110 protein-coding genes, 1 pseudogene and 1 riboswitch (2 of these 112 cut by a window edge) are annotated in these 113,352 nt (G+C 71.2%); of the genes and pseudogenes, 45 read left to right on the top strand and 66 right to left on the bottom strand.

Translation table 11 applies throughout. The features are described 5' to 3' along the window. The 3 genes from AWQ68_RS15010 to AWQ68_RS15000 form a co-directional block, all read right to left on the bottom strand. On the bottom strand, positions 1-12 hold the start of the coding sequence (locus AWQ68_RS15010; protein WP_157545319.1) for a proline iminopeptidase-family hydrolase. 876 nt of this gene lie to the left of the window's left edge; the window shows 12 of its 888 coding nt (coding positions 1-12); it begins with the start codon at positions 10-12; the stop codon falls past the left edge of the window. Positions 13-220: 208 nt separating this feature from the next. Next, a complete protein-coding gene (locus tag AWQ68_RS15005; RefSeq protein ID WP_066940763.1) occupies positions 221-607 on the bottom strand; it encodes a nuclear transport factor 2-like protein in 387 nt (128 codons plus the stop codon). Positions 608-1,194: 587 nt separating this feature from the next. Then, positions 1,195-2,046 (bottom strand): SDR family NAD(P)-dependent oxidoreductase, encoded by an 852-nt coding sequence (locus AWQ68_RS15000; RefSeq protein WP_066940761.1) that lies wholly within the window; start codon positions 2,044-2,046, stop codon positions 1,195-1,197. A gap of 222 nt (positions 2,047-2,268) precedes the next feature. Between AWQ68_RS15000 and AWQ68_RS14995 the strand changes: the two genes are divergently transcribed. Beyond that, entirely contained in the window at positions 2,269-2,895 is a 627-nt protein-coding gene (locus AWQ68_RS14995) for a TetR/AcrR family transcriptional regulator (RefSeq protein ID WP_066940759.1), read from the top strand. A 304-nt stretch (positions 2,896-3,199) separates the two neighbouring features. Here AWQ68_RS14995 and AWQ68_RS14990 read toward each other — a convergent pair whose 3' ends face one another. The 7 genes from AWQ68_RS14990 to AWQ68_RS14965 form a co-directional block, all read right to left on the bottom strand. Next, entirely contained in the window at positions 3,200-3,892 is a 693-nt protein-coding gene (locus AWQ68_RS14990; RefSeq protein WP_157545317.1) for a Tn3 family transposase, read from the bottom strand. A 57-nt stretch (positions 3,893-3,949) separates the two neighbouring features. Beyond that, complete coding sequence (locus AWQ68_RS14985) at positions 3,950-5,335, bottom strand: MBL fold metallo-hydrolase (RefSeq protein WP_066940755.1); 1,386 nt, start codon at positions 5,333-5,335, stop codon at positions 3,950-3,952. Positions 5,336-5,382: 47 nt separating this feature from the next. Further along, a complete protein-coding gene (locus AWQ68_RS45960; protein WP_157545315.1) occupies positions 5,383-5,568 on the bottom strand; it encodes a thioredoxin family protein in 186 nt (61 codons plus the stop codon). Beyond that, positions 5,504-6,397: a sulfite exporter TauE/SafE family protein gene (locus tag AWQ68_RS14980; protein ID WP_066940753.1), complete on the bottom strand. Its 894-nt coding sequence runs from the start codon at positions 6,395-6,397 to the stop codon at positions 5,504-5,506. Before AWQ68_RS14980 ends, AWQ68_RS45960 begins: the two co-directional genes overlap by 65 nt. A gap of 75 nt (positions 6,398-6,472) precedes the next feature. Then, positions 6,473-7,063, bottom strand: coding sequence for a rhodanese-like domain-containing protein (locus AWQ68_RS14975; protein ID WP_066940751.1), 591 nt, complete (start codon positions 7,061-7,063; stop codon positions 6,473-6,475). Between the two features lie 115 nt (positions 7,064-7,178). Further along, complete coding sequence (locus AWQ68_RS14970; protein ID WP_066940749.1) at positions 7,179-7,448, bottom strand: metal-sensitive transcriptional regulator; 270 nt, start codon at positions 7,446-7,448, stop codon at positions 7,179-7,181. 287 nt (positions 7,449-7,735) lie between these two features. Further along, entirely contained in the window at positions 7,736-8,392 is a 657-nt protein-coding gene (locus AWQ68_RS14965; protein ID WP_066940747.1) for a winged helix-turn-helix transcriptional regulator, read from the bottom strand. 77 nt (positions 8,393-8,469) lie between these two features. On the opposite strand from AWQ68_RS14965, the gene AWQ68_RS14960 reads away from it, so the two are divergent. Then, the gene (locus AWQ68_RS14960) at positions 8,470-8,991 is read left to right on the top strand and encodes a pyridoxamine 5'-phosphate oxidase family protein (protein ID WP_066940745.1); all 522 of its coding nucleotides are present in this window, start codon (positions 8,470-8,472) and stop codon (positions 8,989-8,991) included. 73 nt (positions 8,992-9,064) lie between these two features. After that, a complete protein-coding gene (locus tag AWQ68_RS14955) occupies positions 9,065-9,673 on the top strand; it encodes a dihydrofolate reductase family protein (RefSeq protein ID WP_245655926.1) in 609 nt (202 codons plus the stop codon). Here AWQ68_RS14955 and AWQ68_RS14950 read toward each other — a convergent pair. Continuing rightward, positions 9,613-10,176 (bottom strand): GNAT family N-acetyltransferase, encoded by a 564-nt coding sequence (locus AWQ68_RS14950; protein ID WP_245655925.1) that lies wholly within the window; start codon positions 10,174-10,176, stop codon positions 9,613-9,615. The genes AWQ68_RS14955 and AWQ68_RS14950 overlap by 61 nt on opposite strands. A gap of 315 nt (positions 10,177-10,491) precedes the next feature. After that, positions 10,492-11,091 carry a TetR/AcrR family transcriptional regulator gene (locus AWQ68_RS14945; protein WP_066940741.1) on the bottom strand — a complete coding sequence of 200 codons (600 nt, stop codon included), beginning with the start codon at positions 11,089-11,091 and terminating at the stop codon, positions 10,492-10,494. A gap of 717 nt (positions 11,092-11,808) precedes the next feature. Here AWQ68_RS14945 and AWQ68_RS14940 point away from each other — a divergent pair. Next, entirely contained in the window at positions 11,809-12,459 is a 651-nt protein-coding gene (locus AWQ68_RS14940; RefSeq protein WP_066940739.1) for a lysophospholipid acyltransferase family protein, read from the top strand. A 66-nt stretch (positions 12,460-12,525) separates the two neighbouring features. Beyond that, positions 12,526-14,139: a penicillin-binding transpeptidase domain-containing protein gene (locus AWQ68_RS14935; RefSeq protein WP_066940737.1), complete on the top strand. Its 1,614-nt coding sequence runs from the start codon at positions 12,526-12,528 to the stop codon at positions 14,137-14,139. A gap of 48 nt (positions 14,140-14,187) precedes the next feature. Here AWQ68_RS14935 and AWQ68_RS14930 read toward each other — a convergent pair whose 3' ends face one another. From AWQ68_RS14930 to AWQ68_RS42465, 8 genes are all read right to left on the bottom strand, one after another. Continuing rightward, positions 14,188-15,012, bottom strand: coding sequence for a glutamate ABC transporter substrate-binding protein (locus AWQ68_RS14930; protein WP_066940910.1), 825 nt, complete (start codon positions 15,010-15,012; stop codon positions 14,188-14,190). A gap of 13 nt (positions 15,013-15,025) precedes the next feature. Beyond that, the gene (locus AWQ68_RS14925) at positions 15,026-16,480 is read right to left on the bottom strand and encodes a GlnX family signal transduction membrane protein (RefSeq protein WP_245655923.1); all 1,455 of its coding nucleotides are present in this window, start codon (positions 16,478-16,480) and stop codon (positions 15,026-15,028) included. Between the two features lies 1 nt (position 16,481). Then, a complete protein-coding gene (locus AWQ68_RS14920; RefSeq protein WP_066940735.1) occupies positions 16,482-17,150 on the bottom strand; it encodes an FHA domain-containing protein in 669 nt (222 codons plus the stop codon). A gap of 2 nt (positions 17,151-17,152) precedes the next feature. Further along, positions 17,153-18,442, bottom strand: a complete 1,290-nt coding sequence (locus AWQ68_RS14915; protein WP_245655922.1) for a vWA domain-containing protein — start codon at positions 18,440-18,442, stop codon at positions 17,153-17,155. Further along, a complete protein-coding gene (locus AWQ68_RS14910) occupies positions 18,439-19,350 on the bottom strand; it encodes a PP2C family protein-serine/threonine phosphatase (RefSeq protein WP_245655921.1) in 912 nt (303 codons plus the stop codon). The genes AWQ68_RS14915 and AWQ68_RS14910 overlap by 4 nt, the downstream gene beginning before the upstream one ends. Next, complete coding sequence (locus AWQ68_RS14905; protein WP_066940731.1) at positions 19,347-21,554, bottom strand: serine/threonine-protein kinase; 2,208 nt, start codon at positions 21,552-21,554, stop codon at positions 19,347-19,349. Before AWQ68_RS14905 ends, AWQ68_RS14910 begins: the two co-directional genes overlap by 4 nt. After that, positions 21,551-22,714 (bottom strand): hypothetical protein, encoded by a 1,164-nt coding sequence (locus tag AWQ68_RS14900; protein ID WP_066940729.1) that lies wholly within the window; start codon positions 22,712-22,714, stop codon positions 21,551-21,553. Before AWQ68_RS14900 ends, AWQ68_RS14905 begins: the two co-directional genes overlap by 4 nt. Positions 22,715-22,906: 192 nt before the next feature. Continuing rightward, positions 22,907-23,050, bottom strand: a complete 144-nt coding sequence (locus tag AWQ68_RS42465) for a hypothetical protein (protein ID WP_157545313.1) — start codon at positions 23,048-23,050, stop codon at positions 22,907-22,909. Positions 23,051-23,172: 122 nt separating this feature from the next. Between AWQ68_RS42465 and AWQ68_RS14895 the strand changes: the two genes are divergently transcribed. Continuing rightward, entirely contained in the window at positions 23,173-25,017 is a 1,845-nt protein-coding gene (locus tag AWQ68_RS14895) for a serine/threonine-protein kinase (protein ID WP_245655920.1), read from the top strand. A 92-nt stretch (positions 25,018-25,109) separates the two neighbouring features. On the opposite strand, the gene AWQ68_RS14890 is transcribed toward AWQ68_RS14895, so the two are convergent. Then, positions 25,110-25,382 carry a DUF3040 domain-containing protein gene (locus AWQ68_RS14890; protein WP_066940726.1) on the bottom strand — a complete coding sequence of 91 codons (273 nt, stop codon included), beginning with the start codon at positions 25,380-25,382 and terminating at the stop codon, positions 25,110-25,112. 294 nt (positions 25,383-25,676) lie between these two features. On the opposite strand from AWQ68_RS14890, the gene AWQ68_RS14885 reads away from it, so the two are divergent. The 9 genes from AWQ68_RS14885 (at position 25,677) to AWQ68_RS14845 (ending at position 34,256) form a co-directional block, all read left to right on the top strand. After that, positions 25,677-26,708 (top strand): Rv2578c family radical SAM protein, encoded by a 1,032-nt coding sequence (locus AWQ68_RS14885; RefSeq protein ID WP_066940724.1) that lies wholly within the window; start codon positions 25,677-25,679, stop codon positions 26,706-26,708. 223 nt (positions 26,709-26,931) lie between these two features. After that, the gene (locus AWQ68_RS14880) at positions 26,932-27,645 is read left to right on the top strand and encodes a class I SAM-dependent methyltransferase (RefSeq protein ID WP_066940722.1); all 714 of its coding nucleotides are present in this window, start codon (positions 26,932-26,934) and stop codon (positions 27,643-27,645) included. 209 nt (positions 27,646-27,854) lie between these two features. Beyond that, positions 27,855-29,018 (top strand): glycosyltransferase family 4 protein, encoded by a 1,164-nt coding sequence (locus AWQ68_RS14875; protein WP_245655919.1) that lies wholly within the window; start codon positions 27,855-27,857, stop codon positions 29,016-29,018. 102 nt (positions 29,019-29,120) lie between these two features. Beyond that, the gene (locus AWQ68_RS14870; protein WP_066940717.1) at positions 29,121-30,335 is read left to right on the top strand and encodes an SRPBCC family protein; all 1,215 of its coding nucleotides are present in this window, start codon (positions 29,121-29,123) and stop codon (positions 30,333-30,335) included. Between the two features lie 155 nt (positions 30,336-30,490). After that, positions 30,491-30,685: a hypothetical protein gene (locus AWQ68_RS14865; RefSeq protein ID WP_066940715.1), complete on the top strand. Its 195-nt coding sequence runs from the start codon at positions 30,491-30,493 to the stop codon at positions 30,683-30,685. 173 nt (positions 30,686-30,858) lie between these two features. Then, positions 30,859-31,773: an ABC transporter ATP-binding protein gene (locus AWQ68_RS14860; protein ID WP_066940713.1), complete on the top strand. Its 915-nt coding sequence runs from the start codon at positions 30,859-30,861 to the stop codon at positions 31,771-31,773. Continuing rightward, a complete protein-coding gene (locus tag AWQ68_RS14855; RefSeq protein ID WP_066940709.1) occupies positions 31,773-32,498 on the top strand; it encodes an ABC transporter permease in 726 nt (241 codons plus the stop codon). Before AWQ68_RS14860 ends, AWQ68_RS14855 begins: the two co-directional genes overlap by 1 nt. Positions 32,499-32,520: 22 nt before the next feature. Continuing rightward, positions 32,521-33,654, top strand: a complete 1,134-nt coding sequence (locus tag AWQ68_RS14850; protein WP_066940706.1) for a sensor histidine kinase — start codon at positions 32,521-32,523, stop codon at positions 33,652-33,654. Further along, on the top strand, positions 33,651-34,256 hold the full coding sequence (locus AWQ68_RS14845) for a response regulator transcription factor (protein WP_066940705.1): 606 nt from the start codon (positions 33,651-33,653) through the stop codon (positions 34,254-34,256). Before AWQ68_RS14850 ends, AWQ68_RS14845 begins: the two co-directional genes overlap by 4 nt. A 93-nt stretch (positions 34,257-34,349) precedes the next feature. Here AWQ68_RS14845 and AWQ68_RS14840 read toward each other — a convergent pair whose 3' ends face one another. Then, positions 34,350-35,186, bottom strand: coding sequence for an SGNH/GDSL hydrolase family protein (locus AWQ68_RS14840; RefSeq protein ID WP_066940703.1), 837 nt, complete (start codon positions 35,184-35,186; stop codon positions 34,350-34,352). Positions 35,187-35,336: 150 nt separating this feature from the next. On the opposite strand from AWQ68_RS14840, the gene AWQ68_RS14835 reads away from it, so the two are divergent. Continuing rightward, positions 35,337-36,578, top strand: coding sequence for an isochorismate synthase (locus AWQ68_RS14835; RefSeq protein WP_066940701.1), 1,242 nt, complete (start codon positions 35,337-35,339; stop codon positions 36,576-36,578). On the opposite strand, the gene AWQ68_RS14830 is transcribed toward AWQ68_RS14835, so the two are convergent. Beyond that, positions 36,553-37,203, bottom strand: coding sequence for a YigZ family protein (locus AWQ68_RS14830; RefSeq protein WP_066940699.1), 651 nt, complete (start codon positions 37,201-37,203; stop codon positions 36,553-36,555). The two genes, AWQ68_RS14835 and AWQ68_RS14830, sit on opposite strands and share 26 nt — an antisense overlap. Before the next feature lie 122 nt (positions 37,204-37,325). Between AWQ68_RS14830 and AWQ68_RS14825 the strand changes: the two genes are divergently transcribed. Beyond that, entirely contained in the window at positions 37,326-37,862 is a 537-nt protein-coding gene (locus AWQ68_RS14825; RefSeq protein WP_066940697.1) for a TetR/AcrR family transcriptional regulator, read from the top strand. A gap of 6 nt (positions 37,863-37,868) precedes the next feature. Here the strand turns inward: AWQ68_RS14825 and AWQ68_RS14820 are convergent, their stop codons facing one another. After that, positions 37,869-39,386, bottom strand: coding sequence for an MFS transporter (locus tag AWQ68_RS14820; protein ID WP_066940695.1), 1,518 nt, complete (start codon positions 39,384-39,386; stop codon positions 37,869-37,871). Beyond that, a complete protein-coding gene (locus AWQ68_RS14815) occupies positions 39,383-40,411 on the bottom strand; it encodes a fatty acid desaturase family protein (protein ID WP_066940908.1) in 1,029 nt (342 codons plus the stop codon). The genes AWQ68_RS14820 and AWQ68_RS14815 overlap by 4 nt, the downstream gene beginning before the upstream one ends. Before the next feature lie 275 nt (positions 40,412-40,686). On the opposite strand from AWQ68_RS14815, the gene AWQ68_RS42455 reads away from it, so the two are divergent. After that, positions 40,687-40,923: a Tn3 family transposase gene (locus AWQ68_RS42455; protein WP_066940693.1), complete on the top strand. Its 237-nt coding sequence runs from the start codon at positions 40,687-40,689 to the stop codon at positions 40,921-40,923. A 178-nt stretch (positions 40,924-41,101) separates the two neighbouring features. On the opposite strand, the gene AWQ68_RS14805 is transcribed toward AWQ68_RS42455, so the two are convergent. Continuing rightward, positions 41,102-41,863, bottom strand: a complete 762-nt coding sequence (locus AWQ68_RS14805; protein WP_066940691.1) for a DeoR/GlpR family DNA-binding transcription regulator — start codon at positions 41,861-41,863, stop codon at positions 41,102-41,104. Between the two features lie 597 nt (positions 41,864-42,460). On the opposite strand from AWQ68_RS14805, the gene AWQ68_RS14800 reads away from it, so the two are divergent. Then, entirely contained in the window at positions 42,461-43,453 is a 993-nt protein-coding gene (locus AWQ68_RS14800) for an LLM class flavin-dependent oxidoreductase (RefSeq protein WP_066940689.1), read from the top strand. Positions 43,454-43,486: 33 nt separating this feature from the next. Beyond that, on the top strand, positions 43,487-44,110 hold the full coding sequence (locus AWQ68_RS14795; protein WP_066940687.1) for an HAD-IA family hydrolase: 624 nt from the start codon (positions 43,487-43,489) through the stop codon (positions 44,108-44,110). 232 nt (positions 44,111-44,342) lie between these two features. On the opposite strand, the gene AWQ68_RS14790 is transcribed toward AWQ68_RS14795, so the two are convergent. Further along, complete coding sequence (locus AWQ68_RS14790; RefSeq protein WP_174554108.1) at positions 44,343-44,849, bottom strand: hypothetical protein; 507 nt, start codon at positions 44,847-44,849, stop codon at positions 44,343-44,345. Positions 44,850-44,963: 114 nt separating this feature from the next. Between AWQ68_RS14790 and AWQ68_RS14785 the strand changes: the two genes are divergently transcribed. Then, complete coding sequence (locus AWQ68_RS14785; protein WP_066940683.1) at positions 44,964-45,707, top strand: GntR family transcriptional regulator; 744 nt, start codon at positions 44,964-44,966, stop codon at positions 45,705-45,707. On the opposite strand, the gene AWQ68_RS14780 is transcribed toward AWQ68_RS14785, so the two are convergent. The 4 genes from AWQ68_RS14780 to menB form a co-directional block, all read right to left on the bottom strand. Further along, positions 45,694-46,323: a DedA family protein gene (locus AWQ68_RS14780; RefSeq protein WP_066940681.1), complete on the bottom strand. Its 630-nt coding sequence runs from the start codon at positions 46,321-46,323 to the stop codon at positions 45,694-45,696. The genes AWQ68_RS14785 and AWQ68_RS14780 overlap by 14 nt on opposite strands. Before the next feature lie 87 nt (positions 46,324-46,410). Then, on the bottom strand, positions 46,411-48,075 hold the full coding sequence (menD, locus tag AWQ68_RS14775) for a 2-succinyl-5-enolpyruvyl-6-hydroxy-3-cyclohexene-1-carboxylic-acid synthase (RefSeq protein ID WP_066940680.1): 1,665 nt from the start codon (positions 48,073-48,075) through the stop codon (positions 46,411-46,413). Beyond that, entirely contained in the window at positions 48,072-49,007 is a 936-nt protein-coding gene (locus tag AWQ68_RS14770; protein WP_084463996.1) for an o-succinylbenzoate synthase, read from the bottom strand. The genes menD and AWQ68_RS14770 overlap by 4 nt, the downstream gene beginning before the upstream one ends. Then, positions 49,007-49,837 carry a 1,4-dihydroxy-2-naphthoyl-CoA synthase gene (gene menB / locus AWQ68_RS14765; protein WP_066940678.1) on the bottom strand — a complete coding sequence of 277 codons (831 nt, stop codon included), beginning with the start codon at positions 49,835-49,837 and terminating at the stop codon, positions 49,007-49,009. The genes AWQ68_RS14770 and menB overlap by 1 nt, the downstream gene beginning before the upstream one ends. A gap of 68 nt (positions 49,838-49,905) precedes the next feature. Between menB and AWQ68_RS14760 the strand changes: the two genes are divergently transcribed. The 3 genes from AWQ68_RS14760 (at position 49,906) to AWQ68_RS14750 (ending at position 52,979) form a co-directional block, all read left to right on the top strand. Further along, positions 49,906-51,087, top strand: a complete 1,182-nt coding sequence (locus tag AWQ68_RS14760; RefSeq protein ID WP_066940676.1) for an AMP-binding protein — start codon at positions 49,906-49,908, stop codon at positions 51,085-51,087. A 34-nt stretch (positions 51,088-51,121) separates the two neighbouring features. Further along, entirely contained in the window at positions 51,122-51,496 is a 375-nt protein-coding gene (locus AWQ68_RS14755; RefSeq protein ID WP_066940674.1) for a hypothetical protein, read from the top strand. 130 nt (positions 51,497-51,626) lie between these two features. After that, complete coding sequence (locus AWQ68_RS14750) at positions 51,627-52,979, top strand: RNA polymerase sigma factor (RefSeq protein ID WP_066940673.1); 1,353 nt, start codon at positions 51,627-51,629, stop codon at positions 52,977-52,979. 184 nt (positions 52,980-53,163) lie between these two features. Here AWQ68_RS14750 and AWQ68_RS14745 read toward each other — a convergent pair whose 3' ends face one another. Next, a complete protein-coding gene (locus AWQ68_RS14745; protein ID WP_066940671.1) occupies positions 53,164-53,562 on the bottom strand; it encodes a hypothetical protein in 399 nt (132 codons plus the stop codon). A gap of 124 nt (positions 53,563-53,686) precedes the next feature. Between AWQ68_RS14745 and AWQ68_RS14740 the strand changes: the two genes are divergently transcribed. After that, positions 53,687-54,262 (top strand): TetR/AcrR family transcriptional regulator C-terminal domain-containing protein, encoded by a 576-nt coding sequence (locus AWQ68_RS14740; protein ID WP_066940906.1) that lies wholly within the window; start codon positions 53,687-53,689, stop codon positions 54,260-54,262. An 18-nt stretch (positions 54,263-54,280) separates the two neighbouring features. Here the strand turns inward: AWQ68_RS14740 and AWQ68_RS14735 are convergent, their stop codons facing one another. From AWQ68_RS14735 to AWQ68_RS14720, 4 genes are read right to left on the bottom strand one after another with little or no spacing between them, the layout of a single operon-like run. Continuing rightward, positions 54,281-55,186: a MurR/RpiR family transcriptional regulator gene (locus tag AWQ68_RS14735; RefSeq protein WP_245655917.1), complete on the bottom strand. Its 906-nt coding sequence runs from the start codon at positions 55,184-55,186 to the stop codon at positions 54,281-54,283. A 39-nt stretch (positions 55,187-55,225) separates the two neighbouring features. Then, positions 55,226-56,056 carry a carbohydrate ABC transporter permease gene (locus AWQ68_RS14730; protein WP_066940668.1) on the bottom strand — a complete coding sequence of 277 codons (831 nt, stop codon included), beginning with the start codon at positions 56,054-56,056 and terminating at the stop codon, positions 55,226-55,228. Then, positions 56,053-57,021 carry a carbohydrate ABC transporter permease gene (locus AWQ68_RS14725; RefSeq protein WP_245655916.1) on the bottom strand — a complete coding sequence of 323 codons (969 nt, stop codon included), beginning with the start codon at positions 57,019-57,021 and terminating at the stop codon, positions 56,053-56,055. The genes AWQ68_RS14730 and AWQ68_RS14725 overlap by 4 nt, the downstream gene beginning before the upstream one ends. Beyond that, positions 57,000-58,292 carry an extracellular solute-binding protein gene (locus tag AWQ68_RS14720; protein WP_066940904.1) on the bottom strand — a complete coding sequence of 431 codons (1,293 nt, stop codon included), beginning with the start codon at positions 58,290-58,292 and terminating at the stop codon, positions 57,000-57,002. Before AWQ68_RS14720 ends, AWQ68_RS14725 begins: the two co-directional genes overlap by 22 nt. A 698-nt stretch (positions 58,293-58,990) precedes the next feature. Between AWQ68_RS14720 and AWQ68_RS14715 the strand changes: the two genes are divergently transcribed. Next, positions 58,991-59,191, top strand: coding sequence for a DUF5999 family protein (locus AWQ68_RS14715; protein ID WP_066940665.1), 201 nt, complete (start codon positions 58,991-58,993; stop codon positions 59,189-59,191). A gap of 103 nt (positions 59,192-59,294) precedes the next feature. On the opposite strand, the gene AWQ68_RS14710 is transcribed toward AWQ68_RS14715, so the two are convergent. The 11 genes from AWQ68_RS14710 to AWQ68_RS14660 form a co-directional block, all read right to left on the bottom strand. Next, positions 59,295-59,891 carry an alpha/beta hydrolase family protein gene (locus tag AWQ68_RS14710; RefSeq protein ID WP_066940663.1) on the bottom strand — a complete coding sequence of 199 codons (597 nt, stop codon included), beginning with the start codon at positions 59,889-59,891 and terminating at the stop codon, positions 59,295-59,297. Between the two features lie 5 nt (positions 59,892-59,896). Then, entirely contained in the window at positions 59,897-60,409 is a 513-nt protein-coding gene (locus AWQ68_RS14705) for a hypothetical protein (RefSeq protein WP_066940661.1), read from the bottom strand. A gap of 127 nt (positions 60,410-60,536) precedes the next feature. Then, positions 60,537-63,395: an aminomethyl-transferring glycine dehydrogenase gene (gcvP, locus tag AWQ68_RS14700; RefSeq protein ID WP_066940659.1), complete on the bottom strand. Its 2,859-nt coding sequence runs from the start codon at positions 63,393-63,395 to the stop codon at positions 60,537-60,539. A 174-nt stretch (positions 63,396-63,569) separates the two neighbouring features. Continuing rightward, a riboswitch (glycine riboswitch) is annotated at positions 63,570-63,660 on the bottom strand. A 153-nt stretch (positions 63,661-63,813) separates the two neighbouring features. After that, positions 63,814-64,431, bottom strand: a complete 618-nt coding sequence (locus AWQ68_RS14695) for a MerR family transcriptional regulator (RefSeq protein WP_066940657.1) — start codon at positions 64,429-64,431, stop codon at positions 63,814-63,816. A 151-nt stretch (positions 64,432-64,582) separates the two neighbouring features. Next, a complete protein-coding gene (locus tag AWQ68_RS14690) occupies positions 64,583-65,053 on the bottom strand; it encodes a bifunctional nuclease family protein (RefSeq protein WP_157545311.1) in 471 nt (156 codons plus the stop codon). Positions 65,054-65,126: 73 nt separating this feature from the next. After that, entirely contained in the window at positions 65,127-65,783 is a 657-nt protein-coding gene (gene ftsR, locus AWQ68_RS14685; protein WP_066940654.1) for a transcriptional regulator FtsR, read from the bottom strand. Between the two features lie 25 nt (positions 65,784-65,808). After that, the gene (locus tag AWQ68_RS14680; protein WP_066940652.1) at positions 65,809-66,312 is read right to left on the bottom strand and encodes a double zinc ribbon and FHA domain-containing protein; all 504 of its coding nucleotides are present in this window, start codon (positions 66,310-66,312) and stop codon (positions 65,809-65,811) included. A gap of 202 nt (positions 66,313-66,514) precedes the next feature. Then, positions 66,515-69,019: a mannose-1-phosphate guanyltransferase gene (locus tag AWQ68_RS14675; protein WP_066940650.1), complete on the bottom strand. Its 2,505-nt coding sequence runs from the start codon at positions 69,017-69,019 to the stop codon at positions 66,515-66,517. Positions 69,020-69,023: 4 nt separating this feature from the next. Then, positions 69,024-69,590 (bottom strand): cardiolipin synthase ClsA, encoded by a 567-nt coding sequence (gene clsA, locus AWQ68_RS14670; RefSeq protein ID WP_245655914.1) that lies wholly within the window; start codon positions 69,588-69,590, stop codon positions 69,024-69,026. Between the two features lie 156 nt (positions 69,591-69,746). Beyond that, entirely contained in the window at positions 69,747-70,436 is a 690-nt protein-coding gene (locus AWQ68_RS14665) for a response regulator (protein ID WP_066940647.1), read from the bottom strand. Positions 70,437-70,509: 73 nt separating this feature from the next. Further along, positions 70,510-72,099, bottom strand: a complete 1,590-nt coding sequence (locus AWQ68_RS14660) for an ATP-binding protein (RefSeq protein ID WP_245655913.1) — start codon at positions 72,097-72,099, stop codon at positions 70,510-70,512. 133 nt (positions 72,100-72,232) lie between these two features. Between AWQ68_RS14660 and AWQ68_RS14655 the strand changes: the two genes are divergently transcribed. Further along, positions 72,233-72,832: a class I SAM-dependent methyltransferase gene (locus AWQ68_RS14655; protein WP_066940901.1), complete on the top strand. Its 600-nt coding sequence runs from the start codon at positions 72,233-72,235 to the stop codon at positions 72,830-72,832. Between the two features lie 128 nt (positions 72,833-72,960). Here the strand turns inward: AWQ68_RS14655 and AWQ68_RS14650 are convergent, their stop codons facing one another. Then, on the bottom strand, positions 72,961-73,881 hold the full coding sequence (locus AWQ68_RS14650) for an alpha/beta hydrolase (protein ID WP_066940645.1): 921 nt from the start codon (positions 73,879-73,881) through the stop codon (positions 72,961-72,963). 241 nt (positions 73,882-74,122) lie between these two features. Then, positions 74,123-74,806: a gamma-glutamyl-gamma-aminobutyrate hydrolase family protein gene (locus AWQ68_RS14645; protein WP_066940643.1), complete on the bottom strand. Its 684-nt coding sequence runs from the start codon at positions 74,804-74,806 to the stop codon at positions 74,123-74,125. A gap of 531 nt (positions 74,807-75,337) precedes the next feature. Here AWQ68_RS14645 and AWQ68_RS14640 point away from each other — a divergent pair. The 9 genes from AWQ68_RS14640 (at position 75,338) to AWQ68_RS14600 (ending at position 87,523) form a co-directional block, all read left to right on the top strand. After that, the gene (locus AWQ68_RS14640) at positions 75,338-76,414 is read left to right on the top strand and encodes a WD40/YVTN/BNR-like repeat-containing protein (RefSeq protein ID WP_066940641.1); all 1,077 of its coding nucleotides are present in this window, start codon (positions 75,338-75,340) and stop codon (positions 76,412-76,414) included. Beyond that, on the top strand, positions 76,415-76,723 hold the full coding sequence (locus AWQ68_RS14635) for a ubiquitin family protein (protein WP_084463994.1): 309 nt from the start codon (positions 76,415-76,417) through the stop codon (positions 76,721-76,723). A 565-nt stretch (positions 76,724-77,288) separates the two neighbouring features. Then, the gene (locus AWQ68_RS14630) at positions 77,289-78,341 is read left to right on the top strand and encodes a DUF8094 domain-containing protein (RefSeq protein ID WP_157545309.1); all 1,053 of its coding nucleotides are present in this window, start codon (positions 77,289-77,291) and stop codon (positions 78,339-78,341) included. 31 nt (positions 78,342-78,372) lie between these two features. Further along, positions 78,373-80,292 (top strand): hypothetical protein, encoded by a 1,920-nt coding sequence (locus tag AWQ68_RS14625; RefSeq protein WP_066940637.1) that lies wholly within the window; start codon positions 78,373-78,375, stop codon positions 80,290-80,292. A gap of 5 nt (positions 80,293-80,297) precedes the next feature. Next, the gene (locus AWQ68_RS14620) at positions 80,298-83,102 is read left to right on the top strand and encodes a hypothetical protein (RefSeq protein WP_157545307.1); all 2,805 of its coding nucleotides are present in this window, start codon (positions 80,298-80,300) and stop codon (positions 83,100-83,102) included. Positions 83,103-83,128: 26 nt separating this feature from the next. Next, entirely contained in the window at positions 83,129-84,118 is a 990-nt protein-coding gene (locus AWQ68_RS14615) for a MinD/ParA family ATP-binding protein (protein ID WP_084464019.1), read from the top strand. Further along, positions 84,118-84,852, top strand: a complete 735-nt coding sequence (locus AWQ68_RS14610; RefSeq protein ID WP_066940633.1) for a hypothetical protein — start codon at positions 84,118-84,120, stop codon at positions 84,850-84,852. The genes AWQ68_RS14615 and AWQ68_RS14610 overlap by 1 nt, the downstream gene beginning before the upstream one ends. Positions 84,853-84,868: 16 nt before the next feature. After that, positions 84,869-86,530, top strand: a complete 1,662-nt coding sequence (locus tag AWQ68_RS14605) for a hypothetical protein (RefSeq protein ID WP_157545305.1) — start codon at positions 84,869-84,871, stop codon at positions 86,528-86,530. Between the two features lie 450 nt (positions 86,531-86,980). Beyond that, positions 86,981-87,523 carry an RICIN domain-containing protein gene (locus tag AWQ68_RS14600; protein WP_169808919.1) on the top strand — a complete coding sequence of 181 codons (543 nt, stop codon included), beginning with the start codon at positions 86,981-86,983 and terminating at the stop codon, positions 87,521-87,523. A 135-nt stretch (positions 87,524-87,658) separates the two neighbouring features. On the opposite strand, the gene thyX is transcribed toward AWQ68_RS14600, so the two are convergent. Further along, the gene (gene thyX / locus AWQ68_RS14595) at positions 87,659-88,441 is read right to left on the bottom strand and encodes an FAD-dependent thymidylate synthase (protein ID WP_066940628.1); all 783 of its coding nucleotides are present in this window, start codon (positions 88,439-88,441) and stop codon (positions 87,659-87,661) included. Positions 88,442-88,572: 131 nt separating this feature from the next. Here thyX and AWQ68_RS14590 point away from each other — a divergent pair, with 131 nt between their 5' ends. After that, positions 88,573-88,968: a VOC family protein gene (locus AWQ68_RS14590; protein ID WP_066940626.1), complete on the top strand. Its 396-nt coding sequence runs from the start codon at positions 88,573-88,575 to the stop codon at positions 88,966-88,968. 5 nt (positions 88,969-88,973) lie between these two features. On the opposite strand, the gene AWQ68_RS14585 is transcribed toward AWQ68_RS14590, so the two are convergent. Together AWQ68_RS14585 and AWQ68_RS14580 are read right to left on the bottom strand one after the other, a co-directional pair. After that, complete coding sequence (locus tag AWQ68_RS14585; RefSeq protein ID WP_066940624.1) at positions 88,974-89,819, bottom strand: glycosyltransferase family 2 protein; 846 nt, start codon at positions 89,817-89,819, stop codon at positions 88,974-88,976. A 7-nt stretch (positions 89,820-89,826) separates the two neighbouring features. Continuing rightward, positions 89,827-90,843 (bottom strand): sigma-70 family RNA polymerase sigma factor, encoded by a 1,017-nt coding sequence (locus tag AWQ68_RS14580; RefSeq protein WP_066940897.1) that lies wholly within the window; start codon positions 90,841-90,843, stop codon positions 89,827-89,829. A gap of 190 nt (positions 90,844-91,033) precedes the next feature. Between AWQ68_RS14580 and AWQ68_RS14575 the strand changes: the two genes are divergently transcribed. From AWQ68_RS14575 to trxA, 3 genes are all read left to right on the top strand, one after another. Then, a complete protein-coding gene (locus AWQ68_RS14575; protein ID WP_066940622.1) occupies positions 91,034-91,282 on the top strand; it encodes a hypothetical protein in 249 nt (82 codons plus the stop codon). A 99-nt stretch (positions 91,283-91,381) separates the two neighbouring features. Next, positions 91,382-91,846, top strand: a complete 465-nt coding sequence (locus AWQ68_RS14570; protein WP_066940620.1) for a hypothetical protein — start codon at positions 91,382-91,384, stop codon at positions 91,844-91,846. Between the two features lie 110 nt (positions 91,847-91,956). Continuing rightward, positions 91,957-92,400: a thioredoxin gene (gene trxA, locus AWQ68_RS14565; RefSeq protein WP_066940618.1), complete on the top strand. Its 444-nt coding sequence runs from the start codon at positions 91,957-91,959 to the stop codon at positions 92,398-92,400. Between the two features lie 46 nt (positions 92,401-92,446). Here trxA and AWQ68_RS44900 read toward each other — a convergent pair whose 3' ends face one another. The 8 genes from AWQ68_RS44900 to AWQ68_RS14525 all read right to left on the bottom strand — a co-directional run bounded on the left by AWQ68_RS44900 (position 92,447) and on the right by AWQ68_RS14525 (position 101,310). Beyond that, on the bottom strand, positions 92,447-94,267 hold the full coding sequence (locus AWQ68_RS44900; RefSeq protein ID WP_066940616.1) for an isocitrate lyase/phosphoenolpyruvate mutase family protein: 1,821 nt from the start codon (positions 94,265-94,267) through the stop codon (positions 92,447-92,449). 67 nt (positions 94,268-94,334) lie between these two features. Further along, a complete protein-coding gene (locus AWQ68_RS14555; protein WP_066940615.1) occupies positions 94,335-95,546 on the bottom strand; it encodes a Dyp-type peroxidase in 1,212 nt (403 codons plus the stop codon). 5 nt (positions 95,547-95,551) lie between these two features. Then, positions 95,552-96,139: a copper chaperone PCu(A)C gene (locus tag AWQ68_RS14550; protein WP_066940613.1), complete on the bottom strand. Its 588-nt coding sequence runs from the start codon at positions 96,137-96,139 to the stop codon at positions 95,552-95,554. Between the two features lie 449 nt (positions 96,140-96,588). Next, a complete protein-coding gene (locus tag AWQ68_RS14545) occupies positions 96,589-97,173 on the bottom strand; it encodes a hypothetical protein (RefSeq protein ID WP_066940611.1) in 585 nt (194 codons plus the stop codon). 73 nt (positions 97,174-97,246) lie between these two features. After that, positions 97,247-98,539 carry an ArsB/NhaD family transporter gene (locus tag AWQ68_RS14540; protein ID WP_066940609.1) on the bottom strand — a complete coding sequence of 431 codons (1,293 nt, stop codon included), beginning with the start codon at positions 98,537-98,539 and terminating at the stop codon, positions 97,247-97,249. Beyond that, positions 98,536-98,979 carry a CBS domain-containing protein gene (locus tag AWQ68_RS14535; RefSeq protein WP_066940606.1) on the bottom strand — a complete coding sequence of 148 codons (444 nt, stop codon included), beginning with the start codon at positions 98,977-98,979 and terminating at the stop codon, positions 98,536-98,538. Before AWQ68_RS14535 ends, AWQ68_RS14540 begins: the two co-directional genes overlap by 4 nt. A 140-nt stretch (positions 98,980-99,119) precedes the next feature. Then, a complete protein-coding gene (locus AWQ68_RS14530; RefSeq protein ID WP_245655912.1) occupies positions 99,120-100,166 on the bottom strand; it encodes a PP2C family protein-serine/threonine phosphatase in 1,047 nt (348 codons plus the stop codon). 229 nt (positions 100,167-100,395) lie between these two features. Then, complete coding sequence (locus tag AWQ68_RS14525) at positions 100,396-101,310, bottom strand: DUF4429 domain-containing protein (RefSeq protein ID WP_066940602.1); 915 nt, start codon at positions 101,308-101,310, stop codon at positions 100,396-100,398. A gap of 95 nt (positions 101,311-101,405) precedes the next feature. Here AWQ68_RS14525 and AWQ68_RS14520 point away from each other — a divergent pair, with 95 nt between their 5' ends. Then, positions 101,406-103,193, top strand: coding sequence for a bis-aminopropyl spermidine synthase family protein (locus AWQ68_RS14520; protein ID WP_245655911.1), 1,788 nt, complete (start codon positions 101,406-101,408; stop codon positions 103,191-103,193). Between the two features lie 199 nt (positions 103,194-103,392). On the opposite strand, the gene pgm is transcribed toward AWQ68_RS14520, so the two are convergent. Further along, a complete protein-coding gene (pgm, locus tag AWQ68_RS14515) occupies positions 103,393-105,078 on the bottom strand; it encodes a phosphoglucomutase (alpha-D-glucose-1,6-bisphosphate-dependent) (RefSeq protein ID WP_245655910.1) in 1,686 nt (561 codons plus the stop codon). A 266-nt stretch (positions 105,079-105,344) separates the two neighbouring features. Between pgm and AWQ68_RS14510 the strand changes: the two genes are divergently transcribed. Continuing rightward, positions 105,345-105,671, top strand: a complete 327-nt coding sequence (locus AWQ68_RS14510; RefSeq protein ID WP_066940599.1) for a VOC family protein — start codon at positions 105,345-105,347, stop codon at positions 105,669-105,671. Between the two features lie 97 nt (positions 105,672-105,768). On the opposite strand, the gene AWQ68_RS14505 is transcribed toward AWQ68_RS14510, so the two are convergent. Beyond that, on the bottom strand, positions 105,769-106,674 hold the full coding sequence (locus AWQ68_RS14505; protein WP_066940596.1) for a class I SAM-dependent methyltransferase: 906 nt from the start codon (positions 106,672-106,674) through the stop codon (positions 105,769-105,771). A gap of 320 nt (positions 106,675-106,994) precedes the next feature. Between AWQ68_RS14505 and AWQ68_RS14500 the strand changes: the two genes are divergently transcribed. Beyond that, positions 106,995-107,636, top strand: coding sequence for a GNAT family N-acetyltransferase (locus tag AWQ68_RS14500; RefSeq protein ID WP_084464016.1), 642 nt, complete (start codon positions 106,995-106,997; stop codon positions 107,634-107,636). A 205-nt stretch (positions 107,637-107,841) separates the two neighbouring features. On the opposite strand, the gene AWQ68_RS14495 is transcribed toward AWQ68_RS14500, so the two are convergent. Further along, positions 107,842-108,354 (bottom strand): hypothetical protein, encoded by a 513-nt coding sequence (locus tag AWQ68_RS14495; RefSeq protein ID WP_066940590.1) that lies wholly within the window; start codon positions 108,352-108,354, stop codon positions 107,842-107,844. 515 nt (positions 108,355-108,869) lie between these two features. On the opposite strand from AWQ68_RS14495, the gene AWQ68_RS14490 reads away from it, so the two are divergent. Next, complete coding sequence (locus AWQ68_RS14490) at positions 108,870-110,393, top strand: DUF4082 domain-containing protein (RefSeq protein ID WP_066940588.1); 1,524 nt, start codon at positions 108,870-108,872, stop codon at positions 110,391-110,393. Here AWQ68_RS14490 and AWQ68_RS14485 read toward each other — a convergent pair. Next, on the bottom strand, positions 110,360-111,223 hold the full coding sequence (locus tag AWQ68_RS14485; protein ID WP_218006877.1) for a recombinase family protein: 864 nt from the start codon (positions 111,221-111,223) through the stop codon (positions 110,360-110,362). The genes AWQ68_RS14490 and AWQ68_RS14485 overlap by 34 nt on opposite strands. 365 nt (positions 111,224-111,588) lie before the next feature. Beyond that, on the bottom strand, positions 111,589-112,197 hold the full coding sequence (locus tag AWQ68_RS14480) for a helix-turn-helix domain-containing protein (protein ID WP_084463993.1): 609 nt from the start codon (positions 112,195-112,197) through the stop codon (positions 111,589-111,591). A gap of 113 nt (positions 112,198-112,310) precedes the next feature. On the opposite strand from AWQ68_RS14480, the gene AWQ68_RS14475 reads away from it, so the two are divergent. Next, positions 112,311-113,129: an MBL fold metallo-hydrolase gene (locus AWQ68_RS14475; protein WP_066940585.1), complete on the top strand. Its 819-nt coding sequence runs from the start codon at positions 112,311-112,313 to the stop codon at positions 113,127-113,129. 145 nt (positions 113,130-113,274) lie between these two features. On the opposite strand, the pseudogene AWQ68_RS44895 reads toward AWQ68_RS14475, so the two are convergent. Beyond that, a pseudogene (locus tag AWQ68_RS44895) lies at positions 113,275-113,352 on the bottom strand (IS5 family transposase) (its annotated part continues 617 nt past the right edge of the window); the annotation flags it as partial.

Genomic DNA, 113,352 nt, shown 5'->3' with positions numbered 1-113,352 from the left:
AAAACCGTCCATCAACCCACCTCATATTCAACGGCCGTCTCAAGACCGTTCTGTCGAGAATAGAAAGGACATCATTGCCGCCGAAAGGTTCCGCAGCGCTACGCGCGATCGCATTGAATTCGCTGAATTCGCTCGGCAGGTGAGCCCGGCGGCAGTCGGCGAGAAACCGCGGCCGCGCAGCGGTGGCGGTGGAGCACCCGGGCGGATTGCGATCCGGAATTTATGCGGTGTCGCCGGCGGTGTCGTCGTCGGCCGGTACGGCGTAGGCGTACTCCTCGATCCGGTCGACGAGGTCGTCCTTGAACCGGAAGTACATCGCCGCGTGGACCTCGCCGCGGGACCCGTCGGTCATGGCCAGGTGAAGCACGTGCTGCTGGAGAACTTCGTGCGAATTCTGGAACTGGCGGATGACGTCGTACCGCAGCGAAGCGACGCCGGTCACCAGTGGCTTGAGCCGTTCCAGCTTCTCGTCGATCGTCTGCTCGCCGTTACCGTCGTTGTGCCACACGGTGGCCGTGTCGGTGCACATCGCGCGCATGCCGGCGAAGTCATACGCTTCCAGACGCCGCAGGCACTGAATCGCCTTCTCTCCGATGTTCTTCCCCATGTCGAGTTCTCCCTTTGCGGTTTCCGGTCGAACGCGGAGCCGCCGAAATCGCGTCACGCCCTGCCGGTGGCAGGTGTACACGCGCGCGAAAGCGAACGCTCGTTTACGGGCGGCGACGCGCCTCCGCGAGCACATATTCGGGGCGGCGACTCCCAACATAGAGAGGAAAACGACCGAAAGTAAGGCTTGACTTACTTTGTCGCCTCAGGCAGCTGAATCCGATCGCGGGAAAGCGGATGCCGTGCGTGCCATGCGGCGGGCGGCGTCAGAGCGGCTCGCCCAGTGGCGAAGCTGCTCCGGATCGTCGGTGGCGTGCCCCAGAGGGAAGCGGCACCGGATAGCCAGCCGTCGGCGTGGCCGGCGGTCATCGCCGTGCCGCCGCCGCAGGAGGCACCGGACCGGTGAACCTGCCTCCTGGGACGACCTCGCCCCCGTGGCCGAGGCCGGATGGCCGACCAATGGGAACCCCTGGGACGATCACCGCCCCCGGTCGGCCGGTGGAGGACCCATTCTGCAGGCCGGCACCCCCAACTTGAGGTCGGCTTCAGAGCCACCTCGGCTCAGGCCTCGAAAAGCTCGGACCGGGGTCACCGATCTTCTTGATCGAGGTTGCCGTGAGCCTCGGCCGAAAGATCCTGCCCATCGGCCCAGGTCTTGAGCCGGTCGGCGTAGGCCTGCTGGATCATCGGGTAGAAGCCCTGGCCGAACAGCACCCGCAGGGGCGGGTTGCCGGAGTCGACGATCTTGAGGAGGGTCTGCGCCGCAGCGGCCGGGTCGCCGGCGGGCTGCTTGCCCGCGACCTCGGCGAGGCGCTGACGGAGACCGTCGTAGGCAGGGTTGAGCTCGGCCATGTGACCGTTGGCGAGGGGATCGGGGTTCTTGCCGGACCGGGTGGCGAACCCGCCGGGCTCGATCACGGTCACCTTGATGCCGAAGTCGGCGACCTCGTGGGCGAGGGCCTCGTTCAGGCCCTCCAGTGCCCACTTGGAGGCGTGGTACGCGCCACCGAGCGGCATCGCGATAAGGCCGGCGGCCGAAGACAACTGAATGATGTGCCCTGACCCCTGCTCTCGCAGGTAGGGCAGCGCGGCCTGAACGACCCACACCGCACCGAACAGGTTGGTCTCCATCTGGTCGCGCAGCTCCCGCTCGGTCAGCTCCTCGATCGCACCGACCTGCGCGTAGCCGGCGTTGTTGACGATGACGTCGAGACGGCCGAAGTGCTCCTTGGCCCGCTTCACGCCCTCGAAGACGGCGGCCTTGTCGGTCACGTCCATCTCGAGCGGGAGCACCGGGTCGCCATAGGCGGCGGCCAGCCCATCAAGGCTTTCGGTGTTCCGGGCGGTCGCGGCCACCTTGTCGCCGCGGGACAGGGCGGCCTCGACGAAGCTGCGGCCCAAACCGCGCGACGAACCGGTGACGAACCAGACCTTGCTCATGATGTCTTTCCGTTCTTTCGTTGGTGGCTGTCGAAGGTGCGACGCCCGACGACCCGATCCCTGCGACAGAGGCGGCTACGTGACCTGTGCCACAGAGACCTCACAGGGATGCAGTCACTGCACTGCTGTGCAGTGACTGCATGAAGATATACTCATGCCGTGAGCGGCCGTCAAGACAGCCGCCGACCAACCCGACCGACCCGAGGAATGACAGGCGGCACGATGACCAGTGACGATCCAGCCCGCCGCAGCGGACGCCAAGCGCAGCGCCGCCGCACCCGCAAAGCGATCGTCGACGCGGCGGTCCGGCTGAGCGCCGGTGGAGCGACGCCGTCCATCGACGAGATCGCCGCCGCCGCCGACGTGTCCCGCCGCACGATCTACATGTACTTCCCGACGCTGGACCACCTGCTGATCGACGCGACCGCCGGCGCGCTCAACGAGCCCCCGGTCGAGGAGGCACTGGCCGAGCCCGCGCTCGCCGACGACCCCGCAGCCCGGGTGGACGCCCTCATCCGGACCCTGCTGGCGCACTCACCGCAATCGCTTCCCCTGGGCCGCCGACTGATCCGTCTGACCGTCGATCCACCGGCGAGCGACACTCAAGAGCCGACCACCCCGCCCCGGAGCCCCCGCCGGGTGGAATGGCTGGAGCAGGCCTGCGAACCGCTCCGCGGCACCCTGAGCGAGGAGTCGTTCCAGCGCCTGGTCTCAGCCCTGACCGTCGTGGTCGGCTGGGAGGCGCAGATCGCCCTACGCGACGTCCGCGGCCTTGACCCCCAAGCCGAACAGGACGTCATCACCTGGGCCGCACGTGTCCTGGTAGAGGCAGCGATCAAGGAACGGTGACCTCGGCCCCGGAGTGCGGAGATCGCCCGGACCCCGAGCAGGCCGAGGGTCTCGCCGGCCCGTAGGCGGCGGCTGTGGTGGCGGCCACGCCGTCGACGAAAGGAGGTGCCGTGCTGCTCGCGGAACGCTTCGGTGTAGACGCCGGTGTGACGTCAACGTGGCCGTCCCTCGGTCGTGGTGGGCGGAAGTTCGTGGTCATCATCGCTGCCCGCGGCCGGTGGCGTGGTGGTGCTGAGCGAGAGCCGGTTGTTCATGTTCAACCGCACCTCGCCGTAGGGGGCGAAGTAGCTCCAAAACAGCGGCGTCAGGCCGCGCTGGCCATCTGCATGACGTTGGTCTGCCGGAAACGGCGCAAGATCGCCGCGGTCTGCGTGGGTCGGGTGCGGATCGCGGTCGCGTATTTGATCATCTGGACGTACTGGTCGGCGATCAGGTTCCAGCGGATGGGCCGGCTCATCATCGCGGCCCCGAGATTGGGGTAGGCGTCGGCGTGGCCGGGCCGATACAGCCGGACCCGATTGATTTGCTTGATCCGGGGCGGCAGGTCGAAGCCGAGCAGCCTTGTGCGGCCGAACCCGATGATCGACTGGCCGTGGGTGTCGGTGTAGCTGGCCTCGACATCCATCGCGGTGCCGTGGCGCACCGCCCCGTCGATCATCGCGGCAAGCTCCGCGGCATCCTCGCGGTGGCCGTGCTCGCCGGCGGCGACCGCGCGGATGCCGGTGTTGGTGCCGTAGGCGTACAGCACCAGCGACAACCGCTCCAGCATCTGGCCGGTGATCTCGCGACCGAACATCGAGGCGATCGTGGCCTGGCAGTTCGAGCGCAGCACGGCCTCCTTCAGCACGTCGATCAGCGGCACGGTGCCCCACCGGCCGATGATGACCTTCTTCAGCCGGCCAAGGTTGCGCGGCTCAGGCAGAGCCTCCAAAGGGCTCAGCTTGATCGCGCCCTGGTTGCCGGGCCGGGATCGGAGCTCCAGCCATTCCAGCGGCATCGCCTCTCCCACCACACGAGCCCTCAACCGACCACGACGGCCAGGCCTGGAGAGTGTCTAGGCCTCGGCAGGCGTGTGCGCGCGCTGCCATGCGCCGTACCCGCCGAGCAGGTCGGACACCCTCGCACGCCCGTGGTGCGTGAGCAGGCTGGCCGCGACGGCCGAGCGGGCGCCGCCCGCGCAGTAGACCACGACCGGGCGGTCGGCGGGGACCTCCGTCAGCCGCGCGGCGAGCTCGGCCAGCGGGATGTTGATCGAGGACTCGATGGCGCCCTCGGCGACCTCCCCGGCGTTGCGCACGTCGAGGAGCACGGGCGGCTCGCCCCCTCCCAGAGCCTCACGCAGCTCGGCGACGGTAACCCTGGAGGAGTGGGCGACCTCGCCGGGCACGGCGAGGAAGACGGCCTCCGGATCGCGCAGATAGCCGGTGACCGTGTCGAAGCCGATCCTGGCCAGCCGGGTGACGACCTCGTCCTCCCGCCCCTGCGGCGCGACCACGATGATCTCGCTGCCGGGCCTGACGACCATACCGACCCGCTCGGCGAAGCGCCCGTCGGCGGCGACGTTGAGAGAGCCCCGCAGGTGCGCGAGCGCGAACTCCTGGGCGTCCCTGGCGTCGACGACGACCGCACCGGCGGCCCGCGCGGCCAGGAACTCCTCCGTCGCCAGCGGACGGGCGTGCGCGTCGGCGTCGAGCAGCACCCGGTTCTTGCGGTTGAGCTCGGCGTCGAAGGCGAAGTAGCCGGGCGCGGACGGCTGCCCCTCGGTGACGATCGCCAGGAACTCCTCCTCGCTCATCGGCGCGCAGGCGTAGTTGCCCAGGCGCTGCTGCCCGATCGTCGACCACCGGTCGGTGGACAGGTTCTTGCCGCAGGCCGAGCCGGCGCCGTGGGCGGGGAAGACCCGCACCTCGTCGTCGAGCGCCATCAGCTTGCGCTGGACGCTGTCGTAGAGCATCCGGCCCAATTCGTCGGCGGTGACGCCGAACGAGGCGAGCAGGTCGGGGCGGCCCACGTCGCCGATGAACAGCGTGTCGCCGGTGAGCACCCCGTACGGCACGGCGTCACCGGCGTGCTCGTACACCAGGACGCTGATCGATTCGGGGGTGTGTCCGGGCGTTTCGAGGATCTCCAGCACGACCTCGCCCAGCTCGATGCGCTCACCTTCCGAAAGCTTGCGGACGGGGTACTCGGCCTCGGCGCGCCGGCCGTAGCCGATCCAGGCACCGGTGCGGGCGGCCAGCTCCAGGTGGCCGGCGACGAAGTCGGCGTGGAAGTGCGTGTTGATCACGCCTTCGATCCGCAGCCCATGAGCCTGGGCGTCGGTGATGTACTCGGAGACGTCGCGCCTGGGGTCCACGACCACGGCGCGACCGCTGGTCTCGTCTCCGATCAGGTACGACGCCTGGGACAGGCAGTCCAGGTAGTACTGCGTGAAGATCATTTCATCTCCTTCTGTTGTGTCGCGCGCTCCCAGCCGGGGCGGGGAGCTCACGGAACCTTGTCGACCTCGCCGAACACGAGGTCCGGGTCGCGGGCCGCCGCCGCCTCGAACACCGGCGCGAAGCGACGGCACGGCCCACACCAGGCGGCTTTCGGATCGCCGCGTTGATCAGCGGCGGTCGGTCTGCGGCAGCTGCGGCGTCGCGCGGCCTGTGGGCCGTCCCCGGCGTACAAAGAGCAGGTACGCGGCGACGGCCACGGCCACCAGCGCGACGGCGACCAGTACGGCCGGGCCCCACACCGAGTGGAGCAACTCCGGCGGCACCTGCCGGCTCAGCACGAACCCGCCCATCACGAGCACGAACCAGCCGAACGCCTTGCGGAGGCGGTCCGCCTGGATCCGCCCGGCGAGCTGCCCGCCGACGAGGCCTCCGACGACCGCGGCGGCGGTGACGGAAAGCGTGGTCGGCCAGTCGATGGGGACGCTTTGCAGGTAACCGGCGAAGCCGGCGAACGACTTCATCACGATGACGATCAGCGAGGTGCCGACGGCGACGCTCATGGGCAGGCCGCCGAGCAGCACCAGTGTGGGGACCACCAGGAACCCGCCGCCCGCGCCGACCAGCCCCGTGACGACACCGACGACCACACCCTCGACGACCACCTGCGCGATCGGCAGATCCGTACGGGCGCGGCCGGGGGACGGCGTCTTGCGGCCACGGATCATCGCGATCGCGGTGGCGGCCATCATCAGCGCGAACGCGGCCATCAGCAGCGCCTCGGGCAGATGCGGCCCGAGCAGGCCGCCGCCGTAGGCGCCGGCCATACCCGCGGCGCCGAAGATCAGCCCGGTCTTCCAGCGGATCCGTCCGGCCCGGGCATGCCCGATGGCGCTGACCGCGCTGGTCACACCCACCACGAACAGGGACATGGCGATCGCCGCTTTGGTCGGGACGCCCGCGACGTAGGCGAGCAACGGCACGGTGAGGATCGACCCACCACCGCCGAACAACCCGAGCGTCAGGCCGACCACCACGGCGGCGGCAAGGGTCACGATGAGCATTGCATTGCCTTCCTAATACCCCCGGGGGTATGCAAGCGACAGGCTGCCCCGCCGTACGAAACGAGGGAGAAGGGGTCAGCTCCGGGAGCGGGCAGGCGTGACGATGCAGGCCATCGCTTCGGCGGCGTCGGCCCTGCCGCGGTTGTAAGGCAGTCGAGCGAGCAGCATGCCCATCGCACAGGTGTCGCTCACGGCGGCGAAGACCAGGCCCGCACCGACGAAGGCGCCCACGTACCGCGCTCCGGGCAGCCACAGGTCGGCCACGATGGACGTCAGCACGATGCCGCCCGCGACGAGCCGCACCTGACGCTCAAGGCTCCACTTCTGCCTGCCGCGGACGACGGGTGCGCCGGAGGCGATCCAGGAGTTCATCCCACCCGACAGCACGGCCGTGCCGGGCAGCCCTGCCTCACAGAGCTTCTTCTGCGCCTGGGTGGCACGGTTGCCCGACTGGCAGATCAGCAGCATCGTCCCGCCCGCATCGGCGACGATCCGGCGCAGGTGGGCGTCGACCTGGTCGAGCGGCAGGTTGACGGCGCCGTCGATGTGCGCGGTCTCGAACTCCGCAGGAGTCCGCACGTCGACGACGAGCACGTCGGGATCGGACTCGATCAGCGCACGCGCTGTGGTCACGTCAACGGTGGAGGATGCGGCATTCGTGGTCATCGGTGACCTCGCTTTCTCATACCCCGGGGGGTATCTACAGTGCATAAGGCGGCCTGGACGCGGCCGCGTTGAACAGCGAAGCCCGCCCAGGAGGTACGCGTGTGTATGAAGCTGTTTACGCCAGCGCCAAGAACAGCTTCTCGAGTTCGTCCATGCTCATCGGGGCCTGCTCGCCGCGCTCCTGGGCGGCATGACAGTGCCGCAGGCCGGTCGCGACCAGCTTGAAACCGGCCCGGTCGAGCGCCTTGGAGACCGCGGCGAGCTGGGTCAACACCTTCGCGCAGTCCTCCCCCGCCTCGATCATCGCGATCACTCCGGCCAGCTGACCGTGTGCGCGCCGCAGCCGCGTCACCGCATCGCCGACCATGGCCTGGTTCAACTCCATGCCTGCAATGTACCCCGGGGGGTATGCGGAGGACAAACCGCCCCCGGCTCTCGTGAGATCTGTTGGCAGGCCCGAGTCAGGGCCGGCCACCCGGTCCACGCTGGAGCCATCCTCAAAGAATCGCCCATCAACGGGGAACCGACCGCCCACCACCGATACCGGCGCGCCCTCAGCCCCTGCTCCGGTCCCTCGTCAACCCGTACGGACGGTTCCGCCTCGACATGCGCACCCGCCCGGACCTCAACGCAGCCTGACGGCACCTGTGCACGGAGGGCGCCGAAGACCTTCTAACGGTTGGGGGTGAATGGTGTCAGGAGGAGGTCGAGGATGCGCTGCTGGGCGTCTTCTTCGCCGTCGAGACACATGAGGCCGGACCGGGTGGCGTCATCGACGGTCATCCGGTGATCGCACACGGCACGGAGCGTGTCCGCGTCCACGGTGAGAGCGGCGTCGGGCCGTCCGGTTGCCGACCCGCGGCTGACCTTGACCGCGTCGTCGGCGACTTCGGCGAGGTAGGTGTCGGCGCCGACGCGAAATTCGTAGACGCCGCGCAGGTCGGCGGCTCGTGCCGGGTCGAAGCCCGCCTTGATGCCCAGCAGCAGGGAGTCGATGCCGAACACGCCTTCAGGCGGGGGCGGTGCATGGCTTCCCCATCGGCCGAGTTCGAGCAAGACGGGTTCGAGTCCGCGACCCCGTTCGGTGAGCTCGTACAGGTGGACTCGGGCCGGCGGCCCGAGGTCGCGGCGCTGGATGACGCCGTGCTCGGCGAGCTCGCGCAGCCGCTGGCTCAGCACGTTGGGACTCACGCCGGGCAGGCCGCCGAGCAGGTCGCTGAAGCGTTTGGGACCGAGCAGGAGGTCTCGAACCACCAGCAGCGCCCACCGTTCCCCGACGACGTCCAGCCCGCGCGCCACACCACACAGATCGCCATAGCTACGGCTCATGCCCCCATCCTAGAGCAATAATCCTTAATTAGGACCCCTACTTGTTTTTTAGGAGTATGCCCCCTACGTTGAGGATTATGAGCCTCCCTGACAGCGAAGCCGCGAACCTGCCGCAAGGTGACCTACGACTGCTGCACACGTCCACGGCGCAGCACCTGCTCACCACGGCCCTTGTGGCGCGCCTGGCCTACACCGGCAAGGACGGGACGCCACGGCTGATCCCGGTCAACTTCCTGTGGACCGGCGACGAACTGGTCATCGCCGCGTTCGCCGGCACGTACAAGATCCGGGATCTGCGTGCACGCCCCGACGTCGCCATTTGCATCGACACCACCGACGCTCCCCCGCAGGTACTCATGCTTCGCGGGCAGGTCACGCTGACCGAAGCGGAGGGCGTCCTCCCCGAGTACGCGACGATGCAGCGCGGGATGATGGGCGAGGACGCCGGCGCCGCCTACATCCGGGCGATCGATCAACCCGGCCTACGCATGGTGCGCATCGCCCTGCGGCCGACCTGGGTCGGCGTGCTCGACTTCCGGCGGCGGCTCGCGGAACGAACGCCCGCCCCTGTCCTGGCCGCCCTCGGCGCCGACCGATGACACCACCTCGACCCCGCGATCTCGTGGCAGCAGGAGACAAGTCCTAGAAGGGAACCAGATGGGGAAGATCGTTGTGACGGCGTTCGTCACACTCGATGGCGTGATTCAGGCGCCCGGCCTGCAAGACGAGGACCGTGACGGCGGGTTCGAGCTTGGCGGCTGGACGCAGCCGTACGCGGATCCGATGGTCGATCAGCAGACCACCGAGTCGGTGTTGAGCGCGGACGCGCTCCTGCTCGGCCGAAGGACCTACCAACTGTTCGCCGGCTACTGGCCCGGAGCCGATCCGGCAGATCCGAGAACCGCCAAACTGAACAGCCAGCCCAAGTACGTCGTGTCACGGACGCTGCGGACGGCACAGTGGAACAACTCCACGGTGCTCAACGGGGATGATGTGGTCAAGCAGGTCCTTCGACTGAAGGAGCGGCACAACCGGATCAGCGTCTGGGGCAGCAGCGGCCTGATCCCCGTACTGCTGCGCGAAACACTGATCGACGAGTTCGTGCTCTTGACCTATCCCATCGTGGTCGGCGGCGGGAAGAGACTCTTCAGCGGTGACACCCCGCTCGGACTACGGCTGACCCATTCGGCGACATCGGGCTCCGGCGTGCTGATGTGCAGCTACCGCCGCGCGGAAACCGTCCCGTTCCCCGAGCGGAAAACCTCCGCGCCGATCCGGTAGAGGACGTGTCGGCGTAGCGGGCTGCCCTCCGCCAGGGCCGGGTGGTCGAAGTCGCCGCCCGGGTCGTGCCGCATCCCGATGCGTTCCATCACCCGGCGGGACCGCGTGTTCACGACGGCGGTGAACGAGACGATCTCCTTCAGGCCGATCGTCCCGAAGCCGTGGTCGAGGGCGGCGCGCGCCGCCTCGCTCGCGTAGCCGTGGCCCCAGGCGGAGCGGGCCAGCCGCCAGCCGACCTCCACACAGGGCGTGAAATGCGCGGTGAACCGCGGTACGGACAGGCCGGTGAAGCCGATGAACTCCCCCGACAGCTCGACGGCCCACAGGCCGAAGCCACACTCGTCGAACTCCGCCTCAAGGCGGTCGGCGAGCGCGTCGCTCTGCTCTTTCGTCAGGGTGGACGGGAAGTACTCCATCACCTCGGGGTCCGCGTTCAACGCCGCGAACGGCTCACGGTCCGTCTCCCGCCAGCGCCGCAGAACCAGTCGCTCGGTCTCGATCACCTGTTCACCGTACCGGCGCGGCGCCCCCTGGCGTGAGGGGCCCGAAGGGCCGTCCGCGAGACGGCGGGGGCGCGGAGCCGCCGTGTGAACCCTCCGCGGGGGTGGGGCGTCACACAGGTGCGTTCTCTCTTCCAAGACGAAGGGCCGCCCCATGTGATGGGGGGCGGCTCTTCGTCGTTCCGCCCCTCTGAGCCTGGCCCCGACCAGGTCGGCGCCCTGGCGGTTTCTCCTCCGCCCGCGAACCCCGCCCGCGGCGGGGCGGCCGAGGTCTTCGCCTGGCGATGGACGTGGAGGAAACTCGCGCGGCGTCGTGGTCTAGCGGTGAGGGGCGGTCCCGGAGGCGGCGGACAGCAGAGCGTGCGCGGCCTGGCGGGCGTGCTCCCCCGCTCCGGCTGCGCCGTGATGCGCGGCGACGACGGTCGCGCCCTCGACCAGCATGAGCAGTTGCCGCCCGAGGACACCTGGGTCGGCGGCTCCGGCTCGCTCGGCGATGCCGGTCAGAAGTTCGAGGTAGCGGTCGAGATGACGCGCCGTGATGGCGCGTACGGCCTCCACATGGTGCTGGGCGGCCGCGTTCAGCATCGCGCAGCCGCGGAAGACCGGATCGTCGTACCACTCCTGGAGAGCGTCGAACACGGCGCTGAGCTGGTCGCGCGGGTCGTCCCCGGCGGTCGCGACCACCCCGGCGAGCCAGCGCGTCACCCGGTCGCTGCGCGCCTGGAGCATGGCCTCGACCAGCCCGTCCTTCGTGCCGAAGTGCCGGTAGAGCGTCTCCTTTGACACCCCGATGCGGGCGCACAGCTCGGCCACGCCGATGCCGTCGAGTCCGCGCTCGTACAGGACCGAAGTGGCCGCTTCGAGGATGGCGGCGCGTGTGCGCTCCGGGTCGATCGTCGAGCCCTTGGGAACCGGCATGTCGCAGATGGTACCGGCCGGTTCGATCGGCTGCGGCTTCGCGCCGATTCACGCGAGCGCGCCGCGCCTTGCACGTCGATCAGGGAGCGGGTACAGCCGACCGGCGAGGCCGACCCGGCCCAGGAGGAGCCCGCCGGCCGGACCGATCACGGCACAGCCGGGCGACGAGACCCGCCCGGCCCCCAGAGGAGCCGCCGAGCAGGCGCAGCAGCCCGCGAACGCCGGGACCACCCTCGGCGACACGCCGCCCTTCACGGCATCGCCCCCGGCGCCGAAGCGTCCAGAACCGCCACACCACGCCCCACTTCTCGTCACGACAAATCCTGACAAAGCGGATATAGCGCTATATAACGAATTGACTGTGGGGAGGCTGTGAATCCGGGGGAGCCGGAATGACCACGGCCGGTCGTCCTATAGGCTTGGAACTGCCGATGTGGATGTGTCCCCCGGGCCGCAATTACCGCCTTCACGGAATACCGTTCGGCTGGAGCCGTGTTGTGCCTCTCGCCGAGGAGGCGACCACCACATCGGCCTAAACGTGGAGAACCCCCGCGAGACTCGTTCTCGTGGGGGTTCTCGCCATCCAAGGACGATCAGGCCAAGCGGTACGGAACCTTGGGACGCGGCGCGCAGAGCGGTCACACCCCGCGCTGGCTTAGGGTTGATCGCATCGTCGCCCCACGCAGGCCGGACCGGCGGAGATCCGAAGGAGTGCCCGTGCTCTACCGCATCGCCAAGATTGTCAGCGCGCCCACCGTGCGGCTGCTGTGGCGCCCGGTGGTCGAGGGCAGGGAGCACGTGCCCCAGACCGGACCCGCGATCCTCGCGTCCAACCACCTGTCCATCCTCGACTCGTTCTTCCTCCCGGCGCTGCTGCCGCGGAAGGTGACGTTCGTCGCCAAGAACGAGTACTTCACCGGCAACCCGCTGACGGCGATGTTCATGCGCACCACGGGCAACCTGGCCATCGACCGGGAGAGCGCCGGCGCCGCGCAGGCCATGCTGGACGCCGCCGCGCAGGTGCTCAAGGAGGGCGAGCTCTTCGGCATCTATCCCGAGGGCACCCGCTCCCCCGACGGCCGTCTCTACAAGGGCAAGATCGGCGTGGCCTGGCTCGCGCTCACCACCGGCGCCCCGGTCATCCCGGTCGCCATGAAGGGGGTCGACCGCGTGCTGCCCCCGGGAGCCACCGTGCCGAGGATCACCCGCATCGGGGTACGGCTCGGCGCCCCGACCGTCTACACCGGCGACCCGGGCAACGCCCGCGATCGGCGCCGGGTCACCGACGAGATCATGGCCGGGATCCGCGACCTGTCCGGCCAGGAGTACGTCGACAAATATGCGGCCAGCGTCAAGAACTCCTCTTGACCGCGGCTTGTATGGCGATTTGACCGCGATAGGCTCTGTGCCGGTTTCGAGGCTGGGAGGCGGCGCATGCCCCGAGGACGTACGATCGCGATTTCAACCGCCGTCGCGGTGGTTCTGGCCGGCGGCGCGGCGGGCGGCGCCTACTACGTCCTGCACACCAGAGGCACCCCGCAGGAGACCGCGCGGCGGTTCACCGACGCCTGGTCCCGGGGCGATCTGACCGCGATGAAGGCGGAGCTGGCCGCGCAGGCGCCCGGCTTCGACGCGGCCTACGCCGAGCTCACCAAGAACCTTGGCGCGACCGCCGTCGCCGTCGCCCTCGGCGCGGTCACCCCGTCCGGGGACGACCGGGCCACCGCCGCCTACCGCGCGACGACCACGCTGAAGGACGTCGGCGAGTGGGCCTACGACGGGACGATCGACCTCGTGGTCAAGGACCACTACTGGAAGGTCGCCTGGACCCCGCGCGCCGCGCATCCCGAGCTGACCGGCACGAACCACCTGTCCCTCAAGACGACCTGGCCGGCCCGCGGCAAGATCACCGACACCGCCGGGAACCGCATCGACGGCGGCGACGTGGGCGGCTCGGTCGCGCAGCTCGTCGGCTACCTCGACAAGGCGACGGCCAAGGACGTCAAGGCTCTCGGCTCGGCCTACAAGACCGGCGACGCCATCGGACGCGGCGGCCTGCAGGAGACGTTCCAGAGGCGGCTGGCCGGCACGCCGACCACCGAGATCCGGGTCGGCGACAAGACGCTGAAGACGATCAAGGGCGTAGCAGGACGCGACATCACGACCAGCCTCGACCTGCGGGTCCAGCGCGCGGCCGCCGACGCCGTACGCAACGTGGAGAAGCCCACCTCGCTCGTCGCCGTACGGCCGTCCAGCGGCGAGATCCTCGCGGTCGTCAACAACGTGGGCGGCTTCAACCGTGCGCTGGACGGCCGTTACCCGCCCGGATCCACGTTCAAGACCATCACCGCCGCCGCCCTGCTGGCCGAGGGGCTGACCCCGTCGGCGCGGGTCACCTGCCCCGAGACCGCCACCGTCGGCGGCCTGAAGATCCGCAACTCCGACCACGAGGCGTTCGGCGCGTTGTCGTTCCTCGACTCCTACGCGCACTCGTGCAACACGACCTTCGCCCCGCTCGCGGCGGCCAAGCTCGGCGCGCAGAAGCTCTACGACATCGCCTCCGACCTCGGCTTCAACCAGCCGCTCAACATCGGCGTCCCCGCCACCAAGGCGAGCATGCCCAAGGCGACCAGTGACGCGGAACTGGGCGCGGAGTCCTTCGGTCAGGCCCGGATCACCACGAGTCCGCTGATCGTCGCCACGGTCGCCGCCGCGGTGGCGGACGGCAGCTGGCGCCCGCCGACCCTGGTGCCCGACCTCAAGCAGAACGTCGCGCCGAAAAAGCTGCCGGACGGCGTCGCCGAGCCGTTGCGCTCGATGATGAAGGCCGTCGTGAGCAAGGGCACGGCACGCTCCGCCGGCCTTCCCGCCGGTACGGCGGGCAAGACCGGAACGGCCGAGTTCGGCACCGGCGAGAAGCTGGACTCCCACGCCTGGTTCATGGGCTACCGCGGCGACGTGGCCTTCGCCGTCGTCGTCGAGGGCGGGGGCGGCGGCGGGAAGGTCGCCGCGCCGGTCGCCGCCGCCTTCCTCAAGGCCCTCCGTTAGTGCCGCATCAAACAGTGTGGTCGGGGACTGCGGCGAGGTCGTCGGGGGTCAGCCGCAGCCTTCGAACTGAGGGACGGTGAAGGTGAGAGCCAGGCCGGACTTCCCGAACCACTTCTGCAGCAGCTTCTTGGCGGTTCCGTCCAGGTACATCTGGGTGATGGCCTTGTTGACCGCCTCGCAGCCGTCCAGATCCCCGGCCTGGATGCCCACGCCGTACCGCTCGTCGGTGAACGGCGCGTTGATGATCTTCAGGTCCGAGGTGGCGAAGCCCGCCAGGATGAGGTCGTCGGTGGATACCGCGTCCACCTTCCCCGCCTTCAGATCGGACACGCACTCGCTGTAGGAGGCGGCCTCGACCAGCTCCACGGCGACCTTCCGTTCCTCCTTCACCCGACGCCAGGAGTTCGAACCGGTCACCTGGCACAGCTTGCGCCCCTTCAGGTCCCGCACGCCGCTGACCGCGCTCTCGCGGGCCCGTACGAGAGTGTCCTGGTGTGCGACGTAGTACGGCCCGCCGAAGGCCACCTTCATCTTGCGTTCCGGAGTGATCGAATAGGTGGCGACGACCAGATCGATCGAGCCGTCCATGAGCGCCTTCTCCCGCTCGGACGAGGGCACCGCGACGAACCTGGCGTCCTTCCCCAGCTTGCGGGCGATGTAGGCGGCCACATCGACGTCGAAACCAGCGAACCCACCCTCCGCCTTCTTCATCCCCAACCCAGGCTGGTCCGGCTTCACTCCGATGACCAGGGAATCCTTGTTGAGGATCGACGAACTGGCGGCGCAGGCCGTCGCCGACAGCAGCGCTACGGCCCCAAGCAGCACCGAGGCGGTGATATGCCGCAAAACGCCCCTCCTGGTCAGCGCGACCATGAACATCTTCCCTTCACCGGTACTCGGCGAGCCGGGGCCGGACTCCGACCAGGATCAGCAGGGCGGCGGCGAGCACCGCCCCCGGCAGCAGAAGGTTCCAGCCACCGAGGGCGCGGTCGCCCTCCGCCACGGCGTCGTCGAACGCCAGGCGGTGCAGCTTCGTCAACTCGACCAGGGCATCGTCGTAGGCCCCGAACGAGGCACCCGTGGCCTGCCGCACGGCGTCCCCGCTCTTGCCCGCTGTGGCGAACCGCCGCATCTGCCGGTCATCGTGCTGGAACTTCTGGTAAAACGTGAGCACCCTGGCCAGTGCCTCACGCTGGCCGGGCAGGGTGATACGACCGGCCTCCGAGCCGTAGAAGCCGAGGAAGTCCGCCTTACCGGGGAAGGCGGCGACGCTGACGTCCACCGCGGCGTAGTACTTGTCCAGGTTCCCGCCGGGGACGTAGAGCACCGACTGGGACTTGTCGAGGTATACCTGCTCGTAGGTGTCCGCCCGCTGCGGGTCGAGCAGATACCTGCTCTCGTCACCGTGCAGACTGTTTCCGATCGCGCGCGCCCGGGACAGCACGAGAACCGAGTCGAAGCCGTCCTCCTTGGCCGTCCGCAGATCGTCGGACACCCGCTGCAGGACGAGCACTCCCGCGATGGTCAGCACGCCGACGACGACGGTGGCGGCCAGCAGCGCCGGGTTGATCGCACGGCGGAACCTGCGGGACAGGAAGACCTGCAACGCGAACAGGACGGCCAGCGCGAGCGCCCCACCGAGCGCCACCCAGAACCGGCCCGCCAGCACGGCGGACGACTCGGCCGCGTAGGCGTGCCTGACGACGGTCCCGCTGTCGAGCGTGAGGTTGTACGCCTTGGGCAGCAGGTCCAACCGCATCAGGTCGGTGGCCTGGCGGTAGACATCGAGAGCCTGCTGCGAGGGTGGTCCGGCGGCATGCCGGGACTGCTCGTCCAGGAGCAGGGCGCGCGACGCGAGCCGCTCGTAGCGGCCGAGCCCGTCGAGTACGGCGCGCACGGTCATCTGCCCCGTCGGGTCGCCGCGAGCCAGGTCGGCGGCCTGCAGCACGGCGCTGTCGGCCTGCGCGCGGCGCTGGTCGTAGCGGTCCAGCGCGGCCTGGCGGCCGGGCCCGCGCCCTTCGCCGGCCAGCAGCACGGTGGCCACCTGAGCGTCCATGTCGCTCAGCGCGAAGTACAGGTCGGCGGTGGCCACCACCTGCGGGCCCGCTGTGTGCCCGATCGCCTGCAGCCCGTCCCCAGCGTGCCCCAGAGCCACGCCCATCAGCGCGAACAGCAGGCCGACGGCGAGGACGGCGGCACCGGTCCAGGCGCGGATCCGCCCAGGAACCGTTCGCAGCCGCGGAGCGCGCGGCGGCGATGAGGCGGGGGCAGGCGCGGCTACAGGCGCGGGCGTAGGGACGGGCGCAGACGCGGGGCCGGCGGTGGGGGTGACAACGGCCATCTCAGCTCTTCCGCACCGTGATGCTGGTCCATGCGCCGACGTGTATGCGGTCCCCGTCGCCGAGCGGGATCAGCGCGTTGTGCTCCACCGTCTTGCCGTTGAGCAGGGTTCCGTTGGCGGATCCCGGGTCGACGAGCTGCCACGTCCCATCGGCCTGTGCGAGCAGCACCGCGTGCAGGTGGGAGACGCCGGGATCCTCGGGCGGTCCGGCCAGGTCGATCTCGGGGGTCAGCGCCCGCGACTGGCTGCGCCGTCCGATCCTGACCTCGGGCCCGGCCAGGGGTATCCGCCGCTCCGGGCAGTACGGCGGGAACGTGACACGGGCCGCGTCGGGGCCGCCCTGCGCGATCATCGCCTCGTAGTGGTCACGGTCCGCCGCGATCACCGCGACCCAGCCGGAGGCGGGCGTGGCCGGGGTGGCCGGCGTGGAGGACATGGAGGGCGGCGTCCCCCGGTTCCCCCCGCCGAGCACGAAGTCGTACCCGCAGCTCTCGCAGAATCGGCCGCCACGTGGTGCCCCGCAGTCGGGACAGTCGTCCATCTGGTGGGCGTCGGGCGGTACGGCCGGAGCCGAAGCGGCCGGGCCGGCTGGGGTGCCCTCCATCAGCGCGCCGCAGACGTCGCAGTATTCCTCGTCCGCGGAGTCGTGCCCTACCGGACAGATCGCCATGCTCAGGCCTCCGGGTCCTTACGCATCCGGACGGTTCGGACCGACCGGGTGTCGAGCGCGATCTCGTCCGCCTTGTCAACGTCCCGCCGGAGGCGGGCGGTTCCCGTATCAGGGTCGACCTCGATGACCTTGTCGAGCAGCTTGGCGGTCTCTTCGTTGCCGGCCTTCTCGGCGATGCCGCGTGCCTTGCCGAGCCGGGCGGTCGCGGTGTCCAGGTCGCCGTCGGTGCGGGCCTGCAGGCCCTCCTGGATGAGCGAGGCAAGTTCCTGCTGGCCGGTGTAGTGGGCCACCCGGGGGTTGATGCGGGTCGACTGGACGGGGTCGTCGCTCCACTGCGCCAGGATGTTCCCCTTGGCCAGCACCTCCCCGGATTCGGGCAGGACCAGCCTCACCAGGCCGGCGCGCATCTCCTGGCCGACGTTCCCGGCGGGCACCCGCACGTTGATGTGGTACTCGCGGGATTCACCACCCCAGGCTCCGGTGGGGTAGTCGCCGGTCAGCGCGTCCACCTCGGTGCGGCGGCCGGTCAGGTCCTCCAGTGTCGGCGAGACCTGCTTGACGAAGTTCAGCTTCGCCGCCCGCGGCGTCCACAGGCGCAGCGCCACGTCCGCGACCGTCTTGCCCATCGCCGCCTGGGTCATCGCCCGGAAGTCGGCCTCCAGGTCCTCGGGCCGGCGGATGTCCATCACGCTGCCGAGCAGGGTGGAGGCGATCTGGCGAAGCTCGGCGACCACCCAGTCGACGCCCACACCGCGGCAGTCGCAGACGAACTTCCCCGTACAGTACGCCAGGTTCGCGGCGAACTCCGGAGCGCGCTCGTGCTCGTTCTTGCCGTCGGTCAGCAGGATGGCGTGCTTGATCGCGCCAGGGTACGCCTGCTGGTAATCGCTGAACAGGTCGGCGGCGCGACGCAGCCACCGGCCCATGGCCGTCCCCCCTTCGGCCACCAAGCGGGAGACGGCCTCCCTCGCGGCGTTTCTGCTCTCCGGGGTCGCCGGCACCAGCCCCGCCCGGTCGGGAAAGATGATCTGGGCTTCGTGGTTGCCGGCGACGACCGCGAAGTACACGCCGTCGCGGAGGGTGTCGATGGCGGCCCGCGCGGCCTTCCTCGCCTCGGCGATCTTGTCGTACGACATCGAGCCGGAGGTGTCGACGATGATGATCTCGGCGGCCTCGACCGTGGGGGCGCGCTCGATCGGGCCGCTCGCCTCGACCGTGACGATGGCGTGCACCTCCTCGCCTCCCGCAGGAAGGTATTTGTTCTGATCTACGCGCATGGTGAAGTCGGTCACGATTGCTCCTTCGGGAAGACCGCGGTGGCCTCGGACTGATCCCCGGGTCCGAAAGGGATCACCAGGACGGTGATGTTGTCGTGTCCTCCGGCCTCCAGCGCGAGCCGCACGAGCCGCTGTGCCGCCGCGCGGGGGGTGGCGTTCAGGGCGACGGCCGCGAGCGCCGCCGGATCGGAGTGGTAATTCCACAGGCCGTCGCTGCACAGCAGGACCACACCCGGCCCGTCCGGGGTGAACGTACGGATGTGCGGCACGACCTCGCCCGCGTCCGCGCCCAGCCAGGCGGTCAGCATGTGCGTCCCGGGGGTGGCGTCGTCACCGGTCAGCACCTCGGAGCCGGATCCGAGCCAGTAGGCCCGGCTGTCGCCCACCCAGCCGACCGTGACCTGCCGACCGCCGGCCACCGCCGACACGTAGGTGCAGGCGGGCGCGTCTTCGTCCTGCTCGGCCAGGGCGAAGACAGCTTCGGCGGCGAGCCGTACCGCCTCCCGGGTCGCGGTCTCGGGGTCGGCCCCCTCCCCCAGCTGTTGGGCGAGGGCGGCCACGGCGGTGTCGGCGGCGGTCTGGGACGCCTCCTCCGGGCGCAGCGAGGTGGAGACCCCGTCACAGACCACTCCCACGGCCATCGTGTCCGCCGCCGTGCCCACCGCCGTCAGCGCCATGGCGTCCTCGTTACGGCTGTGCCGCAGGCCACGGTCACTCACCCCGGCCGCGACCTCCAGCTCGATCTCGACGTGGTCGCGTTCGGAGGGCTGGAGCATGCCGCAGTTCTCGCAGTAACCGTCGGCCCCGACCGCCGGAGCGCCGCACGCGGTGCAGCCGGCGACTCCCAGCGCGTGGCCGCATTGCTCGCAGAACGCCTCGCCCACCAAGACCAGCGCCCCGCAGGCGGGACAGGCGCCGCTCACCACAGCGTCCTCGGGCGTACAGAGTTGGCCAAATCGACGAAGTCGTACCGCTCCTCCGCGGATCGCGCCGATCTGGCCAGCGCCCGGTAGACGCGCTCCAATTCGGCGCGCACACCCTGCTCGTGCAGCGGAGTGCCCAGCAGCGTCGCCTGCCCGGATGAGGTGACCTGACCGGTGGTGACCCGGCCAAGGGCGCTCCGCAGCACCTCCGAGAGCAGCCCGTCGCGGTCCCGGGCGTCGAGCTTCAGGCTCCGCAGCCGCTCGCCTGCGGCGACGAGCTCGCCTGCGGCAGGGTCATATCCACGTACGGCCGCCGCCACTGCGGCCGCCTGGGCTGCGGTGCGGTGGATGGAGGTCGCGGGCACCTCGTCCAGGCTGGCGGTCGCCCCGGCGCGGTCGCCCTCCGCCAGCCGGAGCCTGGCCAGGCCGAAGCCGGCGCTCACGTATGACCGGTCTGTCTGCCAGATGGCCGCGTAGTGGCGAGCCGCCTCCTGGCCCGCTCCGCCGGCTTCGAGGGCGAATGCCAGGGCCAGCCTGGGCGCGGCCTCGCCGGGGAGCCACGAGTAGAGCCCGTCGAAGATACGCACCGCTTGCTCCGGGTCCCCCGAGGCCAGTTGCCCGACCCCCCGATACCACCAGATCCGCCAGTCTCCCGGCAGCTGCCCGGTGGCGTCCGCGAGCAGCTGATCCGGGATCGGACGGCCGAGCTCACTGAGCACCCTGATCAGCGCGAGCGTGGTCTCCGGAGTGGACGGGGCGGATTCGAGCAGCGTGACCAGCTCGGCGGGGTTTCCCGAGGTGAGGCCCGCGAGCAGGCCGGCGGCGGGATCGAGCGGGTCCACCAGGGGGACGGGCAGCGCGGACGCGGCGGCGAGGCGGTCGAGCGGGCCGAAGACCTGCCCCGTGGCCGCCGGGGCGAGCTCGGTTCCGACAGCCCGGCGCTCCGGGCCGAACAATCCGGACTGCGCGGCGTGGGGGACGCCCACCTCGGCGGCGCGCACCTCCCTGAGCACGCCGACGAGCTGGTCGGACATCTCCGCCGCGCCCTGGAACCGCCGGGTGGGCTCGGAGTCGGTTGCCCGTTCCAGGAACCGGCGGTAGGACTCGTACCTCTGGTCGATCGCCGGCAGCGGAGCGGCGGACCCGCCGCTGACAGGACTGAACGGGAAGCTCAGCACGGCGAGCGTGCGCCCCACCGTGTAGAGGTCGGAACAGACTGACGGCCCGTCGGAGGCGATCTCCGGCGCCTGGTACCCGACCGTCCCGTAGACCGCGCTGTCCGCATCGTCGATCCGCCGCACCGCACCGAGATCGATGAGCTTGAGCTGCTCCTCCACCTGAATGACGTTGCCCGGCTTCAGATCGCAGTACAGCAGGCCCTGATCGTGCAGGTAGCCGAAGGCCTTGAGGATCTCCAGCCCATAGGCGATGACCTGGGTGACCGGCAGCGCCTGGCGGTTGTCGCTTTCCCGTAGCCGCGCGCGCAGCATCTCCTGGAGCGACACGCCGCCGATGTACTCCATCACGATGTAGCCCACCATCGTCCCGGTGCCCGGGTCGGGGTGCGTGACGAAGTTGAAGATTTTGACGATGTTCGGATGGTCCATCGCGGTGAGGAAATGCCGCTCGGCCTCCGCAGCGGCCAGCGCCTCCACGTCCCCGGTGTCGAGCAACCCCTTCAGGACCACCCACCGGCCCTCCAGGTGCCGGTCGGCCGCCAGGTAGATCCAGCCGAGACCACCGTGCGCCAGACAGCCCTTGACCTCGTACTGCCCACCGACGAGATCTCCCTCGGCGAGCTTGGGCGTGAACGAGAACCGCCAGCCGCAGTGCGGGCAGAACCCCTCCGGCCGCCCCGGCTGGTCACCTCTGCGGCGGCCCACCGGCCGGCCGCAGTCGGGATTGCCGCAGAAACGCCGGTCCTCCGGCACCTGGGCGTCGGCCAGCACCACCCCGGCCGGGTCCCGGTACGGCACGGCCGGCACCTCGACCAGGCCCATCCCGAGCTGGCCCCGGCTCGACCGGCTGCTCGACCGGCTCGTACCGGTGCGGGCCGTACCCGACATGTCCAGCGGGATGGACGGTCTGGTCGCCGGCGCCGAGGGCGGTGCCGGATCCGGCTCCGGCTGTGGGGCCAGGCCGCAGGCGTCGCAGTAACCGTCCTCCACCGTGCCGCCGCACCCCGGCTGGGCGCATCTGATCATTCCGCCACTCCGATCCGGCCGATCGCCCGCTGGTAGGCGGTGATCGCGACGGTAGCCTGCCGCAGGTCGCACGGTGCCGTCCAGAGCAGGGCGCGGGCCTCGCCGTACATCTCACCGAGCGCGGCGTCCTCGGCATGCCCGAGCCGGACCACCTTGGCGTGGTAAGCCTCCAGCCGGCCACGCAGCTCGTCACGACGGCCGATGAGACCCGCCATCGCCTCGGTCGCGGTCCGCGCTCGCGCCAGCGCCTCGTCCACGGCCCGTTCCAGCCCGGTCAGCCGCTCGACCAGCTCCAGCCAGCGGTCGCCGGCCGTATCCAGCGCGCTCAGCCGGTCCCGCAGCGCGGCGGCCTGGTCCGGCAGCGCCGGCAGCGCGGGTGAGTCGATCTTGACGAGCACCGTGTCCCGGACCGAGCGGGCCTCGTTCTCGGCCTCGGCGACCTGCGCGATGCGGTCGCCGAGGCGGCGGGCCCGGTCGCTGTACTCCGCCCGGAGCCGCGCGGCCTGCTCCAGCAGCCCACGACGGGCGGCGAGCTCGGCGAGCAACCCGTCGAGCTCACCACCCAGGGTGGTCGAGCCGAGCGGGTCGGTGGTGACCGCCGCGCGAATCCGATCGATCTCGGCGCCGATGCGGTCCAGATCCGGATCATTGCCGTCCAGGTCGCGTAGCAGGTCCTGAGCCGAGCGGCGGGCGACATCGGCATCGTCAAGCCGCGGGAGCAGCGCACTCCAGGCGTCGTCCGCGGCCGCGACCGTCTCGGCGACGTCACGGTAGGCGGCGTCCATCCGCGCCACCACCGTGTCCAGCGTGATCGACTCGCCCGCGGCCCGCAGCAGGGACCGCTTCTCGACGGGCACATTCTCCGGTTTGAGCTCCACGGACGGGCCGGCGAGCAGCCCGGTCAGCGCGGCCAGGTCGGGCTTGCCGGCCCTGAGCTCCCGCGCGCGATCGAGCACGCCACGGTAGGCGTCGAACAGCCACCACAGGGTCACCGCTCTGGACTGTGCCTCGTCCCAGCGGCGCCGGGTCTCACCGGTCAGCCGCGCACCCTTGAGCAGCTGGTAACCCGGATGCGAGTCGAGGTCCAGCAGGTCGTCGGAGATCCTGTCACGTTCCTCGGCACGGCGACGCAGCTCGAAGTCGACTCCGTCGATGCTCATCGGCGGGCCACCGGCCCATGGCACGGCCAACGTTGCTTGCGCCCCCCAGCGTGGGATGGACAAGATTATTCCCACCCCATTCTTTACACAATTTCGGGATTCTCGCGCTACACCCGTCCTCTCCGCCGGTCGTGTCCGGAGGGATGTGTTCGGGGAACGAGTCGTGCACCGTACACATGTCGCGGAACCCGGTTACGCGAGCGGGACCGTGACGCGGTGCCGCGGCTTGTCCATCGGCAGGCGGTGGAGCAGCCCAGCGAGGAGGAACCGGTCATCCGGCGTGAACGCCGGCCTGGTCACCTGACGCTGCACCACCGTCAGCTGATGCCGCAGCACCACGAACTCAACGGCCTTGCCGTGACCGCTTCCGGGCGGCAGCCCGCCGGCCTCCCGGAGGGATCTCTATAGGCTTTGCCGCTGAATGTGCGAAACATGACGGTACGCGGTTGGATGGCGTGGTGAACGACCTCACTCCGGGAGACCCCCTTCACATCGGCTCATATCGCCTGCTCGGACGCCTCGGCGCGGGCGGCATGGGCACGGTCTACCTCGGCGAGTCCCCGGACGGCCAGCGGGTCGCCGTCAAGGTGATCAACCCTGAATACAGCCGGCACGAGCAGTTCAGGATGCGCTTCCGCCGCGAGGCCGACGCCGCCTCCCGGGTCCGCCGGTTCTGCACCGCCGCGGTGATCGAGGCCGCGCTCGACGGTGAGCAGCTCTACGTCGTCACCGAGTTCGTCCCCGGCCCCAACCTGGAGCAGGCCGTACAGTCCTCGGGGCCGCTGCGCGGCTCCAGCCTGGACGCCCTCGCCGTGGGCGTGGCGACCGCGCTTGCCGCCATCCACGGCGCCGGAGTGATCCACCGGGATCTCAAGCCGTCGAACGTGCTGCTCTCACCCGTCGGCCCGCGCGTGATCGACTTCGGCATCGCCCGCGCCCGCGACACGCTCGGCGGGATCACCGGCACGGGCGAGCTGATCGGCACCCCGCGCTACATGTCCCCCGAGGTGCTGCGCGGCGAGCCGGTCACCCCGGCCTGCGACGTCTTCTCCTGGGGCTGCCTCGTCGCCTTCGCCGCGACCGGCCGCGCGCCGTTCCACGGCGAGACCCTCCACGCCGTGCTGTACCAGGTGCTCAACAACGAGCCGGACCTCGACGGACTGGAACCGGCGCTGCGGGACCTGGTCGGCCGGGCCCTGGCGAAGGACCCCGAGTGGCGGCCCACCTCCCAGCAGCTCCTCGACCAGATGGTGGGCCGGGCCGCCGCGCCGGAGCAGGCCGCGCACTCGGTGCAGACGACCTGGCAGCAGACCGCCGCGACCGTCCCCGCCGCGCCGCAGCGGACGACCGCGTACACGGCGCAGGCGCCGCGGCCCTCCGCGCCGGACGGGCGGCCGCCGTCCTGGTCCCCGCCGGCCGCGCTCGGGGCGGAGGCGCCGACCGGCCCCCGGCCCGACGCCGACGTCACGCGGCTGTCCTCCTCGATCACCCGCCGCACCCGCCGCAACCGGCTGATGGCCGGCGCGGGCGCCGCCGCGCTCGCCGTCGCGGCCGGCGTCGCTCTGTACGCGGTGCTGGCCCCCGGCGGACCGCCGACCGACCTGCCGCTGCTCTACCAGGACGATTTCAGCCGGAGCGGCACCGGCTGGGGCAACACCTACACCGGCGAGAAGTACCACCGGCAGGGCTACGCGCCGGGCGGTTTCTACGCCTTGGAGCCCTACGGCGAGGACCAGAACGACCTGTGGGAGAACGCCCCGATCCCCTTCACCACCGAGCCGCAGAGCCCCTCGCCCGACGCGACGCCGACGCCGACCGTCCCCGATGACTACCTGCTGGGCGTGGAGACCACGGTCATGGGGGTGACGGGCGGCACCGGCGAGTACGGCCTGTACTGCCGGCAGAAGCCGCAGGGGAGCAAGGTCACCCGGTACGAGTTCCTCCTCGACACCTCCGGGCGGGCGCGGATCAGGAAGGTCGTGGAGGACGCGGGCGGTGACCTTACCGCCGCGGTGGAGACGGACGCGAAGGTCGCGAACGACGTCGGCAACGATCGGTCCCCGGCGAAGCAGACGGACGCGTCGAAGCCGACCAGCCTCCAGGCCAGGTGCCGGGCGACCCAGGAGGGGGCCGAGCTGACCATGTGGGTCAACGGATCCCGCACCGTGTCGGTGGTCGACGCCCGGCCGCTGCCGAGCGGCCTGGTCGGCATCATGGCCCGGGTCGGCGAGAAGACCACGGCGACGCTCAAGGTGGGCTTCGACAACTTCACCATGCGCGGGTCGCCCGAGGCCGCGCGCTGACCTCACGACCGGCCCTTGCTTCGCAAGGAGCCGGTCAGGCCACGGGCGTGATGGGTCCGGCGTTCGGCGAGGCGGCAGGCGCGCCGGGCGGCTCAGGCGGGAAAGGCGGCGGCGTCGTTGTGCAACGCCATGATGAGCAAGGTGGCGATCAAAGTGGCGATCAGCAACCAACTCACCACGATGATGATCGTCGACCGCCGCGGCATGCTTCGCCGTCGCACGTGGTCATCGCGTCGGCGTCCCCTCTGCCGGCGCTGGACCCGCTCGTTGAACGAATCAAGCCGGGCGGCGAGCCGCGGATCCTCATCGGTGAGGTGCTGTTCGATCAACGCCAGCATCCGCTCTTCATCCTGCGACCAGGCCATAATGGCGCACCTCCCGGTAATGCAAGGTGTGTGCGGACGTTCTGCCCAACGATGAAGATCGTTAGCCGTTTCCTGGTCGGGTATTTGCGATCCGTTGGCCTCACGGGCGTCGCGTGTCGTTGACACCAGAGAAGAAGTAACTCCGCGTAACTTTTGCGGCCGGTAGTGCCCGTTGAACCTGATTGCAGCTTCTTGTGCCGCCCATCCGATCAACGACCGATCGCGATGTTTGCCGCATACGGGAGCCGCGGGTCCGAGTTGCGATCCATATCGAAATCTTGTTCTAATCGAATCATGCGCTGGGACAACCTGCGGCTGGACGACACCGGCCAGGGCGATCCTGCCGTGCCGCTGTTCGCCCGCGGCGCGGTGACCAGGACGTTCGACACCCCGGAGTTCCGCGGCATCACGTTCTACGAGGTCCACGCCCGCTCCATCGTCAACCGGGTGCCCGGGGCGAGCCACGTGCCGTTCGAGTGGACGATCAACCCCTACCGGGGGTGTAGCCACGCGTGCGTCTACTGCTTCGCCCGCCGGACGCACGAGTACCTCGACCTGGACGCCGGCCGCGACTTCGACTCGAAGATCGTGGTGAAGGTCAACGCGCCCGACCTGGTCCGCAAGGAGCTGGCCGCTCCCCGATGGCGCGGCGCGCCCATCGCGATGGGAACGAACGTCGACTGCTACCAGCGGGCCGAGGGGCGATACGCGCTGATGCCCGGCATCATCTCCGCGCTCAGGGACGCCGCCAACCCGTTCTCGATCCTCACCAAGGGCTCGCTGATCCTGCGCGACCTCGACCTGCTCGCCGAGGCCGCCGAGGTGACCGAGGTGAGCACGGCCGTGTCGGTCGGCTTCCTGGACAGGGACGTGTGGCGCTCGGTCGAGCCGGGGACGCCGGCGCCGCGCAAGCGGCTGGAGGTCTGCGCCACGCTCAACGGCCGCGGCGTTCCGTGTGGCGTGCTGATGGCCCCGATCCTCCCCTACCTCACCGACTCGCCGAGCGCGCTGGACGCGGCCGTACGCGAGATCGCGGCGGCCGGGGCGACCCACGTCGCGCCGATCGTGCTGCACCTGCGCCCCGGCGCCCGGGAATGGTTCTTCACCTGGCTCTCCCGCGAGCACCCGCGTCTCGTCCCGCGCTACCAGGAGCTGTACGGCAGAGGCGCCTACGCTCCGAAGGCGTACCAGGAGCGGATCGGGCGCGAGGTGACCGAGCTGGCGCGGCGATACGGCGTGGGGCGGTCCACCGGCCGGGCAGCGCGCACGGTCCGGCGGGAGCGGCCACGGCCTCCCTCGGGGCCGGAGCAGCTCTCCCTGCTCTGACCTCGCCGGGCCCTGCGCGGAGACCGCGGATCTCGACCGGGTCGCCGTCGAGCCGGGTGGTCCGAGGGGCCGGCCACCATCCAGGCCCACGCGTGCGGCCGACGCGACGTGAAGTGTCACCGCCGGACGGCCCTTCGATGGGATCCTGTCCGCGGCCATCCGCGTTCTCGCTTCCGAGGGCCATGTCGGTGGTCTCGGGCGACGCGGCGGGGAGGGCTCGGGCATGGAGCGGTTGGTACGGGCGCACACGCGGCTGGTGGCTGTGCCGTACGTGCCGGAGATCCGGCTGCACCTCGCGCCCGCCGAGGAGCAGGACGAGGTGTTCGCGCTCTGGGAGCGCACCGGAGACCTGCCGTACTGGGCGTACCCGTGGGCGGGCGGCCAGGCGCTGGCCCGCCACGTGCTCGACCACCCGGAGCTGGTGAGGGGCCGCACCGTGCTGGACCTCGCCTCGGGGTCGGGCCTGGTCGCCGTGGCCGCCGCCGTGGCGGGCGCGGCGGCGGTGGTCGCCAACGACATCGATCCGCACGCGGCGGCGGCCATCGCGCTCAACGCCCGCGCCAACGGGGCGGCCGTGACCGTCCGCCGGGGAGACATCCTCGCGACGACGCCCCGGGAGGACGTGGTGCTGGTCGGCGACGCCTTCTACGACGCGGCGCTCGCCGCGCGGGTGACGCCCTTCCTGCTCCGGGCGCGGTCCGACCCGGACGCTCGGACGCCGGACGGGGATACGGCGACGGGTGAAAAGGAGACCGCGGACCGGCACGGGGCGGGCGCCGCACCGGGGGCGGCGAGGCGGACCGTGCTGGTGGGCGCCCCGGAGCGCGCCTGCTCCTACCTGCCGCGGAGCCTCTTCCAGCCGGTCGGCGTCCACCTGGTCCCCGCCGTCCTTGAGGACGTTCCGTACAAGCGCACGACGATCTGGCACCTGATGTGAGACAAATCACACCAACGTAAACGCGTCCTTCTTCGTCCTAGGAAATAGGGGTAAAAGCTGATATAGGACGGGGACATCTTTTGTCTTTTACGGGGCTATTACGGCGTTTTGTGGTCAAAATGCGTTCAGCACGCGACAGAAGTCGCGCTAGGCGCGCAGATCCGCGAAACACCCATGAGGTACGTATCCTCCTTCTACACGCAAACGGGATGGGCGGCACCATCCGCACCGTGTTCAACCTCGCCGGCCACCTCGCCATGGAACACGATGTCGAAATCGTGAGCGTCGTACGGGAACGCGAGGAGCCCTTCTTCCCCGTACCGCCCGGCGTGCGGATCCGCTACCTGGACGACCGGCTCCCGCGCCGCAAGGGTCTGCTGTCCCGCTTCCCGACCAGGCTGGTCCCGAAGGAGGAGGCGGCATACCACTGGTTCACGCTGCGCACCGATCTCAAGCTCATCCGCTACATCCGGGGGCGGCGGCGCGGCGTGCTCATCGGGACCCGCCCCGGCCTGAATCTGATCATGTCCCTGGTGGCGCCTCCGGAGATCATCACGATCGCGCAGGAGCACGGAAATCTCAGCGGCCACGGCCCGGAGCTGCGCAAACGGATCGCCCGCCGGTACGGCCGGCTCGACGCGGTCGTCACCCTGACCCAGACCGACCTCCAGGCGTACGAGCGGGCGCTCAAGACACGGCCGCGCCTGCTCGCCCAGGTGCCGAACGCGGTCACCAGGCTGACGGGCGGCCGCTCCCCCCTCACCGAGAAGACCGTCATCGCGGTCGGCCGGCTCACCCACACCAAGGGCTACGATCTGCTGATCCGCGCCTGGGCGCACGTCGCGGCCCGCTACCCCGACTGGACGCTGCGCATCTTCGGCGACGGCCCGCGCCGCGAGAAACTCCAGGCGTCGATCGACAAGCGGGAGCTGACCGGGAAGGTGCTGCTCATGGGGTCGGTCCCCGACGTCGGCGGCGAGCTGGCCCAGTCGTCGATCTACGTGCTCAGCTCGCGCCGCGAGGGCCTGCCGATGGTCATCCTCGAGGCCATGAGCAAGGGTCTGCCGGTGGTGAGCTACGACTGCCCGACCGGCCCAGCCGAGCTGATCACCCACGGACACGACGGCCTGCTCGTCAAACCCGAGAAGATCCACGCGATGGCCGACGCGATCTGCACCCTCATCGAGGACGAGGAGCTGCGCCGCACGCTCGGGGCCAACGCCCTGGAGAAGGCGGCCCGCTACGACCTGGAGGTCATCGGCGCGCGCTGGGAGGAGCTCCTGCACGGCCTGTGCCGCGAAGAAGCCGCGACGCAGACCGATCAGGGCCCGGCAGGTGAGTACGCGCGGGCCCACGACGAAGCGGCGCGGTGACGGCACGAGCGCGGCGGGCGCGGTGAATCGTCGGCGACCGGCCGGGTAGAGGGCGACGAACAAGCGAAGGAGGCTGAGCACAGCGAGGGAGGCATGGTCATTATGCGTACTTCCGCTCATCCTCAACGGGACCGCTACGCCGACATCGTGCTCGTGGAGCGGACACCGTTGCGCCGGACCCTCGGCGCGGCCGGCGCCGGCGTCTGCGCCGGCGCGGTGATCCAGTACCTGTGCGATCCCGACCGGGGCCGTACCCGCCGGGCGCGGGTGCGCGACAAGGCCGCGCACGCCACGCACAAGGTGTACAACGGCGTCGCCGTCCTCTCCAGCGATCTACCGAAACGGGGTCGCGGCGCGGTCGCGGGCGCCCGGCACCGCCTGCGCGCGAGATCCGCCGTGGACGACCGGATCCTGTATGAACGCGTACGGGCGGAGCTCGGCCGCTACGTCTCGCATCCGCACGCGGTGGAGGTCCACGTGGACGGCGGCGTCGTGACGCTGACCGGGGACGTCCTGAGCGCCGAGCAGCAGCGGGCCCGGCGCGCGGTGCGGCGGGTCCCGGGTGTGCGGCGGGTCGACCTCCGCTGGAGGGCGCACGACGACGCCGGGGACACGCCGGGGCTGCAGGGCACGTCCCGGCCGAGGAGGCCGGTGCCCGAGCTGCTGCAGCAGCGGTGGTCGCCGAGCGCGCGCCTGTTCGTCGCCTGCTGCGCGGCGCTGGCGTGGGGACTGACCGGCAGGCTGCCGCGTCCGCTCTCGTGGGCGGCGCGCACCGCCTGCACGGTCCTCGCCCTGCGCGCGGCGACGAACCTGTCCCTGCGGCGGCTCACCGGGATCAGCTCGGGACGGCGCGCGATCGACCTCCAGGACGCGATCTCCATCGCCGTCTCGCCGGAGACCCTCTGGCGGCTGGTGAGCGACTACCGGCGCTACTCGGAGATCATGCCGGACGTCCTCGAGGTCCGCCTGCTCGGCGACGGCCGGTCCCACTGGGTGATCGCGGGCCCCGCCGGGACGTGCGTCCGCTTCGACGCCGTGGAGACCCGGCGCGAGGAGAACCGCGAGATCGCCTGGAAGACGCCCGAGGGGCAGCTCTTCGCGCACGCGGGCGCGTTGCGGCTGACGCCCGAGGGCGAGGGCCGCACCCGCGTGCAGGTGCAGATGGCCTACAACCCGGCGGTCGGCGCGATCGGCCACGCCGTGGCCAAGCTGCTCGGCGTGGACCCGGTCCACAAGCTCCGGGAGGACCTGATGCGGCTGAAGACGTTCGCGGAGAGCGAGAAGGCGGCCGTCCAGCCGGCCGTCACCCACGCCTGAGCCCCGATCGGTCCCTGACGGGGGAACGTGACCCCGACATGAGGGAGGGCACGATCCGCGCCGGCCTTTCCGGCCCCCCGTGCATGGCGTTCCCATCGGAGGGCAGATGGATCCCTGCTCCACGGCGTGGAGAAAACGGCAGTGGGGGAGGAACGATGGGCCAGCCACAGCAGCCCGAGGCACGCCGCTCCGGTCGCGGGGGCGCCACGCAGGACGCGGCGGAGACCAAGGCGCGGTCCGGGGTCGGGAAGGCGCGCAAGGGGCGGCCGCACGGCACGGACAAGGGCAAGAAGGGCGGCGGCAAGGGAGGCGGCGTTCCTCCCGAGAACCAGCCTCCGTACCCGACCTGACCGTCCGGGTACCGCGAGCACCGTGCCGGGGTCGGCGAGCCGGCGGTGTCGCACGCACTCCGTCTGCTGCGCGCCCACCGGGTCGTGACGAGCCGGTCCCGTGACATTTGTCCCGCCCAATCCGGGATGCCTCGATCTACGGCCGCGAGCCGCGTCTCCGTAGCGTTCCAACCATGGAAATCGCAGCATCCCTGGCGAACGTCACCAAGACGTTCGGCTCCACCCGGGCCGCGGACGGCCTGACGCTCTCCATCCCCAGGGGCCGGACCGTGGCGCTCCTCGGCCCCAACGGCGCGGGCAAGTCCACCGCCATCGGCATGCTCCTCGGACTGCTCCCGCCCGACTCGGGTACGGCGTCCCTCTTCGGCGGCGACCCCGAGCGGGCCGTACGGCAGGGCAGGGTCGGCGCCATGCCGCAGGAGGGCGGGATCATCGCGCGGGTCACCGTGCGCGAACTGCTCACCTTCGTCTCCGGGACCTATCGCGAGCCGCTCCCGCTCAACCGGATCCTCGCCCTCGCCCAGCTCACCGCGCTGGCCGACCGGCGGGTGGACCGGCTCTCCGGCGGCCAGGCGCAGCGGGTGAGGTTCGCGATGGCGATCGCGGGCGACCCCGAGCTGATCGTCCTCGACGAGCCGACCGCCGCCCTGGACGTCGAGGCCAGACGGGAGCTGTGGGCGAGCATGCGCGGCTTCGCCGATCGGGGCAGGACCATCCTGTTCTCCACGCACTACCTCGACGAGGCCGACGAGCAGGCCGACCGCGTCATCGTGATCAACCGCGGCCGGGTGGCGGCGGACGGCACCAGCGCCGAGATCAAGCGCGTCGTGGCCGCCACGACCGTCCGGGTGACCGTCTCCGGCGAGGCCGCCTGGCTGGGCCGGCTCCCCGGCGTGACCGGGATGGAGATCAACGGCGACCGCGCCACCCTGCGCAGCACCGACGCGGACGCGACCGTGATCGCCCTCGCCCAGGCGGGAGCCGTACGGGACATCGAGGTCACCCCGGCCGACCTGGAGGACGCGTTCGTCGCCCTCACCACCGCCGCGGCCCCCTCCGGCGCGGCTCTTCTCAAGGAGAACGCGTGATGCCCGGCTACATCCGCCTCGAACTCGTCCGGTCCCTGCGGGACGGCGGCTACATCGTATTCGGCGTGATCATGCCCGTCGTGATGTACCTGCTCTTCACCAACCTCGGCATCACCCCCGGCGACAAGCACGACGCCGCGCTCTTCGCGATGGTGAGCATGGCCGCGTACGGCGCGCTGGGCAGCGCGTTCAACAACGGGAGCGGCATCGCCGAGGACCGCGCGGCGGGCTGGCTGCGCCAGCTCCGGCTCACGCCGCTGACGCCCGCCCAGGTGGTCGCGGGCAAGGTGGTCACCGGGGTGCTGGGCGTCGTCCCGAGCATCGCCGCGGTCCTGCTGACCGGCGTCCTGGTCAACCACGTCACGCTCACCGCGGCCCAGTGGGTGCAGATCGTCGCGCTGCTGTGGGTCGGGACCGTGCCGTTCTCCCTGCTCGGCCTGGGAAACGGCTACCGTCTCAGCGGCCAGACCGCCTCCATGGCCAACCTGGCCACGATGCTGGGCCTGGCCATCGTCGGCGGCCTGTGGATCCCCACCACCAACTTCCCCGACTGGCTGCGCGCGATCGCGGAGTGGACGCCGTCGAACAGCTACGCCAGCCTCTCCTGGCACGCCGTCGCCGGCGAGGCGCCCGGCCTGCGCGAGACCGCCGTCCTGGCCGGCTGGCTCGTCGTCTTCGGCCTGTACGCGATGTACGGTTACCGCCGTGCGGGCAGGACGGCCTAAAGAGCTGAAAACAGCGACAAAAGTGGCATCGAGCGACGAGCCCTGGTTGAACCCGCTCGGCGAAGGCGAACGCGGCCCGGACGCCAAGGGCATGGTCTTCTGGATCCTCCTGACCGGCGGACCCGTTTGGGACATCACACAGGGACGCTCCCACCCGCTGTGGCTGGCCTGGACGGCGGTGGCCCTCGCCAGCGCGCTCTACCTGGTCACGATCCGCTTCGCCTTCGCCGACCGCCGCCGGGCGCTGCGCCTCTGGCTGCCCCTGCTCGCCCTCGCCGTGTGCGCGAGCACGGCCGGGTTCGGCGACAACTGGCTGTATCTGCTGGTCATGCTGGCGATCGCGCTCGGCGTGACCGTCAGAGGGCGGAAGATGCCGCCCCTGCTGTTCGCACTCTGCGCGGTCTCCGCCGCCATCGCGCGATGGCGGGACGGCGATCTCACCGCCATCCTGAGCCTCGTGTGGGGCGTCCTCTGCGCCGGCCTCGTCCCCTCTGTGATCATCCGTCTGTGGGAGGCCATCCGGGAGCTCCAGCGCACCCGCGAGGAACTCGCCCGGGCGGCGGTCACCGAGGAGCGGCTGCGCTTCTCCCGCGATCTGCACGACCTCCTCGGGCACACCCTGTCGGTCATCGTCGTCAAGGCCGAGGCCGTACGACGACTCGCGCCCAGGGACGTCGACGCGGCGGCGGAGCAGGCCGCCGACATCGAGCGGATCGGGCGCCAGGCGCTCACCGAGGTCCGGGCCGCCGTCACCGGCTACCGGGGGCGCGGCCTGGCCGCCGAACTGGACTCCGCGCGCACGGCGCTCGCCGACGCGGGGATCGGCCTCACCATCCGGACGGAGTCCGTCGACCTCCCGCCCGAGGTGAACGCCCTCCTCGGCTGGGCCGTACGAGAAGGGGTGACGAACGTGATCAGGCACAGCGGGGCGACCCGGTGCGAGATCGAACTGGAGCAGGGGACGGACGGCGGCATGGAGCTGCGGATCAGCGACGACGGCGGCGGCCACTCCCCCGCCCCCGGCATGGAACGAGGAACCAGGCAGGGGAACGGCCTGGCGGGCCTCCGCGAGCGGGTGCGGGCCGCCGGCGGGCGGCTGTCCGCCGATTCCGCACCGTCCGGTGGGTTCCGGCTCCAGGTGACGCTGAACACATGATCAAGGTCCTGCTCGCCGAGGACCAGGGCATGATGCGCGGCGCGCTCGCCCTGCTGCTCGGCCTCGAAGACGACATCGAGGTCGTCGCCCAGGTGTCCGACGGCGACGACGTCGTGCCCGCCGCGCTGCGCGCGCGGCCGGACGTCGCGCTCCTGGACATCGAGATGCCGGGCCGGAGCGGCCTCGACGCCGCCGCCGAGCTGCGCGACCGCCTCCCACGCTGCCGGGTGCTGATCCTCACGACGTTCGGACGCCCCGGCTATCTGCGGCGCGCGATGGAGGCAGGAGCGTACGGCTTCCTCGTGAAGGACGGGCCGGTCGAGGAGCTGGCCGCGGCGATCCGCCGGGTCCTCGCGGGCGAGCGGGTCATCGACCCGACCCTCGCGGCAGCGGCGCTGAGCACCGGCCCGAGTCCCCTCACCGACCGGGAGCGCGACGTGCTCGCCGCCGCCGCGGACGGCTCCACGGTCGCGGACGTCGCCGCCCGGCTGCACCTGTCAGAGAGCACGGTACGCAACTATCTGTCGTCGGCGATCGGCAAGACCGGCACCCGCAATCGAATCGAGGCGGCCCGGCAGGCCCGGCACAACGGCTGGCTCTGAGAACACCGGGCGGCCGAGGCGGGCCTACCGACGTGCCGCGGAGGGGGTCCGGGCTGGGCCCGGCGCGACGGAGCCGACGGTCGAACGGCGCGGTCAGACCGCCCCGGCTCCGGACAGCCCCGGGGAGGCGGCGCCCACCGGGAACGCCGCCTCGAACGTCACCTTGGCCAGGGCGCGCTGCCCCTCGCCGTTCGGGTGGAAGTAGTCCCACCCGCTCACATGCCGCAGCGTGTACGGGAAGGAGAACACCGCCCCGCCGTCGTAACGGCAGGCCGGGCCGTACGCCAGGCACGCCTTCTCCAGGCGGTCGTTGTAGGCCATGACCCGGCCGCGCACCCGTTCCCGGCGCAGCCGGTCCACGGCCGCGGTCGACGTGGGATCGGCCAGCATGGTCGGGCAGACGTGCCCGAGCGCCCAGATGCCCCGCGCCAGCAGGCTCGTCCTGCCCAGCGACCACAGCCGCCGCAGGTCGGGGATGCTGCTGACGAAGACCCGCGCGCCGGTCGGCCGGAGCACGGCCAGGGCCTCCCCGACGCGCCGCTCGAAGACGTCCACGGGCGTCATCTCCTTCTCCGTGGCCTTGCAGGCGTCCTCGGCGCCGATCAGGACCGTGACGTAGCGCGCGCCCTGCGCGACCGCCTCCTGCGCCTGGCCGACCAGGTCGGCGCTGGTCGCGCCCGGGACGGCGAGGTTGACGTTGTGGCCGTCGATCTCCGGGATGAGCTTCCGCAGCCGCATGTAGTGGCTGTTCACGTCGGAGCTGTCCCCGGTGGACCACGAGCGCGACGCGCAGGTGACGTACCAGCCGCAGGCGTTGAACCCGGAGCTGATCGAGTCGCCCAGTGCCGCCATCACCATGGAGGCGGTCGGGGCGTGGGCCGCGCCAGGCGGCAGCAGAGCCGCGGCGGCGAGAATGGACGCGATCTTCATGCGGCCAAAGGTAGAAAGGGCCGCCGGGCGTGCTCCATCGCCTCTCGGGAAGCCGTGCCTTCTGTGACCAAGTTCCTATCACCGCTTGACAGCGCACGGACCAGGGGGGCTGATGTCGAACATGTTCAGATTCTGCGTAAAGTGGTTCAAGTGAGTGTCGCTCTCATCCGCCCCCTCGTGGTGCGCACGGTTCCCGTCGGCGATCCCGGAGATCTCGTCTCCTGCCTTCCCGACACCGCGCCGTACGCCTGGATCCGGCACGGGGAGGGACTCGTGGGCTGGGGCGAGGCCGCCCGCGCGGCCGTGCCGCCGGGCCCGGACCGGTTCCGCTGGGCCCGCGACTGGATGTCGGCGCTCTTCGCGGACGCGCGCATCGACGACGACGTGGAGGCGCCCGGATCGGGGCCCGTCGCGTTCGGGTCGTTCACCTTCGAGGCCGACGCTCCAGGATCGAGGCTCGTCGTCCCGCGCGTGGTGCTCGCCCGCAGGGGCGGCCGCGCCTGGCTCACCACGATCGGCGAGGACGATCACGACGCCGGCCACCGGCCCGGCCTCCGGACACCGCCGACGCCGCCCGGCCGCATCCGGTACGGCGACGGCTCCCTCACCGCGCCCGAATGGCAGCACGCCGTGGCGCAGGCCGTACGGCAGATCAACGACGGCCGGCTCGACAAGGTCGTCCTGGCCCGCGACCTGAACGCCGTCGCCGAGAACGACATCGACGTCCGCTTCCTGCTGTCCCGGCTGTCCGCCCGCTATCCCGAGTGCTACACGTTCTCGGTCGACGGCTTCACCGGCGCCACCCCCGAGCTGCTGGTACGCCACCGGGGCAACGCCATCGAGTCGCTCGTCCTCGCGGGCACCACCCCGCGCGGCGAGGACGAGGCGGACGACCTGGCCCGCGGCGCGGCCCTGTACGCCTCCTCCAAGGACCGGTACGAGCACGTCTGTGCGGTCAGCTCGGTCCGGGAGGCGCTCGCCCCGCTGTGCTCGGCGCTCAACGTGCCCGACGAGCCCGAACTGCTCGTGCTCCCCAACGTGCAGCACCTGGCCAGCCGGGTGACCGGCCGGCTGTCGGACGGCGCGTCCGTGCTCGACGTGGTCGCGGCGATGCACCCGACCGCGGCGGTCGGCGGCACGCCCACCGGCACCGCCCTCGAGGTCATCCGCGAGTTGGAGGGCATGGACCGGGCGGGTTACGCCGGGCCGGTCGGCTGGATCGACGCCAGGGGCGACGGCGAGTGGGGCATCGCCCTGCGTTGCGGGCAGATCACGGGCAACCGCGCCCGGCTGTTCGCCGGGTGCGGCATCATGGGCGACTCCGACCCGGTCGCCGAGCTGGCCGAGGCCCAGGCGAAGTTCCGCGTCATGCGCTACGCCCTGGAGAGCTGACCGCCGCGTCCTCCCTGAGATGGACCCCCTCCCCCGGGAGGGCGATGGCGCGGCCCGCCGTCACGCCCGCGAGCCAGCCGGCGAAGCCGTCCCGCGCGCCGTCGGCGACCGCCACCTCGAAGGTCACGTCCGCCCCGTAGTCCACCGCCCGCACGGGGTACGGCGAGACGCGCAGGTCGTTCTCCAGCCGCCCGGCGTGCGCGTGGTCGATCACCACCGACATGATCGTCGCGGGGACCATACGCACGCTCACCGCCCGGTCGAGCGCCTCGCCCACCGCCCCGCCGTACGCCCTGACCAGGCCGCCCGCGCCCAGCAGGACGCCGCCGAAATAGCGCGTGACCACGGCCACGACGTCGGCGAAGCCGCGCCGGTTGAGCACCTCCAGCATCGGGGTCCCGGCCGTGCCGCCCGGCTCCCCGTCGTCGTCGGCCTTCTGCACCCGGTCCCCCAGCACGTACGCCGTGCAGTTGTGGGTGGCGTCGCCGTACAACCTCCTGCGCTCGGCGATGAACGCCCTGGCCTCCTCCTCCGTACCGACCGGGGCGAGCGCGCAGATGAACCGCGAGCGGCGGACGTCGGTCTCGTGTTCCACGGGGTCGATGATCGTGAGATAGGAGGGCACGAGGCCAGCCTAGTCAGTGCGGCTCGCGACCGGCCCGGCGCCTTTACGTTGTAGATTCATTCCACCCCTGTCGCCAGTCATATGTTTGAAACGAGTGTTTGCCGCGCTGGTAGGATCCCCGCATGGGAGTCCCCGAGGATTTGCTGGCCGCGACCAAGCAGTGCCTGGCCGAGCGCGGCTACGCGCGCACGACGGTGCGAGACATAGTCGCCGTCTCCGGTAGCAACCTCGCCGCGATCAACTACCACTTCCGCTCCAAGGACGCCCTCCTCACCCAGGCGATGATCGAAACGACCGGCGAAGCGATCGGGGAGATCCTCAAGGCCCTCCCCGACGATTCCCGAGAGTGGCTCGCGGCGTTCTGGAGCAAACTGATCGACTCCTTCCAGAGCAACCCGGCGCTGTGGCGAGCCAACGTCGACACGCTGGCGCAGGCGGCCCATCTCCCCGAGGTGCGGGCCCGGTTGGCCGAGGGACAGTCGCTTGCCCAGGGTGAGCTGGGCAAGCGACTGCCGCAGGAGGACAAGGAGGGTGGTCAGGTGTTGTTGACGTTGATCATCGGCCTGCTGGTGCGGTGGAGCATCGATCCGGACAACGCCCCGACTCCCCAAGACCTTGCCCGCGGCATCCGGTCGGTCGCCGAGGCGGCCACCGCCTGAGGCGGGTTACCGCGTCGCGTGCTGGCCGCTACGCCGTTCCGGTTGGTCGGCACGCCGTATGGACCACAGCAGGATCGGCGCCGGCACCGCCATCAGGTACAAGCCCGCGGCCGCCGCGATCATGGCGTAATGCTGGCCCTGGGTGAAGGCCTCACGGGCCGCGTCCGCCAGGGCGTCGCCTGCGGGCTGCGGCAGGCGACGCGCCACCTCCAGAGCGGCGCCGAGGGTGTCGAGTGCCTGCGCGGGGGCGCCGGTGCCGGCGAGGTGGCCGCGGTAGACGGCGGCGCCGATGCTGCCCAGCAGGGAGATGCCGAGCGCGCCGCCGAATTCGGTGGCCACCTGCGACAGTCCGGCCACCGAACCCGCACGATCCGGCGGCGCGGCTGCGATGATCAGGTCAGAGGAGACCGTCAGGGCGATCGTGACACCCCCGGCCATCAGCATGATCCCGGCGATCAGTGTCAGCGCCTGGCCGCCGGTGTCCAGCCTGGCCAGCAGCGCGAACCCGGTGGCGCTGATGAGCAGCCCGGCGCAGACCACCAGCCCCGGACGGACCCTCCGTACCAGAACAGGGGCCAGCGCCGCGGCGAGCATGGCCATGCCCGCCGCGGGCAGGGCGTACAGGCCGGCGACGAACGGCCGAGCGCCCATGACCATCTGCAGGTACTGGGTGGTGAAGAGGCTGGAGCCGACCATGGCGAAGACGCCGAGGGTGTTCGTACCGATGGCGGCGCTGAACGCGCGGCTGCCGAACAGCCGCACATCCAGCATCGGCTCGAGCAGCGCGCGCTGGCGGCGCACGAAGGCCACCCCCAGCGCCAGGCCGGCCGCGATGGCCAGCACCGGCAGCGGGCCGAAGCCGTCCTGGGCGATGTGCTGCACGCCGTAGATGGCCGGCAGGATCGCCGCCAGCGACAGCGCCACGCTGAGCACGTCGAACCTGCCCGGACGTGGATCACGCGACTCCGGCAGCAGCAGCGGGGCCAGGACCAGCAGCAGCGCCATCACCGGCAGGTTGACCAGGAACACCGCCCCCCACCGGAAATGCTCCAGCAGCGCGCCGCCCATCAGCGGCCCCAGCATGGCACCGCCGGCGAAGGCGGCGGTCCAGATGGAGATGGCGACGCGGCGCCGGCCGTCGTCGGGGAACATGTTGCGGATCAGCGAAAGCGTCGAGGGCATCAGTGTGGCACCGCCGACACCGAGCAGGGCCCGGGTGGCGATGAGAATGCCCGCGTCGGTCGAGAAGGCGGCGATCGCGGAGGCGGCGCCGAACGCGGCCGCACCGGCCATCAGCAGCCGGCGCCGTCCGATCCTGTCGCCCAGAGTGCCCATCGGCAGCAGGAGCCCGGCCAGCACGAACGGGTAGATGTCGATGATCCACAGCAGTTGGGAACTGCTCGGCGCCAGACTGGCGCTGATGAACGGCAGCGCGTACGACAGCACGTGCAGATCCACGGAGATCAGCAGGACCGGCAGGACGAGTACGGCGAGTCCGATCCACTGCTTGTGTCCGGCCTTCATGAGCGGGTTTCCTTCCTCAGGGGGGCGCCCACGTGGTGCAGGTGCCGCAGGGCCTCCACGTGCGAGGCCACGAAACCGACTTCGTGGTACGGCAGGCGCAGCTGCCGGCAGTAGGCCCGCACGATCGGCCGCGCCCGGCGAAGGTTGGGGGTGGGCATGTTGGGGAAGAGGTGGTGTTCGATCTGGTAGTTGAGCCCGCCCATCGCGATGTCGACGAACCGGCCGCCACGTACGTTGCGGGTGGTCAGCACCTGCCGGCGCAGGAAGTCGAGCTTCGTGTCCCCGGTCAGCGTCGGCATGCCCTTGTGGCCGGGCGCGAAGACGCAGCCCATGTAGAGGCCGAACAGGCCTTGGTGCACGGCGAGGAAGGCCAGCGCCTTGCCGGGTGACAGGGTCCAGGCCAGCACGCCCAGGTAGAGGGCGAAGTGGGCGAGCAGCAGCGCGCCTTCCAGGACGCGATGCTTCATCCAGGGCTGTCGCAGCGCGCGCACGCCGGCGACATGCAGGTTGAGCCCTTCCAGCAGGAGTAGCGGATAGAACAGCGACGCCTGTCGGCCGCCGATGAGCCGGGCGAGCCCGCTGCTGTCGCGTGCCTGCTCCTGTGACCACACCAGGATGTCGGGGACGACATCCGGATCGAGGTCCTCGTGGTTGGGATTGGCGTGGTGGCGGGTGTGCTTGTTCATCCACCAGCCGTAGCCGAGGCCGATCCCGAGGTTGCCCGCGAGCCGTCCCAGGGTCTCGCTCGGCTGTCTGAGGCGGAAGATCTGCCGATGTGCCAGGTCGTGCAACACGAGGGCGACCTGAGCGAAGACGATCGCGAAGTAGGCGGCCAGCGGCACCTGAAGCCAGGAGTCGCCGCGCCGGAAGAACGCCGCCACGCCCGCGAGATAGAGACCCGCGACCACGCTGAGCCGTACCAGGTAGTAGCGCGGGCGCGGGTCGAGTAACCCGGCCTGCCGGACACGTCTGGACAGGCGGCTGAAGTCGCTCGCGGCCGGGGCCGTCGCGGTTGCTTGAGTCATGCCGCCGACCATACACATGTTTCAATCAGACGTACAAAACAAATGTTTGTAACGAATGTTTGGATAGAGTGGCGACATGGGACTGCGAGACAAGCTGATCGACGGTGCCAGGCGCTGCCTGCGGGAGCGTGGCTACGCGCACACCACGGTGCGCGACATGGCCAAGGGCTCGGGCGCCGACCTGGCTTTCATCGGCTTCACTTCGGGTCGAAGGATGCGCTGCTGTTCAAGGCCATGCGGACGACGACCACCGGCCGGGCGGAGAGGGCCTCAACGTGGTGGAGAACTTCGATTCCGCCAGTAAGGATCTGTTCCACGGCAAGGCCGGCGACCTGACCGGCGACGACCGGGAGAACGTCGAGGTCTCCGCGCCGGCGCTGCACCTGACCGCCGCCGCCATCACCTACCTCAACACGCACCTGATCCAGATCGTGTTGCGAGATCCGGGGTGGCACGAGCGGCTGAGCCCGGCCGACCGGCGCGGGCTGACGGCTTGTTCTGGTCGGATCTGAACCTGCACGGCGCTTCGACCTCGACATGAGCCGCTACCTGGAGCTGGACGGCGTCCCCCTCAGTCCGCCCGGCTGATGGTGGGGGCGCGCGGGCGGCTGACATGCCGGACTTCGGGCTTCTCAGGGGCACACCGGCGGCCTGGGGTGTGGAGCGCGGTGCGCCCGTGCGGCGGCCTTGTCAGACGATCTTGACGACGGTGCCGGCGCCTTCGAGCGCGGCCACCTCGTCGGCGGGCGCCGTGGTGTCGGTGACGAGGGTGTGCAGCAGCGTGGTGGGGCCGACGTAGGCGAAAGCGGTGCGGCCGAGCTTGCTGCCGTCCGCGGCGACGATGATGCGGCGGCTGGAGGTGATGCTCGCCTTCTTCACCGCCGCGTCGTCGAGGTCGTAGGCGGTCAGACCCTCGGCTGCGCTCAGGCCGCAGCAGCCGACGACCCCGGTGTCGAAGCGCAGCGCCGACAGGGAGGCGAGGGTGAGGGGGCCGGTCAGTGCCCCCTCGGCGGCGCGTGGCCGTCCGCCGGGCACCATCAGCGTGGCCGGCCCCGGCGAGTCACCGAGCATGTGGATGGCCTGCAAGGACAGGGGCATCACGGTGACCGGCCGTTGATGCAGCAGGCGGGCGACCTCCAGGCAGGTGGTGCCGCTGTCCAGCAGGACGGTCTCGCCGTCGGCGATGAGTGAGGACACCTCGGCGGCGATCCGGCGCTTGGCCTCGACGGCCTCGCGGGCGCGCAGCGCGAAGGGCGGCTCTTCACCCCTGAGCAGCAGGGTGCGTGCCCCGCCGCGGACGCGTTCGAGGACGCCTTGCGCGGCCAGGGCGTCGAGGTCGCGCCGGATGGTCATCTCCGAGGCGCCGGTCAGCTCGGCGAGCTCCTGGACCGTGACGCTGCCCGACTCTCTGACGGCCTGGGCGATCATCCCGTGACGGTCCGCGTTGCTCATACCCCGATTCAACACCACCCGAAACGAACATGTAGCCTGTTTGAAAACTCAGATTTCAAACATAGAGCATGTTCGTTATGGTGGTTGGTGTGAAACATCCCCTGCGAGTCGCCCGCGTGGCAACCTGCGTCTACTTCATTCTTTGCGGCAGCCTCATGAGCACGTGGGTGGTGCACATTCCCGCCATCGGGGAGCGCGCGGGCATCAGCCACGCGACACTGGGGAGCCTGCTGGTGCTGCTGGGCCTCGGGGCCTTCATCGGTATGCAGGTTGCCGGGCGTCGACCGACCGCGTCGGGTCGCGGGTCGTGGTCCCCGCCGCCGGCGTTCTCGGTAGCGCGGCCCTGGTGTTGCCCGGCCTCCCCCGGGATCCCTGGACGCTGGCAGGTGCCCTGCTGGTCTTCGGCTTCGGCCACGGCTGCCTGGACGTGAGCATGTGCTCACCCTGCTGTGCGTGATCGCCGCTGCCAGCGCCGCAATCCTGCGCAGCGGAGCCGACCGCACGCGCGAGCCGGCACACAGCAGCCTCTGACCGCCCACCCCTCGGCCGGCCCCAGACCGGTGAGGAAGAACCCGCCGCCTACAGAAAGAGCCTGCGATGCCTGAGACAGACGCCACCGCCGCCCGCAACCGTGTCGGTGTCATGCTGCCCCGCGACCTGCCCGTCCGGGACATACTGCCTTACGCCCGGCGAGCCGAAGAGCTGGGGTTCGACCAGGTATGGGTGGTGGAGGACCTCGGCTGGCGCGGCGGACTCGCCCAGGCCGGCCCCGTCCTCGCGAGCACCACCAGCATCGCCGTCGGCATCGGCATCATGCCCGCCGGCGCCCGCAACGTGTGCTTCGCCGCGATGGAACTGGCCACCCTCGCCCAGCTCTACCCCGGCCGGCTGATCGCCGGCGTCGGCCACGGCATGCCCGGCTGGATGCGCCAGGCCGGAGCCTGGCCCACCAGCCCCCTGACGCTGATCAAGGAGTACACGACCGCGCTGCGCCTGCTCATGCGCGGCGAGCCCGGCCCGGCAGGCGGCCGCTACGTGCGCTGCGAAGGCGTCGTCCTCAGCGAGATCCCCGACATCGTCCCGCCGGTCGTCCTCGGTGTGCGCGGCCCCAAATCGCAGGCAGCCGCAGGCGAGGTCGCCGACGGGCTCCTCCTGGCCGAGCCCGCGGCCCCCGCCTACATCGCCTCCTCGCTGCGGCATCTGAGCACCACTTCCGGCGCGCGTGACCTCGAAGTCGTCACCTACGACGCCGCCGCCGTAGATGACGACGAGGATGCCGCTCTCGCCCGTGTCCGCGATGGCCTGACCGCCATCGGCGAGCCGGACTGGGCCGCGCACATCGACCCCCTGCCATTCGCCACACAGCTGCGCGAACACCGCGCCGCCTGCGCCGACGCCCGGCGATTCGCCCAGACCCTGCCCGCCGCCTGGGTCCGCCAGCTCAGCATCTCCGGCACCCCCGATCAGGCACGCGAAGCGATCAAGGCCCGCCACGCAGCAGGCGCGACCAGCGTCGTCCTCGCTCCCACCGGCCCCGACGCCCTGGCCTCCCTCGACTCGCTCGCCCGGGCCCTGAATCCCCGCCCCTGAACCGAAACCGCCGGGATCCGGAGGAACCCCATCATGTTCACCGACCGACGAATCGTGCTGTTCGACCTCTTCGGAGTCATCGCCCTCCACCAACGCCCGGACGCCTTGGCGAAGATGGCCGCCCGGTGCGACGCACCTGCAGACGCCTTCGCCGAGGCGTACTGGGCCTGCCGCCCGCCCTACGACGCCGCGCAGCAGTCCGCGCCCGAGTACTGGACGGCCGTACTGCGACGGCTGTCACTCCCTGTCGACGCCGACACGATCGAGGAACTGCGGCTCGCCGACATCGACAGCTGGTCACGCGTCGACGACAGCATGGTCGCCTACGTGCAGTCCCTGCGTGACGTCACCGAGGTCGCCCTGTTGTCCAACATCCCCTCCGACCACGCGGACGTCTTCCTCGCCGGGCAACCCTGGCTGCGGAACCTGGACCACATCGCCCTGTCCGGAAAGATCAACGCGGCGAAACCGGACCCAGCGGCGTTCCACCACTGCGTCGTCGCCATGCAGGCCACACCCGCCGACTTCCTTTTCGTCGACGACCGTGAAGAGAACGTGCAAGCAGCACACGCCATCGGCATGCACGGGCACCTCTTCACCCGACTCGACGAGCTGACACCCGTCATCGACACCTGGCTGCAGGCCGGCACGGCATGACCACCACAGGCTCGGCCACCGCCGACAAGACCCACCTCACCGTGACGGCCACCCTTCCGAGCGGCCCTTGGCGGCGGTTGCCTGGTCGTGTTCGCGGAGCATGCGCAGGTCCAGGCCGCGCCGAGCCGCTTGTGCTCGTGCACCACGAGCGTGGCCGCGCCCGCCGCCCGGAACTCGCGGGCCGGGGCGACGGCCTTGTCGAGCTCGGGGCGGGTGATGGCGCCTCGCTCCCCTACTCGATGACCAGCTCCGCCGGGCGGCCGAGGAGCGCGGCGATCCGTTCCGCCGCGGCCTGGAGCGGCGCCTGCGGCACCGGCTCGGCGAGCTCGACGGCGAGCCGCCCGTCCTTGGCCTCCCAGACCCCGGCCACCCTCCCCCGATGCACCACGACCGGCGAGATCCACCCGGCCGCGCGGCTCACCTTGGGCCGGACGGCCGCCGGCAGCAGCGCCTCCAGGTCGCGGGGCGGGCCATAGCACAGCTCTCCCAGGAAGCTCAGCGGCTTGAGCAGCGCGCCCCAGCCGGAGGTGAGCGCCTGCCGCAGATGGGCGACGCCGCTCACCTCGATCACCGCCTCGACCAGCTCCTCCCGGGTGAGGCAGCGACCCTTGAGCGCCTCGGGCACCGCGCCGATGATCGCCTCGACGTCGGCGGCGGTGACCCCGTGCCCCCGCTGCCAGGCCCCTCTCTCCCAGAACCGCAGGGCGCCGAGCGCCAACCGACAAACGCGCCCGCGCATGGCCGTCCCAGACCGGCGGGAACCGGCACACCCGGCGGCACTGCCGGGGGGCCCGGGCCGCCCGCGGACACACGCCCTTCGTCAGGACATTATGACGTCCGCTAATCTCGACGTGTGACTTCCGAGCGCCTGGACATCGACCTGGACCGGTCGAGTCCCGTCCCCCTCTACTTTCAGGTCGCCGAGCAGATCTCGGAGGCGATCCGCCGCGGCGACCTGGCCCCCGGGTCCCGGCTCGACAACGAGATCCAGCTCGCGGACCGGCTCGGGCTCTCCCGTCCCACCATCCGGCAGGCGATCCAGTACCTCGTGGACAAGGGCCTGCTCGTCCGCAAGCGCGGCGTCGGCACCCAGGTGGTCCACGGCCAGGTCAAGCGGTCGGTCGAGCTGACCAGCCTGTACGACGACCTGCGGCGCGCCGGGCAGGAGCCCGCCACCCAGGTGCTCGCCATCGCGACCGCGCCCGCCGACGAGAACGTGGCGGCCGTCCTCGCGGTCCCCGAGGGCACCGAGGTGCTCCGGATCGAACGGCTCCGCTACGCGGGGGGCGAGCCGCTCGCCCTGCTCAACAACTGGCTGCCGATCGGCCTCGCCGACCTGTCCGCCACCTCCCTGCAGGAGCGCGGCCTGTACGAGCTGCTGCGCGCCGCCGGGGTCAGGATGCGGGTGGCGAACCAGCGGATCGGTGCCCGAGCGGCCACCCCGGCCGAGGCGCGGCTGCTGGACGAGCGACGCGGCGCGCCCCTGCTGACCATGGTCCGCACGACGTACGACGACCAGGGGCGGGCCGTCGAGCACGGTTCCCACCTGTACCGGGCCTCGCACTACTCCCTGGAGGTCACGCTCATCGAGCGCTGACGGACTCCGGCTCGTCCTCGTCGGCCCGGACCTTCCGCTTCAGCCACACCGTGGTGCCCAGGCCGAAGAGGAGTGCGGCCACGAGGCCGATCCAGGAGAAGCCCTTCAGCCACTTGTCGGCCACGACGCCGAGGTAGTAGATGGCGGTCGTCGTGCCGCCCGCCCACACGATGCCGCCGAGCACGTTCGCGATCAGGAACCGCCAGTACGGCATCCGCAGCGCGCCCGCGAGCGGCCCGGCGAGGATCCGCAGCAGGGCCACGAAGCGGCCGAAGAAGACCGCCCACATGCCCCAGCGGTCGAAGAGCCGCTCGGCCTTGGCGATGTGCGGAGGTCCGAAGTGTTTGGGGAACCTGCGGCCGAGCCGGTCGAACAGCGGCCGGCCGCCCCTCCACCCGATGTAGTAGCCGATCGAGTCGCCGACGATCGCTCCGGCGCTGGCGCAGATGCCGACCACGACGGGACTCACCACACCCTTGGACGACAGCAGCGCCGCGCTGACCAGGACGATCTCGCCCGGAAGCGGGATGCCCAGGCTCTCCAGCCCGATGACCGCGCCGACAAGGATGTAGACCCAGACGGCTGGGATCGTCTGCAGCCACTCCTCGACGTGCATGTCACTCCTCGGGATCGGGGCGAAATCGGCAGCTCCATTCTGCCGTCGCCCCGGCAATGCCACATCCATCCGGAGGACCATCCAGGGTCAGTCTCCGGTAGCACTCCCGATCATCGCTGAGCGTACGGCCTCACCCATGGCGGCGTGTATGGCGGCGTTGCCGTCCCTCCGGGTGCGCACCTCGACCATGCGCATGCCGTCCCCCTTGATCGCCCTCGGCAGGTCGTCGAGGTCCTCGACCCGCGTGTACGGCAGGCCGGTCGAGGCGGCGAGATACTCCAGGTCGACGCCGTGGGACGTCCCGAAGATCCGCTCGAAGGGGTCGCCCAGGGTGGCCTGCGGCAGCAGCGAGAAGATCCCGCCGCCGTCGTTGTTGACCACGACGAGGCACAGGTCGGGCCGCGGCTCCTGGGGGCCGAGGATCAGCCCGTTCTGGTCGTGCAGCAACGTCAGGTCGCCGATCAGCGCGTACGAGGGGCCGTTGTGCGCCAGGGCGGCGCCGATGGCGGTGGACACCACCCCGTCGATACCGGACGCGCCGCGGCTCGCCATCAGCCGCAGCCCGCGGCGCGGCCGCATGGCCTGGTCGAGGTCCCTGATCGGCATCGAGGAGCCGCAGAACAGCAGCGAGCCGTTCGGCAGGATCTCGACCAGGTCGCGCGCCAGCCTCGGCTCGGTGAGGCCGGAGGCGTCCAGGACGCCGTCGATCGCGTGCCGGGCGACATGCTCGGCGTGCCGCCACGACCGCAGCCAGGAGTCGTCCCCCGAGGTGACCGGGATCTCCACCGCCTGCGCGACCTGGGTCGCCGACCGCGTCGGGTCGGGCCAGCGGGTGAGGTCCGAGGCGACCACGATGTGCTCCTCGGCCCGCCTGATCCACGACAGCAGCGGCCGCGACAGCCCGGGCCGCCCCAGAGTGACCACGACGTCGGGCCGGTGCGCCTGGGCGAACTCGGAGATGCCGAGCAGGAAGTGGTAGGTCGAGATGGCGTGGTCGCCGTAGCGGCCGCCGCCGTTCGGCTCGGAGAGCACCGGCCAGCCCGCCATCCCGGCCGCCGCCACGTACCGGCGGACGTTGGCCGCGCCGTCGCCGACCACGAGCACGCCGCGCCGGGTCGGCGGGATGTGCAGCGCGGACGCCGGCGGCGCCACCCTGGCCCGGATCCACGCGCCGCCCGCGTCGCCGTCGAGCGACTCGCACCACGAGCCGTCGCCGTCGGGGATCAGCGGCTCGCGGAAGGCCAGGTTGAGGTGGACGGGGCCCGGGTCCGGCGGGCCCGCGGCCCGCTGGTAGGCGCGGCAGGCCAGCGAGCGCCAGTAGGCCGCCTGGCCCGGACGATCCTCGGGCACGCCGACCTCGGCGAACCAGCGGACCGTGGAGCCGTACATCTTGACCTGGTCGATCGTCTGGTTGGCCCCGGTGCCGCGCAGCTCGGGCGGCCGGTCGGCGGTGAGCACCAGCAGCGGCACGCCCGACTCCGACGCCTCGATGACGGCGGGGTGGAAGTTCGCCGCGGCGGTGCCGGACGTGCAGATGATCGCGACCGGCCGCTCCGACCGCTTGGCCAGGCCGAGCGCCAGATACGCGGCCGACCGCTCGTCGATCCGCACGTGCAGCCTTATCCGCGGCTCCTCGTGTACGGCCAGGGCCAGGGGTGTCGACCGGGACCCCGGGGCGAGGACGGCGTCGGTCACCCCGCAGCGCACCAGCTCGTCGACAAGCACCGTGGCAAGCGCGGTGGCGGGATTCACTGCCGCCCCTCTCCGGCCGTTCCGGCGGCCTCCTCCATCCGTCGTCTCCAGGCGGGCGACTCGATCTCGTACGCCGCGAGGGCACGCTGATCCACCTTCGGACGCCGCACGGCTATCGCCCCGCCGACGGGGACGAGGGAGTCCGTGACGACGTCACCGCTGAGCAAAGGCATCGTCCCGAGTCCGCAAGCGTACGGCAATTCGGGCAACGCGGCAGCGAGAGCGAGGCCGGCCGCCAGGCCGACCGACGTCTCGACGGCGCTCGACACGACCACGGGCAGCCCGCACGCCTCGGCGACGCGCAGCGCGTTGCGCACGCCGCCGAGGGGCTGCACCTTGACCACGGCGATGTCGGCCGCCTCCGCGGCGCGGACCTTCAGCGGGTCCTCCGCGCGGCGGATCGACTCGTCGGCGGCGATCGGCACGTCCACCTGGCGCCGGACGACGGCGAGCTCGTCGAGCGTGGCGCACGGCTGCTCGGCGTACTCCAGGTCGAACCGGTCGAGCTCCTTGAGCCGTCGGACGGCGGAGTCGACGTCCCAGGCGCCGTTGACGTCCACCCGGACCCGGCCTCCCGGGCCGATCGCGTCGCGGACCGCCTCGACCCGCGCCATGTCCTCGGCGAAGTCCTGGCCGCGCTCGCCGACCTTGACCTTCGCGGTGCCGCACTGCGACAGCCGTACGATCTCGGCGGCCTTCTCCGGGCCGACGGCGGGCACGGTGGCGTTCACCGGGACGGAGTCGCGCAGCGGCGCCGGCCAGCCGTCGAAGGCGGCCTCGCGCGCGCAGGCCAGCCAGCGGGCGCACTCGGCGGGGCCGTACTCGGGGAAGGGCGAGAACTCCCCCCACCCGGCGGGTCCGTGGATCAGCACGCCCTCGCGGACGGTCTGCCCCCGGAACCGCAGGGTCATCGGGATGCGGAAGACGTGCACTACGGGCGGCGCGGGAACTTCGCGAAGTCCGGGGTGCGCTTCTCCTTGAACGCGTCGCGGCCCTCCTGGGCCTCCTCGCTCATGTAGTAGAGGAGCGTCGCGTCGCCGGCGAACTGCTGCATGCCGGCCGCGCCGTCGGTGACCGCGTTGAGCGCGCCCTTGAGCATGCGCAGCGCGAGCGGGGACTTCTCCAGCAGCTCGCGCGCCCACTGGACGGTCTCCTCCTCCAGGCGCTCCAGCGGCACGACCGCGTTGACCAGGCCCCACTGGAGGGCGGTCTCCGCGTCGTACTGGCGGCAGAGGTACCAGATCTCGCGCGCCCGCTTGAGGCCGACCGTCTCGGCCAGCAGCCACGAGCCGTACCCGCCGTCGAACGAGCCGACCTTGGGGCCGGTCTGCCCGAACCGCGCGTTGTCCGCGGCGATCGTGAGGTCACAGCAGACATGCAGCACGTGGCCGCCGCCGATGGCGTAGCCCGCGACCATCGCGATGACCGGCTTGGGGCAGCGCCGGATCTGAACCTGCAGGTCCAGGACGTTCAGCCGGCCGATGCCGTGCGTCTTGTCGTCGACGTAGCCGTCGTCGCCGCGGATCTTCTGGTCGCCGCCCGAGCAGAACGCCCGGTCCCCGGCGCCGGTGAAAATGATCACACCGACGGAGGTGTCCTCCTGGGCGACGTTGAACGCGTCGCGCAGCTCGAAGAGCGTCGTCGGGCGGAACGCGTTGTGCCGCTCCGGCCGGTTGATCGTGATCTTCGCGATGCCCTCGGCGGTCTCGTAGATGATGTCCTCGTACTCGCCTGACCGCTTCCAGTCGACGCCGCTTGTCACACTCGCTCCTCACTCCACGAACCGCCCGTTCACCGGCGGTTCCGTCTGCCGGGACTAACCTTACGACCGTGCCCAGCAGTCGCGAACACAAGGCCCACGAACACGGACCCGACGAGAGGGAGTTGCACGCGCTGCTCCTGCCGCCGGGTCCGGCGCTGTTCGCCGCGATCGAGCGCGCCCTGTCCGGGGACGGCCCCGCGGTGCTGCCGCTCTCCCCCGACCTGCCGCGTCCCGCTCTCTCGGCCGCGCTCGCCTCACTGCGCCCCACCCACGTCGTGACCCCCGAGGGCGTACGGCGGGAGCCGGGCGGGGCGCCGACGCGCGCCGCGGTCATCATCGCCACGTCCGGATCCACCGGGGCCCCGAAGGGGGTCGAGCTCACGGCGCGTGCCCTCACCTCGTCGGCGCGGGCGTCCCTGGAGCGGGTCGGGGCCGCCCCGGGCGAGCGGTGGCTGTGCTGCCTCCCCCCGTCGCACATTTCGGGGGCGCAGGTGCTGGTCAGGTCGCTGCTGAGCGACGCCGAGCCGATCATCCATCCGCGTTTCTCCCCCGAGGACGTGGCGGCGAGCGGGGCCGCGCACGTGTCCCTGGTGCCGACCCAGCTCAGGAGGCTCCTCGACCTGGGCCTGGACGTGTCGGCGTTCCGGACCATCCTGCTCGGCGGGGCCCCCGCGCCGCCCGGCCTGCTCGACGAGGCGCGGGCCCGCGGCGCCCGCGTCGTCACGACGTACGGCATGAGCGAGACCAGCGGCGGGTGCGTGTACGACGGCGTCGCCCTTGACAATGTAGATCTCAAAATCCGCGCCGACGGACGGGTCCTGATCGCCGGCCCGGTGCTGTTCTCCGGATACCGCCCGCGGCGCGACGGCTCCGGGGGCGCCGAGTTCGAGGGCGGCTGGTTCGTCACCTCCGACCTCGGGTCGATCGAGGACGGGCGGCTCGCGGTCCTCGGCCGGGCCGACGACGTCATCAACACCGGCGGGCAGAAGGTGGTCGCCGGGGCGGTCGCGGGCGTCCTCGCCGGGCACCCCGGCGTCCGCGACGTGGCCGTGGTCGGGCGGCCCGACCCCGAGTGGGGCGAGATCGTCGTCGCGGTCGTCGTCGGCACGGCGACGCTGGAGGATCTCCGCGCGTACGCCAAGGAGCGGCTGCCCGCCTACGCCGCCCCGCGAATGGTGCAAAAGGTGCAGCAGATTCCCCTGTTGCCCAACGGAAAACCGGATATGGTCGCCCTGCGAAACCAAAAATGACCTCCGCGCGTCACATTTGAGGGAGGACGTCCATATGAAGCCGGATCGCAAGATGCTGATCTCCGCGGGTGTCGTCACCGCCATCGTGGTGGGCGGGGTCTCCGTGACCACCACCGCCTCGGCGGGACGTCTCGAGCAGGCGGTCAAGGAGCAGGCCGACCAGGCCCGTGCCAAGGAAGCCCAGAAGAAAACGGCCCCCGCGCCGACCCGCCAACCGGTGGCTCCGGCCGTCGAGGAGACGGGCATGCTGCCCGAGGAGCTCGTCGACGTCCTGCCCGACGTGGTGGAGCGGCACCTCAGCGTGGATCCGGGCGCGACCCGCGACTACTGGACGACCGAGCGGCTCCAGGGCGCCGAGCCCATGCCGATGCCGCAGGTCAGCATCAGCATCGTCGCCCCGTCGGACTGACCTCCCCGCGTACTGGGGGAACAAACTCGGCTCGCGGGCGTTATTGATACAGGCGCGCAGCGCCGCCGCAACCGCCGCGCCCCGTCATTGCCACCCAGTACGACGTTCTCCGTCAGGAGGAGGTGTCCTCATGCCCCCGACCGCCGTGGCGACCTCGCCCGAGCGCGCGGCGACCCCGATGACGACTCTGGACCAGCTCCTGGACCGGGGCCGTGCACACGGTCACCTTTCTCTCTCGGATCTTCGCGAGGCGTTCGGCCAGGCCGGCGTCGCGCCCGCCGAGGCCCGCAGCATCCTGCGCGAGCTCAGCGAGGCCGGCGTGGAGCTGTCGGAGTCGGAGCCGGCGAAGAAGGCGCCCCGCGCCTCCGCCAAGACCGCGACCGCCAAGGCCGCGAAGCCCGCCAAGACGCGCAAGTCCGCGAAGCGCGGCTCCGCGGCGGGCGCCGACGAGCCGTCCGCCGACCCCGCCCTCGACGAGGACGAGGAGTGGAGCGCCGACCAGGCCGAGGCGGAGGACTCGTCCGACGACGGCGCCGCGATCGACCTCGACGACAACTCCTCCGTCATGGGCGACTCCGTCCACACGTACCTCAAGTCGATCGGCCGGCGCACCCTGCTGACCGCCGCGCAGGAGGTCGAGCTGGCCAAGCGCATCGAGGCCGGCCTGTACGCGGAGCACAAGCTGGAGACCGCGCTGGAGAACGGCGAGGTCCTGCGCCCCGAGGTCCGCGAGGACCTGGAGTGGATCATCGAGGACGGCAAGCGCGCCAAGGACCACATGCTGGAGGCCAACCTGCGCCTCGTCGTGTCGGTGGCCAAGAAGTACACCGACCGCGGCATGGCCCTGCTCGACGTCGTCCAGGAGGGCAACCTCGGCCTGATCCGCGCGGTCGAGAAGTTCGACTACACCAAGGGCTACAAGTTCTCCACGTACGCGATGTGGTGGATCCGGCAGGCGATCCAGCGCGGCTTCGCCGACTCGGCCCGGACGATCCGGCTGCCCGTCCACGTGCTGGAGATGCTGTCCAAGCTGTCCCGCGTGGAGCGTGACATGCACCAGCGCCTCGGCCGGGAGCCCTCCCCCGAGGAGCTGGCGGTCGAGCTGGACAAGACGCCCGACCAGATCGAGGAGCTGCTGCGGACGAGCAGGCAGCCGATCAGCCTCGACTCCACGATCGGCGAGGACGGCGAGACCCGCATCGGCGACCTGATCGAGGACGTGGACTCCCCCGAGGCGTCCGAGGTCGTGGACCGGCAGCTCCTGGCCGAGCAGCTCAAGGGCGTGCTCGGGAACCTGACGCCACGCGAGGCGAAGATCATGGCGCTCCGGTTCGGCCTGGCGGACGGCAAGCCGCACACCCTCGACGAGATCGGCAAGTTCCTGGGCCTCACCCGGGAGCGGATCCGCCAGCTCGAGAAGGAGTCGCTGTCCAAGCTCCGCCACCCGAGCAACACCCGCCCGCTGCTCGACTGGGCCAGCTAGGCGGCCGAAACGAGACGGCCCGCGCCCCCGAAAGGGGCGCGGGCCGTCTTTTCATGACCGCTGACGAGCCGCGCGGAGAGGGCCGGGCACAGGGGCCGGCCGACACCGCTGGCGGCCACGTGGCGAGCCGTACGCGGAGGACCCGGCGACGGGCTCCTGAACGGCGGACGGGACCGGAGCGGCCTCAGCGAGCCGCGACGGACTCGCGCGGCACCCGGGCGATGCCGGTGAGCCGGTGGGCCTCCCGCAGCGTGCGCAGGCGGTTCACCTCGGCGGTCCACATGGCGCCCTTGGGCGTGGCCTTGCCCTTCCTGCGGCGGATGCGGTCGTCGTACGACTTCACACCGAACGTGGCGCGCTGCGCGGCCTCCGCCGCGCGCAGGGCGTCGGTGAGCGCGCGGTCCAGGACGAGGCCGGCCTCGCGCAGCTCCTCGGTGGAGGCATCCGCGGCCTGCTTCTCCCTCAGGACACGCTCGGCCTCCCTCGCCTTCTCCAGGAGGTCGTGGTACCCCTTTCCGACCTCCTGGTCGGCGTGGTACCTGACCTCCGCCTCCCGGCTCACACGCGGACGGAAAAACGCCATCGACGGTCCCTCCAGATCAGGCAGATATCGCTGGCCGTAGCGTACGCCGTTTCACCGCGACCCTCACATTCGGGCCTGGCGAGTTCCTTTACACAGTAAGGTCAGCTGTGGCAGCATGATCGACATGCCTGCCAAGCGACCACCGGTCCCGCTCTCCCTCGAACGCATCATCGACGCCGCGCTGCACATCGCCGACGGGCAGGGGCTGCGCCGGCTGACCATGCGCCGCCTCGGCGACGCGCTCCAGGTGGAGGCCATGGCGATCTACCATCACCTCCCCCGCGGCAAGGAGGCGCTGATGGACGTCCTGGCCGAGCACGTGACGACCGTGCGGGTGGAGGCCGAGGGAAGCTGGCAGGACCGCGCCCGCGCCTGGGCCCGGGCCGGCCGCGCCACCCTGCTGGAGCATCCCGGCGTGCTGTCGCTCGCGCTCACCAAGCCCCCCAAGGGCACCGCGCTGATCTCGATCAGGGACCAGACGGAGCAACTCGCCGAGGCCGGGCTCGCGGGCGCGGCGGACGCCGTACGGGCGCTGCGGGCGTATGTCTTCGGCAGCGTGGCCGTCGAGGTGCAGCAGTCCGGCTGGGCCGACCCCAACGCGACCGTGCGGGACGCGCGGACCGCGCAGGGCGAGGAGGAGTTCGAGCGGGGCCTGGACGCCCTGCTCGCCGGCCTCCAGGCCACCGGGCACGCCGCCTGAGAGACGGCCTCAGGGCCTTCAGGAGTACGGCCGCGTCCCTTTGCGCCGGCGGCTTCCGATCGCGCGGTAGGTGTCCTCCAAGGCGGTCAGGGTCTCGTCGTACGTACGCTGGGCGGCCACTCCGACGAAGAGGCAGTCGACCACGGTGAGCTGGGCGATCCTGCTGCCCATCGCCCCGAAGCGGAACGGGGCCTCCCGGGCCGCGGTCTTCAGCACGATGTCGGCCAGCTCGGTGATCGGCGAAGGATGGAAGTTCGTGATCGCGATCGTGGTCGCCCCGTGGTCGGCGGCGAGCCGCAGCGCCTCCAGGACGTCGACCGTGGCGCCGGAGTGCGAGATGCCGATCGCGACGTCCGCCGCGCCCAGCAGCGCCGCCGAGGTGAGCGCGCTGTGGAAGTCTTGCCAGACGAACGCCGTCAGCCCGATCCGGTGCAGCTTCTGGTGCAGGTCGGCCGCGACATAGCCGCTCGCCCCCGCGCCGTAGAGATCGACCCGGCGGGCCGCGACGATCGCGTCGACCGCGCGCTCCAGGGCGGCGACGTCGAGGTGCTCGGCGGTCTCCGCCACCGCGCGGGAGTCGCTGTAGCCGATCTTGGCGACGATCTCCTCCAGCGGGTCGTCGGCGCTGATGTCGCCGTCGAGCGGGCGGGCGCCGCCGGCGCGCGTCGCCTCCACCGTCATCTCGCGGGCGAGCGCGAGCCGCAGCTCGGTGTAGCCGCGCAACCCGATCGCCCGGCAGAACCGCAGCACCGTGGTCTCCGAGGTGCCGCACTCGCGGGCGAGCACGCCGATCGAGCGGTCGGCGACGCCCTGGGGGTCGGCCAGCACCGCGCGCGCGACCCGTTGCTCGGCGGGCCGCAAGGACGGGATCGCGCCGCGCAGCCGCACCAGCATCCCGCTCGAGTAGTCGCCGCCGGCGTCCACGCCCGCCTCCCGTAGGTCTCCGAAACGTACGATGCGTGCCTACTTGCTCATGCCGGCGGTCAACCCGGCGATGATCTGCTTGGTCGCCAGGACGAACAGCACGAAGAGCGGCGCCGTGGCGAGGACCAGTCCGGCGAACAGCGCCGACCAGTCGGTCGTGTACTCGCCGAAGAACTGCGACAGCCCGCGTGGGATGGTGAACTTCTCGTCGGAGCGCAGCAGCACCAACGGGTAGAGGAACTCATGCCACAGCGGCACGAACTGGAACAGCATCACCGACGCCAGCGCGGGCCGCACCAGCGGGAGCATGATCTGCCCGAAGATCCGGAACTCGCCGGCCCCGTCGAGCCGGGCCGCCTCGTCCAGTTCGCCGGGCAGGGAACGGTAGAACGCCGACAGCACGAAGACGCAGAACGGCACCCCGGACGCGGCGTAGAGCAGCGTGAGCCCGAGCAGCGAGTCGATCAACCCCATGGAGTCCATGAGGTAGAAGATCGGCACCAGACCCAGCCGGATCGGCAGCATCAGCCCGGCCAGGAAGTACGCGCCGAGGACCCGGCTGCCGAAGAAGTCGTGGCGGGCCAGCGGGTAGGCCGCCAGCGCGGAGACCGCGGTGCCGAGCAGCACCGCGCCGCCGGTGACGATCAGCGAGTTCAGGAAGTACGTGCTGAACGACGCGTCCGTCCACACGCGGAGGTAACTGTGCAGCGTGGGGGACGTCGGCAGACCCAGCGGCGCGGTGAAGATCTCGCTGGTCGGCCGCAGCGAATTGAGCAGCATGACGACCAGCGGCAGCAGCGCGACGACCGCGTACCCCCACAGCAGCAGGTGGACGGCGATCCGCCCCGGAGCCCGGCGCGCGGACGTCACACCAGCCTCCTTTCCCGGCGGCGGAAGTACGAGGTCGCCAGCAGCGACACCCCGAAGATGAACACGAACATCAGCACGGCGAGCGCCGACGACCGCCCGATCGCCTCCACGCCGCCCTCCACGAACGCGACGCGGTAGAACAGCAGACCGAGCACGTCGGTCGAACCCGCCGGAGATCCGGTCGAACCCGCCATCGCGTAGACCAGACCGAAGGCGTTGAAGTTGCCGATGAACGTCAGCACGCTCACCACGCCGATCGCCGGGGTGAGCAGCGGCAGCGTCACCCGCCGGAACGACTGCCACGCCGACGCGCCGTCGACGCGGGCCGCCTCGTGGTACTCGGCGGGGATCCCGGCGAGCGCGGCGGAGAACATCAGCATGGGGAAGCCCACCCACTGCCACGCGTTGACCAGGATGACGATCGGCAGCGCCGTACGCGTGTCACCCAGCCAGGGCAATGCCCACGAGTCCAGCCCGACCGCCTCGAGCAGCGAGTTGATCGGGCCGAACGTCGGGTTGAGCAGCAGGCTCCACAGGTAGCCGACGACCAGCGGGTCCACCAGGTACGGCGTGGTGAACGCGGCCTGCAGGAACCGCTTGCCGCGGCCGTACCGGAACAGCAGGAGGGCGAAGAGCAGCCCGACCGTGTTCTGGATCAGCATCGTCCCGACGAAGAACAGGGCGTTGTGCGCGAACGCCCGCCACAGCTGCTGGTCGTACGGGTAGACGCTGAGCAGGTCCCGGTAGTTGTCGAGCCCGGCGAACCCCATCTGCCGGATCCCGCGCCACTCGAAGAAGCTGTAGTCGAGCGCGCTCACCAGTGGATAGACGATGAAAGCCGAGTAGAGCAGGAACGCGGGCAGCAGGAAGACGGCCAGCACCCGCCACCGCGGCACGTACCGGCGGCCGGTGCCGGTACGTACCGCGCGACGTCGGGGAACGGTCAGTTCCCTGGCTTGAACCACTGCTCGACGCCCTTCTGCACGCTCGCGGCGACCGCCTCGGGGTCGGTCTGTCCCGTGAGCATCTTCTGCACCTCGTCGCGGAAGACCGCGTCACCGTTCGGCTGGCCGTACCGGAAGTTCACGAGCAGCGTGTACGGCGCGCCGTTGTCGGCGTAGTTCTTGGCCATCTCGGCCAGCAGCGGGTCCGACGGCGTGACCCCGGGGACCGCGGAGAGCTGCTTCAGCTCGGTCGCGTAGAGCTGTCCGAACTCCGGCGTCGCCATCCACTTGACCAGTTCGAGCGCCTCGGCCTGGTGGGCCGACTTGGCGTTGACACCGAACGAGCCGTCGGCCCAGCCCGGCGTGACCGGCGTGGTCACCGGGGAGCCGGACGGCGGCGGCACCTGGAAGAGGCCGACCTCCAGGTTCGGGTCGGCCTTGAGCACGGGCGCCAGGTCGAAGGTGCCCGTCGGGTACATCGCGGCCTTCCCCGTGACGAACAGCGCCTGGACGTCGGGGATCTTGACGGCCACCACGTCCTTGGGGAAGTACGGCTCCAGGTCCTTGATCAGCTTGATGGACGCCGTGAAGTCGGGGTCGGTGAACTTCTTCTCGCCCTTGACCAGCGCGTCCCGGAAGGCGGTGCTGCCGTAGCGGGCATTGCCGAAGATCTCATGGACGATCGGCAGCGTCCAGGTGGCGTCGGGGCCGGCCGCGACGGCGAACGGCGTGATCCCGGCCGCCTTCAGCTTCTTGGCCGCCGCGATCATGTCGTCCCAGGTGGCGGGCGGCTGGATGCCGTTGTCACTGAAGAGCTTCTTGTTGTAGAGCACCTGGAGCGTCTGGTACGCGAACGGAACGCCGTAGATCTTGCCGTCCGTGTGGCCCTTGGCACCTTCCAGCAGCTTCGCGTCGAAGCCGGACAGCGCGTCCACCTTGTCGTCCAGCGGCAGGAGCTGGTCCGCCTCGACCAGCGGCTGGAGCCCGCCGTACGCCCGGAGCTGGGCGACGTCCGGCCCGGCGCTGCCGGACAGGCCCGTCGCCAGGATGTTGTTGTACTCGGTGGCCTGGAACGGCTTGAACTCGACGTGGATCTTCGGGTGCGACTCCTCGAACTTGGCGAGGATCTTCTCGTACGCCTTGACGTCCTCGACGCGCCACGACCACAGACTGATCGTGACCTTGTCGGCGCCCGACTTGTCACCCTGGTCGGACGCGCCGCCGCCCGGCGCGCAGGCCGCCAGCGCCACCGCGAGCACCCCGATCGCCCCCGCGATCCACCTTCTCTTCATGAGACTTCCCTTCGGCCCGCAGGTCCGTTCGATCTCACCGAGGGTCGGATCCACTACGTGGCTCGAGGTCCGGCCCAGGCGACGAACAGGACGAACAGGGCGACGTCGTGCGGGTTTTCGGTCCTCGACGTGACGTCCTCCAACCCTCACATGTAGGAAAATGTCCGCCAAGGTCACCGCGTTGACTGGAAGTTACTTACACACGCCCCTGATGGTCAACGTTTTCTTTAGGGAAACTTCACGCGGGATCGCCCCAGGGCGAGAGGCCGCGCGGGCCTTGGCCGCCGGGGCGAGGAGGGGCGACGCGCCCGCACGACGGCCGGCCCTGGGTGCGGTCCGCGCCCACTGTGACGCCTGAGCAACCGGTCGAGACCCGGCCGCCGGGTGACCTCGCGTACGCCGTGGAGGCGGCGCGGTGAACCGTAATCCGCCGGTTATCAGACGGACGGCGTGTCGAGCTTGGACCGTTATCTTCCCTGGGGCAATCTTGTGGAATAGCTCACAACGTGGTGAGCGGAACCCGCGCGGGCGCCCCCGGCCCCCTCCCCAGGACCGGCCGAAACCGTCCTAACGGACTATGTCGCCACGTGGCGAGCGGGCGGCACACTGGTGTTGGCACCAATGTGCTGTCAGTCACACCAACCCGAGACGCCCGCCGCCCCGCGTGCGGGCGAACGATAAGACACGGAGCCCCGGCGATGTGCCCTCATAGCCCGTCCTGTCCGAGCCCGGATGCGAAGGACCGCGAAGCGGCCCGCACCATCGCGGCCCACCCGGAGCAGGGGTGGAGCCTGCTGTGCAACGGCGTCGTCCTCTTCGAGGACACCGGCGAGCTGCTGCCCGATGGCGTCGCCATCGCCCCGCACCGCCCGACCGACCTGGCCTCCAGCGCCGCCTGATCGCCGTCGCGGCCGGGTCACCCGGCTGGTCCGTCCAGCCGGGCCCCTTCCCGTCGCCCCGTCCGGCGACGGGCTCAGGTAGGTCGTCGCGGCCCGATCCGGCTCAGGCCCGCACCCGCGCCAGCAGCCACCGGGCCACTTCCTCGCCCACCCGGGCGGGGTCCTTCTTCAGATCGTGCCCCTCACCCGGCAGCACCACGAGCCGTGCCGCGTCGGACGCCTCGGGCACCCCGAACGGGTCACGATCTCCATTGATCACCAGAACGTCCGTACCCGCCTGCCGCAGCTCGTCCGCTCTGGAACGTTCCGGCTTGCCCGGCGGGTGCAGCGGGAAAGCCAGCGCGACCACCGCGTCGGCCCCCACCGCCCGGGCGGTACGGCAGGCGACCCGCGCGCCGTTGCTCCGCCCGCCCTGCACGAGGGGCAGCTCCGGATGGCGGGCCCGCAACTCCTCGATCATCGCGATCCACGCCTCGTCCTGCCGCGCGGCCGAGCCCGGCGCGCGGGCGCCCCTGAGCCGGAACGGCTGGGTCACCCGGACGACCGTCCCCCCGATGGCCAGGACGGCGTCGCGTACGGCGAGCAGGTCGGGCGCGTCGACTCCCCCGGCCGAGCCGTGCGTGAGGACGAGCAGCAGCCGCGGGTCGGCCGCCTCGTCCACCTCGGCCCTTCCCGGGCCGTGCGGTGTCTGTAGCTCCACCGGGGTCAGGTTACCGAGGGGCGCACGTCCCTGGTGAGGCGGAGCCGCACCTCCTCGGCCAGCGCCGTGTCGGGGTGGGCGAGGCCGTACCGCCAGACGGTCTCGGCGTCGCCGTCCCGGCCGCGCAGCGGCAGGACGCGGGCGAGCAGCTCGATGGCGAGCGCCCCGGTGCCGGCGTCGGCGCCGTCGCCCTCCTCGACCGCTCCGGCGAACTCCCCGCAGGCCATGTCCAGGTGGGCGAGGCCGAGCAGGATCCGCAGCCGGGCGGGCTCGGCGACGCCGGGCACGGACAGGGCGCGCAGCAGGAGGTCGGCGGCCTGCCCCGGCTCGCCGTCCTCCAGCAGCCGCTCGGCCATCCGCTCGGCGACGGCGGAGAGCCCCGCCGCGCCCTCGTGCCGGTCGGGCTCGTCTCCTTCGGCCGCGACCTCCGCGAAGATCGCGGCGGCGGCGTCGAGATCGCCCGCCTCGGCCAGCCGGCGTGCGTGGTCGATCTGCCGTCCGGGGTCGGTGGCCGTCATGCCGGGCCCTCCAAAGTCGGGGATCGGCAAGATCCTAACGACCGGTGGGCCCGCGCGGGGAGGACATCCGCATGATGGTGGCCGGCTTCCGTTCCGGGCCGGCGGATCCTCCCCGCGCTCGCTTCGCTCAGTCCTCGTACGCCTCCAGGGGAGGGCAGGAGCAGACGAGGTTGCGGTCCCCGTACGCCTGGTCGATGCGGCGGACCGGCGACCAGTACTTGTTCTCCCGCAGCGCGGGCACGGGGTAGGCCGCGACCGTGCGCGAGTACGGGTGCTGCCACTCGTCGGCGACCAGGCAGGCGGCCGTGTGCGGCGCGTTGCGCAGCGGGTTGTCCGTCCGGTCGTACTCCCCTGAGGCGACGCGGGCGATCTCGCCGCGGATGGCGACCATGGCCTCGACGAAGCGGTCCAGCTCGGCCAGGTCCTCGCTCTCCGTGGGCTCGATCATCAGCGTGCCGGCGACCGGGAACGACATCGTCGGCGCGTGGAACCCGTAGTCGATCAGCCGCTTGGCCACGTCGTCCACGGTGACGCCGGTCTCCTTGGTGATCTGCCGCAGGTCGACGATGCACTCGTGCGCGACGAGGCCGTCCCGCCCGGTGTACAGCACCGGGTAGTGCGGGGCGAGCCGCCGGGCCAGGTAGTTCGCCGAGAGGATCGCCTGCTCGGTCGCCTGGCGCAGCCCCTCGCCGCCCATCATCCTGATGTACGCCCAGGAGATGGGCAGGATGCCCGCGGAGCCGTACGGCGCGGCGGAGACGGCGCCCGAGCCCCGGCCGGGGAGGTAGGGGGCGAGGTGACCCTTGACCGCCACCGGCCCGACACCCGGCCCGCCACCGCCGTGCGGGATGCAGAACGTCTTGTGCAGGTTGAGGTGGCTGACGTCCGCGCCGAACTCGCCGAGCCGGGCCAGGCCGACGAGGGCGTTGAGGTTGGCGCCGTCGACGTAGACCTGTCCCCCGGCCTCGTGGACCCGCGCGCAGATCTCGACGATCGTCTCCTCGTACACCCCGTGGGTGGACGGGTACGTCACCATGATCGCGGCGAGCGCGTCGCGATGCTTGTCGATCTTGGCGGCCAGGTCGGCGAGGTCGACGTTGCCGTTGTCGTCGCAGGCGACGACAACGACCCGCATCCCGGCCATGACCGCGCTGGCCGCGTTGGTGCCGTGCGCGGACGACGGGATCAGGCAGACGTCCCGGCCGCCCTCGCCGCGCGCCTGGTGGTAGGCGCGGATGGCGAGCAGCCCGGCGAACTCGCCCTGGGAGCCGGCGTTCGGCTGGATCGACACCGCGTCGTAGCCGGTGACCTCGGCGAGCCAGCCCTCGAGGGTCTCGATCAGCTCGACGTAGCCCGCCGCCTGCTCGGCCGGGACGAAGGGGTGGATGCCGGCGAACTCCGGCCAGGTGATCGGCTCCATCTCGGTGGTCGCGTTCAGCTTCATGGTGCAGGAGCCGAGCGGGATCATCGAGCGGTCGAGGGCGACGTCCTTGTCCTGGAGCCGACGCAGGTAGCGCAGCATCGCCGTCTCGGACCGGTACGAGTGGAACACCGGGTGGGTCAGGAAGTCACCGGTCCGGGCGAGGTCGGCCGGCAGCGCGTCCTCGGTCACCCGGTCCAGGTCGTCGATGGCGACGCCGTCGGTGGAGCCGGGCACGCCGAAGGCCGCCCACACGGTCTCCAGGTGCTCGGCCGCGGTCTTCTCGTCGCAGGCGGCCGCCACGTGGTCGGCGTCCACGAGCCGGAGGTTGACGCCCGCCGCCTCGGCAGCGGCGACGACCTGGGCGGCGCGCCCGGGGACGCGGGCCAGGACGGTGTCGAAGAACTTCTCGTGCACGACCTCGACGCCGCCCTGACGCAGCCCGGCGGCGAGCACGGCCGCGTGGCGGTGGACGCGCTGGGCGATCCGCCGCAGGCCGTCCGGGCCGTGGTAGACGGCGTACATGGAGGCCATGACGGCGAGCAGGACCTGCGCGGTGCAGATGTTGCTGGTCGCCTTCTCCCTGCGGATGTGCTGCTCACGGGTCTGCAGCGCGAGCCGGTAGGCGGGCCGCCCGTCCGCGTCGACGGAGACGCCGACCAGGCGTCCGGGCATCTGCCGCTGGAGGCCCTCGCGTACGGCCATGTACGCCGCGTGCGGGCCGCCGAAGCCGAGGGGGACGCCGAACCGCTGGGAGGAGCCGACGGCGATGTCCGCGCCCAGTTCGCCGGGCGACGCCAGCAGCGTCAGCGCGAGCAGGTCGGCGGCGGCGATCACCTGCGCGCCCGCCGCGTGCGCCCGCTCGGCCAGCGCGCGGAAGCCCGCCACCCGCCCGCTCGCCCCGGGGTACTGCACCAGCACGCCGAAGCACTCGGGCAGCGCGACGCCGGGGTCGGCGAGGTTCGCCTCGACGACGGTGATGCCGAGCGGCTCGGCCCGGGTCGCGAGGACCGCCTTGGTCTGCGGCAGCGCGTCGGTGTCGACCACGAAGACGTCGCTCTTGACCTTGCTCGCCCGGCGGGCCAGGGTCATCGCCTCGGCCGCGGCGGTGCCCTCGTCCAGGAGCGAGGCCCCGGCCACGTCGAGGCCGGTCAGGTCGGTGATCGCCGTCTGGAAGTTGAGCAGCGCCTCCAGCCGCCCCTGCGAGATCTCCGGCTGGTACGGCGTGTACGCCGTGTACCAGCCCGGGTTCTCCAGCACGTTGCGCAAGATGACGCCCGGCGTGATCGTGTCGTGGTAGCCGAGGCCGATCATCGAGGTGAGCACGCGGTTGCGGCCCGCGATCGCCCGCAGCTCGGCCAGCGCGTCCGTCTCGCTCGCCGCCTCGGGCAGCGCGAGCGGCGTCGTGGTCCTGATCGCCTCGGGTACGGCGACGGCCACCAGGTCGGCCACGGAGGCGTATCCGACGGCCTCCAGCATGCGGGCCTGGTCGTCGTCGGAGGGGCCGATGTGACGGGCCGCGAAGGGCGGGCCGGAAAGATCGCGAAGTGGTGACCGGTCGGTCATGTGCAAGCCTCCTGCGGCAGGTCGAGACCTCGGGGGCGCACGCGTGCGCCAGGTCTCCCCCTCTGTCATCGCGACCAGCCGACCGGCGGCGGGACAACGACCTGAGAGCTTCACCCCGTAGGGCTTGCACCGTCGGTGAGCACGCCTGGTGGACGTGCTGCTTTCCAGAGTTGCCTCTCCCGTGCGGTACGGGATGCCTGAGAGATTCCGGGGAGGGTTGCTCCTTCGGCGCCTCCGCAAAAGAGGTCTCTCCCGCACAGGGTCGTCGGCTTTCGTCACTCTACCGCCTACCCCGAGGCGGAGCATTCACCAGGTCTCGCGGATTCTGACCCGATCCGCAGCCGAATCACCGGCGGTCTTCTCCGGCGGGTACGCCGGGGGCGGCCTCCGCGTGTCGCGGGGCTCTCACTCGCGGCTCTCAGCCGGTCTTGCGGGACTTCCTGCGCCGGGCCAGCTCGTCGGCCGGATGGTCGGCCTCCGGGTCCGAGCCGGACTCGGCCCGCTCGCCCGGCAGCTCGGCCAGCGAGCCCTCGACCTCGCGCCAGACGCGCCCGAGGGCGATGCCGAACACTCCCTGACCGCCCTGGAGCAGGTCGATGACCTCGTCGGGCGACGTGCACTCGTACACGCTGACGCCGTCGCTCATCAGAGTGATCTGGGCGAGGTCGTTGACTCCCCTGTCCCGGAGATGCTGTACGGCGGTGCGGATCTGCTGGAGCGAGACTCCGGTGTCCAGGAGACGTTTGACGACCTTGAGCACGAGAATGTCGCGGAAGCTGTACAGGCGCTGGGAGCCGGATCCGTGCGCGGCTCTTATGGTCGGCAGGACCAGCTCCGTCCGGGCCCAGTAGTCGAGCTGGCGGTAGGTGATGCCGGCCGCCGCGCAGGCGGTGGGACCGCGGTACCCGATGTCGTCGGGCAGTCTCATCGGTCGCTCGTCGAACAGCAGGCCCTGCTCACCGGCGCGCTCTCGCGCTGACTGACGGGCCGGATCATGCTGGTCGGCCGCTTTACCCTCGCCGCTGCTGACCGCCACTGCGGACCTCCGGCTTTCTCTCATCCCACGGTCTGATCTGGGGGTTCGTGAATTACAACCGTGGATTCCCTTGCACCGTAGGACCGGGGACATTCTCAGTCAACGACCCCGCACGGCGCGTCGTGAAGCGTTAAATTCCCGAAATCAACCCCTACCCGGCACGCCCGAAGTCCTCGGGCGTGATGTTGTCGAGGAACTCTCGGAACTTCTCCACCTCGTCCTCCTGGTCGTCCGGCATGCTCACGCCGGCCTCCCTGAGGACCTCCTCACTGGCGTAGATCGTCGCTCCGGTGCGGAGCGCGAGCGCGATCGAGTCCGAGGGCCGGGCGCTCACCTCCACCCCGTTCGAGAACACCAGATCGGCGAAGAAGATCTGGTCGCGTAGCGCGACGATGTTGACCGTGCGCAGGCGCACCCCCAGCGCCTCCAGCACGTCACGGAACAGATCATGAGTGAGCGGGCGCGGCGGTGGTTCCTCCGCCTGGGCGAGCGCGATGGCCGTCGCCTCGGTCATGCCGATCCAGATCGGCAGGTACCGATCGCCGTTCGTCTCCTTCAGGAGGACGATCGGCTGGTTGGTGGGCATCTCAACGCGAACCCCCACGACCTCCATCTGCAACACGGGCGACTCCGTCTCAAAGTGGCGCGGCATATCACCAGGCCTTCAACGTAACACCCGCTGCGGGTCGGCCCGGTCACTGCCCCAGAACGCGGCGAACACTGCCACGAAGCAACGCAGTGTGCAATTCGAGGAGAAGTCCGGATATTTCCCGTGCGGTCTCCTCGGCCTGACCGATCGCGCCGGGCGCCCGGCGGCGCAGCAGCGGGGCCACGACCTGCTCGACCAGGCTCGCCTCACGCTCGGCCGCGGCCCGGACCATGCGCAGGTGGCGGGCGTGCAGGCCGAATCTGGCCAGCGAGCCCACGCTGCGGGCGATCTCCAGGGCGTCGGCGTCGTACCAGCGGGCCACGGCGACCACCAGGCCGAAGCTCTCCAGCTCGGCGAGGGTGTCCTCGTCGATGTCGGCGGACCGGAGCAGTTCCTCGCGGCTGAGCCGTACGGGTGCGGTCTCCTGCGGCAGCGCCCGTGGGCGGGCGGCCTGCTCGTCGAGGTTCTCCTTGATCACGCGGAGCGGGAGGTAGTGGTCACGCTGCGCGGTGAGGATGTAGCGCAACCGCTCGACGTCCGCGTGGGTGAACTTGCGGTACCCCGAGGGACTTCGCTGCGGCTCGATGAGCCCCTCGCCCTCCAGGAAACGAATCTTGGAGATCGTCACGTCGGGGAACTCGCCCTGCAGTAGCGCGAGCACCTCCCCGATGCTCATGAACGCCCGTACCGCCTGCGCGCTCATGACTTACCCGCCCCTCCCTCAGCGATCACTGGCCCCCAAGGCCGCGCGTGAAGAACACCAGCCGGAACTTGCCGATCTGCACCTCGTCGCCCCCCGCCAGGGGGAACTCCTCGATGCGCTCACGGTTGACGTACGTCCCGTTGAGGCTGCCGACGTCACGGACGGTGAATTGGCCGCCACGCCGGTAGAACTCCGCGTGCCTTCTGGACACCGTCACATCGTCCAGGAAAATGTCGCTTTCCGGGTGGCGACCCGCCGTGGTGAGATCACTGTCCAGCAGAAAGCGGCTTCCCGCGTTGGGGCCCCGCATGACGACCAGGAGCGCGGTGCCCGGCCGGAGCTGCTCGATGGCCGACCTGTCGGGCAGCAGGGTCTGCCCCGACTCGTTCTCCACCGCCTCCAGCGAGATCGTCGAGGTGGTGTCGAAAGCAACCGGCGCCGGAGCGCTCAGCGGGGAACCGCATCTGGAACAGAAACGGGCATCCTCGGGGTTGGCATGACCGCACTGCGTGCAGTAAACGCTGGGCATCGAACGGCTCGGCCTCTCTTATGACTTGCTCAGACGGCGAATGCCGCAACTTACGCTGATCACGCACAAAGGTCAAGAAAGCGTGCTCGACACGGACTGACCAACGCTACAGCCCCGCGCGGCTCAAGGTCCATCCCGCCACACCGTTTCCCGCCTTCCCGAACGTCACAGCTCCAATATTTGTACATGATCACGGAGATTGTTATTGTGCTCCCGCGGCGTGTTCCACGACGCGGGCCCATCGTTCCAGCAGGGCCTGCGCGGTGTCCACGTCGCCCCCCTCGGCCCACAGGTGGGTGACCGCCTGCGAGGGGTCGGGCAGGACCAGGGCCCAGCTCCCGTCCTCGCCCACGACCCGCACGCCGTCGGTGGTGTCGACGTACAGGCCCTCGGCGGCCTCCACCACCGAGCGCATGACCGTACCCTTGTGCGCCCATGGCGTGGGGATGGTCCGCCGCAGCAGTTTCGCCTCCGGAATGCGGGCGTCGATCTGGCTGAGCGACAGGCGGGTGCGCGCGACCAGCCCGAGCAGCCGCAGAAACGCCGCCAGCCCGTCCAGGGTCGGGCCGAACTCCGGGACGATGAACCCGCCGCGCCCGTCCCCCGCGAAAATCATGTCGCTGTGCGTCGCCGCGGTGGTCAGCGCGTCCAGGCTGGTGGGCGTCCACTCCACCTGCGCCCCGTGGAATCGGCAGACCATCTCCGCCACCCTGGTGGTCGTGACCGGCAGGGCGACCCGGCCGCCCCTGCGCTCGGCCGCCACCAGGTCGAGCACCACGAGCAGCGCCCGCTCCTCGCTGATGAGCTGGCCCATCTCGTCGACCAGGGAGATCCGCTCCCCCACCGGGTCGAACCGTACGCCGAAGGCGGCCCGGGACGAGGCGACCAACTCGGCGAGGCGCTGCAGGTCGCGGCGCCGCTCGGCGAAGGTCTCGGTCGGCGAGGCGTCGTCGAGGCGGTTGTTCACCGTGAGCACGTCCACCCCGACCCGGCCCAGCAGGCTGGGCAGGACCAGGGACGACGTGCCGCCGGCGCAGTCCACGACCACCTTCATCTCGGCGTCCTTGACACCGTTCATGTCGACGCAGCGCAGCAGCTCGCGGGTGTAGGTGTCCACCGCGCGGGCCGGGAAGGTCAGCTCGGCGATCTCGCCGGGGAAGGCCCGGCGGTACTCCTGCCGGGAGAAGATGCGTTCGAGCTTGCGCTGGGCGCCCTGCGAGAGGTCGGCGCCGGTGTCGTCCATGAAGACGATGTCGACGCTCTGCGGGTCGCCCGCGCTGGTGCGCAGCGCGATGCCGCCCTTGACGCTCTCCCGGGAGGTGTGGAAGCGGGCGACGGGCAGCGCGCACGCCTCCAGGTCGACCACGTTGATGGCGCTCGAGTTCAGCGCGCCGATGACCGCCCGTTTGAAGGCGCGGGCCGCGCGCGAGGCGTCGCGTGAGGTGACGACGGTGTCGCCCTTGCTGACCATCGTGGCGTACGCGCTGGCGAGCCGTACGCACAGCTCGGGGGTGATCTCGACGTTGACCAGGCCGGAGACGCCGCGCGGGCCGAACAGACTGCGCTGGCCGCGCGACTCCCAGATCACGCTGGTGTTGACGACGGCGCCGGCCTCGACGGTCTTGAACGGGTAGATCTTCACCCCGGAGGAGACGTACGCCTCGGACTCGATCACACACTCGTCGCCGACGACCGCGTTCTCCTCGATCCTGGCGCCGGTCATCACGTCGGTGTTCTTGCCGATCACGCATCCGCGCAGGTGGGCGGCCGGGCCGACGTAGACGTTGTCGTGGACGACCGCCCGATGGAGGAACGCCCCTTCCTTGACCACCGCGTTGCTGCCGAGCACCGTGTACTCCCGCAGCTCCGCGCCGGCCTCCACCTTGGCGTAGTCGCCGATGTAGAGCGGGCCCTTGAGCACCGCGTCGGGATCGACCGAGGCGCCCTCGGCCGTCCAGACGCCCGGCGCGAGCTCGAAGGCGTCGAAGTCGACCTTGACCTTGCCCTCGAGGACGTCGGCCTGGGCCTTGAGGTAGCTCTCGTGCGTGCCGACGTCCTCCCAGTAGCCCTCGGCCACGTAGCCGAAGAGCGGACGGCCGCGTTCGAGCAGCCGGGGGAAGACGTCGGAGGACCAGTCGATCGACCGCCCGGCCGCGACCTCGTCGAGGACCTCGGGCTCCATGATGTAGATGCCGGTGTTGACCGTGTCGGAGAACACCTGGCCCCAGGTGGGCTTCTCCAGGAACCGCTGGATCCGGCCGTTCTCGTCCACGATGATGATGCCGAACTCCAGGGGGTTCGGCACCCGCTTGAGTCCGATGGTGACGAGGGCGCCGTTCTCCTCGTGGAACCTGAGCATGTCGGTCAGGTCGATGTCGGTCAGGGCGTCGCCGGAGATGACGAGGAAGCGCTCGTCGCGGAGCCGGTCGGCGGCGTTCTTCACGCTTCCCGCGGTGCCGAGCGGGATCTCCTCCGTGGCGTAGTGGAGGCGCATGCCGAGCTCGTCGCCGTCGCCGAAGTAGTTGCGGATCAGCGCGGCCAGGAACTGCACGGTCACCACGGTGTCGATGAAGCCGTGTTTCTTCAGCAGCCGGAGTACGTGCTCCATGATGGGCCGGTTGATGATGGGGAGCAGGGGTTTGGGTTGATTGGCGGTCATCGGCCGGAGCCGCGTTCCCTCCCCGCCCGCCATGACGACGGCCTTCACGGGCTCACCCCCTTGTCAGCTGGCGGACCTGTACCACATACAACACCCCGGCCCACCAGTACAGACCAGTCCCCCACAGGGCGAACGCCCAGCCGAAGATGCCCGTGATCTCCGCGTACCACCCCTCATGGGACGCGAGGAACAGCAGGGGAAAGGCGTACATGAGGCAGGCGGTGGCGGCCTTACCGAGGAAATGTACGGGCAGGGCCGGGCCGTAGCCGTGGCGGCGCAGGATAGGCACGGTGAAGAGCAGGAAAACGTCTCGTCCGACGACCAGGACCGCCAGCCACCACGGGATCACCTCGCGCAGGACCAGCCCGGCGAGGGTGGCGAGGATGTAGAGCCGGTCGGCGAGGGGATCGATCAGCCGGCCGAGCCGGCTCGTCTGGTCCCACGCCCGGGCGAGCTTCCCGTCGAGCCAGTCGCTGATCCCCGCCGCGATGAGCAGGAGGATCGCCCAGGCGTCCGCCTGGGGCCCCAGCACGAGCCACAGGAACACGGGAACGCCGAGCAGCCTCAGGAAGCTCAGCAGGTTGGGCAGGGTAAAGATCCGATCCTCGGCAGACTCCACGGTCAGACCTTACATCGCGGCGCGACGCCGCCCGGCGGCCGGTGCACAGCGTATTCGGCGGCTCCATCGGCCGGTCGGTCGTGCTCTCGGCGCCGGACTCCGGCGCGGAGGCGCGGCGGCCCGACCCGGCGGGCCGGGAGTCCTGTCGGCGCCGGGTCAGGCGTCCTTCGCGGGGTCGGCCGGCGAGGGCGGCACGGGGCGGAAACCGGCGTCCACCAGTCCGAGCCGGTGCGCCACCACGGCGGCCTGGGTGCGGTTGCGCAGCTCCAGCTTCTCCATGACGGCGGCGACGTGGCTCTTGACCGTCGTCACCCCCACCCGCAGCCGCTCGCCGATCTCGGCGTTGGACAGGCCCATGCCCACGAGGGTGAGGACCTGCACCTCGCGCTCGGTCAGCCCGCGCGGGAGGGACACCGCCTCCCGCTCGGCGGCGAGCGCGCGCTCGACCACCCGGCGCAGCACGGACGGGGCCAGCAGCGGCTCCCCCTGCGCGGCGCGCCGTACGGCGTCGACGATCCGCTCGGGGGCGTCGTCCTTCACGAGGAACCCGAGCGCCCCGGCTCTCAGCGCACCGTAGACGTTGTCGTCCTCGGCGAACGTGGTGAGCACGACGATCCGGGCCGACGGCCGGGCGGCGAGGATCCGCCGGGTCGCCTCCAGGCCGTCCACGCGCGGCATCCGCAGGTCCATGAGGATCACGTCCGGCAGGAGCCGCTCGGCCAGATGCACGGCCTGCGCCCCGTCCGCGGCCTCGCCGCAGATCTCCGTGTCCCCCGCGGCCTCCAGCATCATGCGGACGCCGGCGCGTACCAGGGCCTGGTCGTCGGCCACCAGAACCCGGATCATCGTCTTCTCCCCGCCCTCGATCGCATGCTCGTCTCTCCCGTCACGGACGTATCCTCCACCGTCGCGCGCGTCGTCACTGGCGACTCCTCGCCGTTCCCGTACGCACGGGGAGTGCGGCGGCCAGCCGCCAGCCGCCGTCCTCGGCCGGTCCCGCCGTGAGGCGCCCGCCGAGCGCGCCGGCCCGCTCCCGCATGCCGTTGATGCCCTGCCCGGACGAGGGCAGTTCCCGGGGGGCGGCGGCGCCGGGGCCGTTCCTGATCTCCACCGCCAGCTCGTGTCCCGTGATCCCCACCTTGACACGGGCCTCCGCGCCCGGTCCCGCGTGCTTGAGCACGTTGGTCAGCCCCTCCTGGACGATCCTCGCGGCGGAGGCGCGTACGACGAGCGGCGCCTGCTCCGCCCCGGGCGCGATGTCGAGCTCGACCCGCAGCCCGGCCGCCGTCATCCGCGCGACCGCGTCCCGTACGACGTCCTCGGGGTCGGCGGAGGGAATGTCGTCCTTGCCGGGGTCCCTGAGCACGTCGAGCAGGCCGCGCAGGTCCTCGAGCACCCGGTGCCCGGTGGAGCGGATGTCGGTGAGCGCCTCCTCCGCCGGGCCGTCCGCCCCCGCGTACAGCGCGGCGCTCGCGCGGAGCACCATCGCGCCGACGTGGTGAGCCACGATGTCGTGGACGTCCCGGGCGATCCGCTCCCGCTCGGCCAGCCGGCTCGCCCGGTTCCGCGCGGCGGCGAGCTCGGCGGCCTGGCGCGCGGCGGCCTGCCGGCCCCGGATGTAGCCGCCGATGGCGACCGGCGCGGCCACCATCGCGAGGAGGGCGATCACCCGCCAGACCGTGATCTCCGTGTTGTCGTCGACGACCGTGATCACGGCAGCCGCGCAGGTGAGCAGGTATCCGGCGAGCACCCACGCCCAGCTCGCCCGGGTCGCGAACACGCCGAGGGCGATGAACAGCAGGATCTGCAGGGTGGTGCCGACGTCTCCGACGTACTGGTCGGCGACGATCACCAGGACGCTCTCCAGCAGCAGCACCGCTCCGGGCAGGCGGCGGACCACGCCCAGGGCCAGACCCGACAGCACCACCATGAGGCCGACCGCCCAGATGGGGAGCGTGCCGCTGTCCCAGTTCGGCCAGCTCCCCAGTACGGCGAGGGCGAGGCCGCCGCCCGCCATCAGCAGGTCGAGCAACGGGGCGTGGTCCTCGTCGGGGCGGCGCAGCGCCGTACCGCGCAGGTAGCGGCCGATGAGCACGGGGACGGCGACGATGCCGACGGTGAACCACGCGGCGCGGCTGAAGGGGACGCTGGGGGCGGCGAGGTTCAGCGCGGTCGCGAAACAGGCCAGGACGGCCACGGGAGCCGTCCACCGCCACCCGCGCAGCCGGGCCAGCACGCCCACGGCCACCGGGAGCAGGATCTGCACGGCGTCGACGGTCGAGGCCCCGAGTTGGTCGTAGACGGCGAGCAGGACGATGAGGCAGAGCGCCGCGGCGCCCGGCCACCTGCGCAGCAACGCCAGCGGGAGCCCCCCGAGCAGCGCGAGGAGCATCACCACCCAGGGCGGCGCGGACGGGCCGTCCCAGGTGGAGATGGCCACGAGCACGTTGAGCACGACTCCGGAGACGGCGAGGGAGAGGTCCAGAAAAAAGCCGCCGCGCCATCGCATGGGTGAACCGTATCGGGGCGGCGCCCACAGCCCGTCATCCTCAGGGAGGACGGCCGCCCTCCTTCAAGTGGCCGCTCAAATGGGCTGGTCGGTGGATGATCAAGCCGCCCACGCCGCCATAGTGTGCGTGGACATGGCGAACGAATCAACGCTCTTCCTGGGCGAGTTCTTCAGGTCCCCGACCGTGGTCGGCGCGATAGCGCCCAGCTCGCGGCGGCTCTCGTCCGCGGTGGCGGTCCCGATCCCCGAGCGCGGAGACCCCGTGGTGGTCGAGCTCGGTGCGGGCACCGGCCCGTTCACCGCCGAGATCCAGCGGCGGCTGGGCGGCCGCGGCCGGCACATCGCGCTGGAGATCAACCCGCGCCTGGCGGACCACCTGCGGGTCAGGCACCCCGGCCTGGAGGTGCTGGTGGAGGACGCCGCCCGGCTGCCGAGCCTCCTCGCCGACCGCGGCCTGACGGGGGCCGACGTGATCGTGAGCGGACTGCCCTGGGCCGCCTTCGCACCGTCGAAGCAGGCCGTGCTGCTGCGGGCCGTCGTGGACTCGCTCGGCCCGCACGGAGCGTTCACGACCTTCTCGTACGTGCACGCCCGGATGCTCGGCCCGGCGGTGCGGTTCCGGCGCAGCCTGGCCCGGACGTTCGAGGAGGTCGTCCCCGGGCGCACGGTGTGGCGCAATCTGCCGCCCGCGTTCGTCTTCCACGCGAGGCGGCCGCGGGTGCCCCGGGCCTGAGCCCAGGGGTGACCAGGGGCGTCCCGCGGCGCGACCCGACCGGTCGAGGGCCGTCTCTCCCCCCGTCCCACCCGGCGGCCGCTCCCCCCGTACGGCCGACCGGCGGGGTTACGCCCCCGACCTCGGAGTCAGGCGAACGCCTCCTTGAGCCGGGCGGCCACGTACTCGCGCGCGTCTTCGGCGTCGTCGAAGAAGCCCGGGACCCCGAAGAAGCCGTGCAGCATCCCGGGATAGCAGCGGTACTCGACGGGCACGCCCGCGCCGGACAGCTCCCGGGCGTAGGCCGCGCCCTCGTCGCGGAGCGGGTCGTACTCCGCGGTGATCACGGTGGCCGGGGACAGCCCCGACTTGTCGGCCAGCCGCAGCGGCGCGAGCCGCGGGTCGAGCGGGTCGGCGTCCCGGGCGTACTGCTCGACGAACCAGGCCATCTCGACCGCGTCCAGCCCGAATCCGGAGGCGTACGACCGATAGCTGGGCGTGTCCATCGCCACGTCGGTGATCGGGTAGAGCAGCACCTGGTGGGACAGGGCGAGTCCGGCGTCGCGCGCCCGCCAGGCGGCGACCGCTGCGACGTTGCCTCCCGCGCTGTCGCCGACCACCGCCACCCGGCTCGCGTCGCCCGTGTAGAACTCGGGACGGGCGAAGACGTCCCGTACGACCGTGAAGGCGTCGTCGGCCGCCGCCGGGAAGGGATGCTCCGGCGCCAGCCGGTAGTCCACGGACGCGACGACGGCGCCGCAGCGGCGCGCCAGGTCGCGGCCGAGCGCGTCGTTGCGGTTCACACTGCCGAAGACCCAGCCTCCGCCGTGGAAGTAGACCACCACGGGAAGGGGGCGGTCGCCCGGCTCCGGCCGATAGACGCGCACCCGCACGCCGTCCACCTCGTGGTCGCGGACGTCGGGCAGGTCGGCCGGCCGTCCGCGCTGCTCGGCCAGGCCGTCGAGGCCGCGCATCCGGACGATCTCCGGGAGCGTCAGGGCGGCCAGGTCCACGTTGAGGTCGGCGGGAAAGAGCTTCAGATAGGCGGCGGCCTGAGGATGCAACGGCATGGCCGCACAGTAACAGCGCCTCTGTGGCCGGACGCGTCCGCGCGCCGCGCCCCGAGCCGCAGGCTGCTGGTCCCTTCTGCGGCGGGACTCCTCCTGTGGGCCCGTGCCGGACTCATCCCGAGGGCGGACGCCGACCCCTCGTCCTGCTGCGTAAGGTTGCCTGCCTTCGACGTCGCCCTTCCGGCTTCATGCGTTTCCGGTCACGGGCGTTCCCTCCGGAGGCCGTTCCCGGAGGGCCGGGTCAGGGGCGAGCGGCGTCGACCAGCGCCTCGATGAGCCGGTTGTCCGCGTCGCGCTCGGGGTGCCACTGGACGCCGACACCGAACCTGTGGCCCTGGAGCTCGATCCCCTCGACGATCTGGTCCTCGCCCCACGCCACGGCGAGCAGACCCGTCCCGAGCCGCTTGAGGGCCTGCTGGTGCGGCCCGGTCACCTCGGCGTGGTCGCCGATCGCCTTGCCCAGCATGCTGGAGACGCTCACGCTGACGACGTGCCGCGGCGTCGCGTGGCGGTCGTGCGCCACGGCCTCGGGCAGCCAGGGGATGAGCGTCCCGTCCTGGACGACGTTGACCAGGTGCATCCCCCGGGACACCGCGAGGAACGGCAGGTTGCCCTTGATCGCGGCTTCGGCCAGCGCCATCTCGAAGCGGTCCCGGTGCGCCTGCGGCTCCTCCGCCCGCGGGTCGCGGGCCTCGCCGTACAGCGTGGGGTCGACCGGCGCGCCGCCCGCGAGGATGAGGCCGTCGAGGCCGCGCACGTAATCCACGGCCGCGTACGGACTCATCGGCGGCAGCACGACGGGGGCGCCGCCCGCCTTCTCCACCGCACGCGCGTACGCATGCGGGGACAGCACCGCCTCGCGCACCCAGGCCCCCCACCGGGCGGCCTCAAGGTAGGCGGTGATGCCAATGAGTGGACGGCGCATGGTCTCTCCAACGGATCTCGCATTCTTGCACGCCCATAATGGCGTACCTGATTTCTCTTTTGTCGCCTATCTCGCGCATCGACGGCGTCGCCCCAGTTCAGAGTGGATCTTGCAGATGTCGGGGCTCGGAAGGACACTCGCGACGCCCGGATCTCCTGACGACCCAAATCTGTCGGTGGCGCCTGGCACGATGGCGATAGCCGTGCACGGCGCGGAGCCGGAAGAACGCGCTCCGGAAGGGCCGGCCTCGCAAGAGGGGGTCCGGACGGGCGTGGGGCCGCCGCCCGCTCGCGCAGGGCCGCACACGCGAGCCGTCTCGCCGGCCGTGAAACGGGGGCCGCCCCGAGACCGGTCGGTACGGCGCGTCGATCCACCCGCGAGGCACCAAATGCATCACAGGCGACAAAAAGCACAAAAAGCACTTAAGTGACACGAGGTTGTGCTTAACGGCTGATTTCGCGTCGCTCGTTCACGCAGGCGGGCGCCGGGTAGGCCGGGACATCACGCCACTTCACACAAAGGAGGCATCCGTTGGACGCGCTGCTCGCAGTAGGGACCCGCAAGGGACTGTTCCTCGCCCGTTCGAGGAACGGCGGACGGTTCGAGGTGGAGCCGGTCCGCTTCACCACGGTCGCCGTCCCGTCCGTCGCGATCGACACACGCGGGCCCGCTCCCCGGCTGCTCGCCGGGATCGAATACGGCCACTTCGGGCCGTCGGTGATGTGGTCCGACGACCTGGGCGAGACGTGGCGGGAGGCCGACCGGCCACCGGTCGCGTTCCCGGAGCACACGGGCGCGACGCTGGCGAAGGTCTGGCAGCTCGCGCCGTCCCCGACCGAGCCCGGCGTGGTCTGGGCCGGGGCCGAGCCCGCCGCGCTGTTCCGCTCGGAGGACGGCGGCGTCACCTTCTCGCTGGTCGAGGGCTTGTGGAACCATCCGTCCCGGCCGATGTGGCAGCCCGGGGGCGGCGGCCTCTGCCTGCACACGATCATCCCGCATCCGGTCGATCCGGAGCGGATCGCGGTCGCCGCCTCGGCCGTCGGGTTCTTCCGCAGCTTCGACGGCGGGGCCTCCTGGGAGACGGCCAACAAGAACATCCGGGCGCCGTTCTTCCCGGAGGGCGCGCAGTACCCCGAGTTCGGGCAGTGCGTGCACAAGGTCGCCGCGCATCCGGAGCGTCCCGAGCGGCTGTTCCTGCAGCACCATTTCGGCGTCTACCGGTCCGACGACTTCGGCGGGTCGTGGCGGGACATCGGCGCCGATCTGCCCTCGGACTTCGGCTTCCCGATCGTCGTCGACCCGACGCGGCCGGACACCCTGTACGTGTTCCCGCTGCGGGCGGACATGGACCGCACTCCCCTGGACCACCGCTACCAGGTGTTCCGCAGCGAGGACGCGGGAGCCACCTGGAAGGGGTTCACGCACGGCCTCCCCGACGAGCCGGTCCACTCCGCCGTGCTCCGCGACGCGATGTGCGCCGGCGAGGCGGGCGTTTTCTTCGGCACCCGCGACGGCGAGGTGTACGGGTCACAAGACCACGGCGAGTCCTGGACGCTGATCGCCAAGCACCTGCCGGACGTGCTGACCGTCCGCGTCGCGGTGCTCTGAGTGGCCAAGCGGGTCACCCTGGTGACGTTCGTCCTGCCGCCGCCCATGCGGCGCTGGGTGAACGGCCAGGACGAGGTGCGGGTGTTCGCCGTGGCCGCCTCCGACCACGGCGTCCCGACGCTCGGCGGGGCGCTCGACACGCTCCGCCGTACGCACCCGTCGCTGGAGGAGCGGCTGCGCGACGTGGACGGGCACGTCAGGAGACACATCGCGCTGTACGTGTGCGGCGCGCACGCGGACGGCCTCGGCGGCCTGGAGTGCGCCCTCCCCTCAGGCGCTCAGGTGTACGTCCTCCCGGCGCTGGTTTGATAATCGCGGCACATGCGCGCGCATTTGCAATTGCATCGGAAATGGATCGCGATTAACCGGCGCCGGCCGCCCCTCCGAAACGGGGTGCGTTTCCCTCTCGACCTCGATCACGTCCGGGATTCATCACGGGTACGCGACCGACCCGGGGCCGCGTACCGTCAGGAGATCCGCGCGCTTCGGCTTGGCCACGGGCCTGACATAACGGGGCGTACTATCTCAAAGAACGGACACGTCTGAAGCGGCAAAACCGGCCAAACGTGGAGTTAATCTCTAGAGAACCGCCGGTGCTCGTCGCGCGGGGTTCCGGAGTTTCGGACCTACCGAAGTCCGACTTTTCGGTTACTTATTCCCGTACGGTATTTGCCGTCTTCATTTACCTTCCCAACGAATCAGTGTCAGTCTAATATCTTGGGCTGTGTCTCGGTATGCATCAGATTTCCCAGACAGGCAGCCACGCCGCAATGATGTGCATGCCGAGGAAGAGTGGGAGGCCATCGGTCCCCCAATGGAGTGGGAACCCGAGACTCTTTCAGATTCCCGTTGGCGAAAGATCGTCCCGATCGGCGTGGCCGTGGCGACCCTCGCCGGGCTCGGCGTCGCCGTCCTCGTGACCCGCGAGGGAAGCACGCCGCAGTCGTCCCCTCCCCAGCGCGCCGCGGCGGGCTGGGACAGCGCGGGATCCTCCGCGCCGCCGACCCCCTCCCCCTCCGGCTCCAAGCGTTCGACGGCCAAGGCCGCCGCGAAGTCCACGTCTCAGCAGCTCACCGTCAAGAAAGCGGGTGAGATCTTCGACCGCTACCAGCACGGGATGTCGTCCGCCCAGGCCGGCATGGACGAGGGCGCGATCGGGAAGCTGGAGCAGGGCCTCGCGATGGAGATGACCAAGGCCAGCATCTCGACCGCGCGGATGGAGGGCACGAAGATCGCCTCGGGCATGTGGCCGAACACGCGGGTGTGGGTGCCCCGCCACCTCGACGGCCTGGCCGACTGGTTCGTCGCGGTGTCGTACGAGCCGGAGGTGGCCCGCATCAGCGACGTGATGACCAAGACCGGCAGCGGGTGGCGGCTCGTCGCCTCCGCCGCCGACGCCCGGGTCAACGCGGCGGAGCTGCCCGCCATCGCCACCGACTCCGCGGGCTACGCCGTCAGCCTGCCGGAGAACGCGAGCGGCCTGGTCGGAACGCCGCGCCAGATCGTCCGCGCACACCTGGCCAGCCTCGAGAAGGCCCAGCCCGACCAGCGCTTCGCCCAAGGCCGCTGGACGAGTGAGGCCGCGCTGTTCTGGCAGCGGGAGCGCGCGCAGCTCGTGCAGGCCGGCTGGGGGCTCACCCTGTCCTACGAACCGGAAGGCGCCATCCACACGCTGCAGACCACCGACGGCGGCGCGCTCATCTGGTACGCGGCCCGTTCGGCCGAGACCCGGACCGCCCGGCGCCTGGGCGCGAAGGTCTCCCTGAAGGGTTCGGCCGCCGTGCGCACCTCGCACAAGGCCTTCGGCCGGTGGGTGAGCGCGACGTACGGACGGATGTATGTCACCTACGTGCCGCCCGCCGGTTCGGCCGACCCCGTCCGGGTGCTCGGCGAGTGGAGCGAAGTGTTGGAGACCGACGGCGCCTGACGTCACCACCAGCAAAGGAAGAGGTGGATCCATGTCGACACCCTCACGCGCGACGGTGATCACCGCGAGCGTCGCGATCGGCGTGTTCGGGGCCGGTACCGCTGTGGGCACCGTCCTCGCCACGAACTCCCACCCCACGGACCTGAGCGCGGCCCGGCTGACCGCGGGCACCTACCGGCTGGACGACGGGGCGGACGCCTGGACCACCCTGGCGTCCGCCGGCGCCGGGCAGGCCACCTCGCTCACCGGAACCGATGGGGGCAGCACGATCACGACCGGCTCCGGAAAGCAACGGATCTGCCTCGGCACGACGACGGACGGCCACGCCGTTGACGCGGCCGCGCAGGGCTGCGCCTCGCTGCCGGTGCTCGCGGCGAGCCAGTTCGCCGCGCTGCGCCGACCGGCGAATCCCAACACCACGGGGACGCCGGAGCCGACAAGCGCTCCCAAGAGCGAACCGAAGAGCACGCCGAAGGACACGAAGAGCACTCCCAAGGCCAACACGGGCGACGCCGGAGCGGCTCCCCGGCCCACCGCCAAGGCGGCAGGGAAGCCACCCGTAGTGACCGCCCCGGCCACCAGGGCGCCGGTGCCGACCAAGGCTCCGGCGGCCACCGTCCCCCCGGCGACCACCAAGACGATCGGCGCGACGGCGAGCCCGGCCCCGGCACAAAGTTTCACCACCGTGACGGCGACACCGGTCGCGACGACGTCGGCCGCGCCCGCCGTGACGCCCTCGCCCGTCCAGGCCAAGGCGGCCGCCACCTCGCCGTCGACCGTCCCCTCTCCGGCCGCCGGGCAGTGGGGAAAGGTCATCGGCACCACCCAGGACGGCGCCAAACTGGTGGAGCGGAGTGACGGCAGCCGGGCGATCTTCGGGCCGGACAACAAGCTGATCCGGGTCATGCCGGGCCCGTGGGCCACCGGCGTCAAGGTGCTGCAGGACGGCAACTGGCTCATGCTCCGGCCGAACGGCGATCGCATGATCGTGAGCCCGGCCGGATTGGAGCTCGCGCCCCAGCAGAACACGGCCCCGCCGACCCCGCCCACCGCCGGTGCCGGCGGTACGGGAACGGGAACCGGGACGGGTACGGCAGGCGGGACGGCCACCGGCGGCACCGGGGCGGGCGGCACCACGACCACGGGCGGCACGGGCACCACCGGCACGAGCGGCACCGGTGGTACGGGTGGCGCGGGCACCGGTGACGCGACCGGCGGCACGGGAACCGGAGCCGCGGGCGGCGCGGCCGGCGGCTCCGACATCACCACCGGCACGCGCACCGGAAGCGCGGGTGACCGCACCGGGCACAGAACCCGCCACGGGAGCGGGCACGGGGACGGAGAGCACAGGCGGCACCGCTCCCAGCAGGGCGGATCCGAAGACCGGTCCGTCACGGGCAGCGGGACGGAGGGCGTCTCCGGCACCGACGGCCGACCCGACGGCGGTGCGGCGGACGGAACGGGCACCGGGACCGACGCGAGCGCCGGAGTCGGCACGGGTACCGGACTCGGCACGGGCACCGGTTCCGGGGGCGCCGCCGACGGTGGCAGCGCGTACGCGCCCGGCATGGAGGACGCCCTCCCCGTCCTCCAGGACCCGGAGTTGCTGCAGCGTGCGTCCCAGGCCCTGGGCCTGGACGACGGCATGAGCTACACGGACGAGAACGGCGTCTGGGATCTCAACATCGCGCCCCCGGGCACCCCGCCCTGCCGCGACTACTCCAGGAGCGAGCTGTCCCGGCGCGGCATCCCCCGCGACTCGTGCGCGCTTCCGGCGTTCGTCCGCTGGCTGTACGCCGACCCGGCTCCGGGTGAGGTGAGCAACTGGACCAAGTTCACCGGCCTGCCGGAACGGAACCTGGAACTCGTGGTCACGAACCCCTCGGCCCAGCCCGCACCCGCCGGGGAGCCGGGCCGGGTCGAGCCGGACACCTCCGGGTACACCGGCTGATGACCATGCCCCGATGGGTCGACGACCACGGCGCGCACCTTCTGGACTACGCCGCGGGCCTCGTCGGACCGGCCAGGGCGCCGGACGTGGTCGCCGCCGTCCTGGCTACGTGCCGCGCGCAGGGGGAGCCGCCCGCCGGCGTCTCCCCCGCCGCCTGGCTGCTCGGGTCGGTACGGCAGCGCTGCCACGCCGACCCCGGGCATCGGACGGGATACGCGCCGGAACCGGCGCTGGGACCGGGGGTTCCCGACCCCCGGTCCGTCGGGCGCGCCTGGACGCTCGCCGATCCGCTGGGCACCGAGGCGCTCCGGCTGATGTACCGGCACGAGCTGGCGCTCCCGGACGTCGCCCACGTGCTGGATCTGTCCGTGGAGGACGCCGGGCGGCTCACCACGCGCACCCAGGACCTGGTCGAGATCATGGTGAGCGCGATGGACGCGCTCGCCCACGGCCGCCCGGCCTGCCGCGAGCTCGCGCCGCTGCTGGACGCGCTTTTCCCCGATCCGCCCGCCGCGCCGACGCCGGAGGAGTTCGCCGACGGGCGCATGGCGCTGACCGCGCACATCGTCGGCTGCGCGGTGTGCAAGCGGCCGATCAACATCCGCTACACCGTCCCGCAGATGACCTCGCATCCGCCGCTCCAGCGTCTTACGGACGAGTCGAGGAGGCTCCTGGAGGGGGCCGTCGCCTCTCCCCCTCCCGACTCCGCTCCCCCTTGGGGCTTTTCTAGCCATAAGTCGGCTTTCGCTGTTGACTCCTGGGCCTCGTCCGGGCTGGAGCGGTTCGGCTCCGGCTACGGCTCGGGCTCAGGAGAGCCCGGCGGGCGCGCGGACCAGGTTCCCCGGCCGCGCCGTCCCTCCGTCTTTCCGGGAGCGGGGGCGAGCGACACGTCCTCGCCGCCCTACGCGCCTCCATCCGGTGACGATGCTCCCTGGTCGCTGCACGCGGCTCCGGGCGATCTCGGCGCTCCCCTGCCTCCGGTCGTGCTCCCCTCCACGAGCGGCCCCGGCCCGGATGCCCGTACGTCACCGACCGACACAGGTTCCGCGCGGGCAGGCGAGCCCTCGACGGATCACCCGAGGACCGCGCCGTCGGCCGGCAGCGGGGCCGAGGAGGGATCGGGTACGGGCGGGAACGCGTCGGACTCCTCCGCCGCCGACTCGGCCGGTATGGCCGCGGGTGGGCGGCACGAGAAGACGACGGCCCGCCCGGCGGACGCGTCCGTTCCCGACAAGGATGCGACAGCACCCACCGGGGACGCAGCCGCCGGCGCGGACACCGCCACGGCCGGCCGCCCCGCCGACGTTCCGGACGGCTCGGCCACCGATGTCATCGTCTGGGTGATCGACGACGTGGCCGACGGTCGCGACACCCAGGGAGCGGTCCCAGCGCCCACTTTGGAACGAGACGACCACCAGGCCGCCGAGGACCAACCGCACGGCGACGACACCGCGGAACCACGTGACCGGGCTCCCGACCGCGGCGCCCCGCAGGCAGGCCGCCGTACCGCTCCGAGCCGCCCCCGCCATCCCTATCGGGACACGGCCGAGCCCCCCGCCGACAAACCCGGCCATCCCACGGACAGCGCGACGGGCACAGCCAAGGGCGACACGAGAGACGCGGAGCCGGACGAAAACCGGCCCGGCGAGCCCGGCCCCGCCGGTACGGACGGGGCGGACGAGTCCGGCCGTCCTGATGGAGACATCGACGCGGATGGATCCGATCGCTCCGGCGACGGCTCCGGGGAGTCCCGGAGGGGATCGGCGGGATCGGCGGGATCGGCGGGATCGCCGGCCGTACCGAAGCCGCCGGGACGGCGCTCGCCCCTGACGCTGCCGTCCACGTCGGAGCCCGCCGCGGCGGAGACGACCGGAGCCGGGTACGACACGCCCCTTTACCACGCGTTGCGGACGCAGGCGTGGGCGCGCGAGGTCCTGGCGCGAGCGGCGGAGACGACGGCCGCGACCCAGCCGATCCCCGTCACCCCGGCGGCGCCCCCGGCCACGCCCGTCACGCCCAGGACCGGTCCGACGGCGACGCCACCGGAGCCCGCGCCGCCCTCCACACCGTCGCCTGCGCCATCGCCCGCGACGGCGCCGGCGGCCGGGTCGTCCGCGCTGCCCCTGTCCGCGCCGCTGCCCTCCCCCCTGCCGGCCGAACTCACCGGTCCGTTGCCGGCCGTACTGACCGAACCGGCGGACGAGCGGCCCGGCCGGACGAGGGACCGGCGGCCGGGCGGCGCGCGGCACCGGCCGCTCTCGGACGAGCCGACCCGGCCGGTTCCGGTGCTGTCCAGGGAACGGCCGATCGCCAGGAACACGTCGCTGAAGATCGCGGTCATCGTCCTCGCCGGGGCCGCGGGCACCGTGACGGGGATCAAGATCCTCGGCCCGGCGCTCGACGGCGAGGCGCCCGCGCGCTCCCTCCAGTCCGTCGCGGTCGAGACGGCGCGGAGCGATCCGGGCACCCAGGGGATCTTCGACGACCCCGGAGCCGCGGACGACCAGAGCCTGGGCAACGGGCCGCTGCGGATACCGGCGACCGTGACGCTCGACGAGTTCGGCCGGGGAACGATGACCCTCACCGTCTCGGAGGGCGCCGAAGGCTCGATCAACTGGCGGATCTCCGCCCCCGGGCTGGTGGTGACGCCCTCCAAGGGCACCCTGAAGCGCGGCGGAAGCGGCGTCGTCAGCGTGCGCGCGCTGCGGGTCCGTTACTGGTGCGGCGATCCGGAGGCGGTGACCGCGCCGCTCACCGTCCACGGGCCGTCCGAGTCGATCACCACGACGGTGCGCTGGCGCACCTGCTGACTGCTCACGTTCGAAAGGACCGTGCCTTGACAGAGATCCACACCTCGGCCGACGCAGACGCTCCGGCCGAGCACGTTCCCGATACGGTCCCGCTCACCGCGGAACACCTGCTCACCAACCGGCGTCCCGAGCCCTCCGGCGGGTGGCGGTGGGTCGTGTGGCGCCTCTCCGGCCGCAGGTATATCCCGTCGGAGTCCTCGGCGGAGCGTGAGCGGCGCACACTGATCGCGCAGGCGCAGACGCCCGTGGCGAGCGGCCACCACCGCATCGCCGTCATGAGCCTCAAGGGCGGCGTCGGCAAGACCACGACGACGGCCGCGCTCGGCAACACGCTGGCCTCGCTGCGCGGGGACCGGGTGATCGCCATCGACGCGAACCCGGACCGAGGGACGCTCGGCCTCAAGGTCAAGTCCGAGACGGCCGCGACCATCCGGACGCTGCTCGCCGAGGCTGACCACATCATGCGGTACGCGGACGCGCGGGCGTTCACGTCGCAGTCCCCGGCCCGGCTCGAGGTGCTGGCCTCCGACACCGACCCGGCCGTGAGCGAGGCGTTCAACGCGGACGACTACCGGAAGGTGGCCGGGCTGATCGAGCGCTACTACTCGATCTGCATCACCGACTGCGGGACGGGGCTGCTGCACGGGGCGATGCGCGCCACCCTCGAACTGGCCGACCAGATCGTGCTGGTCAGCCTGCCCGCGGTGGACGGGGCGAACTCCGCCGCAGCGACCCTCGACTGGCTCACCGCCCACGGGTACGCGGACCTGGTCAAGAGCGCGATCGTCGTGCTCAACTCGGTGGAGAGCAAGTCCGACGTCGACCTCGACCTGCTCGAGCGCCACTTCCGGGCGCGCTGCCGGACCGTGATCCGCGTGCCGTACGACCCGCATCTCAAGGAGGGCGCCGAGGTCGACCTGCTGCGGCTGCGGCCCACCACGCGCGGCGCCTACCTGCGGCTCGCGGCCGCCGTGGGGCACTCCTTCGGCCTGCGGCCGGATCGGACGGGACGCTAGTGCCGCCGGTCGTCGAGGATCCCGCCCTCGACTGGGACCTCCGGCCGCCGCGCCGGATCCGCACCGCCCTGATCGTCGTCGTGGCGGTCGTCGTCGTGGTGGTGACCGTCCTGATCGTCGGGATGTGGCGGGTCATGGGGGCCGCGTCCGCCCCCACGCCGAGCCCGGCGCCGACGTCGGTCGCGCTGGCGCCGCCCATGGCGTACGAGGGGGACGGGGGCTATCCCATCGGGTTCCCCCACACGGAGCTGGGCGCGGTCTCCGCGGCGGCGGCGGCTCTGGAGGCAGCCTGGACGCTGGACGGCACGCAGGCCGAGCAGGCCGCGATGTTGTACGCGCCTCCGGAGCAGCGCAAGGCCGCGAGCGACGGTGCCCGGGCCGCCGTCAGCGGATGGCGCGAGACGCTCGGCCTGCCCAAGGACGGCAAGCTGCCCGAGGGCGCCTCACTCCGCACGCAGACGATCGGGGTGCAGTGGCGGCCGCGCGCCCAGGACCAGATCGAGGTGTCCGTGCTGGTCCAGGTCACGGCCACGACCGGCGGCGACAACGGCCAGACGTACTCCAGTCCGTACGCGATGACCCTGCTCATGGTCTGGTATCCCGGCGTGCGCGGCGAGAACCAGGGCGACTGGGTCAACATCCCCGATCCCACGCCTCCAACCGTGCCGCAGGCGGCCCTCCCGGGTACCCCCGAATTCGCCGCCGCCGGCTGGAAATCCCTTAAAACCGCCTAGAACGAGGAATCCCCCCATGTCCCCTCGTACCTCCCCCCGGCGTGCCGGTTTGCTCTCGAATCTCCTCCTGGTCGGCGTGTCCGCGACGACGGGCGCGATCGTCGCGCAGCCCTTCGCGGCGGGCGCCGATCCCGCCGTGGACGTCTCCGTGCCCGTCGATGCGCCCCCCGACTCCTCCACCGGTTCCTCCAGCGGCTCTTCCAGCGGTTCTTCGGCCGCCGACCCGGGCGCGTCGGACTCGTCGCGTACGCACTCCGACGCGCGGGGCTCCTCCTCCGGCGGCTCGGCCGACACCGGGTCGAGCGGGTCCGGCGCCGCCGACGCTTCGGCGGCTTCCGCCTCGGGTGGTTCTGGCGGTTCGGACGCCCGTACGTCCGGCGCGGTCGAGCCGGGAGACGCCGCCTCGACCTCGACAGACCCCGCCTCGACGGCCGACGGCTCCGTGCGGCGCACCCGTGCGTCCGGCTCCGACCCCGCGACCGGCGCCTCGGCCGCCGACACCGGCTCCTCCGACGCCGCCCGGTCGGACGCGAGCGTCGCCGCCTCGTCCGACACGAGCTCGGCGACCTCCGGCACGACTTCAGGATCGTCCGGCGCTGGATCCGGATCGTCCGGCACCACATCGGGGACGTCCGGCAGGGCGCGAACCTCGGGCGACGCCAGGACCACATCCACGTCGGGCACGGACTCGACGAGGAGCGCGAGCACGTCCAGAGACTCGGGCTCCACGAGGAGCGGCACCTCCTCGACGGGGAGCTCCGGCGGGGCGGGGACGGGACGCACCTCCCGTTCGTTGATGAGCGCCGACCCGGACACCAGCACCACGGTGGCCCAATCCACACCGAAGGCGTCGGACGGCTCCGCCCGTGAGACGGACCCGGCGACCCCGGCGACCACGCCCACCGTCGAGCCCACCTCCGCTCCCTCGGTCACGCCGACCGGAGGAGACGACGGGAAGCCCGATCCGGGCGCGACGTCGACCCCGGCCGTGACCCCCACGACGGGCACGACCCCCGCTCCCGGCAACACGCCCACGGCGACGCCCTCCCCCGAGCCGAGCGGATCTCCCGGCTCCTCGCCGAAGCCGAGTCCGAGCCCGAGTCCGTCGAAGAGCACCTTCCCGAGCCCGACGCCCTCGCCGAGCGCCGGCAAGCCGGACGGCTCAGGCGGCAAGCCGGACGGTTCAGGCGGCGAGCCGAGGCCGACGGTCACGGCCTCCGGCGCCCCTCGCCCCACGCTGCCCGTTCCACCCGCCAAGGCGAACCCGGCCAAGGAGGAGCCGGACCCGTCCACCGACCCCGCGGGCGATCTCGGTGGTGGGGCTGGAGGCACCACCGGGGGTGCCGTCACCCTTCCGGTCATCGAGACGCACGTGCCCGAGTCGCTCCCGCACGTGGTGCCGCTGCCGCCGCTGGCCGTCTCGTTCGCCGAGTCCTGCCGTTCCGTGACGGACGCGTCGTGCTGGAGCCTCGCCCCGTGGCGCGGCCGTACGAGCGGTCAGCCGACAGCGGGCCCGGTCGGGGGGACGCCGTCGGCGGCGCCGCGCTGGGCCTTCGCGCCGCCGCCCACCCGGATCGCCCCCGTCCGGGTCGCGCCGGTCTCATGGGTGCCGACGCCGTCCAGGTCGGGGTGCTGGATCTTCAGCCCGTCCGCCGGCTGCGCCCGGCCCCAGCGGTAGCGGCAACGGAGTCACACAGAGGAGCCGTGCGGCCACACGCTCCCCAACAAGAGTCCCCGGTCCCGCCGATCCCATGTCCAGGGCGTCGGCGGGACCGCCGCACGTGGGCCCAGGACCGCATCACGCTCCGGAACCCGCGCGCCCCTGACCGGCTCTCCAGGGCGGCGCGCACGAGGCCGCACCATGTTCCTCGGCCCGTGACTGAGGTTGTGCCGGTGGCCCATCCGGATCTCCGGGTTGCCCGTTTTTCCTCCATGGTTCGCATATCTCAGAGCTGATGCGATCCGAGGGTGCGCGTGACTCGATCGCGATGCTCGTTCGCCTCACTGAGTCGCCACACTGCGAAGACGACTCGTGTCATTACTCTCCGCAATGGTTTATGTGCTGTAAGTAATTGACCGAGGCGGCACAGACATGCCGGCTCATCGGCAACCGAAGATCGGAGTCTTCATGCGACTAGCCGTACCCACGACCGTCCGACGCTCCAGGGCTGCCACCCTCGCAGCGCTGACCGCTTTCGCGCTGACGGCCGCCGGTGGCACCTCCCTGGCCGCGACCTCGACCGGTCACCCCGCCGCACACGGGCGGTGGGCCACCGGCTTCTGCCTGGACAGCGGCGGGGACGGCTCCCAGATCAAGGTGCCCGCCTACCTCTGGCGCGACTGCACCAACCCCTCGCCGAACCTGAAGTGGGTCATCGAGAACGGCCAGATCAAGAACGTCGCCACGGGCTACTGCCTGGACAGCGGCGGGGACAGCTCCCAGATCAAGGTGCCCGCCTACCTCTGGCGCGACTGCACCAACCCCTCGCCGAACCTGAAGTGGGTCGTCCAGAACGGCCAGATCAAGAACGTCGCCACGGGCTACTGCCTGGACAGCGGCGGGGACAACTCCCAGATCAAGGTGCCCGCCTACCTCTGGCGCGACTGCACCAACCCCTCGCCGAACCTGAAGTGGGTCGTCCAGAACGGCCAGATCAAGAACATGGGCTGACACGCCTCGTTGGCCCGGATCGCGGCAAATGGCCGATCCGGGCCAACAGTAGGAGCACGACGGCACGCCCCTCGGCCGGCCGTGGCGGCCCCGCGGGGATGCACCGCCCTACCGGACGTTCTTTCCGGGAGTGGGTCAGACCTTCCGCCAGCCGGGGACCCAGGCGCCGTCCTCGACGACGTAGTCGCCGAAGAGGGCGGGGGCCTCCTCCTTCATGATCTCGCCGATGCGGCCGAAGACGAGGCGGATCTCCTCCTCGGCCCCGGCGGCCGTACGCGCCTCGATGGTGTGGCGGAGAGTGCGGACGTTGGCGGTCCAGACGAGGCCGGTGGCGACGCCCTCGGGCGCGAACCGGCGCATGAACGAGGTGCGGTGCTTCTTCTCGTGGAAGGGCACCCCCTCGTCGTCCAGGTGGAAGTGCTCGGCCATCCACGTCTGGAACTCCTCGAGCTGGTCGAGCAGGGCCGTTGCGCGCTTCATCAGCTCGCGGTCCTCCTTGGCCCACTCCGGGAACCAGAACGGGATCTCCGACAGCCGGACGTAGCGGAGGGACTCCTGCGAGATGGCGACGCCGGGGCGGTGCCGTATCAGCTCGTGGGTGAACACCCGGCTGACGTTGTGCAGCACGAAGCTGAAGCTGATGTGCTCGAGGACCGAGCCGTGCGCGCTGGCGAGGATGTTGCGCAGGTAGGCGTCCTGGTCCTTCCTGATCCGGGTGACGTTGGCGTTGAGGCCCGGTTCGAAGGACCGGTAGCACAGGCGTCCGGCGAACTCGGCGAGGTTCTGCGCGTCGAACTCGCCCCGCTCCAGCCGCTCCAACCAGGTCTCGCCTCCGATCTCCCGCAGGTAGCGGGCGAGCTCGTCGTAGTCCAGCTCGGGCCTGGCGACGAGGAAGACCTCCGGTTCGACGCTGCGCATGGTTGATCCTCATGTATCAGCGGATGTGACGGTCCAAGGAAATCAGCCTTCTGACCTGGGACGAAACCGGGGGACCCCCGATCGGAGGCCGGAGCTGTGGCAGTTCGGGGCCGGTGGGCATGATGCGTCGCATGGAAGTGCTGAGCAGCCGGGTGCTGATCCGCCCGCGGGACCTCGAGGCGAGCCATCGCTTCTACGGCGAGGTGCTGGGGCTGGCCGTCTATCGCGAGTTCGGCCCTCCAAGCGGTCGGGGCATCGTCTTCTTCCTCGGGCAGGGCCTCCTCGAGGTGTCCGGCCGTCCCGAGGCCACCGCCGAGGCGGACCGGGCCCGCGTGGAGCTCTGGCTCCAGGTGCGGGACGTGCGCGCGGAGCACGTCCGGCTGCGGGAGGCGGGCGTCACCGTGCTGCGGCCGCCGCGTACGGAGCCGTGGGGGCTCGTCGAGATGTGGATCGAGGACCCGGACGGCGTGCGGATCGTCCTGGTCGAGGTTCCTCCTGATCATCCGCTGCGGCGGGACGTCAGGTGACCGGCTCACCGGTCGAGCAGGCTCCGCGCCGCCTCCACGGACGGCGGAAGGAGGCGCCGCCGTGCCAGCGCCACCGGGAGCCTGCCGACGGCGTCCCGCACACCGCGCCGACCTGCCGGACCGTCGCGCAGGGCGGCCAGCGCCCCGGTGACGACCACCCGCCAGGGGCGGCGCAGCACGGCGGTGAGCAACGCGTTCCGTACGGCGAGCGCCTGCCGGCCGCGCGGATCCCTGGACGGGGACGGGTGATGGTGGGCGACGACGTCCTCGACGTAGGCGAGGCCCCACCCGGCGGCGGCCAGATCGACCGCCAGGCGCTCCTCTTCCCCGAAGAAGAAGACGACGTCGTCGAAGCCTCCGGCGGCGAGATAGGCGTCGCGGCGCACGACCGCGCCGCAGGCCAGGAAGCCGAGCACGCTGGGCCCGGGAAGGTCGGGCTCCGCGCCGAGGCGCGAGGCGGCCATTTCCCCACATATGGGGTCGAGCCGCCCGTCCTCCCCGATCAGGACGCGCCCGGCCAGTACGGCGAGGCGCGGATGGGCGTCCATGATCTCGGCCGCCCGGTCGAGCGCGCCGGGAGCCCACCAGGAGTCGTCGTCGGCGAAGGCCACGTAGGGGGTGCGCGCCCGCAGCACGCCGACGTTCCTGGCCGGGGCGCCCCTGTTCCGCCCCAGCTCGACCACCTCGACCCGCGGGAACCGCTCCCGTACGAACCGGGGGGAGCCGTCCGTCGAGCCGTTGTCCACGAGGATCACGTGCGCCTCGTGACGGGGCAGCGAGCGGGCGAGGTCGGCGCGGCGGTCGCGGGTGGCGACCACCACGGTGACGCGCGCGGACGGTGGCGCGGGCACCCGGCGCTCAGCCCGTCCAGGACAGGAGCGGCTCGATGTGCTCCGGCTGGCGGAGCGACCGCAAGGCCTGCCGTTCGAGCTGACGGATCCGCTCGCGGGTGAGCCCGAGCCGGTCGCCGATCTCCTGGTAGGTGTGCGTCTTCCCGTCGCCGAGGCCGTACCGGAGGGTGAGGATGTACGCCTCGCGGTCCGGCAGCGTGTCGACGAGGGAGCGGAGCTGCTCGGCCAGCACCCGGCACTCCAGCACCTCCGAGACAGGGACCACCTCGGCGTCGGCGATCAGGTCGCCGATCCGGGTCTCGCCGTCCTCGCCCACCACCATGTCCAGGCTGACCGTGTCGTGGGCGAGGCGGCGCAGCTCGGCGAGCGCCTCGACGGTCTGCCCGGAGGCCGCGGCGATCTCCTCCTCGGTGGGCTCGTGGCCCAGATGGCCTTCGAGGTGGCGCTCGGCCCTGGTCACCTTGGAGAGCTGTTCGAGGACGTGCACCGGCAGCCGCACCGTCCGGCTCTTGTCGGCCAGGCCGCGCTCGATGGCCTGCCGGATCCACCACATGGCGTACGTCGAAAACTTGAAGCCCTTGGCGTAGTCGAACTTCTCGACCGCCCTGATCAGGCCCAGATTCCCCTCCTGGATCACGTCCAGGAGCGGCCAGCCGCGATGGCCGTACTTCTTGGCCGCGGCGACGACCAGCCGGAGATTGGCGCGCAGCATGTGGTCCTTGGCCGCCTCGCCGTCCTGGACGATCTCCCGCAGCTCCTCCAGCCGGGCCTGCTCGCCCTCGGAGGATCTCTGGGCGGGGACCCGCGCGCCCTCGTGCCCCTGATCCTCCGGGTCGCCGGCGCTTGTCTCATCAAGCAGATGCCGCGCGTACAGCCCCGCCTCGATGCGCCGGGCGAGGTCCACCTCCTCCTGGGCGCTGAGCAGCGGCGTTCTGCCGATCTGGCTCAGGTACTGGCCGAGCAGGTCCTGCTCGTCATAGGGCTCGTACGGCTCCGCGCGGCCGGTGCCCGCATGTCCGCGCATCCTGGTCACCTCTTCGCCACCGAGGCGTCCTTCCCAGGCGGCTCCCGGGTTGCTCCTCGTGGTCGCCTACCCATGGCCCTCCCGGCCATTCTCCTCCGGCGAGTTTCGCCCGGCACAGTCGGGTAGCGGACCGCAGGCAGACAGGACGGCCGCCTCCGGGCGGCGCCGAGGACGGAGAAGGAGGATCGCCATGGCCTTCATCGATCGGGAGTGCGTCCGGCATCTGATCGAGGCGCCGGACCCGGACGCGGCGCTGGTGTTCGTCCGCGGCGACTGCATGGTCCTCCCGCCCGGGGAGATCGACGACGCGCACCAGGCGCTGGTCATCATCCGCCGCAAGGACCTGACCGCGCAGCTCCACGGGGACACGATCACCGATCAGCAGCTCGACCTGCTGGCGGAGCGTCTCGACAACGTCGTCCACGACCTGGGGGCGTGATCGGCGGCCGCCGGACACCGGCGTGCAGTGAGTCGTCAAGGGAATTGAAAGCGGGCCGTTCCAGACTGCGGGCAACCGCAGCACGAAAGGACCCCTCCCATGAAGCTCACCCGCACTCTCGCCGGTCTGGCCCTGACCACCGCCTTCCTCGCCGCCGCGCCGCTCGCCGCCCAGGCCGCGTCCGGCACCTCGTGGGGTCCGTACGCCGCCCCGGGCGGCAAGGCCAAGGCGGTCGGCACCGTGCAGGCCGAGGATGAGGACCACGCCGACATCCCCACGGCCGCCCTCGTCCGGATCTCCGGCAAGGTGTACGACCTGACCAGGTCATCCGCGACCTGCGGCTGGGCGGTCTTCCGCATCACGTACCGCGACGCGCAGGGCGGCCTGCCCTTCGTCCACCGCAGCTTCCGCGACTGCACGTACGGCACGCCGCTGGCGTTCTCGTTCACCCGGCAGGACGTCTACCAGGTCGAGCTCAAGGTCTGCGCCGAGGGCAAGGCGAAGAAGCCGTCCCTCACCTGCCTCTACGCGGGGACCTGGAAGACGCTCTACCTGTCGAAGTGACCACGCACGGCGCGGTCGGATCGTCGCTGGGGTATATATCGCCGTTTATCCCATTTTGTGGCGGGTAAGCAGGGCTGGATCGGCACGGACGAGCATCCGGAGGCACGCGAATGTCCTCCCAGGTCACGGAATCGGGCGTCGTGCAGTGCGTGCACTGCGAGCGGAAGAACAGGGTGCCCAGCGCCGCCTCGGGGGTTCCGCGCTGCGGCCACTGCCACGAGCCCCTGCCCTGGGTCACCGACGCGGGGGACGACGACTTCACCGAGATCGCCGAAGCCGCGCAGATCCCCGTCGTGGTCGACTTCTGGGCCGAGTGGTGCGCGCCGTGCCGCATGGTGACCCCGGCGCTCGAGCGGCTCGCGGAGGAGTTCGCCGGACGGCTCAAGCTCGTGAAGGTGAACGTGGACCAGGCGTACAGGCTGTCCGAGCGCTTCGGCGTCCACGCCATCCCGACCCTCGTCGTGATGAAGCAGGGGCAGGTCGTCAGCCGGCAGAGGGGCGCGGCTCCGCCGCCGGAGCTGCGCGAATGGGTCGGCGACGCGCTGGCCCGATGATCTCGCCGCGCCGCCGTGCGCGGAGACGCGTCCGGGCGGCGGCAGGTCACTCGTTCAGGAGTGCCTGGACCTCCGCGTAGCCGGGGAGGCCGGCGGCCACCGGGCCGCCCTCCGCGACGGCGAGCGCGGTCGTGACGGCCGCACCCAGCGCCGCCCGGTACAGCAGGGAGCCGCAACTGATCCGCCGTACGCCCAGTTCGGCCAGCCCGGCCACGGTGTGCCTGGCGGGCAGGAACAGGACGTTGAGCGGCACTCCCGTTCCGCCGACGAGCGCCCGAATGTGCTCCGCTTCGGCGACGCCGGGCAGGAAGACGCCGTCGGCCCCCGCCTCCGCGTACGCCCGGCACCTGCGCAGGGCCTCGTCCAGCTTCTCGGCCCCGCTCGGCCCCTCCCCCGCGACCTGATCACCGTGCCGGGGCCGGTCCTCCGCCGCCCCGGCCTCGTCTCCCGTCGAGGTCGTGGCGAGCCAGAACGTGTCCGTACGGGCGTTGACGAACATGCCGGGCACCCGTTCCTTGATCGCCGCGACCGTCTCCTGCATGACGGCGACGGGGGCGAGGCGACCGTCGGGCCGTCCGTCCTCCAGGTTCACCCCGACCACGCCGAACGCGGCCAGCTCCGCCGCCAGGTCCGCCACCTGGCTCGGCGTGCCGCCGAACCCGCCCTCGATGTCCACGCTCACCAGGCAGGGCACCCGTGCCAGCCGTCGGGCCAGCGCGACCGTCTCGCCCCTGGTGGCCCCCTCACCGTCCGGCTTTCCGGCGACGGCCGCCACGCCCAGGCTCGTCGTTCCCACCGCCGCGAACCCGGCCCGGGCCAGCGCCGCCGCCGACGCGTAGTCCCACGCGTTCGGCAATACCAGGGGAGCCGGTCCATGGTGCATCTCCCGGAACGCGGCGAAGGCCCGCTCCCCCGGCCTCCCCGCGGTACGGCGGGCATCCGCGACGGCCTCCAGGACGCCGGCGGCCAGGGACAGGGCGATCCGGTCGCCGGGGCAGGGCCGGAGCCCGTGACCGAAGGTGAGATGAGCCGCGCCGGGAGACGCCGGGGCGTCCCTGGTGGCGGTGGGCACGTCGAGCACGACCGCCGTACCCGCTTCGATGACCGCACCGCCCAGCGTCACCCGTTCCGTGGCCACCCGGCGCATGGCCTTCAGCGGCGGGTCGAGCCGCAGCGTCTCCTCCAGCAGCTCGTCGATCGCGGCCGGATCGGGCCGGCCCGTCAGGCGCCGGGCGGCGTTGCGGATCAGTCCGGCGGTGGAGTCGCACGCCTGGACCAGCAGCATGACCGTCGTGGCGAGCGTCCCGGCCTCGGAACGTCCCGGCGGAAGCCTCAAGGGCGCCCCGAGCCCGCGCGAGCGAAGCGAGGGCGATGAGCACAGCAGGTCGGCCAGGCGTTCCAGGGCCGCGTCCGCCGGGGCGTCCGGCCCGGTCCCGGGGAAGTACGCGTCGGCGATCACGCCCACGAGATCGGCCACCTCATCCGGGTCGCTCCCCGAGTCACCGCACAGCGCGTCCGCCAGCACGGCCACGGGGACCCGCCTGGCGACCGCGTCGAGCGGCGCGCCGCCCCGCAGCGCCGCGCCCGCCCGCCCCCGGGCCGCCTCGCGCAGCCGTACGGGCTCCAGCGGCGTGAGCGCCGCGACGGCGGCGCGGCGCCCCTCGGCGTGCCTGCGGCCGTTGGCGAAGCGGCTGACCGCGCCGCGCAGCCACCCCATGCCGGACTCGATGCCGGACTCGATGCCCGGCTCGCCGGGCGGCGCCTCCGGAACCGCGAAGCGGTCGTCGGAGAGCACCGCGCACACGTCCGCGTACCGGCTGATGACCCACTGCCCGCCCTCGAACCGGGGCGACGTCGCTGCTGTCATGCCCTCGACGCTAGGCCCGGGACGTTTCGTCAGCGGCCGAAACGTCCCGGGAGGAGGACGGGCGGCGTCAGCCGAGCAGCGTGTCCCCGACCCAGCCGTTGGGAGCGCAGCCTGGCGGGATCGCGAAGACGGCGGAGCCGATCGGAACCGTCCACGCGTTCAGCAGGTCGGCCTCCGCGAGCTTCCGCTGCACGGGGACGAACTGGCGGTCGATGTCGGCCTGGTACGACGCGAACAGCAGCCCGGAGGAGGACGTGCCGTCCGCGGTGACGCCCTCGTCGTAGTTGTACGGCCTCCGGAAGATCCGCAGTCCCGGGTCCTGGACGTGCGCCCGCCTGATGTGGGCGTACTCGGAGATGACGGGGAACCCGGTGGGGCCGAGCTTCTCGAAGTCCGGCTCGTCGTGCTCGGCGTCGCCGGTGATGGGCGCGCCGTTGTCGAGACGGCGTCCCACGCTGAACTCCCTGCCGACCCGGTCCGCGGCGTCCCAGGTCTCCAGGTCCATGTGGATGCGCCGCAGCACGAGGGTCGTGCCGCCGTGCAGCCACTCGGGACCGTCGCTGATCCAGACCGCGCGGTCGAAGTCCGCCGTGCCCGGCGCCGGGTTGACGGTCCCGTCGAGCTGGCCCATGAGGTTGCGCTGCGTCGTGCCTGGGGCCTGGACCTGCGGGCTCCTGCGGAACCCCCGCTGGGTCCAGCGCACCTTGGCGAACGCCCGCGCGTCCTTCACGATCATGCGGAGGGCGTGGGAGAGCGTGACGCCGTCGTCGGCGCAGATCTGCACCAGCAGGTCGCCGTCGCTCCACTGCTTCTCCAGCCGGTCGACGGAGAACGCGGGCAGCGGCGCCACCGCCTTGGGCCGCAGGTGCTCGACCCCGGCCGCCGTGAACAGCCCGGGGCCGAACCCGAACGTGACAGTCAGCCGGGCCGGGTCGACCGCGAGCTCCGGTTCGACGTCGGCCAGGGCCGCCCGCCCCTGGGTGAGGCGGCGGGCGTCGTCGGTGAGCAGCCGCATCAGGCGGCCGATCGCCTCCTTGTCCATGCCCTTGCGCAGGTCCAGGCCGAGGAAGGCGGCGTACGTCTGCGGGATCGTGGCGACGCCGCTCTGGTTCTTGCCGTGGAAGGGCTCCACCGCCGTACCCGCGGACGCGAGGGCGGCGGTCGCCGCCGCGGTGGCGGCGGTGGGGGTTCCGGAGGGCGCGCACGCGGCGAGGGCGCCGACCGCGGTGGCGGCGCCTCCCGCGAGCAGTCCCCTCCGGCTCAGTCGGGGTTCACGCATGTCGATCAGCCGTGGTCCTTGCCGGTGTCGCCGCTCGCGCCGTGATCATCGCCGGCGCCGTGGTCCATGCCGGGCTGGTAGTTCTCCTTGCCGCCGGCGAAGTCCTTGCCGATGGCGGTGAACTCCAGCTTCCCGCCGTCCTTCAGGGTGAGCGTGAAGGAGATCTGGTCGCCGGGCTTCACCGGCTTGGTGACGCCCATCAGCATGATGTGGTCGGCGCCCGGTTCGAGCTGGTGCGTGCCGTGGGCCGGGATCGTGAAGCCGCCCTCCTTGGGACGCATGACCATCTTGCCGCCGGAGTCGACGACCTCGTGCAGCTCGACGTCGGGCGAGAGCGGGGAGGTCGCGGACAGCACGGTCACCTCGGTGTCGCCGTCGTTGACCAGGGTGCCGAAGGCCGCGGTCATGCCGGACTCGGTGCTCTTCACCCACGGGTCGGTCACGGAGATCGCGGCCTGTCCGGACGGCGCCGGGGTGGTCTGAGGAGCGGTCTGGGCCGCGGCCCGGGTCTCCGGCTGCGCCGCGGGCTGCGAGCCGCAGGCGCTGACCACGGCGATGAGGACGGCGGCGGGTGCGATGCGACGAAGGAGCATTGCGGTTGCCTTTCTTCGACCGGGTACGGCGTGCCGGGTGTGCCGCGGCTGTGCCGTACCGGTCCGTGGTGGTTGTCGTTGGGAGCGATCCGCGGCAGGGCGGGATCGCGAAAGTCTTCGATGCAGGTGGACGGGCCGCTCGGCACGCCGACGGCGGACGGGACGCGCGGTCAACGCGTACGCCGCCGGGGCGACGGAGCGGTCACGACGAGCCGGGACGAGCCGGCCGGTCGGGGAACGCCGGGAGAGGATCGCGCGGCGGGAGCCCGCGAGCCAGGCGTGCCACGGACCCGGCGCGTGCGAGTCGGACCGGCCGTTCCCGAGTCAGGCCGTCCGGGGGCGCGGCCGGTGCGGGTGCGCACCGGATACGATCCGCGGTCGGCCCCGGAAAACGGGCTCGCGAGAGGCGCCGTCCGGCGAATCCCGTACGGAGAGTGCTGTGCCGCGCGTCAGAGCGCGGCGGCCGCGAGCGCCGGCGGCCCGCGCCGGGTGACCGCGTGCCGCAGCTCCCGGGTGCGGAGGATCTCCGGCTCGGTGGAACGGCAGGCGTGGAAGGGAACGGGGGCCGGGACGAGCAGGACGTCCAGAAGGAGGCACAGCCGGGCGGCGAGCCGCCGCAGCAGCGACCACAGCATGGCCTCGCCGCGCGCGAGCCACAGCGCCGTCAGGCCGACGGCCCACCCATGGGTGATCAGCATGCCGATGCCCGGCACCAGCCCGGAGTGGAGGTGCCCGCCCGCCTCGACGTACGGCGTCGCATCACCGAGCCCGCCCGCGACGGGCGCGGCGTACCGGAGGCTGAACAGCAGGTGCAGGGCCACCTGGAGGCCGCCGAGGAGCGGAAGGATCACGGCCATGCCGCGCTCCCTCCCGGTCCAGGGAAGGGCGGCGGCGAACGCGAGCGCGAGCGCGGCGGCGACCCTCGGCCCCGAGAGCGATCCGCCGCCGAACAGGTGCGCGATCACGCCCAGCACGACGCACACCACGGCGAAGGCCGTGGTGCGCGCAAGCCGGAACGGGGTGACGGCACTCATATGGCCTTTATCGTCCCACGGGGACCGGCCGGTCCCCCAACCGCTCCCCGAAGATCACATCATCCGCCGCACGTCACATGAGATAGCGGAACCACAGGTACGGCGTGCAGATCGCGACGGTGACCAGGGTGACGATCAACCCGTACTTGGTGAACTGCCAGAAGCTGATCGGCGTGCGGTTGCGGGCGGCGATGCCGAGGACGACGACGTTGGCGGCGGCGCCCACGGCGGTCGCGTTGCCGCCGAGGTCGGCGCCGAGCGCCAGGGCCCACCACAGCGCCCGCGCCACCTCGTTCCCGCCGTTGGCCTGCACGAGGTCGGCCACGATCGGGCTCATCGTCGCGACGTACGGGATGTTGTCCACGACGCCGGACAGCGCCGCGGAGGCCCACAGCAGCAGCATGGTCGCGAACCCGAGACGGCCCTCGGTGGCCCCGACCGCCGCCTCGGAGATCTTGCCGATCACGCCGGTCTCGACGAGCGCGCCGACCATGACGAACAGCCCGGCGAAGAACACCAGGGTCGGCCACTCGACCTCGCGGATCGCCTCCTCGGTGGTGACCCGGGTGGCGGCGACCAACACCCCGGCGCCCAGGAGTGCCACCACGGAGGGCTCGTAGTGCAGCACCGGATGCAGCACGAACGCCGCCATCACCGCGGCGAGCACCACGAGGCTCTGCCACAGCAGCCTGCGGTCGGCGATCGCCTCCCGCTCGTCCAACGCCATGATCTCGGCGGCCCGGTCGGGGTCGTAGCGGAACTCCTTCCGGAACATCACCCGGCACAGACCGATGAACGCGACCATCAGGACGACGACGAGCGGGGCCAGGTGGACGAGGAAGTCGTTGAACGTGAGCCCGCCCCGGCTGGCGATGATGATGTTGGGCGGATCGCCGACGAGCGTGGACGTGCCGCCGATGTTGGACGCCATGGCCTCGGCGATGAGGAACGGCGCGACGTTGAGCGCGAGCCGCTCGCAGACGAGGAACGTCACCGGGGCGATCAGCAGCACGGTCGTGACGTTGTCCAGCAGCGCGGACGCGCACGCGGTGATCACCACCAGCAGCACCAGCAGCCGGAACGGGCGGCCCCGTGCCCGCTTCGCGGCCCAGATCGCCAGGTATTCGAAGACGCCCGTCTGCTTGAGCACGCCGACGATGACCATCATGCCGAGCAGCAGGAAGATGACGTTCCAGTCGATCCCGGTGTGCTCGGAGAAGAACGCCGAGGGGGCGGAGGTGGCGTGGATCAGCAGCATGATCCCGGCGCCGCCGAGCGCCGCCGCCACGCGGTGGACCCGCTCCGTCGCGATCAGCGCGTACGTGCAGACGAACGCCACCACCGACAGCCAGGCGGTGACGGTCATGAAGCGAGCGCCCGGTCGAGCAGGGCCTGCAGGGTGACCGCTCCGCACAGCCGTCCGTCCTCGACGACCGCGACCAGCGGGCTGCGCGTCCGCGCCATGAGGGCGGCGATCTCCAGCAGCGTGGCGCCCGGATCGGTCACCGGCAGCTCACGCGGATCCTCCGGCAGGCATTCCCGGACGGTACGGCCGGCGAGCGAGCGGAGGAACGCGTCGGCGTGCGCCTCGTCCACGACGCGGGCGAGGGCGGGGTCGTCCTGGCAGTAGCGCGGCACGGCGAGCCGCAGCACCTGCGTACCCGGAAGGACCGTGCGCGGGAGACCGCCGACGTCGACGACGATCAGGCCGGGGAGATCCTGGTCCGCGAGTAACCGCGCGGCCTCCACCATCGGCGTGTCGAGGGTGACCGTCGGGAAGTCGACGGCGAGATCACGAGCTCGCATGGGGGCACTCCGGGGTCGGTGACGGCACTGCCGACCAGACTTCCCGGCTCACCCCCCGGAAACCTATCAAGCCCTGAAGCACCGGTGGAAGCGGGGATCCCAGAACGGCGGGCACTCGCGGAACGCGGGATCCGGCCCGGTCACAGCCGGCGGCAGCGCAGCAGCAGCATGGCCGCGTCGTCGTGCAGCGGGGCGTCCACGTGCGCGACGAGGTCGAGCCGCAGCGCCTCCAGGGCCGCCTCGGGATCGTTCTCCTTGAGCAGGTGGGCGCGCTCGGCGAGCGGATAGAAGCGGCCCGCGCGGTCGCGCGCCTCGATGACCCCGTCCGTGTACAGAAGGACCTGGTCCCCCGTCGCGAACGGGACCTCGTAGGGGGTCGGCCCGTCCACCTCCAGTACGGCGAGGCCGAGCGGCGGCGCGCAGACGTCCGGCTCGACGAACGCGATCTCGCCGTCGGCCCGCAGGATCAGCGGGGCCGGATGCCCGTAGTTGAGCAGGGTCAACGTCCCCTCCGGATGGGCCTCGGCGAGGATCGCGGTGACGAAGTCCTCACCGGTCAGCCGCCGGTTGAGCGCCTTCTCCACGCGGGCGCTGACGCCGAGGAGGTCCGGCTCGTCGTGCGCCGCCTCGCGGAACGCGCCGAGGACCAGGGCCGCGGTCTCCACCGCCTCCAGCCCTTTGCCCTGGACGTCGCCGACGATGACCCGAACTCCGCTCGGGCCGGTGACGACCTCGTACAGGTCGCCGCCGATGCGGGCCTCGGCCGTCGCGGACGTGTAGGAGACGGCGGCGCGCAGGTGGCCCGCCCGCCGGGGCACCGGACGCAGCAGCACGCGCTGGGCGACCTCGGCGACCGAGCGCACGTTGGCCAGTTCGCGCTCGCGGCGCTGCCGCCCGACGGTGGCGAGGATGCTGGCGGCGGTCACGCCGCAGATCGAGACGACGCTCAGGTCGCTCTCGGGGGCGCGCAGCAGGTCGTTGTAGACGGCGAGGAGCAGCGAGAGCACCAGCGCGACGAGGCCGATCAGCACCGTACGGCGGACGCCGCCCACCAGGCTCGCGAACGCCGGGCCGATGGCCAGCAGCGACAGGAACACGTACTGGGACCCGGCGAGGATGTCGGCGGTGGCGATGATGCCCATCATCAGGAAGGGCAGCATCGCCATCAGGGGCTGCGTTCGGCTCACGCGCCCTCCGGCAGCCGGCGTCGTGCGGGACGGATCGCCGCCGGCGTGGATGTCGACCGGCGACTCTGGACGTGCGTCACTGTATGCCTCCGAAATGTCGCCGGGCGCGGTCGCCCGCCGGCCGAGCCTCCCCCGTGCGCCGCCGTCACCTTAACAAGCGGCGTCGCCCGAGAACAGGCGATACGTCCCCTGGACGCCCAGGTTGGCGGCCAGGCCGAAGGGAGAATTCTCACAGTCGCGCCAGCAGCTCCGCCTTCTTCTCCCGGAACTCGGCATCGCTGATGAGACCGGCCGAGTGGAGCTCGCCGAGCTTGCGTATGCGGTCGGCGATGTCGGAGGCGTCGCCGCGCGGCGGCCCGCCGGTGGCCGGAGCGGCCGGGCCAGGCGCGCCGTCCGGTAGCGGTGCTCCGGGGAGTGCGGCGGCCGTGCCGGGTCGCACGGAGCTGTGCCCCTGACGCCGTACGGCGGCCAGCACGGCGGCGGCGAAGGGCAGCGACTCGTGGGTCGACCCGTACAGCATGCCGAAGACCACCGAGGCCGGGTCGTCTTCCGGCTTGGGCGGCTCGGCGGCGCCGCGGACCTTCAGCCGCAGCGCTCCGCCCTGCGGCCGCGGCGCGTGCCATTCGACCCCGTCGAGATCGGACACATGGAACCGCTGGTCGCCGGTCTCGTACTTCACGGTGGTCGCGCCGCTCCAGAACCAGGAGAACGTGACCGTCTGGCCGTCGAAGGAGGCCGCGCCGTCCCACGCCTTGAACGAGCGGGGCGCGGGCGGGGCGTCGACCAGGAACACCGGGGCCGGACCGGGGTCGGCGATCGCGCCGCGGATCTCGGTCGCGTAATAGTCCGCCAGGGTCTCCTTGTCCCGGGGCAGGACCAGGCGGTAGGGGTCGTGCTTCTCCCCGAGCTGCCCGGCGGCGGCCGCGACGACGGGGTCGGCGCCCGGCCGGGGCACCGCGCGCAACACGACCGCGCCCTTCTGGCCGACCGTGACGGTGACGTCGGCGAGCGCCTCGTACGGGATCAGCCGCTCGCCGAGCTCGCGCAGCAGCCGGGGAACCTTGCGTGACCGCTCGTACCGGATTCGTACAGCCCCCGCTTCAAAAGCCCACACGCAGCCGTGGCCGACCAGTACGTCCGTCATGCACCCAGGATAGATCGTCTGTCTGGTTGTCCCGGTCGGGAGCGAGCCAGGCGGACGGGGACGGCCGCCCCTGTTGCCGTCGATAGGGTGACCAGGTGGATCAGGGCACATACCGGAACGCGGATCACGGCGACCATGACGCGGGGCGCGACGCTCTGCGCGCACTGCTGACAGGAGTGGACGCGCGGCGCCACCGCCTGGCGTTGGCCCTGCTGTGCGAGGGCGGATGGTGGACGCGGGCCGATCTGGTCCGGGTCACCGCCACCTCCAGGCGGGGCGTCGAGGCGCTGCTGCGCGAGGTCGCGGTCGAGCAGTCCGGCGACCGGTTCCGGCTGACCCGCGCGGAGGCCCGTGCCTGCCGGGAGCTGCTCGGGGAGGATCCCCTCACCGCGCCCGCCACGGAAGCGGCCCGCGCCCCCGGCCCCGCGCCGGGGGAGACGGTCCCCGGCGCGGAAGTTCCCCGCCCGGCTGCGCCCGGCTCGATGGAACCCGGCTTGAGGGCGCCCGGCCGGCCGCTGGCCATGCTGCCCGCCGACCCGGTCGGGCACCTGCTCCCCCGGCACGCGGAGCTGCTCGCGCGGATGGAGGGGCTCGTCGCGGGCGCGCCCCGCGCCGTGCAGGCCCTGGACCACGTCGCGGCGACGCCGGAGACGGTCGTGCGCCGGGCGCTGCTGCTGGACGCGCGGTTCTGGCTGCCGGGGGCGCGGCTCCTGTGCGTGGGCGACCACGACCTGACCTCGCTCGCGGTGGCGCTGCTCCGTCCGGACGTCGAGGTGACCGTCGTGGACATCGACGAGCGCATCCTGGCCTACATCGGCGAGCAGGCCGAGCGGCTCGGCCTCGACGTGCGCACCCGCTGGGCGGATCTGCGTCTCGGCCTGCCGCCCTCGGTCCACGGGTACGCGGACCTGGCCGTCACCGACCCGCCGTACACCCCGGAGGGCATCGGCCTGTTCGTCGCCCGCGCCTGCGAGGGGCTGCGGGACGTGGAGCAGGGCCGGGTCCTCCTCGCGTACGGCGCGAGCGAGCGGACGCCGATGCTGGCGTTGAAGGTCCAGAGCACCCTCCACGACCTCAACCTCGCCTACGAGGCCATGTATCCGGATTTCAACCGGTATTTCGGGGCGGAGGCCATCGGCTCGGCCGCCGACATGTATGTCCTGCGCCCGACGACCAAGACCCTGCCCGCCGTGGCGGCGCGGACCGAGCGCTTCGCCGCCGCGATCTACACTCACGGCCCGCAGTCGGTGGAATCCCAGGGGGCGGCGAGCGGCGCGGACGCCGCCGCGCTCGCGGAGTTCGCCCCCGGCCTCCTCGTCGGTGAGTGGCCCAGGGACCTGCTGCCCCGTACTCCTCGGGCCAAGCTGGCCACGTGGCTGGCCAAGCCGTACGCGGCGGCCTCCGAGCGCGTGGCGATCGCCGTACCGGCCGGGTTGGAGGCGGCGCTGCCCCGGCTGCTGCTGGCCGCGCGGGCGCCGCAGGTGCGCGCCTACCTGGGCGCGCCCCTGGACGATCTCTCCGCGCTGTCCGAACCGCTCGCGCCCGTCTACGCCGTCAGCGCGCACGGAAACGTCGTGGACGCGACGCGACGCGCGTTGCCGGAGGAGGTCCCCGGCGGGCAGGCGATCGCGGGCGGCGTGGAGGAGCGCGTCGAGATCGTCCTGCGCCGGATCCTGGACCACGCGCACGGCAAGCTGGCCAACACCTGGCGCGAGGCGCTGACCAGGCTGCCCGGCGGCCCGACCAAGAAGCAGGCCCGCTCGATCGTGGCCGCCGTCGCACCCTGGTCGGCCGACGTCACCCCTCTCGAACTGCCCGCGCACCGGCTGCGGGAACTGCGCGCCGCCGTGGCCGCGTCGCTGACACAGACCGAACCGTCCTGACGTCCGTCACGCGCGCCCGGCGCCCGGTCTGTCTCCGGGCCGCCGGGCGCGCGTGTTCAGGCACGCCGGGGTCGCCAATACGGCACGTCGGGCTTGCGCGTCCAGGGACGTCGGCCTCGCCCGTTCAGGCCGGTGGGACGCATGGTTGTCCAGGCCCAGGGGTTGCCTGCGTTCTGGCGCATCCGGCGCGCTGGGGTGTTCAGGCGCGCAGGGCGTCGCTCACCAGCCCGCGGGCCTCCTCCTGCACCTGGGCGAGGTGCTCGGGGCCGTGGAACGACTCGGCATAGATCTTGTACACGTCCTCGGTGCCCGAGGGGCGCGCCGCGAACCACGCGTTGGCGGTGCAGACCTTCAGGCCGCCGATCGGCGCGCCGTTCCCCGGCGCGGTCGTCAGCACCTCGTTGATCGACTCGCCGGCCAGGGTGTCGGCGGTGACCTGCTCGGCGGAGAGCTTCGACAGCACCGCCTTCTCCTCGCGAGTGGCCGGCGCGTCCACCCGCGCGTACGCCGGGTTGCCGAAGCGGGCCACCAGGTCGCCGTAGAGCATGCTGGGCGAGCGGCCGGTGACGGCGAGCATCTCGGCGGCGAGCAGGGCCATGATGATGCCGTCCTTGTCGGTGGTCCACACCGAGCCGTCCCGGCGCAGGAACGACGCGCCCGCGCTCTCCTCGCCGCCGAAGCCCAGGGAGCCGTCGAGCAGCCCCGGGACGAACCACTTGAACCCGACCGGGACCTCGACCAGGCGCCGGTTCAGGTCGGCCGCCACCCGGTCGATCATGCTGCTGCTGACCAGTGTCTTGCCGACCCCGGCCGCCGCCCGCCAGCCGGGCCGGTGGCCGTACAGGTAGGAGATCGCGGCGGCCAGGAAGTGGTTGGGGTTCATCAGCCCGGCGTCGGGGGTCACGATGCCGTGCCGGTCGGCGTCGGCGTCGTTGCCGGTGGACACGTCGTACGCGTCACGGTTCGCGATCAGGGACGCCATCGCATGCGGCGACGAGCAGTCCATCCGGATCTTGCCGTCCCAGTCGAGCGTCATGAACCGCCAGGTCGGGTCGACCAGCGGGTTCACCACGGTCAGGTTCAGCCGGTGCCGCTCGGCGATCTCTCCCCAGTAGGCCACGGACGCGCCGCCGAGCGGGTCGGCGCCGATCCGCACGCCCGCGTTCCTGATCGCGTCCAGGTCGAGCACGGAGCCGAGGTCGTCCACGTACGCGGACAGGAAGTCGTACCGGCCGGTCGTCTCGGCTGCCAGGGCCCGTGCGTACGGCACGCGCCGGACCTCCTTCAGCCCGCCCGCGATCAGTGCGTTGGCCCGGTCCTGGATCCAGCCGGTGGCGTCGGTGTCCGCGGGGCCGCCGTTCGGCGGGTTGTACTTGAAGCCGCCGTCGGCCGGCGGGTTGTGCGACGGCGTCACCACGACGCCGTCCGCCAGACCGGACGTACGGCCGCGGTTGTGGGTCAAGATGGCGTGCGAGACGGCCGGGGTCGGCGTGTAGCCGTCCCTGCTGTCGATCAGCACGGTCACGCCGTTGGCGGCGAACACCTCAAGCGCGGACACCCGGGCGGGCTCGGACAGGGCGTGCGTGTCGGCGCCCAGGAACAGCGGCCCGTCCACGCCCTTCATCGCCCTGAACTCACAGATCGCCTGGCTCGTGGCGAGGATGTGGTCCTCGTTGAACGCGGCGTTCAGCGCCGAACCGCGGTGCCCCGACGTCCCGAAGGCCACCCGCTGCCCCACCTGCTCGGGATCGGGGTGCAGCGCGTAGTACGCGGTGACGAGACGGGCCACGTCGACGAGATCGGACGGCCGGGCGGGCAGTCCCGCGCGCTCATGGGCCATGGGCTTCTCACGCTCCTTCACGCCGGTCCGCACGCGGGCCGGCACGCCGGCCCCTCACACGGGCCGCCACGCTGGCCCGCGTGTTGGCCGGTCACAACAGAACACTCACAAGACCTACAGGTCAGTCTGCCGCATCGCCACCGGCTGCCGGATGCCCGCGCCTCACCTTGTGGACGAGCCGCTCGCGGCGGCGTCCCCGATGTTCTCATCGCACCCGTCCCGACGCGGGACGGCCAACGGCCGGAGAAGATCGGCAGGCTTTCGAACATACAGCGGACGCGCGGCCGGGACGATCCTCAAGGTGTGCTTCGATGGGCCTCGTGCGTGACAAGGTGGAAGCACCCGCCCGATTCAAGGACCTCGCGCTGGACGCACGCGATCACCATGCGCTCTCCGACTGGTGGTGCGCGGCGATCGGCTACGTCCGGAGGCCGACGGCCGACGGCTCCACACAGCCGCACGAGTGGCCGATCTCGATCGTCGACCCCGCTGGGGCGGGCCCGCTGATCTGGTTCAACCCGGTGCCCGAGCGCAAGACCGGGAAGAATCGCCTGCACCTGGATGTCTGGGGCGACCCGGGCCGGCTCCTCGCTCTCGGCGCGACCCTGGTCCGTGAGCCGGGCGACGACATCGACTGACATGTCATGACCGATCCGGAAGGCAACGAGTTCTGCGTCTTCGCGCCTCCTGAGGAGGCGGCCGGCTGATCCGGCGCAGGGGCGCGGCCTCCGCCCGTCAGTGGTCGAGCGGGGGCGACTGGAACAGCCAGATCACCATCGCCGGCACGTCTCCGCCGGCGGCCAGCGCCGCCTCGGGCACCAGTTCCGTCAGGCACCAGGGCCAGACGTCCCAGACCTCGATCGCCTCCGAGGTGGACGGCGTCTCCACCGGTCTCGTGTCTCCCGTCTTCGGCACCCGGGGCTCCTCGCAGCGGCGCACCTGCAATCCGGCCGACAGGCCCGCGCGCAGGTAGTCGCCGATCGAGTGGTGGTAACTCGTGATCCGTCCCGGCTTCCCGTCCGCCCGCCGTAGGGTCGGGACGAAGCCTCGGGCGCCCCCTTCCGGGTGCATGTCCGAGATCAGGACGTACCCGCCCGGACGCAGCACCCTGGCGAACTCGGCCAGCACCGGCTCGAGCGAGGGGACGTGCGTCAGCGCGAGCGAGCAGACGACCAGGTCCACCGCGTCGTCGGGCACCGGCAGGCGGTGCAGGTCCCCGAGCAGGAACTCCCCCTCCGGCACCCGGGCACGCGTCCGGGTGAGCATGTCGGGTGAGCCGTCCACGCCGAGGACCTGGTGTCCGCGCTTGACCAGCGACGCCGCGACCCGGCCGGTGCCACAGGCGGCGTCCAGGGCGACACCCACCGGAATCTCGTCCAGGATCCGCCCGACGACGGGCTCGTCGATGTCGAACAGGCCGTTGGGCCCGTCATAGGTGGCCGACCAGATGCGGTATCCCTCGGTCGTGTCCACGCGCGCCACCTCGACGGCCGCGTCCGCCAGCACCTCGTCGTCGAGCAGCCGCCGGACCTCGGCGATGCGGGCGTCCACGAAGTCGCGGTCGAATTCACCCGTGAAGGACCGCAGCAGGGCCATGCCCTCGACGCCGATCAGGTACGCCAGCGGATGCTCGTAGATCACCCCGCGACACTAACGAGGCCCGCCTCTCCCATTCCATCGAAATAACCCCGCCCGTAAGTACGCACGCGCGAGCAGTTTCGACGCCGTCGTCGCGGCGTTGCCTTCCAGACCTCGCAAGACGCTCGGATGGGACACGCCTGCGCAGCACCTTGCGAAGCTCTTGGCAATCCAGGTCTGACCTGGCCGGCCGTAGTTCTCAGCACTGCGGCTCAACGGGGCGAGGTCGCGGCCAATGGCAACACGCTGACATCGCGATGACAATTCTGATCTCGGCAGTAATTCGGTTGCATGGCGTGGACTGAGTCGTAATGATCCGGCCCGTGCTTGCTGACCTGTGGCCCCAATACGGCCTGACCATCTTCACACCACGACTTGAACTCCGCCTGCCGCGCGAGGAAGAGCTGGCGGCACTCGCAGATCTCGCAGGCAAGGGCGTGCACCGGGCAGACGAGCGCCCGTTCTTGACCCCGTGGACCGACGGCGGTCCCGAGGATCGGGCACGGTCTGTGCTCCAGGAACACTGGAGCCAGCTCGCAGAATGGGACGTGGCAGCGTGGCGGCTCGGACTCGGGGTCTTCCGCAACGGCCAACCGCTTGGCGTGGTCACGCTTCGAGCACGCGATTTCCCAGTCGTTCGGGAGGTCACAACGTCCTCCTGGCTGGGCGTCGAACACCACGGCAAGGGATACGGAACCGAGGCTCGGACCGGCCTGCTCACCCTGGCCTTCGACCACCTCGACGCACGTGCCGCGCGCACCGAAGTGTTCCAGGACAACCACGCTTCTCAGGGCGTGTCCCGCAAGCTCGGCTACGAGCATGACGGCGTCTCGGTTGACGCCCGCGGTGACGAGGCCGTCGTATCCGACCGTCTACGGCTCACCAGGCAGAAGTGGACTCAGCGGAACCGGCCCCCGGTCAGGGTTGACGGGATGACGGCGTGCCGCCCGATGTTCGGCCTCTGACGCCATCCGCTCAGGTCGCCTGTCGGCACCCGAAGGCCCCCTTTACAACGTAGATTTATTTGATCGCCGAACACTCGACATCGGCCGCGGCCTCCATCGGCTCCCCGCAGTGAACGACGAGGGCGTCAACTCGGAGCACTACGCCAGGCTCCCCGAGGCGTGGGCGGGCCTTCGGGGCTTCCACCGAAGGCCCGCCAGGTTGTTCCTACAGGCCGCCGCGCTTCGAGTCGAACACCGTCAGCCGGGCGACCACCTTGTCCGGGGCCTCCGGGTCGACGAGGTCGACGGGCCGGGTCAGCTTGTAGAGATCACCGCGGGGCGGGAACTGGGTGAGGTCCGCCTCGGTGATCATGGGCTCTCTGGTCACCAGTATCACTGGCTCGCCGCCGAAGTCGAAGACGACGGTGACGTCCTGGACGTCGCGGTGCTGGAACCTGGGCGGGAACTGCTGCGTCACCTTCAGCAAGCTCTTGGCGTCGACATCGACGTCGTTCTGTTCGATGGTGATCTGCCCCTTGTCCGTTTCCGCGGTCACCCTGAAGCCGACGGTGCGCAGGCGAACACTGTTCATGGGGTCATGGGGATTGACGTCGACGCGGTGCCTGACACCGCCCCTGAAGTCGCAGGTGATCTTTGTGTTCTCGTACTCGATGGTGCTGTTGATCGCGAGCATGGAGCAGGGAATCTCTGCACCGATAGGCGGCAGCAGCGCGGGCATGCGTGGTCCTTCCGGAAGGCAAGCGGGTTCTCTGCCGGTCTATCCAGGCCGAAGCTCGACCACCCACGTCACGCGCAGATTTACCTGGGCGTGTGACCAAGACTTACCTTCTTACCGGCCTGAGTTGCGCCGCCGGATCACTGATGACGTACACCTCGACGGGGACAGCGGCCCTGGCCGCGGCCGGCAGTCTCGCGCGGGTGATGGCGTTGCCCGGCGTTCCTGCGATTCTGCCGCGCCGGCTCCGCACGCCAAAGCCGGAGACCGGCCAGCGGTAGCCGAGCGGGCCGTACAGCACGACGTCCGCCTCCCCGCAGCCGGGGAGGCGGGCGTTTCTTGCTTCTCTTGCTTCGTGGTGCCGTGTCGGAGCTTCCGCAGGTGAAGACAGCGGGATACTCACGGGAAGCTCAGCCGCGCCACATGCGGTTACGCCGTGGTTGACCAGCCAAGTCAGCAACAACTACCTAACGCAAGCGAGTCATTCCAAATTGTTATTTCGGTAGTACAACGGCCATGTGACGAGGAGCGATGACGGCGGCTCGCTCGCCCAGGCGCCGGCCGCCCGTATGCACACCTGGGCCCGCTACGTCCTCCCTCATCGGCGTGGCACGTACGCCAGCCGCTTGTGGCTGGCCGGCTTCCTGGCATCCGTCCTTGCGGTGACCGCCTTCGTCTTGCCTTCGAGTGAGGCCAGAGCGACAGCGGCGAACCCGACCAGCGGCGGAACCCACTGGTCTCACGCGCTCCTGCAGGGGTCAGAAGAGCCCACGACCACCTCGCTGACCGTGTCGGTCACCCCGTCCTACCCCGGGCAGTCTGTCACGTTCACCGCCACGGTGACTGGGGACTCAGGGCGGATCCCTCATGGGCGGGTCGTCTTCAAGGACTACGGCACCGTCATCGGATCCGGCTATCAGTTCAGCAGTTCGAGCAAGGCCACGTTCACCACCTCGTCGCTCACATTCGGAGTGCACAAGATCACCGCGATGTTCATGGGTGGCAACATCTCTAACTTCGAGGGTTTGATCCACGCCATCTCGAGCACCTCACCTCCGCTTTCACACAGAGTGGTGGACACCGTGTGGGGTGGAGATATCTCGCAACCGGACACGGCACCCGGCACAGATCCGGTGGTGGTCGGCATGAAGTTCCGCACAGCCATCAACGGCACCATCGCAGGCATGAAGTTCTACAAGAACACGCAGGACATCGGCACCCATACAGGCAGCCTCTGGTCCAGGACCGGCGAACTGCTCGCCAGCGCTGTGTTCACGAACGAAACCGCCGAGGGATGGCAAACGGTCGCCTTCGACCCCCCTGTAGCAGTAACCGCAAACACTACCTACATCGTCTCCAACCACACCTCGTCCGGGCACTTCAGCAGAACGCTCAACTACTTCTCGTGGGCGCGCTCCGGCAAGTGGATAACCGCCCTCGCTGACGGCACGGACGGCGGAAACGGCGTCTACGCCTACAGCGACACCAATACTTTCCCCTCCAGCACCTACCAAAAGACGAACTATTGGGTAGACGTTTTTTTCACCCCGCCTAACAGTATGTGGGACACCTCCGAGGAGCCCGGCGAGCTGAATCATTCCGACGCTGAACCGGTCGCACTTGGCACGAAGTTCCGCCCGGCTACCGATGGCACCATCACCGGGATGCGCTTCTACAGGGGTTCGCGAAACTACGGCAGGCACATCGGCAGCCTGTGGTCCAGCAGCGGCCAACTGCTCGCCAGCGCTGTATTCACGAACGAAACCGCCGAGGGATGGCAAACGGTCGCCTTCGACCCCCCAGTGGCGGTGACCGCTGGAACCACCTACGTCGTCTCTTATTACAAAGAAGGCAGGGGCGGAGCCTACTCCAAAACGCTCGACTACTTCACCGGGCAATACGCAAACGGTCCGCTGATGGCCCCTGCTGACGGCGCCGACGGAGGAAACGGCCTCTACATCTACGGCGAAACGAACGCGTTCCCCACCAACACCGACGCGTCCGCTAATTACTGGGTTGACGTTTTGTTCGTCCCCGAGTGACAGAACTCAGCGCTGAGATCGACGTTTTTGGGAGCCGACACGCGGCTCAGGAACCGTCCTCGAGGGCTTCGGGGTACGCCTCGCGCTTGGCGTGCTCGGCGAGCGCCCGGTAGATCCTGGCGACGGAGGGTCTGTGTCCCTTGCGTTTGCCGGTGGGGATGATCAGGTCGGGCTGGAATCTGCTCGACGGACTCGCCGCCCGCGCGGCGCCGCAGCACGGTGTGGAGCATGTCGTCGGTGATGACCGGCGGCCGGCCGCCGTGCTTACCCTTGCGGGCCGCGCTGTCGAGCCCCTCCAGGGTCGACTCGCGGATGTGCTCCCGCTCGGTCTCCGCCATCGCCGCGAAGAATGCGAACAGGAGCGTGCCCGGGCCGGTGGGGTCGTAGATGCCGGGCAGGGGTCCGGCGAGCATCTCCAGGACCAGGCCGTGGGCGGTGAGGTGGTCGGCGAGCGCGGTGAGTTCGGCGGCATCGTGGCCGAGCCGCTTCATCTCGTACACGGTGAAGATGACCCGGCAGTGCGGGGCGTGCGCCTTGATCTCCCGCGCCGTACGGAGCGCCTCCTCGAAGGCGGGCCGTACGCGGCCGCGGGTGCTGATCTTCTCGCTGAAGATCTTGTCCCTCGGGATGCCGTGCTTGCTGAGCGCGTCGAGCCGGGAGTCGAGTTCCTGGCCGAGCGTCGAGCAGCGGGCGTAGCCGATGCGGATGTCCGCGCTCGGCAGATCCGGATCGATCGGCGCCGTGGGCGGGGTGCCCGGCCGCCACGGCCGGCCCGGTCCACGGTCGGCCGGGGTGGGCACCCGCAGTGCCTTCTTCAGCCGGGGCACCATGGTGAAGCGGCGAGCGTGGTAGGCGGAGGAAGGCTCCGCTGCGCGCTCCCGCGCAGGCCAGGCACCCCACAAGTTCCCCCGCTGCCCTCGGCGCGGCCGACCAGCGACCGGAACGTGGTCCAGGCGATGTTGCCGCCGGACAAGACCACACCGATTGTGCCGGGAGGATCTGTGTGGACATCCGCACCGTTGCGGGACGCCTCGGCCACGCAGGCGGGGGAACGACAACGTTGCGGGTCTACGCCGCAGGGTGGAGGAATCGGACCGACACTCCGCGGAGCTGCTCGCAAGTTGGCTTTCCGAAGAATGCCGTGAGTTTGGCGATTCCCTAGCCAGCTTTGTCCAGGTCCGCAAGCTGCGGCCGATCAGGTTCTGCGCGAGATGACCATGATGTATTCGCAGGGAGCGTTCGTTCGGTTGGCGAAGCCGTGGTCCGCGTCGGCCTGGAAGAACAGGGAGTCGCCTGTGTTCAGGGTCTCGTTGATCCCGCCGATCGCGACGGTGAGGGTGCCTTCGAGCACCACGAGTTGTTTCTCCGTACCCGGCGGATACGCGGGCAGCAGCCCGGTGGAGACCTGCGCGGGGAGGTAGTGGACGACCATCTCGGCCCCTCCCGCGCCCGGGGCCGCTGACACCATGTGCCGCTCGAAGCCGGTTTCCGGGTCACGGAAAACGGGGCGATCGTTCTTGCGCATGACAATGGCCACACCAGACGCGGCAGCAGCCGGCGCACCGATCAGGTCCGAGAGCGACGCGTCGAGCGCGTGGGCGATCCTAGACGCGACGCCGATCGTCGGGCTCTTCTCACCTCGTTCGACCTTGGACAGCATCGCCCGGCTGACCGACGACTGTGTGGACAGCTGCTCCAGCGTCAGGCCCGCCTCCTCGCGGCGTCGCCGCACGTTACCGCCGAACGCGCCGGCCAGGTCGTCACCGTGCTGTGGTTCGGCCGCGTTTCCGTCTTGCTCGACCACCGTGCTCCTCGATCGATGGGTATCTCGCTCGCCCACAGTCTAGAGTTTCTCCTAAAGAAGATAGAGTCTTCTATCGAAGACGCGCGATGTGCGCCCAACACGACGGAGGTTCCATGCGTTTGATCTCGAGTGGCCGGCACCATGCCACGTTCGAATTCGGCGATCTGCAGGTGATCTCGTTGCGAGACGGGTACATCGACATGCCGCCGACACGGCTCCGCGACGAGGATGGGCGCACGCTCGATGAGCTGCCAGCCGCCGTGCCGCTGGCCGGCGACAACTTGCGGCTGTCCGTCAACGCCTTCTTCGTCACCGACGGCACGCGGTCGGTTCTCATCGACACCGGCGCGTCCAACGCCTGGCACGACCCCACCATGGGATTGATCTACGACGCGCTCGACGAAGCGGGAATCGACCGCGCGCAGGTCACCGATGTGGCCATCACCCACAAGCACGAAGACCACGTGAGCGGCCTGATCGCGCCGGACGGTTCAGAGGCGTTCACCAAACTCGAGCGCGTGTGGATCGGCGCGGGCGACACCTCGGTGTTCACCGGGCGGCTCGAGCCGATCCGCGACCGGGTCGTACCCGTGTCGGAGAAGGTCGCGATCAACGACTGGACCACCGCGATCCCGACACCGGGCCACACACCCGGTCACACCGTCTACGAGGTCAGGAGCGGCACCGGCCACCTTCTCGCCTGGGGCGACACCGTTCACGTTCCCACGCTCCAATTCGATCAGCCAAACGTGTCCTGGGAGCTCGACGGCAACCAGTCCCAGGCCCGCGCCGCGCGAGCGGCGCTCCTCGAACAACTGACCCAACCACACCACTTCGTAGCCGGCGCCCACCTCGACTCACCCGGCATCGCCCGCGTAACCGCCTCCGGCGACGGTTACGCGCTGGAGTACCTCGCACCACCGATCGGCTGATCGAGCCTGTCGGCTCCGGGCCGCGCTCGCGATGGCGGCCAAGAAGGGCAAGCTCGTCTGGCCCGGCTGGTCGCCCACGAACCTCGCGCACCTTGCCGCCGTTGTAGACCTCAGCGTCAAACGCGGGAGGACGACCTCCCCGACTGCCCTTGCGTTTGCGGTTGGCGATCTGATCCCTACGCTCGGGGATGACGGCCTTGATACCGCGCCGGCGCAGGTAGAC

Origin of the sequence: Microtetraspora fusca, from assembly GCF_001570365.1 — a bacterium.
In the GTDB taxonomy this organism is placed as follows: Bacteria; Actinomycetota; Actinomycetes; order Streptosporangiales; family Streptosporangiaceae; genus Microtetraspora; species Microtetraspora fusca.
The sequence above is the reverse complement of the archived record's forward strand: the minus strand, read 5'-3'. Positions and strand labels throughout refer to the sequence as shown.

Bases quoted from the DNA above. Each gene is read 5' to 3' on its own strand.
- AWQ68_RS15005 (WP_066940763.1), bottom strand. From the start codon at position 607: ATGGGGAAGAACATCGGAGAGAAGGCGATTCAGTGCCTGCGGCGTCTG.
- AWQ68_RS15000 (WP_066940761.1), bottom strand. From the start codon at position 2,046: ATGAGCAAGGTCTGGTTCGTCACCGGTTCGTCGCGCGGTTTGGGCCGC.
- AWQ68_RS14995 (WP_066940759.1), top strand. From the start codon at position 2,269: ATGACCAGTGACGATCCAGCCCGCCGCAGCGGACGCCAAGCGCAGCGC.
- AWQ68_RS14990 (WP_157545317.1), bottom strand. From the start codon at position 3,892: ATGCCGCTGGAATGGCTGGAGCTCCGATCCCGGCCCGGCAACCAGGGC.
- AWQ68_RS14985 (WP_066940755.1), bottom strand. From the start codon at position 5,335: ATGATCTTCACGCAGTACTACCTGGACTGCCTGTCCCAGGCGTCGTAC.
- AWQ68_RS14980 (WP_066940753.1), bottom strand. From the start codon at position 6,397: ATGCTCATCGTGACCCTTGCCGCCGCCGTGGTGGTCGGCCTGACGCTC.
- AWQ68_RS14975 (WP_066940751.1), bottom strand. From the start codon at position 7,063: ATGACCACGAATGCCGCATCCTCCACCGTTGACGTGACCACAGCGCGT.
- AWQ68_RS14970 (WP_066940749.1), bottom strand. From the start codon at position 7,448: ATGGAGTTGAACCAGGCCATGGTCGGCGATGCGGTGACGCGGCTGCGG.
- AWQ68_RS14965 (WP_066940747.1), bottom strand. From the start codon at position 8,392: ATGAGCCGTAGCTATGGCGATCTGTGTGGTGTGGCGCGCGGGCTGGAC.
- AWQ68_RS14960 (WP_066940745.1), top strand. From the start codon at position 8,470: ATGAGCCTCCCTGACAGCGAAGCCGCGAACCTGCCGCAAGGTGACCTA.
- AWQ68_RS14945 (WP_066940741.1), bottom strand. From the start codon at position 11,091: ATGCCGGTTCCCAAGGGCTCGACGATCGACCCGGAGCGCACACGCGCC.
- AWQ68_RS14935 (WP_066940737.1), top strand. From the start codon at position 12,526: ATGCCCCGAGGACGTACGATCGCGATTTCAACCGCCGTCGCGGTGGTT.
- AWQ68_RS14930 (WP_066940910.1), bottom strand. From the start codon at position 15,012: ATGGTCGCGCTGACCAGGAGGGGCGTTTTGCGGCATATCACCGCCTCG.
- AWQ68_RS14925 (WP_245655923.1), bottom strand. From the start codon at position 16,480: ATGGCCGTTGTCACCCCCACCGCCGGCCCCGCGTCTGCGCCCGTCCCT.
- AWQ68_RS14920 (WP_066940735.1), bottom strand. From the start codon at position 17,150: ATGGCGATCTGTCCGGTAGGGCACGACTCCGCGGACGAGGAATACTGC.
- AWQ68_RS14905 (WP_066940731.1), bottom strand. From the start codon at position 21,554: ATGATCAGATGCGCCCAGCCGGGGTGCGGCGGCACGGTGGAGGACGGT.
- AWQ68_RS14900 (WP_066940729.1), bottom strand. From the start codon at position 22,714: ATGAGCATCGACGGAGTCGACTTCGAGCTGCGTCGCCGTGCCGAGGAA.
- AWQ68_RS14890 (WP_066940726.1), bottom strand. From the start codon at position 25,382: ATGGCCTGGTCGCAGGATGAAGAGCGGATGCTGGCGTTGATCGAACAG.
- AWQ68_RS14885 (WP_066940724.1), top strand. From the start codon at position 25,677: ATGCGCTGGGACAACCTGCGGCTGGACGACACCGGCCAGGGCGATCCT.
- AWQ68_RS14880 (WP_066940722.1), top strand. From the start codon at position 26,932: ATGGAGCGGTTGGTACGGGCGCACACGCGGCTGGTGGCTGTGCCGTAC.
- AWQ68_RS14875 (WP_245655919.1), top strand. From the start codon at position 27,855: ATGGGCGGCACCATCCGCACCGTGTTCAACCTCGCCGGCCACCTCGCC.
- AWQ68_RS14870 (WP_066940717.1), top strand. From the start codon at position 29,121: ATGCGTACTTCCGCTCATCCTCAACGGGACCGCTACGCCGACATCGTG.
- AWQ68_RS14865 (WP_066940715.1), top strand. From the start codon at position 30,491: ATGGGCCAGCCACAGCAGCCCGAGGCACGCCGCTCCGGTCGCGGGGGC.
- AWQ68_RS14860 (WP_066940713.1), top strand. From the start codon at position 30,859: ATGGAAATCGCAGCATCCCTGGCGAACGTCACCAAGACGTTCGGCTCC.
- AWQ68_RS14855 (WP_066940709.1), top strand. From the start codon at position 31,773: ATGCCCGGCTACATCCGCCTCGAACTCGTCCGGTCCCTGCGGGACGGC.
- AWQ68_RS14845 (WP_066940705.1), top strand. From the start codon at position 33,651: ATGATCAAGGTCCTGCTCGCCGAGGACCAGGGCATGATGCGCGGCGCG.
- AWQ68_RS14840 (WP_066940703.1), bottom strand. From the start codon at position 35,186: ATGAAGATCGCGTCCATTCTCGCCGCCGCGGCTCTGCTGCCGCCTGGC.
- AWQ68_RS14825 (WP_066940697.1), top strand. From the start codon at position 37,326: ATGGGAGTCCCCGAGGATTTGCTGGCCGCGACCAAGCAGTGCCTGGCC.
- AWQ68_RS14820 (WP_066940695.1), bottom strand. From the start codon at position 39,386: ATGAAGGCCGGACACAAGCAGTGGATCGGACTCGCCGTACTCGTCCTG.
- AWQ68_RS14815 (WP_066940908.1), bottom strand. From the start codon at position 40,411: ATGACTCAAGCAACCGCGACGGCCCCGGCCGCGAGCGACTTCAGCCGC.
- AWQ68_RS14805 (WP_066940691.1), bottom strand. From the start codon at position 41,863: ATGAGCAACGCGGACCGTCACGGGATGATCGCCCAGGCCGTCAGAGAG.
- AWQ68_RS14800 (WP_066940689.1), top strand. From the start codon at position 42,461: ATGCCTGAGACAGACGCCACCGCCGCCCGCAACCGTGTCGGTGTCATG.
- AWQ68_RS14795 (WP_066940687.1), top strand. From the start codon at position 43,487: ATGTTCACCGACCGACGAATCGTGCTGTTCGACCTCTTCGGAGTCATC.
- AWQ68_RS14790 (WP_174554108.1), bottom strand. From the start codon at position 44,849: ATGCGCGGGCGCGTTTGTCGGTTGGCGCTCGGCGCCCTGCGGTTCTGG.
- AWQ68_RS14780 (WP_066940681.1), bottom strand. From the start codon at position 46,323: ATGCACGTCGAGGAGTGGCTGCAGACGATCCCAGCCGTCTGGGTCTAC.
- AWQ68_RS14755 (WP_066940674.1), top strand. From the start codon at position 51,122: ATGAAGCCGGATCGCAAGATGCTGATCTCCGCGGGTGTCGTCACCGCC.
- AWQ68_RS14750 (WP_066940673.1), top strand. From the start codon at position 51,627: ATGCCCCCGACCGCCGTGGCGACCTCGCCCGAGCGCGCGGCGACCCCG.
- AWQ68_RS14745 (WP_066940671.1), bottom strand. From the start codon at position 53,562: ATGGCGTTTTTCCGTCCGCGTGTGAGCCGGGAGGCGGAGGTCAGGTAC.
- AWQ68_RS14740 (WP_066940906.1), top strand. From the start codon at position 53,687: ATGCCTGCCAAGCGACCACCGGTCCCGCTCTCCCTCGAACGCATCATC.
- AWQ68_RS14720 (WP_066940904.1), bottom strand. From the start codon at position 58,292: ATGAAGAGAAGGTGGATCGCGGGGGCGATCGGGGTGCTCGCGGTGGCG.
- AWQ68_RS14715 (WP_066940665.1), top strand. From the start codon at position 58,991: ATGTGCCCTCATAGCCCGTCCTGTCCGAGCCCGGATGCGAAGGACCGC.
- AWQ68_RS14705 (WP_066940661.1), bottom strand. From the start codon at position 60,409: ATGACGGCCACCGACCCCGGACGGCAGATCGACCACGCACGCCGGCTG.
- gcvP (WP_066940659.1), bottom strand. From the start codon at position 63,395: ATGACCGACCGGTCACCACTTCGCGATCTTTCCGGCCCGCCCTTCGCG.
- ftsR (WP_066940654.1), bottom strand. From the start codon at position 65,783: ATGAGCGCGCAGGCGGTACGGGCGTTCATGAGCATCGGGGAGGTGCTC.
- AWQ68_RS14680 (WP_066940652.1), bottom strand. From the start codon at position 66,312: ATGCCCAGCGTTTACTGCACGCAGTGCGGTCATGCCAACCCCGAGGAT.
- AWQ68_RS14665 (WP_066940647.1), bottom strand. From the start codon at position 70,436: ATGATCCGGGTTCTGGTGGCCGACGACCAGGCCCTGGTACGCGCCGGC.
- AWQ68_RS14660 (WP_245655913.1), bottom strand. From the start codon at position 72,099: ATGCGATGGCGCGGCGGCTTTTTTCTGGACCTCTCCCTCGCCGTCTCC.
- AWQ68_RS14655 (WP_066940901.1), top strand. From the start codon at position 72,233: ATGGCGAACGAATCAACGCTCTTCCTGGGCGAGTTCTTCAGGTCCCCG.
- AWQ68_RS14650 (WP_066940645.1), bottom strand. From the start codon at position 73,881: ATGCCGTTGCATCCTCAGGCCGCCGCCTATCTGAAGCTCTTTCCCGCC.
- AWQ68_RS14645 (WP_066940643.1), bottom strand. From the start codon at position 74,806: ATGCGCCGTCCACTCATTGGCATCACCGCCTACCTTGAGGCCGCCCGG.
- AWQ68_RS14625 (WP_066940637.1), top strand. From the start codon at position 78,373: ATGTCGACACCCTCACGCGCGACGGTGATCACCGCGAGCGTCGCGATC.
- AWQ68_RS14620 (WP_157545307.1), top strand. From the start codon at position 80,298: ATGCCCCGATGGGTCGACGACCACGGCGCGCACCTTCTGGACTACGCC.
- AWQ68_RS14605 (WP_157545305.1), top strand. From the start codon at position 84,869: ATGTCCCCTCGTACCTCCCCCCGGCGTGCCGGTTTGCTCTCGAATCTC.
- AWQ68_RS14600 (WP_169808919.1), top strand. From the start codon at position 86,981: ATGCGACTAGCCGTACCCACGACCGTCCGACGCTCCAGGGCTGCCACC.
- thyX (WP_066940628.1), bottom strand. From the start codon at position 88,441: ATGCGCAGCGTCGAACCGGAGGTCTTCCTCGTCGCCAGGCCCGAGCTG.
- AWQ68_RS14590 (WP_066940626.1), top strand. From the start codon at position 88,573: ATGGAAGTGCTGAGCAGCCGGGTGCTGATCCGCCCGCGGGACCTCGAG.
- AWQ68_RS14580 (WP_066940897.1), bottom strand. From the start codon at position 90,843: ATGCGCGGACATGCGGGCACCGGCCGCGCGGAGCCGTACGAGCCCTAT.
- AWQ68_RS14575 (WP_066940622.1), top strand. From the start codon at position 91,034: ATGGCCTTCATCGATCGGGAGTGCGTCCGGCATCTGATCGAGGCGCCG.
- AWQ68_RS14570 (WP_066940620.1), top strand. From the start codon at position 91,382: ATGAAGCTCACCCGCACTCTCGCCGGTCTGGCCCTGACCACCGCCTTC.
- trxA (WP_066940618.1), top strand. From the start codon at position 91,957: ATGTCCTCCCAGGTCACGGAATCGGGCGTCGTGCAGTGCGTGCACTGC.
- AWQ68_RS44900 (WP_066940616.1), bottom strand. From the start codon at position 94,267: ATGACAGCAGCGACGTCGCCCCGGTTCGAGGGCGGGCAGTGGGTCATC.
- AWQ68_RS14555 (WP_066940615.1), bottom strand. From the start codon at position 95,546: ATGCGTGAACCCCGACTGAGCCGGAGGGGACTGCTCGCGGGAGGCGCC.
- AWQ68_RS14550 (WP_066940613.1), bottom strand. From the start codon at position 96,139: ATGCTCCTTCGTCGCATCGCACCCGCCGCCGTCCTCATCGCCGTGGTC.
- AWQ68_RS14545 (WP_066940611.1), bottom strand. From the start codon at position 97,173: ATGAGTGCCGTCACCCCGTTCCGGCTTGCGCGCACCACGGCCTTCGCC.
- AWQ68_RS14540 (WP_066940609.1), bottom strand. From the start codon at position 98,539: ATGACCGTCACCGCCTGGCTGTCGGTGGTGGCGTTCGTCTGCACGTAC.
- AWQ68_RS14535 (WP_066940606.1), bottom strand. From the start codon at position 98,979: ATGCGAGCTCGTGATCTCGCCGTCGACTTCCCGACGGTCACCCTCGAC.
- AWQ68_RS14525 (WP_066940602.1), bottom strand. From the start codon at position 101,310: ATGACGGACGTACTGGTCGGCCACGGCTGCGTGTGGGCTTTTGAAGCG.
- AWQ68_RS14510 (WP_066940599.1), top strand. From the start codon at position 105,345: ATGGGCCTCGTGCGTGACAAGGTGGAAGCACCCGCCCGATTCAAGGAC.
- AWQ68_RS14495 (WP_066940590.1), bottom strand. From the start codon at position 108,354: ATGCCCGCGCTGCTGCCGCCTATCGGTGCAGAGATTCCCTGCTCCATG.
- AWQ68_RS14485 (WP_218006877.1), bottom strand. From the start codon at position 111,223: ATGGTGCCCCGGCTGAAGAAGGCACTGCGGGTGCCCACCCCGGCCGAC.
- AWQ68_RS14475 (WP_066940585.1), top strand. From the start codon at position 112,311: ATGCGTTTGATCTCGAGTGGCCGGCACCATGCCACGTTCGAATTCGGC.